This is a genomic window from Actinomycetospora sp. NBRC 106378 (assembly GCF_030269685.1).
Lineage (GTDB): Bacteria > Actinomycetota > Actinomycetes > Mycobacteriales > Pseudonocardiaceae > Actinomycetospora.
This window is the reverse complement of record NZ_BSTT01000003.1, coordinates 1-114,177: the sequence shown is the minus strand read 5'-3', so window position 1 is coordinate 114,177 and position 114,177 is coordinate 1. Positions and strand designations below refer to the sequence as shown.

Annotated in this window: 102 protein-coding genes and 1 tRNA gene (1 of these 103 only partly in view); 41 read left to right on the top strand and 62 right to left on the bottom strand. The window is 74.6% G+C overall.

Annotated elements, in window-relative coordinates:
• On the bottom strand, positions 1-432 hold the beginning of the coding sequence (locus QSK00_RS08940; protein WP_285589732.1) for an MFS transporter. It extends 1,053 nt beyond the left edge of the window; the window shows 432 of its 1,485 coding nt (coding positions 1-432); its start codon is at positions 430-432; its stop codon lies beyond the left edge, outside the window.
• A 170-nt stretch (positions 433-602) separates the two neighbouring features.
• On the opposite strand from QSK00_RS08940, the gene QSK00_RS08935 reads away from it, so the two are divergent.
• Genes QSK00_RS08935 through QSK00_RS08910 form a run of 6 tightly spaced genes read left to right on the top strand, consistent with a single transcriptional unit; the run spans position 603 to position 7,219 of the window.
• On the top strand, positions 603-1,589 hold the full coding sequence (locus tag QSK00_RS08935; protein WP_285589731.1) for a PDR/VanB family oxidoreductase: 987 nt from the start codon (positions 603-605) through the stop codon (positions 1,587-1,589).
• A 36-nt stretch (positions 1,590-1,625) separates the two neighbouring features.
• The gene (locus QSK00_RS08930; protein ID WP_285589730.1) at positions 1,626-2,816 is read left to right on the top strand and encodes an ABC transporter ATP-binding protein; all 1,191 of its coding nucleotides are present in this window, start codon (positions 1,626-1,628) and stop codon (positions 2,814-2,816) included.
• A complete protein-coding gene (locus tag QSK00_RS08925) occupies positions 2,813-4,204 on the top strand; it encodes an ABC transporter substrate-binding protein (RefSeq protein ID WP_285589729.1) in 1,392 nt (463 codons plus the stop codon). Before QSK00_RS08930 ends, QSK00_RS08925 begins: the two co-directional genes overlap by 4 nt.
• Positions 4,201-5,151, top strand: a complete 951-nt coding sequence (locus tag QSK00_RS08920; RefSeq protein ID WP_285589727.1) for a carbohydrate ABC transporter permease — start codon at positions 4,201-4,203, stop codon at positions 5,149-5,151. The genes QSK00_RS08925 and QSK00_RS08920 overlap by 4 nt, the downstream gene beginning before the upstream one ends.
• Positions 5,152-5,162: 11 nt before the next feature.
• Complete coding sequence (locus tag QSK00_RS08915; protein ID WP_285589725.1) at positions 5,163-5,972, top strand: carbohydrate ABC transporter permease; 810 nt, start codon at positions 5,163-5,165, stop codon at positions 5,970-5,972.
• Positions 5,969-7,219 (top strand): cytochrome P450, encoded by a 1,251-nt coding sequence (locus tag QSK00_RS08910; protein WP_285589723.1) that lies wholly within the window; start codon positions 5,969-5,971, stop codon positions 7,217-7,219. The genes QSK00_RS08915 and QSK00_RS08910 overlap by 4 nt, the downstream gene beginning before the upstream one ends.
• 27 nt (positions 7,220-7,246) lie before the next feature.
• On the opposite strand, the gene QSK00_RS08905 is transcribed toward QSK00_RS08910, so the two are convergent.
• The 15 genes from QSK00_RS08905 to QSK00_RS08835 form a co-directional block, all read right to left on the bottom strand.
• Complete coding sequence (locus tag QSK00_RS08905) at positions 7,247-7,669, bottom strand: PaaI family thioesterase (protein WP_285589721.1); 423 nt, start codon at positions 7,667-7,669, stop codon at positions 7,247-7,249.
• Positions 7,666-9,324 carry a fatty acyl-AMP ligase gene (locus tag QSK00_RS08900; RefSeq protein ID WP_285589719.1) on the bottom strand — a complete coding sequence of 553 codons (1,659 nt, stop codon included), beginning with the start codon at positions 9,322-9,324 and terminating at the stop codon, positions 7,666-7,668. The genes QSK00_RS08905 and QSK00_RS08900 overlap by 4 nt, the downstream gene beginning before the upstream one ends.
• Positions 9,308-10,159: a thioesterase II family protein gene (locus tag QSK00_RS08895; RefSeq protein WP_285589717.1), complete on the bottom strand. Its 852-nt coding sequence runs from the start codon at positions 10,157-10,159 to the stop codon at positions 9,308-9,310. Before QSK00_RS08895 ends, QSK00_RS08900 begins: the two co-directional genes overlap by 17 nt.
• Positions 10,156-11,394 carry a cytochrome P450 gene (locus QSK00_RS08890; RefSeq protein ID WP_285589715.1) on the bottom strand — a complete coding sequence of 413 codons (1,239 nt, stop codon included), beginning with the start codon at positions 11,392-11,394 and terminating at the stop codon, positions 10,156-10,158. The genes QSK00_RS08895 and QSK00_RS08890 overlap by 4 nt, the downstream gene beginning before the upstream one ends.
• Entirely contained in the window at positions 11,391-12,245 is an 855-nt protein-coding gene (locus tag QSK00_RS08885; protein WP_285589714.1) for an SAM-dependent methyltransferase, read from the bottom strand. Before QSK00_RS08885 ends, QSK00_RS08890 begins: the two co-directional genes overlap by 4 nt.
• Positions 12,242-12,499 (bottom strand): acyl carrier protein, encoded by a 258-nt coding sequence (locus tag QSK00_RS08880; protein WP_285589712.1) that lies wholly within the window; start codon positions 12,497-12,499, stop codon positions 12,242-12,244. The genes QSK00_RS08885 and QSK00_RS08880 overlap by 4 nt, the downstream gene beginning before the upstream one ends.
• Positions 12,496-13,437 (bottom strand): acyl-CoA desaturase, encoded by a 942-nt coding sequence (locus QSK00_RS08875; RefSeq protein ID WP_285589710.1) that lies wholly within the window; start codon positions 13,435-13,437, stop codon positions 12,496-12,498. Before QSK00_RS08875 ends, QSK00_RS08880 begins: the two co-directional genes overlap by 4 nt.
• A 96-nt stretch (positions 13,438-13,533) precedes the next feature.
• Positions 13,534-14,883 carry an acetyl-CoA carboxylase biotin carboxylase subunit gene (locus QSK00_RS08870; RefSeq protein ID WP_285589708.1) on the bottom strand — a complete coding sequence of 450 codons (1,350 nt, stop codon included), beginning with the start codon at positions 14,881-14,883 and terminating at the stop codon, positions 13,534-13,536.
• Positions 14,880-15,437 (bottom strand): acetyl-CoA carboxylase biotin carboxyl carrier protein, encoded by a 558-nt coding sequence (locus QSK00_RS08865; RefSeq protein WP_285589705.1) that lies wholly within the window; start codon positions 15,435-15,437, stop codon positions 14,880-14,882. Before QSK00_RS08865 ends, QSK00_RS08870 begins: the two co-directional genes overlap by 4 nt.
• Positions 15,434-17,146 carry an acetyl-CoA carboxylase, carboxyltransferase subunit beta gene (gene accD / locus QSK00_RS08860; RefSeq protein WP_285589702.1) on the bottom strand — a complete coding sequence of 571 codons (1,713 nt, stop codon included), beginning with the start codon at positions 17,144-17,146 and terminating at the stop codon, positions 15,434-15,436. The genes QSK00_RS08865 and accD overlap by 4 nt, the downstream gene beginning before the upstream one ends.
• Positions 17,143-18,696: a PfaD family polyunsaturated fatty acid/polyketide biosynthesis protein gene (locus QSK00_RS08855; protein WP_285589700.1), complete on the bottom strand. Its 1,554-nt coding sequence runs from the start codon at positions 18,694-18,696 to the stop codon at positions 17,143-17,145. The genes accD and QSK00_RS08855 overlap by 4 nt, the downstream gene beginning before the upstream one ends.
• Positions 18,690-20,645 (bottom strand): hotdog family protein, encoded by a 1,956-nt coding sequence (locus QSK00_RS08850; RefSeq protein ID WP_285589699.1) that lies wholly within the window; start codon positions 20,643-20,645, stop codon positions 18,690-18,692. Before QSK00_RS08850 ends, QSK00_RS08855 begins: the two co-directional genes overlap by 7 nt.
• Positions 20,642-27,439, bottom strand: coding sequence for a type I polyketide synthase (locus QSK00_RS08845; RefSeq protein ID WP_285589698.1), 6,798 nt, complete (start codon positions 27,437-27,439; stop codon positions 20,642-20,644). Before QSK00_RS08845 ends, QSK00_RS08850 begins: the two co-directional genes overlap by 4 nt.
• A 56-nt stretch (positions 27,440-27,495) precedes the next feature.
• Positions 27,496-28,095: an SGNH/GDSL hydrolase family protein gene (locus tag QSK00_RS08840; protein ID WP_285590600.1), complete on the bottom strand. Its 600-nt coding sequence runs from the start codon at positions 28,093-28,095 to the stop codon at positions 27,496-27,498.
• 37 nt (positions 28,096-28,132) lie between these two features.
• The gene (locus QSK00_RS08835; RefSeq protein WP_285589697.1) at positions 28,133-29,353 is read right to left on the bottom strand and encodes an NAD(P)/FAD-dependent oxidoreductase; all 1,221 of its coding nucleotides are present in this window, start codon (positions 29,351-29,353) and stop codon (positions 28,133-28,135) included.
• Positions 29,354-29,539: 186 nt separating this feature from the next.
• On the opposite strand from QSK00_RS08835, the gene QSK00_RS08830 reads away from it, so the two are divergent.
• A complete protein-coding gene (locus QSK00_RS08830; RefSeq protein WP_285589696.1) occupies positions 29,540-30,061 on the top strand; it encodes a PaaI family thioesterase in 522 nt (173 codons plus the stop codon).
• Between the two features lie 62 nt (positions 30,062-30,123).
• On the opposite strand, the gene QSK00_RS08825 is transcribed toward QSK00_RS08830, so the two are convergent.
• The 7 genes from QSK00_RS08825 to QSK00_RS08795 form a co-directional block, all read right to left on the bottom strand.
• Entirely contained in the window at positions 30,124-31,722 is a 1,599-nt protein-coding gene (locus QSK00_RS08825) for an AMP-dependent synthetase/ligase (protein WP_285589695.1), read from the bottom strand.
• A complete protein-coding gene (locus QSK00_RS08820; RefSeq protein WP_285589694.1) occupies positions 31,719-32,570 on the bottom strand; it encodes an alpha/beta hydrolase family protein in 852 nt (283 codons plus the stop codon). The genes QSK00_RS08825 and QSK00_RS08820 overlap by 4 nt, the downstream gene beginning before the upstream one ends.
• A 94-nt stretch (positions 32,571-32,664) precedes the next feature.
• The gene (locus QSK00_RS08815) at positions 32,665-33,486 is read right to left on the bottom strand and encodes an MBL fold metallo-hydrolase (RefSeq protein ID WP_285589692.1); all 822 of its coding nucleotides are present in this window, start codon (positions 33,484-33,486) and stop codon (positions 32,665-32,667) included.
• A 126-nt stretch (positions 33,487-33,612) separates the two neighbouring features.
• Positions 33,613-34,554 (bottom strand): LysR family transcriptional regulator, encoded by a 942-nt coding sequence (locus QSK00_RS08810; protein WP_285589690.1) that lies wholly within the window; start codon positions 34,552-34,554, stop codon positions 33,613-33,615.
• Positions 34,555-34,671: 117 nt separating this feature from the next.
• Complete coding sequence (locus tag QSK00_RS08805) at positions 34,672-35,148, bottom strand: PaaI family thioesterase (RefSeq protein WP_285589688.1); 477 nt, start codon at positions 35,146-35,148, stop codon at positions 34,672-34,674.
• A gap of 16 nt (positions 35,149-35,164) precedes the next feature.
• Positions 35,165-35,914: a tyrosine-protein phosphatase gene (locus QSK00_RS08800; protein WP_285589685.1), complete on the bottom strand. Its 750-nt coding sequence runs from the start codon at positions 35,912-35,914 to the stop codon at positions 35,165-35,167.
• A complete protein-coding gene (locus QSK00_RS08795; protein WP_285589683.1) occupies positions 35,911-36,891 on the bottom strand; it encodes a phosphotriesterase family protein in 981 nt (326 codons plus the stop codon). Before QSK00_RS08795 ends, QSK00_RS08800 begins: the two co-directional genes overlap by 4 nt.
• Before the next feature lie 182 nt (positions 36,892-37,073).
• Between QSK00_RS08795 and QSK00_RS08790 the strand changes: the two genes are divergently transcribed.
• The 4 genes from QSK00_RS08790 to QSK00_RS08775 are packed head-to-tail and all read left to right on the top strand — an operon-like array spanning position 37,074 to position 41,048.
• Complete coding sequence (locus tag QSK00_RS08790) at positions 37,074-38,735, top strand: AMP-binding protein (RefSeq protein ID WP_285589681.1); 1,662 nt, start codon at positions 37,074-37,076, stop codon at positions 38,733-38,735.
• A complete protein-coding gene (locus tag QSK00_RS08785) occupies positions 38,732-38,983 on the top strand; it encodes an acyl carrier protein (protein WP_285589679.1) in 252 nt (83 codons plus the stop codon). Before QSK00_RS08790 ends, QSK00_RS08785 begins: the two co-directional genes overlap by 4 nt.
• Positions 38,980-40,410 (top strand): pyridoxal phosphate-dependent decarboxylase family protein, encoded by a 1,431-nt coding sequence (locus tag QSK00_RS08780; protein ID WP_285589677.1) that lies wholly within the window; start codon positions 38,980-38,982, stop codon positions 40,408-40,410. The genes QSK00_RS08785 and QSK00_RS08780 overlap by 4 nt, the downstream gene beginning before the upstream one ends.
• The gene (locus tag QSK00_RS08775) at positions 40,407-41,048 is read left to right on the top strand and encodes an N-acetyltransferase (protein WP_285589675.1); all 642 of its coding nucleotides are present in this window, start codon (positions 40,407-40,409) and stop codon (positions 41,046-41,048) included. Before QSK00_RS08780 ends, QSK00_RS08775 begins: the two co-directional genes overlap by 4 nt.
• Here QSK00_RS08775 and QSK00_RS08770 read toward each other — a convergent pair.
• The 7 genes from QSK00_RS08770 to QSK00_RS08740 are packed head-to-tail and all read right to left on the bottom strand — an operon-like array spanning position 41,035 to position 47,861.
• Entirely contained in the window at positions 41,035-41,589 is a 555-nt protein-coding gene (locus tag QSK00_RS08770) for a BLUF domain-containing protein (protein WP_285589673.1), read from the bottom strand. The genes QSK00_RS08775 and QSK00_RS08770 overlap by 14 nt on opposite strands.
• A 58-nt stretch (positions 41,590-41,647) precedes the next feature.
• Positions 41,648-42,829 (bottom strand): cytochrome P450, encoded by a 1,182-nt coding sequence (locus QSK00_RS08765; protein ID WP_285589671.1) that lies wholly within the window; start codon positions 42,827-42,829, stop codon positions 41,648-41,650.
• Complete coding sequence (locus tag QSK00_RS08760) at positions 42,826-43,965, bottom strand: cupin domain-containing protein (protein WP_285589669.1); 1,140 nt, start codon at positions 43,963-43,965, stop codon at positions 42,826-42,828. Before QSK00_RS08760 ends, QSK00_RS08765 begins: the two co-directional genes overlap by 4 nt.
• On the bottom strand, positions 43,962-44,900 hold the full coding sequence (gene dapA, locus QSK00_RS08755; protein ID WP_285589667.1) for a 4-hydroxy-tetrahydrodipicolinate synthase: 939 nt from the start codon (positions 44,898-44,900) through the stop codon (positions 43,962-43,964). The genes QSK00_RS08760 and dapA overlap by 4 nt, the downstream gene beginning before the upstream one ends.
• A complete protein-coding gene (locus QSK00_RS08750) occupies positions 44,897-45,829 on the bottom strand; it encodes an ornithine cyclodeaminase family protein (RefSeq protein WP_285589665.1) in 933 nt (310 codons plus the stop codon). Before QSK00_RS08750 ends, dapA begins: the two co-directional genes overlap by 4 nt.
• On the bottom strand, positions 45,826-46,695 hold the full coding sequence (locus QSK00_RS08745) for a fumarylacetoacetate hydrolase family protein (RefSeq protein ID WP_285589663.1): 870 nt from the start codon (positions 46,693-46,695) through the stop codon (positions 45,826-45,828). The genes QSK00_RS08750 and QSK00_RS08745 overlap by 4 nt, the downstream gene beginning before the upstream one ends.
• Positions 46,692-47,861: an LLM class flavin-dependent oxidoreductase gene (locus QSK00_RS08740; protein ID WP_285589661.1), complete on the bottom strand. Its 1,170-nt coding sequence runs from the start codon at positions 47,859-47,861 to the stop codon at positions 46,692-46,694. Before QSK00_RS08740 ends, QSK00_RS08745 begins: the two co-directional genes overlap by 4 nt.
• Positions 47,862-47,957: 96 nt before the next feature.
• On the opposite strand from QSK00_RS08740, the gene QSK00_RS08735 reads away from it, so the two are divergent.
• Positions 47,958-48,896: a LysR family transcriptional regulator gene (locus tag QSK00_RS08735; RefSeq protein WP_285589660.1), complete on the top strand. Its 939-nt coding sequence runs from the start codon at positions 47,958-47,960 to the stop codon at positions 48,894-48,896.
• A gap of 10 nt (positions 48,897-48,906) precedes the next feature.
• Here the strand turns inward: QSK00_RS08735 and QSK00_RS08730 are convergent, their stop codons facing one another.
• Positions 48,907-50,025 carry a citrate synthase gene (locus QSK00_RS08730; protein ID WP_285589659.1) on the bottom strand — a complete coding sequence of 373 codons (1,119 nt, stop codon included), beginning with the start codon at positions 50,023-50,025 and terminating at the stop codon, positions 48,907-48,909.
• A 54-nt stretch (positions 50,026-50,079) separates the two neighbouring features.
• On the opposite strand from QSK00_RS08730, the gene QSK00_RS08725 reads away from it, so the two are divergent.
• The 3 genes from QSK00_RS08725 to glmS all read left to right on the top strand — a co-directional run bounded on the left by QSK00_RS08725 (position 50,080) and on the right by glmS (position 53,380).
• Complete coding sequence (locus tag QSK00_RS08725) at positions 50,080-51,207, top strand: citrate/2-methylcitrate synthase (RefSeq protein ID WP_285589658.1); 1,128 nt, start codon at positions 50,080-50,082, stop codon at positions 51,205-51,207.
• A 93-nt stretch (positions 51,208-51,300) separates the two neighbouring features.
• Positions 51,301-51,558, top strand: a complete 258-nt coding sequence (locus QSK00_RS08720; protein WP_285589656.1) for a hypothetical protein — start codon at positions 51,301-51,303, stop codon at positions 51,556-51,558.
• A gap of 13 nt (positions 51,559-51,571) precedes the next feature.
• On the top strand, positions 51,572-53,380 hold the full coding sequence (gene glmS, locus QSK00_RS08715) for a glutamine--fructose-6-phosphate transaminase (isomerizing) (protein ID WP_285589655.1): 1,809 nt from the start codon (positions 51,572-51,574) through the stop codon (positions 53,378-53,380).
• A 7-nt stretch (positions 53,381-53,387) separates the two neighbouring features.
• On the opposite strand, the gene QSK00_RS08710 is transcribed toward glmS, so the two are convergent.
• Entirely contained in the window at positions 53,388-55,316 is a 1,929-nt protein-coding gene (locus QSK00_RS08710; protein WP_285589653.1) for an AAA family ATPase, read from the bottom strand.
• 68 nt (positions 55,317-55,384) lie between these two features.
• On the opposite strand from QSK00_RS08710, the gene QSK00_RS08705 reads away from it, so the two are divergent.
• Positions 55,385-55,861 (top strand): DUF3291 domain-containing protein, encoded by a 477-nt coding sequence (locus tag QSK00_RS08705; RefSeq protein WP_285589651.1) that lies wholly within the window; start codon positions 55,385-55,387, stop codon positions 55,859-55,861.
• Positions 55,862-55,870: 9 nt separating this feature from the next.
• Here QSK00_RS08705 and QSK00_RS08700 read toward each other — a convergent pair whose 3' ends face one another.
• Complete coding sequence (locus QSK00_RS08700) at positions 55,871-56,482, bottom strand: TetR/AcrR family transcriptional regulator (RefSeq protein ID WP_285589650.1); 612 nt, start codon at positions 56,480-56,482, stop codon at positions 55,871-55,873.
• Positions 56,483-56,574: 92 nt separating this feature from the next.
• Here QSK00_RS08700 and QSK00_RS08695 point away from each other — a divergent pair, with 92 nt between their 5' ends.
• Together QSK00_RS08695 and QSK00_RS08690 are read left to right on the top strand one after the other, a co-directional pair.
• Positions 56,575-56,964, top strand: coding sequence for a tautomerase family protein (locus QSK00_RS08695; protein ID WP_285589649.1), 390 nt, complete (start codon positions 56,575-56,577; stop codon positions 56,962-56,964).
• Positions 56,964-57,839, top strand: coding sequence for an alpha/beta fold hydrolase (locus QSK00_RS08690; protein WP_285589648.1), 876 nt, complete (start codon positions 56,964-56,966; stop codon positions 57,837-57,839). The genes QSK00_RS08695 and QSK00_RS08690 overlap by 1 nt, the downstream gene beginning before the upstream one ends.
• Before the next feature lie 14 nt (positions 57,840-57,853).
• On the opposite strand, the gene QSK00_RS08685 is transcribed toward QSK00_RS08690, so the two are convergent.
• From QSK00_RS08685 to QSK00_RS08665, 5 genes are all read right to left on the bottom strand, one after another.
• A complete protein-coding gene (locus QSK00_RS08685) occupies positions 57,854-59,590 on the bottom strand; it encodes an ABC transporter ATP-binding protein (protein WP_285589645.1) in 1,737 nt (578 codons plus the stop codon).
• Entirely contained in the window at positions 59,587-61,083 is a 1,497-nt protein-coding gene (locus QSK00_RS08680) for an ABC transporter transmembrane domain-containing protein (RefSeq protein WP_285589643.1), read from the bottom strand. The genes QSK00_RS08685 and QSK00_RS08680 overlap by 4 nt, the downstream gene beginning before the upstream one ends.
• 228 nt (positions 61,084-61,311) lie before the next feature.
• Positions 61,312-61,623 carry a hypothetical protein gene (locus QSK00_RS08675; RefSeq protein ID WP_285589642.1) on the bottom strand — a complete coding sequence of 104 codons (312 nt, stop codon included), beginning with the start codon at positions 61,621-61,623 and terminating at the stop codon, positions 61,312-61,314.
• Between the two features lie 305 nt (positions 61,624-61,928).
• Positions 61,929-62,984, bottom strand: coding sequence for a 2,3-butanediol dehydrogenase (locus QSK00_RS08670; RefSeq protein WP_285589640.1), 1,056 nt, complete (start codon positions 62,982-62,984; stop codon positions 61,929-61,931).
• Between the two features lie 49 nt (positions 62,985-63,033).
• Positions 63,034-64,275, bottom strand: coding sequence for a helix-turn-helix domain-containing protein (locus QSK00_RS08665; RefSeq protein WP_285589636.1), 1,242 nt, complete (start codon positions 64,273-64,275; stop codon positions 63,034-63,036).
• A gap of 97 nt (positions 64,276-64,372) precedes the next feature.
• Here QSK00_RS08665 and QSK00_RS08660 point away from each other — a divergent pair, with 97 nt between their 5' ends.
• Together QSK00_RS08660 and QSK00_RS08655 are read left to right on the top strand one after the other, a co-directional pair.
• Positions 64,373-64,849, top strand: coding sequence for a GNAT family N-acetyltransferase (locus QSK00_RS08660; RefSeq protein ID WP_285589634.1), 477 nt, complete (start codon positions 64,373-64,375; stop codon positions 64,847-64,849).
• A 251-nt stretch (positions 64,850-65,100) separates the two neighbouring features.
• Positions 65,101-65,754: a UdgX family uracil-DNA binding protein gene (locus tag QSK00_RS08655; protein ID WP_285589633.1), complete on the top strand. Its 654-nt coding sequence runs from the start codon at positions 65,101-65,103 to the stop codon at positions 65,752-65,754.
• A 23-nt stretch (positions 65,755-65,777) separates the two neighbouring features.
• Here the strand turns inward: QSK00_RS08655 and uvrB are convergent, their stop codons facing one another.
• Positions 65,778-68,009, bottom strand: a complete 2,232-nt coding sequence (gene uvrB, locus QSK00_RS08650) for an excinuclease ABC subunit UvrB (protein ID WP_285589632.1) — start codon at positions 68,007-68,009, stop codon at positions 65,778-65,780.
• 67 nt (positions 68,010-68,076) lie between these two features.
• The gene (locus tag QSK00_RS08645; protein WP_352231108.1) at positions 68,077-69,180 is read right to left on the bottom strand and encodes a DUF5685 family protein; all 1,104 of its coding nucleotides are present in this window, start codon (positions 69,178-69,180) and stop codon (positions 68,077-68,079) included.
• 100 nt (positions 69,181-69,280) lie between these two features.
• Between QSK00_RS08645 and QSK00_RS08640 the strand changes: the two genes are divergently transcribed.
• Positions 69,281-69,793: a ribonuclease FAU-1 family protein gene (locus QSK00_RS08640; RefSeq protein ID WP_285589628.1), complete on the top strand. Its 513-nt coding sequence runs from the start codon at positions 69,281-69,283 to the stop codon at positions 69,791-69,793.
• Between the two features lie 10 nt (positions 69,794-69,803).
• On the opposite strand, the gene coaE is transcribed toward QSK00_RS08640, so the two are convergent.
• Both coaE and rpsA read right to left on the bottom strand, forming a co-directional pair.
• Complete coding sequence (coaE, locus tag QSK00_RS08635) at positions 69,804-70,769, bottom strand: dephospho-CoA kinase (RefSeq protein ID WP_285589626.1); 966 nt, start codon at positions 70,767-70,769, stop codon at positions 69,804-69,806.
• A gap of 323 nt (positions 70,770-71,092) precedes the next feature.
• Positions 71,093-72,616 carry a 30S ribosomal protein S1 gene (gene rpsA, locus QSK00_RS08630; protein ID WP_285589625.1) on the bottom strand — a complete coding sequence of 508 codons (1,524 nt, stop codon included), beginning with the start codon at positions 72,614-72,616 and terminating at the stop codon, positions 71,093-71,095.
• 261 nt (positions 72,617-72,877) lie between these two features.
• Between rpsA and QSK00_RS08625 the strand changes: the two genes are divergently transcribed.
• Together QSK00_RS08625 and QSK00_RS08620 are read left to right on the top strand one after the other, a co-directional pair.
• Complete coding sequence (locus tag QSK00_RS08625; RefSeq protein ID WP_285589623.1) at positions 72,878-73,672, top strand: class I SAM-dependent methyltransferase; 795 nt, start codon at positions 72,878-72,880, stop codon at positions 73,670-73,672.
• Complete coding sequence (locus tag QSK00_RS08620) at positions 73,672-74,658, top strand: GNAT family N-acetyltransferase (RefSeq protein ID WP_285589622.1); 987 nt, start codon at positions 73,672-73,674, stop codon at positions 74,656-74,658. Before QSK00_RS08625 ends, QSK00_RS08620 begins: the two co-directional genes overlap by 1 nt.
• Here QSK00_RS08620 and QSK00_RS08615 read toward each other — a convergent pair.
• The 3 genes from QSK00_RS08615 to polA all read right to left on the bottom strand — a co-directional run bounded on the left by QSK00_RS08615 (position 74,655) and on the right by polA (position 79,760).
• Positions 74,655-75,506 carry an NAD(P)-dependent oxidoreductase gene (locus QSK00_RS08615; RefSeq protein WP_285589619.1) on the bottom strand — a complete coding sequence of 284 codons (852 nt, stop codon included), beginning with the start codon at positions 75,504-75,506 and terminating at the stop codon, positions 74,655-74,657. The genes QSK00_RS08620 and QSK00_RS08615 overlap by 4 nt on opposite strands.
• Positions 75,503-76,993 carry a flavin-containing monooxygenase gene (locus tag QSK00_RS08610; protein WP_285589618.1) on the bottom strand — a complete coding sequence of 497 codons (1,491 nt, stop codon included), beginning with the start codon at positions 76,991-76,993 and terminating at the stop codon, positions 75,503-75,505. The genes QSK00_RS08615 and QSK00_RS08610 overlap by 4 nt, the downstream gene beginning before the upstream one ends.
• A 76-nt stretch (positions 76,994-77,069) precedes the next feature.
• Positions 77,070-79,760 (bottom strand): DNA polymerase I, encoded by a 2,691-nt coding sequence (polA, locus tag QSK00_RS08605; RefSeq protein WP_285590597.1) that lies wholly within the window; start codon positions 79,758-79,760, stop codon positions 77,070-77,072.
• 124 nt (positions 79,761-79,884) lie between these two features.
• Between polA and QSK00_RS08600 the strand changes: the two genes are divergently transcribed.
• The 5 genes from QSK00_RS08600 (at position 79,885) to QSK00_RS08580 (ending at position 87,720) form a co-directional block, all read left to right on the top strand.
• Positions 79,885-80,316: a PaaI family thioesterase gene (locus QSK00_RS08600; protein ID WP_285589616.1), complete on the top strand. Its 432-nt coding sequence runs from the start codon at positions 79,885-79,887 to the stop codon at positions 80,314-80,316.
• A gap of 196 nt (positions 80,317-80,512) precedes the next feature.
• Positions 80,513-84,427 (top strand): Pls/PosA family non-ribosomal peptide synthetase, encoded by a 3,915-nt coding sequence (locus QSK00_RS08595; protein ID WP_285589613.1) that lies wholly within the window; start codon positions 80,513-80,515, stop codon positions 84,425-84,427.
• Complete coding sequence (locus QSK00_RS08590; RefSeq protein WP_285589612.1) at positions 84,424-85,065, top strand: BPL-N domain-containing protein; 642 nt, start codon at positions 84,424-84,426, stop codon at positions 85,063-85,065. Before QSK00_RS08595 ends, QSK00_RS08590 begins: the two co-directional genes overlap by 4 nt.
• The gene (locus QSK00_RS08585; RefSeq protein ID WP_285589610.1) at positions 85,062-86,435 is read left to right on the top strand and encodes a M1 family aminopeptidase; all 1,374 of its coding nucleotides are present in this window, start codon (positions 85,062-85,064) and stop codon (positions 86,433-86,435) included. Before QSK00_RS08590 ends, QSK00_RS08585 begins: the two co-directional genes overlap by 4 nt.
• A gap of 31 nt (positions 86,436-86,466) precedes the next feature.
• On the top strand, positions 86,467-87,720 hold the full coding sequence (locus QSK00_RS08580; RefSeq protein ID WP_285589608.1) for a heparan-alpha-glucosaminide N-acetyltransferase domain-containing protein: 1,254 nt from the start codon (positions 86,467-86,469) through the stop codon (positions 87,718-87,720).
• Positions 87,721-87,753: 33 nt separating this feature from the next.
• On the opposite strand, the gene QSK00_RS08575 is transcribed toward QSK00_RS08580, so the two are convergent.
• The 8 genes from QSK00_RS08575 to QSK00_RS08540 form a co-directional block, all read right to left on the bottom strand.
• Positions 87,754-88,473 carry an ABC transporter ATP-binding protein gene (locus QSK00_RS08575; RefSeq protein ID WP_285589604.1) on the bottom strand — a complete coding sequence of 240 codons (720 nt, stop codon included), beginning with the start codon at positions 88,471-88,473 and terminating at the stop codon, positions 87,754-87,756.
• A complete protein-coding gene (locus QSK00_RS08570; protein ID WP_285590595.1) occupies positions 88,470-89,321 on the bottom strand; it encodes an ABC transporter ATP-binding protein in 852 nt (283 codons plus the stop codon). The genes QSK00_RS08575 and QSK00_RS08570 overlap by 4 nt, the downstream gene beginning before the upstream one ends.
• Positions 89,322-89,365: 44 nt before the next feature.
• Positions 89,366-90,577, bottom strand: coding sequence for a branched-chain amino acid ABC transporter permease (locus QSK00_RS08565; protein ID WP_285589601.1), 1,212 nt, complete (start codon positions 90,575-90,577; stop codon positions 89,366-89,368).
• Complete coding sequence (locus QSK00_RS08560; protein ID WP_285589598.1) at positions 90,574-91,518, bottom strand: branched-chain amino acid ABC transporter permease; 945 nt, start codon at positions 91,516-91,518, stop codon at positions 90,574-90,576. The genes QSK00_RS08565 and QSK00_RS08560 overlap by 4 nt, the downstream gene beginning before the upstream one ends.
• Before the next feature lie 213 nt (positions 91,519-91,731).
• Positions 91,732-92,937 (bottom strand): branched-chain amino acid ABC transporter substrate-binding protein, encoded by a 1,206-nt coding sequence (locus QSK00_RS08555; protein ID WP_285589596.1) that lies wholly within the window; start codon positions 92,935-92,937, stop codon positions 91,732-91,734.
• A 172-nt stretch (positions 92,938-93,109) separates the two neighbouring features.
• Positions 93,110-94,315 carry a branched-chain amino acid ABC transporter substrate-binding protein gene (locus tag QSK00_RS08550; protein ID WP_285589594.1) on the bottom strand — a complete coding sequence of 402 codons (1,206 nt, stop codon included), beginning with the start codon at positions 94,313-94,315 and terminating at the stop codon, positions 93,110-93,112.
• Positions 94,316-94,451: 136 nt separating this feature from the next.
• Entirely contained in the window at positions 94,452-95,090 is a 639-nt protein-coding gene (locus QSK00_RS08545; protein WP_285589591.1) for an ANTAR domain-containing response regulator, read from the bottom strand.
• A gap of 279 nt (positions 95,091-95,369) precedes the next feature.
• Positions 95,370-95,447, bottom strand: a tRNA-Leu gene (locus QSK00_RS08540).
• Positions 95,448-95,569: 122 nt separating this feature from the next.
• Here QSK00_RS08540 and QSK00_RS08535 point away from each other — a divergent pair.
• The gene (locus QSK00_RS08535) at positions 95,570-96,328 is read left to right on the top strand and encodes a helix-turn-helix domain-containing protein (protein WP_285589589.1); all 759 of its coding nucleotides are present in this window, start codon (positions 95,570-95,572) and stop codon (positions 96,326-96,328) included.
• Positions 96,329-96,337: 9 nt separating this feature from the next.
• Here QSK00_RS08535 and QSK00_RS08530 read toward each other — a convergent pair whose 3' ends face one another.
• Complete coding sequence (locus tag QSK00_RS08530; protein ID WP_285589587.1) at positions 96,338-96,682, bottom strand: ArsR/SmtB family transcription factor; 345 nt, start codon at positions 96,680-96,682, stop codon at positions 96,338-96,340.
• 56 nt (positions 96,683-96,738) lie between these two features.
• On the opposite strand from QSK00_RS08530, the gene QSK00_RS08525 reads away from it, so the two are divergent.
• Complete coding sequence (locus QSK00_RS08525; protein ID WP_285589585.1) at positions 96,739-97,671, top strand: nicotianamine synthase family protein; 933 nt, start codon at positions 96,739-96,741, stop codon at positions 97,669-97,671.
• Between the two features lie 28 nt (positions 97,672-97,699).
• Here the strand turns inward: QSK00_RS08525 and QSK00_RS08520 are convergent, their stop codons facing one another.
• Positions 97,700-97,987 (bottom strand): hypothetical protein, encoded by a 288-nt coding sequence (locus QSK00_RS08520; protein WP_285589583.1) that lies wholly within the window; start codon positions 97,985-97,987, stop codon positions 97,700-97,702.
• A 125-nt stretch (positions 97,988-98,112) separates the two neighbouring features.
• Between QSK00_RS08520 and QSK00_RS08515 the strand changes: the two genes are divergently transcribed.
• Positions 98,113-98,433, top strand: a complete 321-nt coding sequence (locus tag QSK00_RS08515) for a Rieske (2Fe-2S) protein (protein WP_285589582.1) — start codon at positions 98,113-98,115, stop codon at positions 98,431-98,433.
• 18 nt (positions 98,434-98,451) lie between these two features.
• Here QSK00_RS08515 and QSK00_RS08510 read toward each other — a convergent pair whose 3' ends face one another.
• From QSK00_RS08510 to QSK00_RS08500, 3 genes are all read right to left on the bottom strand, one after another.
• Positions 98,452-99,144, bottom strand: coding sequence for a GntR family transcriptional regulator (locus QSK00_RS08510; RefSeq protein ID WP_285589579.1), 693 nt, complete (start codon positions 99,142-99,144; stop codon positions 98,452-98,454).
• Between the two features lie 231 nt (positions 99,145-99,375).
• Positions 99,376-99,621 (bottom strand): hypothetical protein, encoded by a 246-nt coding sequence (locus QSK00_RS08505; RefSeq protein ID WP_285589577.1) that lies wholly within the window; start codon positions 99,619-99,621, stop codon positions 99,376-99,378.
• A gap of 72 nt (positions 99,622-99,693) precedes the next feature.
• Positions 99,694-100,161: a MarR family winged helix-turn-helix transcriptional regulator gene (locus tag QSK00_RS08500; protein WP_285589576.1), complete on the bottom strand. Its 468-nt coding sequence runs from the start codon at positions 100,159-100,161 to the stop codon at positions 99,694-99,696.
• Between the two features lie 76 nt (positions 100,162-100,237).
• On the opposite strand from QSK00_RS08500, the gene QSK00_RS08495 reads away from it, so the two are divergent.
• Positions 100,238-100,612: a cupin domain-containing protein gene (locus tag QSK00_RS08495; RefSeq protein WP_285589575.1), complete on the top strand. Its 375-nt coding sequence runs from the start codon at positions 100,238-100,240 to the stop codon at positions 100,610-100,612.
• Positions 100,613-100,619: 7 nt separating this feature from the next.
• Here the strand turns inward: QSK00_RS08495 and QSK00_RS08490 are convergent, their stop codons facing one another.
• Positions 100,620-101,372, bottom strand: a complete 753-nt coding sequence (locus QSK00_RS08490) for a phytanoyl-CoA dioxygenase family protein (RefSeq protein WP_285589573.1) — start codon at positions 101,370-101,372, stop codon at positions 100,620-100,622.
• Between the two features lie 28 nt (positions 101,373-101,400).
• A complete protein-coding gene (ppsA, locus tag QSK00_RS08485) occupies positions 101,401-103,797 on the bottom strand; it encodes a phosphoenolpyruvate synthase (protein WP_285589571.1) in 2,397 nt (798 codons plus the stop codon).
• 209 nt (positions 103,798-104,006) lie between these two features.
• Here ppsA and QSK00_RS08480 point away from each other — a divergent pair, with 209 nt between their 5' ends.
• From QSK00_RS08480 to QSK00_RS08450, 7 genes are read left to right on the top strand one after another with little or no spacing between them, the layout of a single operon-like run.
• The gene (locus QSK00_RS08480) at positions 104,007-105,152 is read left to right on the top strand and encodes an NAD(P)/FAD-dependent oxidoreductase (RefSeq protein ID WP_285589569.1); all 1,146 of its coding nucleotides are present in this window, start codon (positions 104,007-104,009) and stop codon (positions 105,150-105,152) included.
• Positions 105,149-106,033, top strand: a complete 885-nt coding sequence (locus QSK00_RS08475; RefSeq protein ID WP_285589567.1) for a sigma-70 family RNA polymerase sigma factor — start codon at positions 105,149-105,151, stop codon at positions 106,031-106,033. The genes QSK00_RS08480 and QSK00_RS08475 overlap by 4 nt, the downstream gene beginning before the upstream one ends.
• Before the next feature lie 4 nt (positions 106,034-106,037).
• Positions 106,038-106,853 (top strand): hypothetical protein, encoded by an 816-nt coding sequence (locus QSK00_RS08470; protein WP_285589564.1) that lies wholly within the window; start codon positions 106,038-106,040, stop codon positions 106,851-106,853.
• Complete coding sequence (locus QSK00_RS08465) at positions 106,850-108,550, top strand: FUSC family protein (protein WP_285589562.1); 1,701 nt, start codon at positions 106,850-106,852, stop codon at positions 108,548-108,550. The genes QSK00_RS08470 and QSK00_RS08465 overlap by 4 nt, the downstream gene beginning before the upstream one ends.
• Positions 108,551-108,596: 46 nt before the next feature.
• Positions 108,597-108,989 (top strand): hypothetical protein, encoded by a 393-nt coding sequence (locus tag QSK00_RS08460; protein ID WP_285589560.1) that lies wholly within the window; start codon positions 108,597-108,599, stop codon positions 108,987-108,989.
• On the top strand, positions 108,986-109,561 hold the full coding sequence (locus tag QSK00_RS08455) for a TetR/AcrR family transcriptional regulator (protein WP_285589557.1): 576 nt from the start codon (positions 108,986-108,988) through the stop codon (positions 109,559-109,561). Before QSK00_RS08460 ends, QSK00_RS08455 begins: the two co-directional genes overlap by 4 nt.
• Positions 109,558-110,022: an anthrone oxygenase family protein gene (locus QSK00_RS08450; protein WP_285589554.1), complete on the top strand. Its 465-nt coding sequence runs from the start codon at positions 109,558-109,560 to the stop codon at positions 110,020-110,022. The genes QSK00_RS08455 and QSK00_RS08450 overlap by 4 nt, the downstream gene beginning before the upstream one ends.
• A gap of 3 nt (positions 110,023-110,025) precedes the next feature.
• Here the strand turns inward: QSK00_RS08450 and QSK00_RS08445 are convergent, their stop codons facing one another.
• Positions 110,026-110,892 carry an NAD(P)-dependent oxidoreductase gene (locus QSK00_RS08445; protein ID WP_352231107.1) on the bottom strand — a complete coding sequence of 289 codons (867 nt, stop codon included), beginning with the start codon at positions 110,890-110,892 and terminating at the stop codon, positions 110,026-110,028.
• A gap of 163 nt (positions 110,893-111,055) precedes the next feature.
• On the opposite strand from QSK00_RS08445, the gene QSK00_RS08440 reads away from it, so the two are divergent.
• Both QSK00_RS08440 and QSK00_RS08435 read left to right on the top strand, forming a co-directional pair.
• Positions 111,056-111,976 (top strand): esterase-like activity of phytase family protein, encoded by a 921-nt coding sequence (locus tag QSK00_RS08440; protein ID WP_285589550.1) that lies wholly within the window; start codon positions 111,056-111,058, stop codon positions 111,974-111,976.
• A gap of 96 nt (positions 111,977-112,072) precedes the next feature.
• Positions 112,073-113,386 (top strand): ferredoxin reductase family protein, encoded by a 1,314-nt coding sequence (locus QSK00_RS08435; protein ID WP_285589548.1) that lies wholly within the window; start codon positions 112,073-112,075, stop codon positions 113,384-113,386.
• A 12-nt stretch (positions 113,387-113,398) separates the two neighbouring features.
• Here the strand turns inward: QSK00_RS08435 and QSK00_RS08430 are convergent.
• Positions 113,399-114,177 (bottom strand): HNH endonuclease signature motif containing protein (locus QSK00_RS08430; RefSeq protein ID WP_285589546.1); only part of this gene is annotated, 779 nt, incomplete at its 5' end.

Genomic DNA, 114,177 nt, shown 5'->3' with positions numbered 1-114,177 from the left:
GGTCGTCACCACCGACGCCGTCGAGGGACGCTCCGGCGGGGCCAGGTCGACGAGGCCGGCCGACAGCACGGACGTCGCGAGCCCGGTGGCCACGCCCTGCACCGCCCGGGCCGCGAACAACCAGCCCACCCCGTCGGCCGCGGCGAAGAGCACCAGCGCCACGAGCTGGGCCCCGATGGCCACGAGCAGCACCGGGCGGCGCCCGACGACGTCCGAGAGGGAACCCGTCGTCAGCAACGCCACGAGCAGCGCGATCGCGTAGACGGCGAACACCGCCGTCAGCGTCGTCACCGAGTACCGCCACTGCGCCTGGTAGAGGGCGTAGAGCGCCGAGGGTGCGGCGGCGGCGAAGAAGAACAGGCCCAGCACGAGGCCGAGGGCGGCGAAGCCACCCCCGCGCGACAGGTGACGGCGCGACACGGTGCTGCTCACAGGTGGTGAGCCTGGCGAACGATCCCCTCCGGCCCGCCCCTCGATCGTCGTTTCCGATGACCTGATCGGCGCACCTCCCGGGGGCGGGCTGTCAGGGTTGCTCACGTCGCCGGGCCGCTCGGTACCCGGCTCCTCCCGCTCCCCCACGTCGTCTGCGACGGAGTCCGACCATGTCCCGCTCCGCCCCCCTGACCGTCTCCCCGGACCCCGCCGACATCGGCCCCTCGGGGACCCGACCGCTGCGCGTCGACCGCCGCACCGTGGAGTGCGACGACGTCGTGGCCCTCGACCTCGTCGACCCGCAGGGCGCTCCCCTGCCCGCCTGGGCCCCCGGCGCGCACGTCGACGTGGTGCTGAACGCCGCCACCGTCCGCCAGTACTCGCTGTGCGGCGACCCCGCCGATCGCGGCCGCTGGCGCCTCGGCGTCCTGCGTGAGGCCGGGGGGCGCGGCGGCTCGGTGGCCCTGCACGACGAGATCGGGGTCGGCTCGGTCCTCGAGGTCGGCGACCCCCGCAACAACTTCGCGCTGCCGGACGCCCCGGCGCACCTGCTCCTCGGGGGCGGCATCGGGATCACGCCCCTGCTGCCGATGGCCCGCGAGCTCCACCGGCGCGGTACCCCCGTCCGTCTGCTGCACGCGACCCGCTCGGCCGCCCGGTCCCCCTTCGCCGCCGAGGTCACCGCGCTCGGCGGCGAGCACCACCACGACGACGTCGACGGGCTGCTCGACGTCGCCGGGCTGCTCGCCGGACTCGCGCCGGGCACCGCCGTGTCCTGCTGCGGCCCGGAGGGCCTGCTCGCCGCGGCCGAGGCCGCCCGCCCCGACCACGTGACGCTGCACGTCGAGCGCTTCGCGCCGAAGGCGGTCGTGACCGACGCCGACGCCGACGGACCGTTCGAGGTCCTGCTGCGCTCCACCGGCGCCGTCGTGCAGGTGGCCGAGGGCCAGAGCGTCCTCGACGCCGTCAGCCGCGCCGGCGCCGACGTCCCCTCCTCCTGCCGCGAGGGGACCTGCGCGAGCTGCGAGACCGGCGTCGTCGACGGCCTCGTCGACCACCGCGACTCGATCCTGACCGACGAGGAGCGGGCCGCCGGGACCTCGATGTTCCTGTGCGTCTCCCGCGCGCGCTCCCCTCGCCTCGTCCTCGACCTCTAGCGACCGCTAGCCCGACACCCGGAGGAGACCCCGGACATGAGCCGCATCCGGCTGAGCGGACTGCGCAAGACCTACGGCGACACCGTCGCCGTCGACGGCATCGACCTCGACGTCGCCGACGGGGAGTTCCTCGTCCTGCTCGGCCCCAGCGGCTGCGGCAAGTCGACGCTGCTGCGGATGGTCGCGGGCCTGATCGAGCCCACCGACGGGCGCGTCCTGGTCGACGACGCCGACGTCACCGCCGTCCCGCCGCGCGACCGCGACCTCGCGATGGTGTTCCAGAGCTACGCGCTCTACCCCCACCTCACCGTCGCGTCGAACCTCGGGTTCCCGCTCCGGGTGCGGGGCGAGCGCCGGGCCGTCGTCCGCGAGAAGGTCGCCGCCGTCGCGGCCGAGCTCGGCCTCACCGAGCTGCTGCGGCGCCGTCCGAAGGAGCTCTCCGGCGGCCAGCGCCAGCGCGTCGCGCTCGGACGCGCCCTGGTCCGCGAGCCCGGGGCCTTCCTCATGGACGAGCCGCTGTCCAACCTCGACGCCAAGCTGCGCACGTCCACCCGCGCCGGGCTCTCCGCCCTGCACCGCCGCCTGCGCGCCACGGTCCTCTACGTCACCCACGACCAGGTCGAGGCCATGACGATGGCCGACCGCGTGGCCCTGCTCGACGGCGGCCGGCTCGTCCAGGTCGGCACGCCCGCCGAGGTCTACGACGCCCCGGCCACCACCTTCGTCGCCGGCTTCCTCGGCTCCCCGCCGATGAACCTGCTCGACGTCGACGCCGTCGTCGGCCCCCACGGCGTCCGCGCCCGCGCCGTCGGTCTGGATCTCTCCCTTCCCGACGCCGGGCCGGGGCCGGTTCCCGACGCCGGGTCCTCCCGGGCCCTCGTGCTCGGCGTCCGCCCCGAGCACCTCGTCGTCCGCGCGCCCGACGCCCCCGACGCCGTCCTGCGGGGCCGGGTGAGCGCCGTCGAGAACCTCGGCAGCGAGGAGCTGGCGCGGTGCGTGCTCGGCGCCGACGGCGGACCCGAGGTCACCGTCCGCGGCCCCCGTCCGCTCGGTGTGGTGCCGGGCCGCGAGGTCGGCCTGGCCGTCGACCCCGCCCGGGTCCACCTGTTCGACCCCGACTCCGGACGGCGCCTCGAACGTCGACCGGGCGCCGTCTCCCCCGCCCCGTCCTCCCCCGCCGTCGAGCCCGCGCTCGACGACCGCCCGCTCGCGAGGAGCCTGCCGTGACACGCCCGTCCCGCCACCTGCTGACCCGTCCACCCGCCCGTCTCGCCGGCCTCCTGGTCGCCGCCGCCCTCGTGCTCACCGCGTGCGGGATCGGGGCGCCCACCACCTCCGGCGGCACCGCGTTCGCCCCGGAGCTCGCCCCCGACCAGAAGGTCACGATCACCTTCGAGAGCTACAACCTCTCGCAGGCCGGGACCTGGACCGACACCTTCAACGAGCTCCTCGGCGAGTTCTCCCGCGAGCACCCGAACATCACGGTCAACGCGCAGAAGCCGCAGGGCACGAGCCCCAACGGCGTCTCGAACGCGGTCCCGAGCGTCCAGGCGCAGCTCGTCACCGGGAACCCGCCCGACGTCGCCCAGCTCGGCTTCGGCGACCTCGACTTCACCGTCCACCAGCTCGGGGCGAAGCCGCTCGACGACCTCGTCGGCCGGCCCGCCGTCGATGCGAACTTCGGCGGCGAGCACCCCTACGCCCCGGCGGCGCGGACGCTCGGCGACTGGGAGGGGAAGACCTACGGCGTCCCCTTCGTCTTCTCCACCCCGGTGCTCTACTACAACGCGTCGCTGTTCGCGGCCGCCGGCCTCGATCCGAACACCCCGCCGCGGACGTGGGCCGAGGTGAAGACCGCGGCCCAGGCCATCAAGGCGCGGACGGGTCGCGACGGCAGCTACGTCGACTGCGTGACCCGCGTGGCCAACGACTGGTGCTACCAGGCGCTCGTCGAGTCCAACGGCGGCTCGGTGATCTCCGACGACCGCTCCCGTCTGACCTTCGGCGAACCGCCCGCCGTCGGCGCCGTCGCGATGGTCCAGGACCTCGTGAACTCCGGCGCCGCGCCGAAGCTCTCCCAGGCCCAGGCCTACCCGCAGTTCGCCCGCGGGGAGATGGGGATGCTGCTCGAGTCGAGCTCGCTGCAGGGCACGTTCCAGAAGGGCGCGGCCGGCAAGTGGGACCTCCGCGCCGCCCCGATGCCCTCCTTCGACGGCCGCCCGACCATGCCGACCAACTCCGGGGCGGCGCTGTTCGTGCTCTCGAACGACCCGGCGAAACAGCGCGCCGCGTGGGAGCTGGTGCAGTTCCTGACCAGCGACCGCGCCTACACCACGATCTCCTCGAAGATCGGCTACCTGCCGCTGCGCACGTCGCTCGTCGACGACCCCCGCTACCTGCAGCCGTGGGCGGCGAGGAACCCGCTCCTCGCGCCGAACCTCGAGCAGCTCTCCCGCCTGCAGCGCTGGCAGTCCTTCCCGGGCAACGACTACACCCGGATCAAGGACCGCATGATGGCCGGCGTCGAGAGCGTCGTCTTCCAGGGCGCCGACCCGACCGCCACCATGACCGCGGCGCAGAACGAGGCGGCGGCGCTGCTGCCGACCACCCGATGACCCTGCTCGTCGAGGTCCCGCCGCCGGCCCCCGCGCCGGCGGCGGAGGTGCCGCCCGCCCGCCGGTCCGCCGGGCGGCGGCTCGTCGGGGCCGCCGCGCCCTACCTCTACCTCGCGCCGGCCCTCGCCCTGCTCGTCGTCTGGACGTACCGCCCGCTGCTGCAGGCCGTGCAGTTGTCCACGCTGTCGTGGAACCTGCTCCCGACCTCGCCGGCCACGCCGGTGGGGGCGGCGAACTTCCGCGAGGTGCTGACCGCGCCGGAACTCGGCGACGCCGTCGGGGTCACCGCGCTGTTCATCGTCGGGCTGCTGCCCTTCACGATCGTGCTGCCGGTGGTGATCGCGCTGTCCGCCCGCCGCGTGCGCGGGCGGGCCCGCACCCTCTACCAGGCGCTGGTGTTCGCGCCGATGCTCGTCGCCCCCGTGGCCAGCGCCGCGATCTGGCAGTGGCTGCTCGACCCCGGCTCCGGCGCGGTCAACCGGGTCCTCGGCCTGCAGGTCAACTGGCTCGCCGACCCGACGGCCGCGCAGGTCGCGATCATCGTCGTGACCGGGTGGCACGTCCTCGGCTTCGCGACGCTGATCGTCTCCGCCGGGCTGGGCGGCACCGACGACGAGTACGCCGCCGCAGCGTCGGTGGACGGCGCCCGGCCCCGGCAGATCACCTGGCGGATCACGCTGCCGCTGCTCTCGCCGACCCTGGTGTTCCTCACGCTGATGACGATCCTGCTGTCGGCCCAGTGGAGCTTCCCGCTGGTCGACACCCTGACCCAGGGCGGCCCGGGCGACGCGACGACGAGTATCTACTACCTGCTCTGGGAGTACGGCTTCCGCTCGTTCGACGCCGGTCACGGAGCGGCCGCGGGCCTCGTGTTCTTCGTCGTCTTCCTCGCCGTGGCGTGGGTGCTGGTGACCCTGTCCGACCGCCTGAGCTTCCACGACGACTAGGGGCGAGCCTCGTGACCGACCGTCTCCGGGCCGTGCGCGGCCACCTGGTGCTGGCCGCCGTCGGGCTGGCGTGCGTGTTCCCGATCTACTGGATGTACGCGACGTCGCTGCGCCGGCCGGGCGACGTGTTCGCCACCTCGCTCCTGCCCTGGCCGCTCTCGCTGGGGAGCTACCGCGAGGCCGCCCGGGAGCTCGACGTGGTCGGGCTGCTCGCGAACACCGCAGTGGTCGCGGTCGGGGTGGCGGTCGGCCAGCTGCTGGTGGCCCTGCTCGCGGCGTACGCGTTCGCCGCCTACCGGTTCCGCGGCGAGAAACTGCTCTACCTCGCCATGATCGGCACCTGGCTGATCCCGTTCCAGGTGACGATGCTGCCCAACTACGTGCTGCTCTACCAGGCCGGACTGCTCAACACCCTCGCCGGCGTGATCCTCCCGCAGCTGCTCTCCGGGGTCGCGGTGCTGCTGCTCCGCTCCCACATGCGGTCCATCCCCGGCGAGCTGCTCGAGGCGGCCCGCATGGACGGCCGCGGGTCGTGGGGGACGCTGTGGACCGTCGTCGTCCCGGTCCTGCGCCCCGCGCTCGCGGCGCTGGCGATCCTGCTGTTCGTGACCGCCTGGAACGAGTACTTCTGGCCGGCGATGGTGCTGCAGCGCTCGGGCGCGGTGATCCAGCTCGGCATCCGCGGGTTCCTCGGCACCGAGGGCGTGCGGTGGGGGCCGCTGATGGCGGCGTCGGGGCTCGCCTGCCTGCCGGTGTTCGCGCTCTACCTCGTGCTGCAGCGCCAGGTGGTCAGCGCGTTCGTGCGCTCCGGGCTGCGGTGAGCGACCGGCGGCGCCGGTGGGCGGCCTCGCACGGCGTGGTGCGGGGGACGGTCCGACGGCGGGCGCGGGCCGGCGTCGCCGACGCCGTGCTCGCCGACGAGGAGACCGGCGCCGACGAGCGCCAGGTGGCCTGGGCGGAGCTCCGGGCGCACCGCCCCTTCGCCGAGGGCGCCCTGCCCGGCACGCTCGTCACCGTCCACCACGACGTGGCCCGCGAGGTCCTGGCCTCGCGGGCCTTCGCCATGCCGCCACCACCCTCGGGTACGGACGGTCCCCCGGGCCCGCAGCACCGGCCGTCGTTGATCGCGCTCGACGGCGACGACCACGTCCGCCACCGCGCCCGGCTCTCCCGCGCCTTCACCCCGCGCGCCCTCACGGCCTGGAGCGACGAGGCCGCGCGGATCGCCGACGACCTGCTCGACGACCTCCCGGGTACGGCGGGCGACGGCGGGGTGGTGGACCTCGTCGCCGGCTACGCCCACCCGTTGCCCCTGCGCCTGATCACGGCGTTCCTCGGGCTCACCCGCCCGTTGCCCGCCGGGCTGCCGCGATGGAGCGACTCCGTGGTGGCGGCGTTGGACACCGGGATGTCGTTCGAGCGCTTCGCGGCGATCGAGGACGACCTGTCCGCGCTGCAGACGTGGTTGCGCGGCGAGCTCGGGCACGCCTCCGGGCTGCTCGGGCGCCTGGCGGACGAGAACCCCGACGACGACCCCGACGAGCTGGTCGTCACCGCGATGTTCCTGCTCGCGGCCGGGTTCGAGACGACCACCCACCTCCTCTCGACCGGCGCGGTCGCTCTCACCGCCCACCCGGGGCAGGCCGCCCTCCTCGCCGTCGAGCCGGACCGGTGGCCCGATGCCGTCGACGAGCTGCTGCGCCTCGAGGGCCCGGTCACCCGCGCGGCCCGCCGGGCGGTGTGCGACGTCGAGGTCGCCGGGACGACCGTGCCCGCCGGCACGCTCGTCCTCGTGCACGTGAGCGCGACGGGACACGACCCGGCGGTGTTCCCCGACCCGTCCCGGTTCGACGTACGGCGCCCGAACGTGCGCGCCCACCTGGCGTTCTCCCACGGTCCGCACCACTGCCTCGGTGCGGGGCTCGCCCGGATGGAGGCCGCCACCGGGCTCGCGGCCCTGTTCCGGCGCTTCCCCCGGCTCACCCCGGTCGGGGCCGGCGAGCGCCGTCCCACCACGCTGGTGTCCGGCCGTGCGACCCTGCCGGTGCACCTCGGCGCGCCCGCCTGAGCGCACCGGCACGGCCGGGGCCCGCCGTCAGCGGCCCGTGTCGACGTTGCGCATGGTGACCAGGGCCGTCGCGCACACCGTGCCGTCGGCGTCGAGGACGTCGGCGGCGGCCACGCTCGTCGTGCGCCGGGCGGACACGACGCGCCCTCGCGCGGTGAGGGTCCCGCGGGCCGGGGCGACGAGTTTGACGGTGTAGTCGGCGGTCATCCCGACCCAGCCCGCGGGGAGCAGGGTGGCCGTCGCGCAGCCACCGGCCACGTCCGCGAGGGTGCCGATCAGGCCGCCCTGCACGTAGCCGTCGTGCTGGGCGAGCTCGGCACGCTCCGGCAGCCGGACCTCGGCGTGACCCGGCGCGAGGTCGACGACCTCGATCCCCAAGGACCGCAGCGCCGGCATCGTCGCGATGACACGGCGGATGAACGCGTCGTAGTCGGGGTTCGGGGCGGTCATCGGACCTCCTCCGGGACGAGGGCGGGGAACCCGTGGGTGAGGTGGACGTCGCGGGCGGCCCGACGACGGATCTTGCCGCTGCTCGTGCGGGGCAGGGCGCCGGGACGGGTGAGGACGACGGCGGCGAGGGCCAGGTCGTGCTCGCGCAGGACCGCGGCCCGGACGGCTCCGACGACCTGGGCCTCGTCGAGGTCGGGGTCCCGCACCTCCAGCACCACGGCGACCCGTTCCCCGCCGCCCTCGTCGTCGGGAAGCCCGACCGCGACGGCGGTGGCCGGACCGGACGGGGCGAGGGCCGGGTGGGCGCCGAGCGCGGTCGTCTCCAGGTCGCCGGGGTGGTGGTTGCGGCCGCGGACGACGATGACGTCGCTGCGCCGGCCCACGACGTAGAGCTCGCCGTCGACCAGGGCGCCGAGGTCGCCGGTCCGCAGCTCGCCGCCGCCGAAGGTCGCGTCCGTCGCCGCCGCGTTCCGCCAGTACCCCGCCGCGACGTGCGCGCCGGCGACGCGGATCTCGCCGACCTCGCCGTCGGCGCAGGCGTGCTCGGTGTCGGGGTCGACGATCCGGACCTCCTCGCCGGGCAGCACCTGCCCCGACCCGACGATCGTCCGGGTCCCGGGTTCGAGGCGCCCGCGGGTGAGGGCCTCGGGGTCGACGCCGAGCCACCGCGGTCCACGGCCGGGACGGCTCCCGGTGACGAGCAGCGTCGCCTCCGCGAGGCCGTAGCAGGGGTAGAGCGCGCCGGGGTCGAACCCGGCCGGGCCGAACGTCGCCGCGAAGCCGCGCAGGGTCGAGGGGCGCAGCGGTTCGGCGCCGTCGAAGGCGACCGTCCAACAGCTGAGGTCGAGCCCTGCAGGCAGGCCGGAGCGGGCCGCGGCGGCGACGCACGCGGCGAAGGCGAAGTCCGGGCCGCCGCTGGTGCGGGCGCGGAAGCGCGACACCGTCTCCGGCCAGACCAGCGGGCGCCGGATGAAGGTCGACGGCGCCATCAGGACGGCGAGCGTGCCCAGGTGCAGCGGCTGCAGGACGTTGCCGATGAGGCCCTGGTCGTGGAAGTGCGGCGCCCAGCCGACGAAGGTCGACGTCCCGTCGTGGCCGAAGGCGCGGCGGATCATGTCCTCGTTCGCCGCGAGGTTGCCGTGGGTGACGACGACGCCCTTGGGCGCCGACGTCGAGCCGGACGTGTACTGCAGGAAGGCCGGGCTCGCGGGGTCGGCGGGCCCCTCGTCGGGACGGCCCTCCGCGACGCCCTCCACCAGCAGCCACGGCAGGTGCGGCGCGAGCGCGTCGCGGGCCTCCGCCGTCGTCGTGGGGTCGGCGAGGACGACGGCGGGCTCCGCGTCGGCGACGATGCTGCGGGTCGCGTCCTGCACGTGCCCGCGCCGCGGCGGGGCGACGGGCACCGCGATGACGCCCGCCTCCAGGCACCCGAAGAACGCAACGAGGAAGTCCAGCCCGGGCGCGAAGAGCAGCAGCGCGCGGTCGCCCGGGGACGCGTGGGCGGCCAGCCGCAGCGCGGTCGCGCGGGCCCGGGCGTGCAGCTCGCCGTAGGTCAGGGCCTCGACCTCCGTGCCGTCCGGGCCGAGGAAGACGTAGGCGCGCCGGTCGGGGGTCTCGCGGGCACGACGGCGGAGGACCTCACGCGGGCCGGGCATCGGCGGTCTCCGTGGTGGGTCGTCGGGTGAGGGGAGGACTCGGGCGCTCTCGTGGTGCGAGGGTTCCCCTCGCACCACGGGGAGTGGGGACGAGGGCTGCCCAGTCCGCCCGCAGGGCGTCGACCAGCGCGACGCGGGCCGACTGGTCGAGCAGGTGTCCGCCGGGCAGGCGGCGGGCGCGGAACGGGCCCCGGGTGACCTCGCTCCACGCCAGCGTCTCGGCGAGGTCGACGACCGGGTCGTACTCCCCCACGAAGGCGGAGACCGGCACGTCGAACGGCGGTCCCCGGTGCGCGTAGGTCTCGCCCAGCTCCAGGTCGGCGCGCGCCACGCGCAGGGCGTAGCGCCGGTTGGCGGCCGAACGGGCCGGCGGGGGCGGTCCCTCGGGGGTGACCGCCATGGCGTCGAGGCGCTCGAGGAACTCCTCGTCGGGCAGCAGGTGCATCAGCGGGAACCGCCGGGGCAGGTGCGGGGCGCGGCGGCCGGACACCGCGAGGTGCACCGGCGGAAGGTCGAGCGCGACGAGCGCCCGCGTGAGCTCGTAGGCGACGAGCGCTCCCATGCTGTGCCCGTACAGGGCGACCGGCCCGGTGGCGGCCAGGCGTGCGACGTCGGGGCCGAGGCCCGCGACCGCGTCGGCGACCCGGCGGACCGGCTCCTCGTGGGCGACCTCCTCCCGCCCGGGCAGCTGCGCCCGCACGACCCGCACGTCCGGCCCGACCAGCGCCGGCCACCGCGCGAACGACGAGGCGCCCGCGCCGGCGTGCGGCAGACAGACCAGCGTGAGCCGCGCATCCCCGTCGTCGGAACGCCGCAGCCAGGACCGACGGCTCACCGCAGGACCACCGGCAGGTGCGCGACGGCGCGGACGATCTGGCTGTGCTCCTGCCAGGTCACCGGTCCGGCCGGCCGGAGGGTCCCCGGGAGCAGCAGGAGCTCGCGGAGCGCGACCTCGGCGACGAGGCTCGCCAGCGACGCGCCGACGCAGCCGTGCAGCCCGCGGCCGTAGGCCAGGTGGGCGCCCGCGGTGCGGGTGACGTCGAGGACGTCCGGGTCCACGAAGACCTCCGGGTCCCGGTTCGCGGCGCCGAGGCAGAGCAGCACCGACGCGCCGGCGGGGACGACGGCGTCGCCGAGCACGGTCTCCCGCGTCGTCGCACGTCGGGTGAGCTGCAACGGGCTGTCGAAGCGGAGCAGCTCGGCGACCGCGTCCCGGAGGCGGTGCGGCTCGGCGCGCAGGAGGGCGGCCTGGTCGGGGTGGGCCAGCAGGGCGTGCAGGCCGTTGCCCAGCAGAGCGGCGGTGGTCTCGAGCCCGGCGACGCACGTCATGATCGCGACGAGGACGAGCTCCTCGTCGTCGAGCCGATCACCGTCGGGGGTGCGGGCGGCGGCCAGGCTGCCGAGGAGGTCCTCGCGTGGATCGCGACGACGGGCGGCGGCGACGTCGTGCAGGGTGGCGGCGAACGCGTCGACGGCGTCCGCGACGTCCGGCAGGTCGTCGGCGGTGAGCAGCCCCGGCTCGAGCAGGAACCGGATGCGGTGGGTCCAGTCCGCCACGTCCCCGCGCCGCTCGGGCGGCAGTCCGAGCGCGTCGACCAGCACCGCGAGCGGCAGCGGTGCCGCGAGGTCGGTGACCGCGTCGCCGCCGCCGTCGAGCCGCAGCGCGGTGGCGAGCCGGCGGGCCTCGGCGACGATCCCGGGCCGGAGCGCCTCGAGGGTGCGGGGCCCGAACGTCCGGCCGGTCAGGGCCCGGAGGCGCTGGTGGGCGGGGTCGTCGGTGAACACCAGCGAGGTACGGGCGAGCCGGGAGATCCGCATGAGCGACTCCGGCGCCACGGTCGTCCGGGCCGCGGATCGGGCGGTCTGGCGCTCGACGAGGTCGGGGACGAGCCCGACCGAGGCCGTGCGGTCGCGGAGCACCACGGTGACGTCGGCGTGGCGGGTCAGGACCCACATCCCGAAGGCCCGGTGGACCGGGGCGTGCTCGCGCAGCGCCCGGTACTGCGGGTAGGGATCGGCGCGGAAGGCCGGGTCGAACGGGTTGAACCGGACGGCGCCCGACGCGGTCACCGGAGCGCACCCCAGGCCCGCTGCCGCGGCGCGAGGACCATCCGCAGCAGCCCGATCCGCCCCATGCGGAAGCCCAGGGCGGACTGCAGCAGGTAGCGCTCGTAGCGTGCGGTGACCTCCTCGCCGACCAGGGCGACCGCCTCGTCCCGGTGCGCCCGGAGGTTGGCCAGCCAGCGTTCGCAGGTCCAGGCGTAGTGCGGGCGGTCGTCGCGCAGCGTGCGCACCTCCATCAGACCGTCGGCGGCGCGGGCGAGGTCGACGAGCGACGGCAGGTCGGCGGCGGGGAAGATGTCCTGCTGGATGAAGGCGCTCGCCTCGCTGCGGTCCATCGAGCCGTAGGCGATGGTCTGCAGGGAGAGCACGCCGCCGGGGACGAGCCAGTCGCGGCAGCGGGTGAGGAAGTCGCGGTAGCGCCCGACGCGGCGCTCGTCGTCGTCCTCGGGGCGGGCGAAGTGTTCGAGGGCGCCGACGGAGACGATGCCGTCGTAGGGCGCGTCGGGCTCGTGGTCGGTCCAGTTCTCCACCCGGACCTCGACGCCGGGCCGGGCGGTGGCCCGGACGTGCGCCGCCTGCTCCTCGGCGAGGGTGAGCCCGACCGCGGTCCGCGTGCCCCGCTCGAGGGCCGCGTCGAGGACTCCTCCCCAGCCGCACCCGACGTCGAGCAGATGCCGACAGGGTCCGACGGCGTCGAGGTGGTGGGCGACCTTGCGGGCCTGGGCTGCGGCGAGCCCGTCGTCGGGACCCGCGGGCAGGGCGCAGGAGTAGGTGAGCCCGGGGTCGAGCCAGAGGCGGTAGAAGTCGTTGCCGACGTCGTAGTGGTGCCGGACGGCGGCCGCGGCGGACAGGGTCACGCCGGTGCCCGCTCGGCGGCCACGATCGCGGCCACCGCCGCCAGTGTCGGGTTCTCGAACAGCGACTCGGGCGGGACGTCCACCCCGTAGCGGCCCTCGATCTCCATGAGCAGCGAGACCGCGAGGGCGGAGTCGACTCCGAGCTGGTCGAAGTCGGCGTGCGGGTCGAGGGCGGTCGGGTCGGTGCCGAGGAGGTCGGCGAGGTACCCGCGGGCCCAGGTGAGGATCTCGGCGGTGTCCGGACCGGTGCTCATGCGGTGACCTTCTTCGAGGCGATGCGGTCGGCGCTGGGGGTCTTCAGGTCCCGGACGAGGCCGACCGCCTGGAGGGAGCGGATGAGCCAGAAGCCCGGGTCGAGCCGGTACCACTGGAGCCCGAACGTGGGCGACTCCGGGAACGCGTGGTGGTTGTTGTGCCAGGACTCGCCGAAGGTCAGCAGGGCGAACACCCCGCCGTTGCGGCTGTTCTCGCGGGAGTCGTAGGGCTTCGTGCCCCAGCGGTGCAGGAAGCTGTTGATCGCCCAGATGATGTGCTCGAGCACGAAGATGCGGACGAGGCCGCCCCAGAGCAGCCCGGACACCGCGCCCGTCCAGGACAGGTGCACCAGCCCGCCGATCACGGTGGGCAGGGCGAGGCCGACGAGGACCCACGTGTAGTAGCGCCGGCCGACGGCGACGACGCGGCGGTCGCGCAGCAGGTCGGGCGCGTAGTGGGCGATGTTGGGGTACTCGTGGCGGCGCATCCACAGGAAGTGCGAGTGCACGAGGCCGCGGAGCACGCCGCGCAGCCCGTCGCCGGAGAGGTTCGGCGAGTGCGGGTCGCCCTCCCGGTCGCTGCACTCGTGGTGGCGGCGGTGGATGGCGACCCACGACACGACCCCGCCCTGCCCGGCCATCGACCCGGCGATCGCGAGGGCGGTGCGGGTCAGGGGCGAGGCGGTGAACGTGCGGTGGGTGAACAGCCGGTGGTAGCCGACGGTGATCCCGAGGCCGGTGACGATCCACATCCCGATCAGCAGCCCGATCTCGGTGGCCCCGAACGGCAGCACGGGGATCAGGGCGAGCGCGGCGGCGGTGCCGGCGATCGGGGCGACGTCGAAGAGGAGGAAGTGCCGGCGCTGCAGGCGGTGCAGGTAGGGGTTGCTGATCGTCCTGCGGGCAGGCTCACGGGGGACGGCGGTCGTGTCGACCATGGGGAGCTCCGGGGAGGGGCTGGGGCGTCGGAACCGATCGTGGTGCGCCGGACGGGTCGGTGGTCGGCGCAGAGGGAGGAGCACTCGCGCGATAGGTCAGGCGCCGACGACCTCGCCGATGAGGCCGGTGTCGTGCTCCACCGCGACGACGCGGGGGTGGTCGAGCAGGTCACGCAGGAAGCCCGCCGTCGTCGCGATGCCGGGACCCTCGATGCGGACCTCGGAGAGGGCGCCGCGCATGCGGGCGAAGGCGCGCTCCCGGTCGGGGGCCCAGACGACGACCTTGGCGAGCAGGGAGTCGTAGGCGGCGGGCACGCGGTAGCCGGCGTGCACGTGGGTGTCGACCCGCACGAACGCGCCGCCCGGCAGTTCGCAGCGCTCGATGACACCGGGGGTGGGCACGAAGCCGCGGGCCGGGTCCTCGCAGTTGATGCGGCACTCGACGGCGGCGCCGCGGACCACGAGGTCGGCCTGGGTGAACCCGAGCGGCTCCCCCGCGGCGACCCGCAGCTGCTCGGCGACGAGGTCCATGCCGGTCGCGATCTCGGTGACCGGGTGCTCGACCTGCAGCCGGCAGTTGACCTCCATGAAGAAGAACGCCGGGCCGGAGGGGTCGACCAGGAACTCCACGGTGCCCGCGCCCACGTAGCCCGACGCCTGCACCATCCGGACCGCGGCGTCGGCGATCTCGGCGAGGAACGACGGCGGCAGGGCGGGCGCCGGGCACTCCTCGACGAGCTTCTGGTGGCGGCGCTGCAGGGTGCAGTCGCGGGTCCCGAGGTGCACCGCATGCCCGTGGGCGTCGGCGAGGATCTGCACCTCGACGTGCCGGGCGGAGTCGAGGTAGCGCTCGAGGAACAATCGGCCGTCGCGGAACACGGCGACGGCGGCGGCACGGGTCTCGGCCCACGCCCGCGCGAGGTCCTCCGACCGGCGCACCACCGCCATCCCGCGCCCACCCCCACCGGCGACCGCCTTGACGATGACCGGGTAGCCGATCTCGTCGGCCAGGGACTGCGCGGCGTCGACGTCGGCCAGCTCGCCGCGGGAGCCGGGCAGCAGCGGCAGACCCGCCTCGATCGCGGTGGCCCGGGCGCGGGCCTTGTCGCCCAGCGCCTCGATCACCGGCGCGGGTGGCCCGATGAACGTGAGGCCCTCGGCTGTGCACACCTCGGCGAAGTCGGGGTTCTCGGAGAGGAAGCCGTACCCGGGGTGCACGGCGTCCGCGCCCCGGATGCGGGCGGCCTCGACGAGCGCCGGGATGTTGAGGTAGCTCGCCCGCGCTGCGGCCGGCCCGACCTGCACCGACTCGTCGGCCAGGCGCACCGCGAGTGAGTCGCGGTCGGCGGCCGAGTGGACCGCGACGGTGCCGAGCCCGAGGTCTCGGCACGCCCGGATCACGCGGACCGCGATCTCGCCGCGGTTCGCGACCAGCACCTTCTTCACGAGGACGCCAGACGCAGCACCGGCTGGCCGTGCTCCACGGCGTCGCCGTCGCCGACGAGGATCTCCGCGATCGTCCCGGCGCGGTCGGACTCGAGGGGGATCATCAGCTTCATCGCCTCGACGATCCCGATCTGCTGCCCGACGGCGACGGTGTCGCCCTCGGCGACGAAGGGCGCGGCCCCGGGCTCGGCGGCCCGGTAGAACACGCCCACGGTCGTCGAGCACACGGTCGGTCCGTCCGGCCCGACAGAGCGATCGAGCACGCCGACAGGGGGCTCCGGGTCCGGCACCGCTGCGAGCACCGGAGGCGGGTTCCTGACGACGGGCGCCGGTGCGACTTCTGCCGTCGTGGCCGGCCCGACCTCGAGGGTCACCGCGCCGGCGGCGATCCGGACCGTGCCGAGGCCGGCCAGGTCGCGGACGTGCCGGACCAGGACGGTGAGGACGGCGTCCAGGTCGGCGGGCGACGGGACGGGACCGTCGTGCGACGGTGGCGCGCTGCTGACGTCGGGCGTCAGCCGTGTGCCACCGCTGACATGGGGCGGGGTGCTCACGCGGACTCCCGGACGTCGGTGATCACGGCGGTGGATCCGGTCTCGACGGCCCCGAGCGCGGTCTCGGCGCCGTAGGCGCGGAACCGGGCCCGGCGGGACGCGACGAGCGACCCGCCGTCGTGACCCTCGAGGCCCTGCAGGGCGGCGGAGACGGCGTCGCGCAGGGTGCGCGCGGCGACGAGGTGGTCGGAGTCGGCGCCGTCGCCGGGCTCGGGCAGCACGCCGTCGACGATCCCGAGCCGCAGCAGGGCGCGGGCGTCGACCTGCAGCGCGGCCGCGGCGCGCGGGGCCTGCGCGGCGTCCTTCCAGAGGATGGAGGCGCAGCCCTCGGCGCTGATCACCGAGTAGACGGCGTTCGCGCAGGCGAGGACGCGGTCGGCGACGGCGAGCGCGAGCGCTCCCCCGCTGCCGCCCTCCCCGGTGACGACGGCGACGACCGGCACCGGCAGCGACGCCATGAGCCCGATGTTCTCGGCGATCGCGAGCGCCTGGCCCTGCTCCTCGGCGGCGACGCCCGGGTAGGCGCCGGCGGTGTCGATGAGGGTGACCACCGGCAGGCCGAGCTTCGCGGCCAGCGTCATCACCCGGGCGGCCTTGCGGTAGCCGGCCGGGCCGGACATGCCGTAGCCGCGGGCGGCGAGGGCGGCCGCGTCGTGGCCCTTCTGGGTCCCGACGACGGCGACCGGCCGGCCGTCGAGGCGGCCGAGCCCCGCGACGATGGCCGGGTCGTCGCCGTGGCGACGGTCGCCGTGGAGCTCGACGAAGTCCTCGACGACGTGGGTGAGGTAGTCCAGCGTCGTCGGGCGCCCGAGGCGGCGGGCGAGGCGCACCGCCTCCCACGGGTCGCGCTCGGGGAGGGCCGTGGGATCGGTGACGAGCGGGGAGGTGCGCAGCGGCCGGGGCCCGCCGCCGGACGCGGCGCCGAGCAGCCGGCCGATCGTGGTGCGCAGCTCGGGGCGGGGCACGATGAGGTCGAGCATGCCGTGGGCGAGCAGGAACTCCGCGGTCTGGAAGCCCTCGGGCAGCTCCTCGCGGATGGTCTGCTCGATGACGCGGCGGCCGGCGAAGCCCAGGCGGGCACCGGGCTCGGCGATCACCACGTCGGCGAGCGTGGCGAAGGAGGCCGCGACGCCGCCGTAGGTGGGGTCGGTGACCAGCGAGATCGTCAGGACCCCCGCCTCGTCGAGGGCCTGCAGCGCCGCGACGGTCTTCGCCATCTGCATGAGGGCGACGACGCCCTCCTGCATGCGGGCACCGCCGGAGGCGCACACCAGCAGCAGGGGGGCCCGCTGCGCCAGCGCGGCCTCGGCGGCGGCGGTGATGCGCTCGCCCACCGCGGCACCGAGGCTGCCGCCGAGGAAGCGGAAGTCCATGACGGCGGCGACGACGGACCGGCCCGCGATGGTGCCGCGGACGCAGAGCACGCCCTCGTCGAGGCCGGTGCGGGCGCGGGCCTCGACGACGCGCTGCGGGTAGGGGCGGCTGTCGACGAAGCCGAGCGGGTCGACGTCGGTGGCGGTCGGCTCCCAGGTGCGGGCGGTGCCCTCGTCGAACAGGTCGGCGACGCGGTCCGGGGCGGTCAACGGGGCGTGGTGACCGCAGTCCGGGCAGACCTGGCGGTGGCGGCGGAAGCGGCGGGCGTAGAGCAGGGTCCGGCAGCCGGCACAGACCAGCCAGTCGCCGGTGTCGTCGGTACGGGCGGCGGTCATCGGTTCTCCCGGATGGCGAGAGCGGGGATGCGGTCGTCGGTCGTCGGTGGCACGGGGCGGTAGGTGCTCGCCGAGGGCGGCAGGCGGAGCCCGGCCAGGCGCAGCACGGTGGCGCGGGCCTCGATCGCGGCGCCGTGCAGCAGGGCGTCGGTGACCTCGGCGACCCGCCGGTGCGCGGGCGCGGCGAGGTGGGTGCCGGCGACCCAGGCGTTGAACGCGCCCATCGCCGGGCCGCACCAGATCTGGTAGTCGAGGACCCGGTCGGGCTCGCCGCGGCTCGACCACGTCGACGACAGGCCGAGGTACCAGCGGAACACCAGGGCCATCCGCCGCTTCTCGTCGGTCTCGGCGCGGGCGACCTGGGACGGGTCCCGCTCGGCGAAGAACCGCCGGGTGTCGTCCCAGACCGCCTCGACCGGGCGGCGCAGGATGCGCTCCTCGAGCTCGGTGCGCTCGGCGGCGGTGAGGTCGGCCAGGGAGTCCCGGCTGCGGTAGAGCTCGAAGAGGCGGCGGGCGCGGGCGGGGAACATCGTGCCGCGGCCCAGCACCTGGACGTCGACGCCGAGCTCGAACATGTCCGCCGAGGGCGCCATGACGGTGTCGGCCACGCCGGCGGCGGCGAGCAGCTCCTTCGTCGCGGCGCACTGGTCGGCCTCGACGCACGACTGGTTGACCGAGCCGGTGACGACGTAGGCGGCGCCCGCGGCGAACGCGGCGGCCATCGCCGCGGGCGTGCCGATCCCGCCCGCGGCGCCGACCCGGGCCGGCGTCGTCCCCGACTCCCGGGCCACCTGCTCGGCCAGCGCGAGCATGGCCGGCAGCAGGACCGGGAGCGGTCGGCGGTCGGTGTGGCCACCGGAGTCGGCCTCGGCGGTGAGGTCGTCGGCCATCGGGACGTGGCGGGCGAGGTCGGCCTGATCGACGGTGATCGCGCCGCGCGCGACGAGGCGGCGCAGCACCGGCTCGGGTGCGGGGCGCAGGAACACCTCGGCGACCTCCGCGCGGGAGACCTTGGCGATGACCCGGTGGTCGGTGGTCACGCCACCGTCGGAGGCCCGGCGCAGGCCGGTCGCCCGGTACCGGACGACCTCCTCGGTGAGGTCGAGGAACGCCGACGCCTCCACCGTGCGCACGCCGTGGCGCAGGCACGCGTCGACGATCGTCCGTTCCAGCGCCGGCTCGTGGGGGCTGTGGATGAGGTTGACGGCGTACGGGGCGCCGGCCCGGTCGAGCTGCGTCAGCGCGTCCTCGATCCGGGCGGCGGTGAGCCCGGCGGCGCCGAACGAGCCGAGGTAGCCCGCCCGCGCCATCGCCGCGACCAGGTCGGCGGAGGCGATGCCGCCGGCCATGGCGCCGCTCATGACCGCGCGGCGCACTCCGTGGTGCCGGCCGAAGGACGCAGCGCCGAGCGACTCCTCCCGGATCGGCCCGACGGCGGCGAGCACGCGCTGCCCGGCCGCGGGAGGGCTCGACGTCAGGAACGGGCCTTGCGGGCCGGCGACCGCCCAGCAGGGACGGTCGAGGTCGTGGAGGGCGTCGGTGCTCACCATGGTGCGGCTCCCGCCTCGCGCAGTTCGATCGTCGCGTTCAGGATCTCGTAGATCCGCAGCCCGGGCTTCCACAGGCTCGCGTCGGCGCTCACGCGGATGCGGCCGGGCCGCCGCTCGACGCCGCGGAGGTGGACCTCGAAGGTGACGGTGCCGTCGGTCGGGACGACCTGGCCGCGGTAGCGCCAGGTCAGCGTGGCACCGACCGGGACGACGAAGTCGGGGGCGTCGAGCTCGTCGGCGAGCCCGGCGTCGAGCGCCCACGCCTGCATCGCCTGGAGCACCTGCTCCACCCCGAGCGAGCCCGGGATCACGGGGTCCAGGTGGAAGTGGCGGGCGAAGTACCAGGCGCCGGGGTCGATCGGCTGCGCGACGTGCAGGTAGCCCTGCCCGTGCTCGCCGCCGCCGTCGACCACCGTGATGCGCTCCAGCAACGCGAGGTGGTCGACGGGCCGGCGCGGGCCACGGACGGCGGCGTCGAGGGTCCGGCGCGACGTCGGGTCCTCCCGGTCGAGCCAGGAGGGGACGTCGCGGCCGCCGTCGAGCCCCGTCTGGTTGGCCATCGTGGTGGCGGTGAAGAAGCCGAACATCGACTCGCCGTCGTAGTAGGGCTCGCCGTCGACGGTCAGGGAGTAGGTGAACTCCTGCAGGATCGAGCCGGGCATCGGGGTGGTGGCGGTGATCCGGGAGTGCTGGCGGATCGTCCGGTCCCGGAGGTCCAGCTCGCGGCGCAGGGTCGCGGTGCCGCCGAGGTTGCGCAGCACGTAGTCCTGGCCGGGGTCGGAGAGCGTGGCGCCGAGGTGGTAGCCGACGAGCAGCGCCGACTGCAGCGACGTCTCCATCAGCATGACGTTGGGGGCGTCGACGTTGCCGGTGTCGTGGAAGTACCAGGCGTCGGCGGGGGCGTCGTACTCGGTGACGTAGGTGGCGTCGGTGAAGGCGCCGCGTTCCCCGTCGATCGAGACGACCCGGTCGACGAGCTGCAGGCCGTGGCTCGGCAGCCGGGTGGCCCGGCGGCCGAGGAGGTGGGCATACTGCGGGCCGTGCGCGAGGCCCGGTTCGCCGCGGGACATGTGCGTGAAGTGGAACTCGCCGAGCACCGCGAGCTCGCCCTGTGAGCAGACCCGGCCGGGGGTGGCCAGGCGGCCGGTGGCGTCCGGGCCGACCGCCGTGCCCGGCAGCTCCCGGACGGTGACGGTGACCTCGTGGGCGCCGACCCGGGCGACGACGTGCGGCCGAGGGATGAGGTCGACCTCGAGGGCGTCGACGGTCAGTTCCTGGTGCACGGGGACCTCGGGGGCGTCCGAGGTGGACTCGAGCGTGGTGCCGGCGAGCACGAGCGGGAGCCCGAGCGCGATCGCCAGCACCTCGACGGCCTCGACGGCGGCGCCACGCAGGGTCGCACCCGGCGTCGGGGTGGCGGTCAGCCCGCCGCGTCCGGTCGCGCCGCCGCGGAGGTCGAGGTTCGCGACGGCGTCGAGGTGCCCGCCGTGCGTGCGCACCTCGGGGTTCGTGCCGCGCTGGTCGTAGCGGGGGCCGAACACGGCGGCGATGTCCCCGATGGCCAGGGCGTCGAGGGCGGGGCGGTCGAGGTCGGTCCGGTTCGGGCGGGCCGGGGGCTTGAACGCGGCCTCCCGGGTGGAGGGCGGAGGCACGGTGTTGTGCGCGAGAGTGCCGTTCGCAGTCTCTAGGTGCGCGAGAGTGCCGCTCGTTCGGAAAGGGGTGGGGGCGGTCGGGCTGGCGCCGGCGAGCAGGCGGCGGGCCAGCGCGGTCTGAGCGGTGAGCGCACCGGCGTGGGCGGCGACCACCCCGGCGCGGAGCCGGGCGAGGGTCGCGGCGGGCTCGACGGAGCCGGCCGCCGTCGTCGTCGGAGCGGTGACGGGGACGGGCACCTGCTGCGGCGCGGCGAGGGGGTCGAACGCCTCGCCGTCGAACTCCAGGACGGCGCTCACCGGGCGGCCGCCGTCGTCGCGCCGTTCCAGGAGGCGACCCCCCGGGCGAAGCGCTCGTCCATACCCGCGGTGGTGACGACCTCGACGTCGATCCAGCGCTGCAGGACGGTGCCGTCGGCAGCGCACACGGTGACGTCGCAGCGCAGGGTGCTCGTCCCGGCGCGCGGGTTCTCGACGAGGAGCACGAACGTCTCCCCCGCCGGGATCACCGCGTCCAGGTCGATCCGGCCGATCGCGAGCGGCAGGCACGCCGACCCGAGCAGCCGGTGGCCGAGGACGAGCGGGCCGTGCAGGACGACGTCGGCGGTCACCGGGTCGTGCCGGCGCCCGGCGTAGGCGCCGCGGGCGAGCGGGGTCGGCGGCAGGGCGCACTCCAGGACGACGCGGTCGTCGGACTGCTCGAGCACCCGCCGCACGCCCTGCAGGGCCGGGCCGTGGAAGAGGACCGCGCGGCGGTAGAGCTCCGTGCCGTCCTCGCCGGGGCCGGTGGGCAGGTCACGGACCGTGCCGGCCTCGGGCATGACCGGTCCGAGGCGCAGGGTCGCCGAGTACCGCGGGGCGGACCCGTCGCCGCGGACGGCGACCGGCACCGACCCGTCGTCGTGGGGAGCGTCGATCTCCGCGGTGAGCGACCCGGCGGCCTCGTCGCCGAAGACCAGACCGCTGCGGACGGCGAGGTCGCGGACGCCGGTGACGACGCGGTCGGGGGTGCGCCGCTCGGTGGCATCGATCATCCAGCCGAGCGCGACCGTGGCCGGCAGGACCGGCTCGTCGCCGATCCGGTGGGCGGCGAGCACGGGCTCGGCGCGCAGCCTCTCGAGGTCGCGGGACGTGGTGGCGGGCAGGGCGACGGGCCGCGGCTGCTCACCCGTGAGCGGGTCGGGGGCGCCGAGCAGGACCCAGCCGGTGGCGCCGCCGGTGAGGTGGTCGGCGAAGGCGCGCGACCCGGCGTCGGGATCGATGAGCGGGACGCCGCGGGCCCGGAAGTGTTCGCGCAGGTCGGGCGTGACCATCCCGCCGTCCCAGGCGCCCCAGGACAACGTGCTCACCCGGCGCGGGGCGCGGTGGCGGTCGGCGCTGGCGCCGAAGCGGGCGAGGGCCTCGTTGGCCAGGGCGTAGTCGGCCTGGCCGGGGTTGCCGTGGACGCCCGCGACCGAGCCGAACAGGACCACCGTGTGCAGCGGCGCGTCGCGCAGGGCCTCGGCGACGTGGTGCAGGCCCACGAGCTTCGGGGCGAGCACCCGGTGCACGGCCGCGGGGGTCTTGTCCGGCAGCGTGGCGTCGGCGAGGGCACCGGCGGCGTGCACGAGGACCGTGGCGCGGTGGGCGACGTCGGCGAGGGCGTCGCGGACCTGGTCGGCGTCGGTCACGTCGACGGACCGGTAGTGGACCGCCGAGCCGTGTGTCCGGGCCGCCTCCAGGGTCGCCCGCACCTCGCGCTGCGCGAGCACCGCGTCGCGGGCGGCGGCGACCTCGCGGGGGCCGGGCCGCCCGTCGGTGGCGAGCGCTCGGGCGGCAGCCGCGGTCAGCCCGTCGTCGGGAACCTGGACGGCCCAGGCCGGCTCCTCGGCGAGCGTGGTCCGACCGAGCAGGACGATCTCCGGGGCGACCCGGCGCGCGAGCTCGCGGACACAGTCGGCCGTGACGCCGCGGGCGCCGCCGGTGACGACGACGACGTCCTCGGGCCCCACGGGAGTGGCGTCGCCGATGGTCGGGGCGGGTCGGTCGGACACGCGGACCGTGCGACGGTGTCCGTCGGCGTCGACACCGACCTCGACGACGTCGGTCGCCGCGTCGGTGAGCTCGGCGAGGACGATCTCCGCGGCGGAGTCCGGACTGTCGACCGGAGCGATGTCGAGGGCCCGGCAGAAGACGACCGGTGCCTCGCGCGCCAGGGTCTTGACGAGTCCGCCGACCCCGGCGAGCACCGCGTCGGCCGCGATGCGGTGCCCGAGCAGGCCCAGGCCGCCGTCGGTGCGGGTGATGGTGACGAACGCGGCGCGGGTGCCGGCCTGTGCGGTACGGGTCAGCACGTCGCGGGCCGCTCCGGCGACGAGCACCGCGTCGGCGAGCTGGCTGACGCTGCTCGCGAGGTCCTCGTCGTCGCGCAGGACGAGCAGGACCGCGTCGACCTGCCCGGTGAGCGCGTCGTCGAGGCCGTCGAGCGTGCGATCGTCGGCAGGGTCGGGCCAGTCGCACCCCGTGGTCTCGGGCAGGCCGACGCGGCGCACGGTCCACCCGCCGGCGGTGAGCGCCTCGTCCAGGGCGTCCGGCTCGGGGCCACCGCGGTCGACCAGCACGGCGACCGGGTCGGCCGCGAAGGCCGCGGCGCCGTCCTCGCGGGCGGGGAGGTCGACGAGCTCGACGGCGTGGCGCTCGACGGTGTCCTCGTCCTTCCCAACGGCGGGTGCCGCGGGCTTCGGTGCGCGCGGCTCGTCCGCGGCGAAGTGCTGCACGATCTGGTCGAGGGTGCGCAGCTCGGCCATCGACTCCGGACCGATCGCCGGCAGGTCCGGATAGCGCTCCTGCACCGCCCCGAGCACCTGCACGCGCTTGATCGAGTCCACGCCCAGGTCGGCCTCCAGGTCCAGACCCGGGTCGACCATCGACGCCGGATAACCCGTCTTGTCGGCGACGACCTCGACCAGCACCTGACGCAGGGCCGCGGCGTCGAACCCGCCGACCGGCTGGGTGGTTGCGGGGGCCTCGGCGGCGAAGTGCTGCACGATCTGGTCCAGGGTGCGCAGCTCGGCCATCGACTCCGGACCGATCGCGGGCAGATCGGGATAGCGCTCCTGCACCGCCCCGAGGACCTGGACCCGCTTGATCGAGTCGACGCCGAGGTCGGCCTCCAGGTCCAGACCCGGGTCGACCATCGACGCCGGATAACCCGTCTTGTCCGCAACGACCTCGACCAGCACCTGACGCAGGGCCGCGGCGTCGAACCCGCCGACCGGCTGGGTGGTTGCGGGGGCCTCGGCGGCGAAGTGCTGCACGATCTGGTCCAGGGTGCGCAGCTCGGCCATCGACTCCGGACCGATCGCGGGCAGATCGGGATAGCGCTCCTGCACCGCCCCGAGGACCTGGACCCGCTTGATCGAGTCGACGCCGAGGTCGGCCTCCAGGTCCAGGCCCGGGTCGACCATCGACGCCGGGTAGCCCGTTTTGTCGGCCACGACCTCGACGAGCACCTGGCGCAGCGCGGCGGCATCGAACCCGGCGGGCTGGGGCGTGGAGGGCGTCGTCGGGGCGTGGCCGTTGGTGGCGTGGCCGTTGGTGGCGGCGAGCTCCTGGCGAGGGGCGCCCACGGGCGGCTCTACTGCGCGAGGGGACCCTTCGGTCGGAACGGGGGCCGGCGCGGCGATCTGGCGAGGGGCGCCCACGGGCGGCTCTACCGCGCGAAGGGACCCTTCGGTCGGAACGGGGGCGGGCGCGGGCACGGGCGGCGCGGCGGCGAGCTGGCGAGGGGCGCCCACGGGCGGCTCTACCGCGCGAGGGGACCCTTCGCTCGGAACGGGGCCGGGTGCGACCCCGTGCTCCAGCGCCGCCAGGGACGCCAGCACCTCGTTGGCGCGCACGTGGGCCCGGGACATGGCGTCGGCGTGGTCGGCGACCGCGCGGAGCCGCTCCGTGGTCTCCGGGCCGGCGTCGGCGTGCCAGGCGTCGACGAGACGCTGCGCGAGGTCGAGCTGCCCGTCGAGGTAGCGGGTGTGCAGGGCGGTGTGCTGGGCGAGGACGTCGGCGGACGGCTCGGACACGGGATTCTCCGGGACGTTCTGGCCGTGGGCGCCCACGGGCGGCTCTCCTGCGCGAGGGGACCCTTCGCTCGAAACGGGTGGAACGGGCGCGACGGGGACGGCCGGGGCGCTCACCCCGTGAGGGGAGGAATCGAGCGCTCTTGTGGCACGAGGGTTCCCCTCACGCGAGGTGGCCGCCGCCGCCGCCGCGGACGCCACCGCCTCCAACGGCCGCTCGTCCGCCAGGGCCGCCGCGTATGCCGCGGCCCGCTCGGCGGGGACGTGCTCGGCGCCGGTCAGGGTGACGGTCATGCCGCCGGACCGACGCTCGGGCAGCGACGGCACCGTGCCGCGGACGGGTGCGGACAGCGGCACGCCGAGGACGGCGAGCCGGGTGGCGGCCTGCTCGAGGGCGAGGTCGGAGTCGCCGACGGGGCCGGCGTCGGTGGGGATCGCGATGACGTCGTCGCCCAGGACCCGCCGGACCAACCCGGTGAGCACCTGCTTCGGGCCGAATTCGACGACCACGCCGACCGTCCCCCGCAGCGCCTCGAGCCCGGCGACGAACTCGACCGGCGCCGAGAGCTGCCCGACGAGCACCTCCCGGTTCGCCGCCACGTCCGCGCCGTAGGCGGCGCCCGCGGTGTTCGCGACGACCGGGATACGCGGCTCGGCGACGTCGACCTCGGCGAGGGCGGCCCGGAACGGGCCGACCGCGTGCGCCACGTGGGCGGTGTGGAACGCCGCGGCGACCGGCAGGGCCTTCGCCCCGATCCCCTGCTCGGCGCACGCGGCGACGAACCGCTCGACCTGCTCGGTGCCGCCGCCGACGACGACCTGCTCGGGGGCGTTGTGGTTGCACACCGTGACGTCGTCCAGCCCGGCGCCGGCGATCAGCTCCTCGACCTGGTCCCGCGTCGCCGAGACGGCCGCCATCGTGCCGGGGTCACCCGAGGAACCGGGGGCCATCGCCGCCCCCCGCGCCCGGGCGAGCGCGACGAAGTCGGCGTCGGTGAGCGACCCGGCGGCCCACAGCGCGGTGAGCTCCCCGAAGCTGTGGCCCATCGCGGCGGACACGTCGAGGCCGCGCTCGGCGAGGGACCGGAACTGGCCGGCCGCGAGGGCCCCGATCGCCGGCTGGGCGTGCTCGGTGGCCCGCAGCGCCGCCTCCTGCGCGCGCCGCTCCGCCGCGTCGAACACCGGGGGCGGGAAGATCGTCGCGCCGAGCCCGGGGACCACGGAGTCGGCCAGATCCAGGGCGTCCGCCACTGTCGGGTTGTTCAGCGCCGCGTCGAGGCCCATGTCGAGGTACTGGCTCCCCTGGCCGGCGAACACCGCGGCCACCCGGCGGTCGGCGAGCGGGGCGCGGCGGAACCAGATCCCGCGCGGGTGCGTCCACTCCTCGACGTCGTCGGCGAGCCCCTGCAGGCCGGCGTGCGCCAGCGCCCGCAGCTCCGCGACGTCCTCCTCGCCCGCCGCGGCGAAGCCGACCCGGACGTGCCCGTCCGGCACCGGCCCCTCGTCGGGAAGGGCGTCGGACGACAGCAACGCCCTCAGCGAGGGCAGGTCCGCGGCGTGGAAGACGGACGACCGCGCCGTCCGGTGCAGCACCGGGCGGGGCCCGACGACGGGCTCCTCGGAGAGCACGACGTGGAAGTTGGTCCCGCCGAAGCCCATGGCGGAGACGGCGCCGCGGCGCGGGCGGCCGCTGACCCAGGGACGGGTGCGCGTGTTGGCGTAGAGCGCGGAGTCGGCGTCGAGGGCCTCGTTCGGCGCCTCGACGTTGATCGTCCCGGGCAGGACCCGCTGGTGGAGGGCGTACGCGACCTTCATGAGGCTCGCCGTGCCGGCCGCGCCCTTGGTGTGACCGATCTGGGACTTCACGCTGCCGATGGCGACGGAACGGGGCGTCGCGCCGTGGTCGGAGAGCAGCCCGCCGAGCGCGGTGAGCTCGGTCCGGTCGCCGACGGCGGTGCCCGTGGCGTGCGCCTCGACGAGGCCGAGCTCGGCGGGCGAGAGCTGTGCGTCGTCGTAGGCCCGCTCGAGCGCGAGGCGCTGGCCCTCGGCGCGCGGGGCGTAGATGCTCTTGTGCCGGCCGTCGCTGGAGGAGCCGAGCCCGGAGATCACGGCGTAGACCCGGTCGCCGTCGCGGTGGGCGTCGGCGAGGCGCTTGAGCGCGAGCATGCCGATGCCCTCGCCGATCAGTGTGCCGTCGGCGGAGCGGTCGAACGGGGCGATGCGGTCGGAGTGCGAGAGCGCCCCGACCTTGGCGAAGCACAGGTAGATGAAGATCGAGTTCTCGGTGTCGGCGCCGCCGGTGAGCATGAGGTCGGCGCGGCCGTCGACCAGCTCGGCCACCGCCACGCGGATCGCCGACAGCGACGCCGCGCAGGCCGCGTCGACGGTGGAGTTCATGCCGCCGAGCCCGAGCCGGTTCGCGACCCGCCCGGCCGTCACGTTCGGCAGCAGCCCCGGGAACGAGTTCTCCACCCACGGGGCGAACGCCTGCGCGTAGGTCTCGGCGATCCGCCGGCCGTCGTCCTCGGTGAGCCCGCAGCTGCGGACGACCTCGCGCAGCACCGGCGTCGAGAGCCGCGCCGCGAGCGGGTGCATCAGCGGCACCGGACCCGTCACGCCGAGGACGCAGCCGGTACGGCTCGGGTCGTACCAGCTCGAACCGGTGGCCCCGGCGTCGGCGAGGGTGTCGCGGGCGACGCCGAGGGACAGCGTCTGCAGGGCGCTGGTCACCTCGAGCTGGTTGGGCGGCAGCCCGAACTCCAGCGGGTCGAAGTCGACGTCGGGCACGAACCCGCCGCGCCGCGAGTACGACTTGTCCGGCGCCGACGGGTCGGGGTCGTAGTGGTCCTCGATGCGCCACCGGTCGGCCGGGACCTCGGTGGTGCAGTCGGTGCCGTCGACGATGTTCTGCCAGTAGTCGCGCGCGGTCGGCGCCTGCGGGAAGAGCCCGCCCATGCCGACGACCGCGATCGGGGTCTCGGCCAGCCGGCGTGCGGACAGGTCACCGGGGCGGTGCGGGGAGGGGACGGCGGGGCTCACGGGGCTCCTCGAGAAGGCGGGGGGTTCCCGACGGCGGGGCGGGTCGGCACGCGCGGTCAGGCCGCGGCGGGGACGCCCCAGCCGTCGTCGGCCAGGGCGTCGCGCACGGTCGCGGCGAAGCGCCGGTGCCCGGCCGCGTTGGGGTGCAGCCCGTCGGCGGACCACACGTCGTCGGCGGCCCAGTGCGGGCACCGGGCGAGGTCGAGCACGACGACGCCGTGGCGGCGGGCGGTCATCGCGAGGGCGGCGTTGGCCTCGGTGAAGCGGTCGCGCAGGAGGGTCCGGTACCGCTCGGGCACCGGGAGGCGGGCGGGCATGTCGGGATAGCCCGCGGTGAAGACGACGGTCCCGGCGCCGGTGAGGGCGCCGAAGATCGTGTCGAGGTTGGCGCGGAAGCGGGCCGGCTCGTAGTCGGACACCACGTCGTTGGTGCCGACCACCACGCCGACCAGCGGCGACTGGTCGGCGACCGCGCGGGGCAGCTGACGGTCCACCACGTCCTGGGTGGTGGCCCGGTAGACCCCGAGGTTGCGCCACCGGTCGGGGCGCACCCCCAGGGACTCGGCCAGCAGCGGGGCCCAGGCGCGGAACCCGCCGTCGGGATCGGGGTCGCCCCGGCCCTCGACGAAGCTGTCGCCCAGCACGGTCAGTCGCATGGTCGGCACGGCGGCGCTCCCGGTCGGCGGAGGTTAGTCAGGCGGCGACGGTCGAGGGCATGCCGGTGGTCTCGTAGAGCCAGGCGAGGTTGTCCGGGGCGAAGAAGTCCTCGCCGGACACGGCGCCCGCGACCATCCCGAAGAACTTGCGGGTGTACTCCGGGCTCATCGCGGTGGCGCGCAGGGCCGGCTCCAGGTTCGGCGGCAGCGTCAGCTCGGAGATCGCCACCGTGAACTCGAAGGTGTGGTGGCTGCGCTCGTCGCGCTCGCGGGCGTACTCGGCGAGCGCGCCGTCGACCTCCCGCTCCCCCGCCAGGGCCGCGCCCAGGTGCTCGGCGAGCAGCTCGGCGTACTTGATCGCGTCGGTCATCCCCTGCCCGGTGAACGGGTCCTTGTGGTAGCCGGCGTCACCGACCAGCGCCCAGCCCGCCCCGTGCGAGCGGCGGTAGAAGTTGTCCGGGTAGGCCATCTGGCGCCACCGCTCCTCGCGGACCCCGGAGTCGCGCAGGTCCTCGATCAACTCGGGGGCGCAGCGGGCGATGGTGCCGTCGACGTTGCCCTCGATGTCGCTGCGGTAGGCGCGCATCTGGTCGCGGGAGGCCATCGTCGCCACCATGTGCAGGCCGTGGTTGGTCGGCCAGGCGCCCATCTGCTCGCGGCCGAAGCCGGTGCGGTGGTGAGCGGACCAGTCGAGGCCGCTGAAGTAGGAGTAGACGACGAAGCAGCCCGCGGGGTGCACGTCGTACTTCTCGGCGCCGACCTTCTCGGCGACCAGCGAGTTCGCGCCGTCGGCGCCGACGACCACGCGGGCGCGGACGTCGTGCACGGGGCCGTCGCCCTCGCGGATCCGCACGCCCACCGCGCGGCCCTCGTCGAAGATGACGTCCTCGACGGTGACGCCCTCGCGCACCTCGGCGCCCGACTCGCGGGCGGCGTCGACGAGCGCGGCGTCGAAGACGGTGCGCCGTGGGGCGTAGGTCTCGGCGAAGCCGTCCACCGGGTCGGCGAACCCGTCGAGCACGATGCCGGTGTAGTGCATGGTCAGGTTGCGGAAGGGGGTGCAGTCCCCGACCGCCGCCTCCAGCACGCCCCAGTCGCGCAGCCGCGTCAGCGCGGTCTGCTGCAGGAAGTGGCTCGAGATGGTGTCGCTCGGGAACGTCGCCCGGTCGACGACGAGGACCTTGTGCCCCTGACGGGCCAGCAGCAGGGCGAGTGAGGAACCCGCGACCCGCGCGCCCACCACGACGACGTCGTACATGTTGCGAACACTCCTCATGCGATTGCGGTGATCGGTTCGATCTCGACGACGAGCATGCGGAGTCGCACTCTGCGAAAGCAACGCACAGACGTTCCCCGGGATCGGGTGATAGCCGCCGGCGATGACCGCGACGATTCACCCCTGCCGTTCACCGGCCGTCCATGTCGATCGGTGAGGGTGCGGCCCATGACGCAGACCTCGACGTTGTCCACGTTCCGCCCGTCGAATTTCGCCGACATCGCGCCGGCGCCCGGCGAGGAGCCCGACTACGACCTCATCCGCACCACGGTCGACGCGATCGTGCCGTTCACCGCGCACGTGGGCCTGCGGATCGCCGAGGTCGGGCCCGAGGGCGCGACGGTGGAGAACCCGGCCGCCGAGCACCTGCACAACCAGATGGGCACCGTGCACGCCGGCGTGTTGTTCCTGCTCGGCGAGGTGGCGTGTGCCGCGGCGATGTGCGGCGCGTTCGCCCCGGTGCTCGGCGAGGTGAAGCTGTTCGTGCTGCGCGACGCCCGCACCACGTTCCTCAAGCCGGCCCTCGGGCGCATCAGCGCCTACGGCACCGTCGAGGACCGCGTGGTGCGTTCCGTCCTCGCCGGGGACACCCGCGGGAAGTTCGACATGGACGGCAAGGCCGTGCTCCGCGACGAATCCGGGGTCCTCGTCGCGAAGATGGCGTTCGACTACGTCTGCCAGGTCGGCTGAATCCCTCCACGACATTCCGTTCACGATGACGGGTCCGCCGCCCGGCGGACCCGTCGCCGTGATCAGGAATACAATTCGTCGAGATCCGCCGACCAGTCCCGCAGAATGGCCGCCCGCTTGAGTTTCATGGACGGTGTCAGGTGTCCGCCGGCCACCGTGAAATCGCCGCGGACGATCCGGAAACGGCGGATGGCCTCCGCGCGCGAGACGGTCGCCGACGCGGCGTCGACGGCCTCGGCGACTCCGGCGCGGATCGTGTCGGCGTGGTGGTCGCGGTCGAGCCCGGCGCGCTCGAGCGCGGATTCGTCGAGCGTCACGAGCGCCGCGACGTAGGACCGGCCCTCCCCGACCACCATGCAGGCGCTGATCAGCGGGTGCAGCCGCACCCGGTCCTCGAGCGGGGTCGGCGCGACGTTCTTGCCGCCGGAGGTCACGAGGATCTCCTTGCGCCGGCCGGTGATGGTGAGGAAGCCGTCGTCGTCGAGGGCACCGAGGTCCCCGGTGGGCAGCCAGCCGTCCGCCGTCGCCGGGTGCCGGCCCCAGTACCCGGGCGTGACGTTGCGGCCGGCGACGAGCACCTCGCCGTCGGCCGCGATCCCCACCCGGACGCCGGCGATCGGCCGGCCCACCGTGCCGATCCGGTCGTCCGGTCCCGGTCCGTTGACCGTGACGGCCGTGGCCGACTCGGTCAGCCCGTACGCCTGGTACACGGTGACCCCCTGGTCGGCGAACCAGGCGTGCGTCGAGGGGTCGAGCGAGGCGCCGCCGCAGATGACGTGCCGCAACCGCCCGCCGAACGACGTCGCGCCGGCCTTGCGGATCTTCTCCAGGGCGTACGGCACGAGTGTCATGAACGTGGGCGTGACACGGGGCAGGGCCTCGAGCATCTCGGGGAAGCCCGGCACCGGCGTGACCCGGGTCCGGCCGATCAGGCACGACATGAGCACGGTCCGCCCGAAGACGTGGGAGAGCGGGAGGGCGAGCACGGTCGTCGCCGCGCTCCCGTCCACGCCGAACATGCCCGGCTGCCGGTCGACCACGCCCGCGGCCGCCACGAACATGTTCCGGTGGGTGATCATGCAGCCCTTGGGGTCCCCGGTCGTTCCGCTCGTGTAGACGATCGTCGCGAGGTCGTCCGCGCCGACCTCGTCCCGACGTCGGGTGAGGTCCGGCGCCGCGGGCGCCTCGCCCGGGGCGACCACGTCGGCGAGCGGCGCCGCCGGGCGGCGCAGCCCCGGACCCGTGGCGTCGAGGGCGGCGCGCTGCTCGGCGGTGTCGGCGAGCGCGAGCACCGCCCCGGAGTCGGCGAGCAGGTGGCGCAGCTGGGCCGGCGACGACGTCGGGTACACCGGGACGACCACCCCGCCGACGGACAGGGCGGCGAGGTCGGCGACCACCCACGCGTAGCTCGTGACGCCGAGGACGGCCAGGCGCTCCCCCGTCCCGAGTCCCGCGGCGAGGAGACGGGCCGCCGCGCGGTCGACGTCGTCCCGCAGCCGCCCGGCGGGGATCTCCGTCCCGTCGGGCAGCAGGAACACGGCGCGCCCGGGGTCGGTGCGTGCATGCTCGTCGACGACGTGGGCGAGGCCGCGGTCGTCGGGCAGGTCGACCGGCGGGCCGCCGTCGGCGAGCGCGGCGAGCGGGCTCGTGACGGCGGTCATGCGGGCGTCGCCGTCCGGGCGGCCGAGATCCAGCGGGCGACCTCGGCGGCGACGGCCGGCGCACTGGCGATCCACCCGAAGTGGCCGGGCTCCGCGACCCCGTCGTCGGGGCCGAGGTGGCGGCGGGTGACCGACGCCGCGCGCAGCCGCCACCCGAGGGCGTCGACGGTCTCGGTCGGGCCGAGCGGGTCGTCGACCAGCGAGATCGACAGCACCGGGCGGTCGAGGAGGGCGAGGGCCCGGTCGTAGGCGACCCGCGAGCCGGCGGGCCGGTACCGACCGGTCAGGCAGTGGCGGGCCCAGTCGCGGACCACCGGGCCGGAGACCGGCAGCGGCACCACGACCCCGCCGGGCCACCAGCCGGCGAGGCGGCTGCGCAGCGCCATCCACTGCACCTGGCCGAGCACCTCGAGGCGCCGACGCAGCGTACGGAAGCGCCACCAGTGGACCGTGCCGACGGCGACGAGGACCAGGCCCGCGACCCGCTCGGGGCGCCAGGCCGTGTGCAGCAGGGCGACCTGGCCGCCGAGGCTGTGCCCGAGCAGGACCACCGGGGCGTCCGGGAGGCGGTCGTGCAGGGCGTCGAGGACCGCGGTCAGGTCGGTCTCGATCATCTCGCGGTACCCGTGGCGGGCCCCGGGCGCGAGGGCGGGCGTGGACTCGCCGTGCCCCCGCAGGTCGCAGGTGGCGGCCGCGAGACCCTCGGCGTGCAGGGCGGCGGCGAGCGGCCGGTAGAACTTGGCCTTCATGGCCATCGCCGGCAGCACCACGACCACGGGTGCGGCCGGATCGGCGGCCTCGGTCAGCCGGACGACGAAGGTCGCGCCGTCGGCGGTGGTGACGTCCATCGGGGTGGGGCTCCTCGTCGCGTCGTGAGCTCACGGACGCACCCATCGCAGCCCAGCCGGCCGCCCCGGAGGGCTATGGCGCGATTCGACGTGCTCAGAGGCGCGTCAGCGCGCCGACGCGGTCGGTCCAGCCCGCGTGCGCGGCGTGGACCGGCCCGCCGTAGACCGCACGGGCGTCGTCGCGGCGGGCCGCCCGCCAGGCCGGGTCGTCGCTGGTCCAGTGGGTCAGCAGGAGCTCCCGGGCGTCGGCACTCGTGGCCGCCCGCCCGGCGTCGGCGCCGCTGAGGTGCCCCTGCGGGCCCGTGTCGGTGCGGTCGAGGGAGCACTCGGCGACGAACAGATCCACGTCGCGTGCGAGGTCCTCGAGCGCGGGCGTGACGCCGGTGTCGCCGGTGTAGGCGAGCGTCGCGGCGCCGTCGGTGATCCGGGTGCCGCAGTTCGGCGCGCCGTGGCGCAGCTCGTGCAGCTCGAGGTCCAGCGCGCCGATCCGGGCGGTGTCGCCCGGGCGGTACTCGCGCACGTCGAAGGCGAGGTCGAAGGCGCGGTCGAGCTGGGGCAGCGTCGGGACCGGGAAGAGGGCCGCCCACCGGCGCAGCAGGTCGGCGCAGCCGTGCGGGAGGTAGAGCGGCAGCGGGTCGGGCGCGCCGGCCGCCCGCGGTGGGCCACCCGGGTAGTCGAGCACCATCGTCAAAAGGGTCTTGCCCAGGGGCAGCAGGTCGTAGCAGTGGTCGAGGTGCAGGTGACTGATCACCACCGCTCCGAGCGGGGCGGGCCCGCCGAGCGCCCCCAGCGCCGTCGCGATCCCCGGCCCGCAGTCGAGCAGCACCGAGGTGCCGCCTCCGCGCACGAGGTAGCCCGAGCTCGCCTCGCCGCCCGCCGGCATGCCCGAGCAGCAGCCCAGCACCGTCAGCTCCACGTCGCCTCCCGGTCCTCCGGGCCGGCGCGGCGCCGACCGGCCCCGATCGTCGGGATGGGACGACGGGGACGGCAAGGGCGGACTTCCGATCACCCGATCGACCCGGGCGATCCCCGTGCGCGTATCTCAGGCGCCGACTGCCCGCGCCTCCCGCGGCAGGCCCGGCATCCCGAACGGCCCGGCCGCCTGCACGCAGCGGAGGAACTCCTCGACCAGCGCGTTGTCCACGTCCACCCGCCACACCACGTGCAGCTCCAGGACCGGGGTGGGGTCGACCAGCGACAACGCCACGGGCCGGATCCCCGTCGCCGAGGAGCAGACCGACGCCGCGCGCGGTGCCGAGCAGAACCCGACGACGTTGCGGGTGGAGACGACGATGGAGGTCGCCACCGGGTCCTCGACCTGGTCGACGACGTCGAGCGTGAACCCCGCGGCCTGGGCGGTGTGGGTGATCAGGTCGTACATCGCCGGACTCTGCTCGCGCCGGAACAGCAGGCACTGCTGGTGGGCGAGCTCCGCGAAGGGCACCTGGGCCAGCGAGGCCCACGGGTGGCGCTCCCCCACGAGCGCGACCAGCGGCAGCCGCAGGAGCCGGCGGTGGCCCAGGGAGGCGTCGGTGGGCCGGCCGTAGATCATCCCGACGTCGATGTCCCCGTCGAGCAACGCCCGGATCTGCGGGCCGGTCCGCATCTCGCGCGGGGTGACGACGACCTCGGGCAATTCCGCGTGCACCCGGGCCAGGACGCGTGGCAGCACGCCCTGACCGGCCGGGTAGTTGTAGCCGACCCGCACCGTGCCCGTCCGGCCGGCGGCGGCCTGGCGGGCGGCCTCGCCCGCCTTCTCCACCTGGGCGAGCACGGCGCGCGCCTCGGGGCAGAAGGCCTCCCCGGCCGGGGTCAGCCGGACCTCGTGGGAGGACCGGGCGACCAGCTGGACCCCGACGCTCTGCTCGAGCCGCTGGAGCTGTTGGCTCAGCGAGGGTTGGGCGAGATGCAGGCGCTGCGCTGCGCGTCCGAAGTGCAGTTCCTCCGAGATGGCGAGGAACGAGTGCAGGTGCCGCAGTTCCATGGGGTCTCCTCGGCGGTGGTGACTCCGACCGTAGGAGGCCCCGGGCAACGACGCGTGAACGTCGGAGGAACTGGATCGTGCCGGGGCATCACCGTCCGCGGCAGCGGGTAGCGCCCGTCACTCGTGGGCCGCTCCGGACGGGATCGGGAACAGCAGGCAGGTCGCGGTGCCGTGCGCGACGAGGGTCCCGTCGCACCCGAACACCCGCGCCTCGGCCGTGGCGGTCCGCCCCCCGAGGTGCAGGACGGTGGCCTCGCAACAGATCTCCGGGTCGTCGACGCGCACCGCGCCGACGAAGGAGGTCGACAGCTGCGAGGTCGTCTGCGTCGTCCGGTCGGGGAGCCCGGCCTGCACCGCGCTGGAGATCGCCACCTCGATCAGGGCGGCCAGCACTCCGCCGGCCAGCGCGTAGCGCGCGTCGGCGGCCCGCGAGGACGGCACGAGCGTCCACACCGACCGGCCCGCGGTCAGTGACTCCAGCCGGAACCCGAGCGAGTGTCCGAGCCCGATCCCCGCCGCCGCGCCGTACTCCACCAACGCCCGGTAGTCCCGCGCCCGGTCGGTGTCGTCCCGCCGGTCGTCGACCTCCGCCATCTCCGCGTCCCCCTCGTCACTCCGGTGCGACGACCGCATGGTGCCCACCGCGGTCCCCGGGCGCCGCCGTGAAGAGGCGGTGCCGATCGTCCGATGTGGCCCGGCGTACGCGGCTCCGCCAGCGGGTCAGCGCGGACGCGGACACACCCCTCGCGACCGCGAACCCGACCGCGTCGAGCACTGCTCCCAGGGCCTCCGGCGCGGTCCCGCTGTGCGGGTCGACGATCCGTCCGGCCGCGGCGGCGGCCGCGTCGAGCCGCGCGTGCACCCCCGACAGGCCGTCGGCGCTGCGCGCGTAGTCCGCCACGACGGCGGGTCGGGGCACCCCGGCGAGCGTGAGCAGCAGCGCCACCGCGATCCCGGTGCGGTCCTTCCCCGCGGCGCAGTGCAGCAGCACCGGCCCCTCGGCGGTCGCGGCGAGGTCGACCAGCGGCGGCAGCCAGGCGTCCGCCACGTCGAGCACGTCGAGGTAGAGCCGCGTCCACGACGCGGACCGCGCCCGGTTCCGCGTCCGTGCGTCCGGCGCGAGGGCGTCGGCCAGACCGAGCGCCACCACCCGCGTGCCCGGGCCCGTCAGCGGGTGCCGACCCGCCCGCTCGCGCTCCCCGCGCAGGTCGACGACCGTGGCGGGCGGCCAGACGAGCCCCGTGGGCGTCTCGTCGAGCGCCTGCGGTGCCTCCGAGCGGTACAGCACGCCGGGGCGCAGCAGGTCGGGAGCGGCGGTCGCGACGTCGCGGACGTTGCACAGCCGCGCGGGCGCGGTCACAGCCCACCGGCCAGGTGCCGGCGCGGGACGTCCACGAGCATCGTCGTGACCTGCTCGGCGGTGACCCCGGCGGCGCGCAGGGCGGGCAGCACCTCGTCGTGGATGAAGGTGAAGTGCCAGTTGGGCGCGAGGGCCGCGAGGGTCTCGGGGGCGAACCAGTCGATCCGGCACGAGGCGTCGTGCGCGACGACCATGCGGTCGGCGTACCCGGCGGCGGCCAGCGCGGCGATCGTGGCGACGCGGCGGTCGGTCGGCAGCAGCACGTCCAGCCCGAAGCGGTCCATCCCCAGGATCGCGCCCCGGTCGGCGAGGCCGCGCAGGGCGTCGACGTCGTCGGAGTCGCCGCTGTGCCCGAGCACGACGCGGCACAGGTCCACGCCCTCCCGCTCGAGCACGTCGAGTGCCACCGCCCCGGTGCCGTGCCCGGGGCTGGTGTGCACGGTGATCGGCGTCCCGGTCGCCCGGTGCGCGGCGGCGACGGCCACGAGCACCCGCTCGACCCCGACAGTCAGCTCGGTCTCGATGGCGCACTTCAGCATCCCCGCCCGGATGCCGGTGTCGGCGATGCCGTCGGTGATGTCCCGGACGAACAGCTCGACCATCGGATCGTCGCCCCCGAGCAGCGTGCCCGGCCCGTACTGCGAGAAGAAGAACGGCACCGAGTCGTAGGTGTAGACCCCGGTGGCGACCACGATGTTCAGGTGGACCTGCGCGTTGACCCGGGCGACCCGTTCGACGTCGCGGCCCAGCCCGATCACGGTCGGGTCGACGATCGTGCGCACGCCCCGGTCGACCATGGTCTGCAGCCGCGCCACCGCGTCGGCGACGCGCGCCGGCTCGTCCCACAGGTGCGGGTAGTTGCGCAGGATCTCCTCGCTGCGCACGAAGACGTGCTCGTGGGCGAGGACCTGCCCGAGCTGGTCGGCGGCCACGGGACCCCGGACGGTCGGCACCGTCGTCGTGCTGGTCGTCGTCATGCGCGCGATGGTCGCCGTCCCGGCGCGGCGGGACGGCGCGCCATAGGCACCGCCTCATGCGCGCGAGGCCGGAGCACCCGGCTATCGGACCCGTGGCGGCTCGGTATCGACCTTGATCGGTCCCCGGACGGAGACCTTGACTGGGTTCCGCACCGACGCGACGAGCGCTCCGTGAGGACCCCATGTCGACCGTCCCCCTGCACGTCCACCTCGAGGCCACGGCCCGCCGGCGCCCGGCGACGCCGATCCACTTCCCGGACGAGGACGAGAGCCTCACCGCCGCCGACCTCGCCACGCGCTCCGCGTCCGCCGCGGCCGGCCTCGACGCCCACGGCGTGCGCCCGGGCGACCGGGTCGGGATTCTGGCGCCGAACGCCCCGGAGTTCCTGGTCGCGCTGTTCGCGTGCAGCCGGGTCGGTGCGGCGGCGGCCCCGCTGTCGCTGCCGATGGGCGCCGACGTCGTCGACTGGGCCGTCCGCCTGCGCGGAGTGCTCGCCGCCGGTGGGATCGAGCGCGTCGTCGTCTCCCACCGCCTCGCCGACCGCGTCACGCCCGCGTTGGCCGACGGCCCCCTGCTGATCGACGACCGCGACCTGGAGCGGGCCGACGTCGCGGCGCCGGTGCGCACGGTCGACGTCGACGCACCCGTCGTCGTGCAGTTCACCTCCGGCAGCACCGCCCGGCCGAAGGGGGTCGTGCTCACCCACGCCAACGTGGGCCACTGCCTCCGGGCCATCGCGACCGCGATCGACCTGCGCGACGACGACGTGCACGGCGCGTGGCTGCCGCTGTTCCACGACATGGGCCTGTTCGGGGCGCTCACCGCGATCCTGCACGGCAACCCGGCCCACCTGTGGTCGCCCGCGGGCTTCGTCCGCCGCCCGGCCCGCTGGCTGGCCGCCTTCGCCGCGTCCGGCGCCACGATCTGCGCGATGCCGAACTTCGGCTACGACACCCTGGTCGCCACGGTCGACGCCGAGCAGGCCGCCCGGCTCGACCTCTCCCACTGGCGGATCGCCTTCGACGGCGCCGAGGCCGTCTCCGCCACCGCGAGCGCCGCGTTCCTGGAGCGCTTCACCCCGGCCGGCCTCCGGCCCGGCGTGCTCATGCCCGCCTACGGGATGGCCGAGGTGACCCTCGCGGCGACCCTGCCGCCGCCCGGCCGCCCGCTCCGCGTCGAGCACGTCGACCGCGCCCTCGCCGCCGGTACCGGCGAGGCCGTCCCGGTCGCTCCCGACGACCCGGACGCCCGTGCCCTGGTCGGCCTCGGCTCCCCCGTCCCCGGTCTCGAGCTGCGCATCGCCGACGACGACGGACCCCGGCCGGACGGCGGGATCGGCGAGATCCAGCTGCGCGGGCCGATGGCCACCCGCGGCTACCTCGCCGGCACCGCCGGCGACACCGAGCTGTACACCGCCGACGGGTGGCTGCGCAGCGGCGACCTCGGCTACCTCCGCGACGGCGAGCTGTTCTTCACCGGCCGCCGCAAGGAGATGGTCACCGTCGCCGGACGCAACCTCTACCCGGCCGACGTCGAGGACCTCGTCCGCGACCTGCCCGGCGTGCACCGCGGTCGCTGCGTCGCGCTCACCGGGACCGACGACGACGGGCGCGAGCGCATCGAGCTCGTCGTCGAGACCGCCGACCCCCGCGACCCCACGACCACCGCCCTCGTCGAGACCCTCCGCGCCCGCGTCGCGGCCGCCCTCGGCGCCCTGCCCCTCGTCGTCCTCCCCGTCCCGCCGCGCACCATCCCCCGCACCACCAGCGGCAAGGTCCGCCGTCTCGACACCCGCGACCGCGTCGCGGCCCTCGGGCGGCCCGTCCCCGGAGCGTCCGCATGACGACCCCCGCCCCCACCGACCTCGCCCCCGCCGTGGCTGCCATCGTCGCCGACCAGCTCGGCATCGAGGGTCCGCTCCACGCCGCGACCGATCTGCGCACCCTCGACGGCGTCGACTCGCTGCGGCTCCTGCGCCTCGTGACCCGCATCGAGGAACACTTCGGCGTCCAGCTCGACGACGCCGAGGTCTTCGACACCCACACGGTCGGCGCCCTCGCCGACCTCGTCCGGGCGCGGGTGCGGGCATGACGACGGCCCTGCCCGACCTGCTTCGCCGCGTCACCGACCACGCGACCGAGTACGAGGCCCGCGCCGCCTCCCGGCCGGTCTCGGTCGCCGCGAGCACCGACGTCCTGCGCGCCGCGCTCGGCGGTCCGCTGCCCGCGCACGGCCAGGACGCCGCGGAGGTGCTCGACGAGCTGGTCCGGGGCGCGGAGCCGGGACTGCTGCCCTCGGCCGCCCCGGGCTTCTTCGGCTTCGTCATGGGCGGCGCCCACCCGGTCGCCGTCGCGACCGAGTGGCTGCTCTCGGTCTGGGACCAGTGCGCCGCGCTGCACGCGACCAGCCCCGCCGCGTCGGTCGCCGAGGAGGTCACGGCCGCGTGGCTGGTCGACCTGTTCGGGTTGCCGACGACGACGTCGGTCGGGGTCACCTCGGGGTGCGCCACCGCCAATCTCACCGGTCTCGCGGCGGCCCGGCACCGGGTCTTCGCCCGGCACGGCTGGGACGTCGAGGCCCAGGGGCTCGTGGGCGCACCGGTCCCCCGGGTGCTCGTCAGCCGCGCGTGCCACGCGACGGTGCTGCGCGCTCTGCGGCTCCTGGGGCTCGCCGGGCAGATCCGGATGATCGACACCGACGACCAGGGGCGCATGCGCCTCGACGCCTTCGCGCGGGTCCTCGACGACGGGGACGGTCCGTTGATCGTCTGCGCGCAGGCGGGCAACGTCGACACCGGCGCCGTCGACCCGCTGGCCGAGGTCTGCGCCCTGACCCACGCCCGCGGCGGCTGGGTCCACCTCGACGCGGCCTTCGGCATGTGGGCCGCCGCGAGCCCCCGGCTGCGGCCGCGGCTGGCGGGCCTGGCGGACGCCGACTCGTGGGCGACCGACGCCCACAAGTGGCTCAACGTCCCCTACGACTGCGGGCTGGCCTTCTGCGCCGATCCAAAGGCCCACCGGGCGGCGCTGCGCACGCACGCCGAGTACCTCACCGTGGCCGCCCCACAGCACCGGGACCCCGTCGACTGGACCCCGGAGATGTCCCGGCGGGCCCGCGCGGTCGTGCTGTGGACCACGCTGCGCCACCTCGGTCGCGACGGGGTGGTCGACCTCGTCGAGCGGTGCTGCGCGCTCGCCCGCCGACTGGCCGGGCGCCTCGCGGCCGCCGACGGCATGTCGGTCGTCAACGACGTCGTCCTCAACCAGGTCCTCGTCCGCTTCGACCCCGAGCCCGACCGCTCGCGCGCCGAGGTCACCGCCGCGGTCACCGCCGCCCTGCAGGCCGACGGGCGGGCCTGGGCCAGTCCCACGGTCGCCGACGGCGAGCCCGCGCTGCGCTTCTCGGTCTGCAACTGGCAGACCGGCACCGACGAGGTCGACACGTGCGCCGACGTGGTCGTCGAGCTCCGCGCCCGCCTGCGCCACCCCGGCGCGCTGGTCCTCGAGGAGGCCCCGTGAACCCCGAGCCGTTCGTCGTCACCGCCGACCCCGATCTCGACGCCGTGACCGCCACCCTCGTCGAGGCCTTCCGGGACGACCCCGTCCTGCGCTGGACCGTGCCGCCGGAGACCCCCGACCGGGAGCGGTGGCTCGACGGGTTCCTCCGGTCGACCACGGCGCTGCTCCTCGCCCACGACGGACGGGTGGCCCACACCTCGGGGCACGAGGCGGTCGCGGTGTGGTCGCCCCCGGGGCAGCCCGACCTGGACGAGGCCGGGAACGCCGCGTGGCTCGCGGAGCTCGCGCGCGTCACCGGGCCGTGCGCCGAGCGCGCCGTCACCCTCATGGCGGCCCTCGACGAGCACCACCCGGGCGACCTGCCGCCCCACGTGCACGTCATGTTCGCCGCAGCCCGCCCCGAGGCCGCCGGACGCGGCGTGCTGATGCTGCGCGCCCTCACCCGCCGCCTCGGCGATCCCGCCGTGGGGCTCTACGCCGAGGCGTCCAGTCCGGTCAACCTCGCGCTCTGGCAGGCGATGGGCCTGCAGCGCACCGGACCCGAGATCCCCCTGCCCGGGGGGCCGTCGCTCTACCCCATCCACGCGCCCGGATCGGACCGGGCCGGTCTCGCCCCGTCGGCGCTCAGAGCGGGGTGATCTCCGGGTTCGCGTACTCGCGCATCAGGTCGAGCAGCATCTCCTGACGTCGGTCCTCGAGCCGCGGGATGGCGTGCGGCGCGTCGGTCGCCTCCGCCCCGCGTGCGGCCGGCAGGTCGGCGCCCTCGTCGTCGGACACGTGCGCCATCGCCCACAGGCCGAAGGCGCGCGCGGACACCACGCCCTCGTCGAGCGTCTCCACCTTCTCGTGGCGCTGGTCGGCGGCGATGGTGGCGTACAGGTCGCGCACCCGTGCCTCGTCGCCCTCGAGGACCTGGACGAAGGTGTCCTGCCACACGAGCAGCGCCCCGCTGAGCCCGAGGTCGTGGTTCTTGCGGCGCGAGACCTCGAAGATCTCCTCGAGTTCGGCGGGCCGGTTCTCGCTGCCCATCGTCGTGCGGCTGCGGTAGACGAGGCGGAAGACCTGCTGCCCGAGGTCCGCGGTCGTGTCGGTCACGTCGTCGTACTCCTTCGTCGCGCCCGGGGTGCCCGGTCGACCGGGTCCCCGGGCGCCGCTCGTCGAGAGGTCGGGAGTGCCCACGCCCGGGTCCCGCCACACGCCGGGGACCTCCGCGCACCCGTCCTCGCCGACGGCCGCCTCAGGCGCCGTCCGTGGCGAACCGGATCGGCAGACGGGTCGGCCCGAGGTGGTTGCCGCCCTGGAGCCCGCTCCAGGTGACCTCGCCGTCGAGGTGCAGGGGCGGCAGCTCACCCAGCGTCCGCAGCAGGATGGCCAGCTCGGTCCGCGCGAGGACCCCGCCGGGGCACTGGTGGATGCCCCAGCCGAAGCCAAGGTGGCCGCGCGCGTCACGGTCCGGGTCGAAGCACGCGGGATCGGCGAACCGCTCGGGGTCGCGGTTCGCCGCCGCGAGGGAGAGCAGGACCGCGTCGCCCTCCGCGATCCGGTGGCCCGCCACCGAGGCGGGGCACGTCGCCCGCCGGGCGAAGTTCTGGGCGGGACTGCGGTGGCGCAGCATCTCCTCGACGTAGGCGGGCGCACGCTCCGGGTCGGCGCGCAGCCGGCGCTGGTGCTCCGGGTGCGCGACCAGGAGGTGCACCAGGGTGCTCGCCGCGTTCATGGTCGTCTCGTGCCCCGCGACGGCGAAGGTCGCGAGGATGCTGATCCGCTCATCCTCGTCGAGGGCGCGCCCGTCGACCTCCGCCGTCAGCAACGAACCGACGACGTCGTCGACCGGGTCCGACCGGTGGGCCGCCAGCTCGTCGGCCATCAGGTCGTACACCCGCTGCCGGGCCCCGACGAAGTCGACGGCCGCGCCGTCCGCGTCCAGCCCGGACCACATCTGCTCGGTGACCTCGCGGAACCGCTCCACGGTCGACGGGGCGAACCCGACCAGCTCGGTGAGGACCGCCAGGGGCAGGGGCAGCGCGACCTCGGTGACGAAGTCGCCCCCGCCCCGCGTGGCGAACGCGCGGACGAGCTCACTGATCGTCCGCTCGAGGAACGGCCGGAGGGCGCGCACGCGCGCCGGCGAGAGCACCGGCGTCATGAGCTTGCGGTAGCCGGTGTGCAGCGGCGGGTCGAAGTCGATGGGGACGGCCCGCTGCGTGCCGTCGGTGGGGATGCGGTGCCCGGAGGCCGAGGAGAACGTGGCGGCGTCGCGGAGGACGGCGCGGACGTCGTCGTAGCCGGTCACCACCCAGAAGCCGCCGCGCCGGTCCGACCACGCGACCGGCCCGGCCTCCCGGGCCGCCTCGTAGACCTCCCAGACGGTGGGCTCGGTGAGGTCGGCCGCGTACGGGTCCAGGTCGACCGGGCTCACGCCCCCGCCTCGCGTGGGCCGACGTAGCCGGTCTGTCCGGCCTCCGAGCCGAGGGCGAGCACCGGCCCGTCCATCTCCTCCTGCCAGACCAGGGACTCCATGCCGACGTGCAGCGGGTGGTCCTGGACGGTGTAGACGGCGAGCCCCTCGGGGCCCTCGTAGTGGGCGTGCTCGAGCCAGCCGGGTGCGGAGAGGAGCAGGTCGCCGGCCTCCCACGGGATGTCGACGCCGTCGACCGTGCTGACCCCGGACCCGGCGAAGTGGTAGTTGATCGCGACCGACGAGTGCCGGTGCCCCGGGCCGCGCGGGCGCGGCGGACGTCCGGCGGGCATCGCGGACGCCGTCACGAAGAAGCTGTGCGTGGCACCCTGACGGCGCTGGGTGGCCGGGTTGTACAGGGCCATGATCGTGCGCTTCCCGTCGCCGGCCGCACTCGAGAGGTGGGACGAGACCTCGGCCCACGGCCAGTGCAGGGGGCGGGACTCGACGACCTCGATGTCCACGAGGAACTCGTAGCCCCGCAGCCGCGCCCCCTGGTCACCGATCGCGATGTCCGGGGCGGTCCGTCGGGTGTAGGTGACCTTCTCGCTGTCCTCGGTCGCCGGGGCGGGCGCGTCGAGCGGGGAGGGCCGCCAGGACCCGGGCAGGTCCTCGGCGTAGTGCACGCCGAGCTTCTCCAGCAGCGGGGCGTTGGAGTAGCTCAGCCGGGCCCACACCCCGGGGCCGTCGTTGCGGAAGCGGAACGGCTGCATCGAGGGGAGGTTCGCGACGTCGAGGTGCGCGAGGTCGACCGCGGTGTCGGCGACCTCGATGCGTCCGCGACCCAGGATGCCGATCTCCACCCGGTGCGCGTTCTCCCGGAGCGGGACGGTCTCCTCCCCCGGGTTGAGCACCTCGATGGTCACCGCCACACCGGGCGCGAGCCCCAGTCCCGGCGCGACCGCCGCCGGGTGCACGATGCGGCTCGCCCGGCGCCCGTTCGCCGGTCGGGGGGCGTCGGCGAGGCGCTGGATCTCGGCCTCGACGGCGTGGCGGGGGACCTTGACGGGTGCCCACGGCTGCGGCGTCGAGGCGGGGTCCCCGCTGACGTCGAGCATCCGGGCCGCGGTCTCGGGACGGGTGTCGGTGAGGCTCATGAGGTCTTCCTCTCGAGGGGACGATCGAGCAGGGCGGCGCCCTGCGCGAGCAGCGCCTCGACCCGGGGGCGGGCCTCGGCGGTGAGGGGCAGGAGCGGGGCGCGGACGTGGGCGGAGGCCAGCCGTCCCTGCTGGTGCAGCACCCACTTCGCGGGGGCCGGGTTGGTCTCGACGAACAGGAGATCGACGAGCGGGTGCAGCGCGTAGTGCAGGTCGCGGGCGGTCTCGTGGTCGCCCGCCTCCCACGCCTCGTACATCCGTGCGACCGCGCCGGGGGCGAGGTTGCTGACCGCCGAGATGAAGCCGGCGCCGCCGAGCGCGAGGAGCGGGAGCCCGAGGAGCTCGATGCCCGACCACACCAGCAGGTCGCGCCCGCACCGGTGGAGCACCCGCGAGAAGTGCTCGAAGTCCTTCGTCGTCTCCTTGATCCCGACGACGTTGTCGTGGTCCCGGAAGAGCCGCGCGACGGTGTCGGGGTCGACGTCGACCGCCGTCCGGGAGGGCACGTTGTAGAGGACGACCGGCAGGTCGGGGAACTCACCGGCGACCGTGGAGAACCAGCGGTAGAGCGCCTCCTGGGTGGGGCGCGCGTAGTACGGCGTGATGACGAGGACGGCGTCGGCGCCCGCGTCCCGGGCGGCCGCCGTGATCTCCAGGGTCTCGTCGAGCTTCGCCGAGCCCGTGCCGGGCAGGAACGGCACGGCGTCGTCGACCTCCGCGGCGACCGCGCGGATCGCCGCGATCCGTTCGGCCACCGACTGCGCGGACGGCTCCCCGGTGGAGCCCCCGACGGAGACGCCGTGCGCGCCGGCCTCGAGCTGCCGGCGGACGAGCCCGCGCAGCGAGTCGAGGTCGAGGGCGCCGTCGTCGGTGAACGGGGTGACGACGGGAGCGATCGAGCCGCGGATGCGGGTGGGGTCGCTGCGGAACTTCACGGCCGCCCCCCGACGAGGAGCGCGGCCACGGCCAGGTCGGAGAGTCCCATGCCCATTCCCTTGAAGACGGTGAGGCGAGGTGCGGTGGGTCGGGCGTCCTTCCCGACGACGAGCTGGGCGAGGCCGTGCACGCCGCTCCAGTCGTCCGCGGGGTCGGCGCCGAGGTGCTCGCGGAGCTCCCGGGACCCGCGGCGGGCGTTGGGCTCGCTGTCGACGACGGTCATCGAGGAGGTGGCGAGGACGTCGGGGGCGAGCTCGGCGTGGCTCGGCAGGATGGCCCCGACGGCGTTCAGGTGGGCGCCGACCGCGAGGTGGTGTGCCGCCAGGAACGGTTCGTCGGCGCGGGTGATCGTGGTGACGATCGGGGCGTCGTGGGTCGCGGCCTCCACGGTGGGGGCGACGTCGGCGGTCAGGTGCAACTCGTCGCGGACCCGTCGCGCGAGGGCCTCGGCGCCCGCGGCGCTCCGGTTCCAGAGGCGCACCCGCCGCAGCGGCCGGACCGCGGCCACGGCCTCGACCTGCCGCAGCGCCTGCCGGCCCGCGCCGAGCAGGGCGAGCTCGTCGGCACCGGGGTCGGCGAGGTGCCGGGTCGCGACCCCGCTGACGGCCGCGGTCCGCAGCGCGCCGGCGGTCCCCGCCTCGGCGACGCCCAGCGTGCGGCCGTCGGTGGCGTCGAACATCGTGAGCAGGGCGCTCGCCCCGGCAGGGGTGTTCACCCAGGTCTTGAAGACCGTCAGACCGGCGGTGAGGTCGACCGCGCCGAGCCCGTGGGCGCTGGCCCGGCCGGCCCCGGTCGGCCAGGTGCTCATGGTCTTGTCGACGTTCCACGCGGTGCCCTCGGCCTCGTGGGCGAGGACCGCCTCGAGGGCCTCGACGACGTCGGGGACGGTGGGTCCGGAGCGCACGTCGGCCTCGGCGAAGAACCTCACGCGGACACCTCCGCCGGGGTCGCGACGACGCCGTCCCCCACCTCGTCGACCACCCCGTGGTGCAGGACGCCGACGCCGGTGACCTCGACCTCGATCTCGTCACCCGGCCGCAGGAAGCGCGGGGGCTCCCGGCGCAGCCCGATCCCCGCCGGCGTCCCGGTGGCGATCACGTCGCCGGGACGCAGCGGCGTGAACGTGCTGACGTAGGCGACGAGCTCGGCGACCGGGAAGGTCAGCCGGTCGGTGGTGTCGTCCTGCACGACCTCGCCGCCGAGCCGCGTCGTCACCCGGAACGGACCGCGACCCGCCTCGTCGGTGGTCGTCAGCCACGGGCCGAGCGAGCCGGAGCGGAACCAGTTCTTCCCGGCGGTCGCCTGGCTGGAGTGCAGCTGCCAGTCGCGGACGCTGTTCTCGGCCATGCAGGTCACCCCGGCCACGTGGTCCCACGCGTCGGCCGCGGCGATGCGACGGCCGGGGCGTCCGACGACGACGGCCATCTCGCCCTCCCAGTCGAGGGTGTCCTCCCCCGCCGGCCGCACGACCGGGGTGCCGGCGCCAACCAGGGAGTCGGCGAAGCGGGCGAACAGGGTCGGGTGCGCGGGCGTCCCGGGGTCGGACCGGGAGGACTCGGCGGCGTGCGCGGCGTAGTTGAACCCGACGCAGACGACCTTGGGGTGCTCGCCCATCGGCGGCTCCCAGGTCACGTCGGTGGTCGGCAGCCGGGGGTCGTCCCCGCGGGCGGGCACCGGGTCGGCCAGCAGCGCCTCGAAGGTCGCGACGCGATGGTCGAGCCGCACGACCTCGCGGTCCTCGACGAGGCCGAAGCCGCGGGCACCGTCGGTCGTCGAGAAGCGGGCGAGCCTCATCCGGCCACCGCCGCCGCGACGGGACGGGAGGCGACGGCGTCCGCGGCGTCGCCGGCGTCCGCACCCACCGGGCGACGCAGCCCGGCCCGCTCGAGACGCGGCAGCACGTCGGTGGTGAAGGCGTCGAGCCCGGCGTCGTAGTCGACCCAGGTGAGCAGGGCGCCGTCGATGCCGGCGGCGCTGAGCATCTCGAGGCGTTCGGAGATCCGCTCGGCGGTCCCCACCAGCGGGAAGCCGCCCGCGCCGGCGGCGAACCGCTGCCGCATCGCGGCCATCACCTCGGGCGGCACCACCTGGGTGTTCGCGCCCTGCAGCCGCATCCAGGCGTCGACGCTCTCGGTGTCCTCCAGCTCGGAGGAGAAGCGGCGCAGGGCGGCGTCGGCCTCGGCCTGGGTGTCCCGCTGGACCACGACGGTGTGCGTCCACAGACGGACCTCGCGGCCGAACTCCTCGCGCGCCATCTGCTGGTAGCCCTGCACCTGGCGGCGGATCGCGTCCTCGTCCTCGGAGTGCACGATCACGAAGCAGAGGTCGGCGTGCTCGGCCGCGAACCGCATGCCGCGCGGCGAGCCGCCGGCGTTCATGATCGGGATGGTGGGCTGCACCGGCTTGGGCTGCGACACGCCTCCGACGACGTCGAAGAAGCGACCGTGCAGATCGAACTCCTCGGTCTCCGCCCAGAGCCGCCGGACCACCTCGAGCCACTCGGCGAGGTGGTCGTAGCGCTCGTCGTGCTCACGCAGCGGCGCGCCGAACATCTCGAGCTCCGGGCGGTTCCAGCCGCCCACGACGTTGAGCGCGAACCGCCCACCCGAGATGTGGTCCACCGTCGCCGCCTGCTTGGCCGCGACGATCGGGTGCAGGGTGGGCGCGTGGGAGGTGGCGAACACGCCGATCCGCTCGGTGGCCGCCGCGATGCCCGCCGCCCACGTGAAGGGCTCCATGACCCGACCGGAACGGTGCTCGGGGCGGCCCTCGAGATAGCCCTTCCACCGCGCGAAGGGCACCACGGCCTCGAGGCCCGCCCGGTCGGCGGCGCGGGCGGTGCGCAGCGACATGTCCCACGACATGTCGGGCGCCTCCGGCACCAGGGTCTGCGACGCTCCCGTCCCGTTCGTGCAGAACAGACCGAGCTTCAGGGTGTTGTCGTTGAACAGCGGGTTCATCGCGGGCTCCTCGTCGATGCCGGTGCGAGGAACGCTAGAGACGCAGGACACATAGGACAAAGACGAGAAGTTCGTCCTCCCGATAGGCTTTCTCGTATGGCTCTCGTCTCCCAGCTGCGCCGCCTGGAGATGTTCTGCGCGGTCGTCGACGAGGGCGGCGTCACCCGGGCCGCCGAGCACTTCCACGTGGCGCAGCCCTGGGTGTCGGCGCAGCTGCGCACCCTGGAGAAGTCGGTGGGGGCACCGCTGTTCGTGCGCGAGGGCCGCCGCAACGTGCTCACCGAAGCGGGGCGGCGGTTCTACGCGTGGGCCACCGAGGTCCTCGCGAGTGCCGCGCAGGCCCAACGGGACATCGACGACCTGACCTCCGGCGCGGCGGGCACCCTGGCGGTGGCGACCAGCATGGCCATCGGCACCTACCTGATCCCGCCGCTGATGACCGACCTGCGCCGGGAGCGCGCGGGGGCCGAGATCACGATCTCGATCAGCGAGCCCGCCGTCGCGATGCGGCGCGTCGAGACGGGCGAGGTCGACTTCGCCGTCACCACCTGGCTCGACGAGGTCCCGCCGTCGGGCGTCCGCTCCGAGAAGCTCTGGGACGAACCGATCGTGCTCTGCGCGGCGCCCGACGGTCCCCCGGCCGACGACGTCGTCGACCTCGCCGACGTCGTCGGACTCCCGCTCGTCGGGGTCCCGGCCGGCGTCGCGATCGAACGCGTCCTCGACCGGCAGCTGCGCGCGGCGGGCCTGACCACCCCGTCGTACGTGATCCGGCTGGGCCACGCGGAGGCCCTCAAACGGGCCGTCGCCGACAACGGCTGGGTCTGCTTCGCCCCGCTCTACTGCGTCGCCGACGACGTCGCCGCCGGGCGCCTCCGGGCCGTGCCGGTCCGCGGAGCCGAGCTCGTCGAGACGATCGGTCTCTTCTCCCGCGACACCACCTGGTTCTCCCCGCTCCAACGCGCTGCGATGGACACCCTGCGCTCGACCGCCGCGCGGAAGCGGCGCCCGGGCCGCGGGCCCGACGGGCCGTGAGCGAACGGACTCACGGGCGCTCCCCCACGTAGGTGCCGGTGACCCGGAACCGCAGGCCCGGCTCGGCGTACTGCTCGATCGCGTGCGCGACCCAGCCGACCGTCCGGGCCACCGCGAAGACCGCCTCTCCGGCGTCGGGGCGCATCCCGTGGGCGTGCATGACGGCGGCGAGCCCGAGGTCGACGTTGGGGAACACCCCGGGGCGCCCGGCGACCTGCGTCGCGAGCTCGGCCACCAGCGCCGCCTCGCGGGTCCCGGCGATCGTCCCCAGCAGCACCTCGGTCCGCGGATCGCGCTCCCGGTAGATCGAGTGCCCGAACCCGGGGAGCCGCTCCCCCGCGCGCAGGCGGTCCGCCACGGCGCGGGACGGGTCGTCGAGGGCCTCGGCGAGGAACCGGTAGGCGGCCGTCGACGCGGTCCCGTGGACCGGGCCGTCGAGGGCGCCGAGCCCGGCCGACACCACCGCGTAGGGATGGGCCCGCGCGCTCGCCGCGACCCGCGCGGCCAGCGTGGACGCGGCCAGGCCGTGGTCGGCGAGCAGGACGAGGGCGGTGCGCAGGACCCCGGGCGGCTCGGGTCGGTCGGACAGCGCGGGCCAGAGTCCGCCGAGGGCCGCCGTCATGCCCCGCCAGCACCGCAGCCCGCTCGCGGCGGCCGTCTCCAGATCGAAGCGCCACGGGTCGCTCGGGGCCAGCGCGGCCACGGCGAGCCGGAGGCGGTCCACCGGCCGGGCGTCGCCCGGCATGCCCGCGACGAGCCCGCGCACCCTGGCGACCACGGCCTCGTCGGGAACGGCCTCCGGCAGCGGCGCGTCGAGGTCGCCGAGCCACAGCAGCGACGCCATCCGTTCCGGGGTCTCGGTCCGCGCGAGGTCGACGAGCCGGTGGCCCCGGACGACGGCGTCGTCCGGCTCGACCAGCGTCAACCGGGTGGTGATCGTCTCGGCGACGCCGGTCGGGCGACGTCCCCGGCCTGCGACGAGCGCGTCCACCTCGTCGGCGTCGAACGTGCTCGGACGCCCGCCGGTCCCGCGCCGAGACGTGAGGAGCCCCCGGCTCACGTAGGCGTACAGCGTCTCGGGCTTCACCCCGAGCCGGGCCACGGCCTCGGAGGTCGTCAACGTCCGCACGGGTTGACACTATCAAGATTGACGACATTGATCGATCGGCGCAGCGTTCCCGCCATGACATCCACACTCGACGTTCCTCCCGGGCTCCGCGGGGTCGTCGTCAGCGAGACCGCGATCGGCGACGTGCTCGGCGCCGAGGGCTACTACCACTACCGCGGCCGGTCGGCCGTCGAGCTCGCCCGCACCGTCTCCTTCGACGAGGCCGCCGCGCTGGTCCTCGACGGCGCCCTTCCCGACGACGGCGGTGCGGGCCTGCGCGCCGAGCTCGCCGTGCACCGGACGCTCCCGGCCGCCGTCGTCGCGGTGCTCCCGGCGGTGGCCGGGGCCGGGGACCGGTTCGACGCCCTCGCCGGCCTGCGCGCCGCGCTCTGCGTGCTGGCGGAGGCCGACGGACTGGAGCCGACGTGGGGAGCGACCCCCGCCCGCCGTCGGGACGACGTCCTGCGCGTGGTGGCGGTGACCCCGACGATCCTCGCCGCGCTGTGGCGGCGCCGGCGGGGACTCGACCCGGTCGAGCCGCGGGACGACCTGCACGGCGGCGCGGCCTGGCTGTGGGCGCTGCACGGGGTCGAGCCGGACCCGGCGGCGGCCGCGGCGGTCGAGCGCTACCTGGTCGCGACGATCGAGCACGGGTTCAACGCCTCGACCTTCACCGCCCGGGTCGCGGCCTCGGCGGGCACCGACGTCGCGTCGGCGGTCGTCGCCGCGATCGGGACCTTCGTCGGCCCGTTGCACGGCGGGGCGCCGGACCGGGCGCTCGAGGCCCTCGACGAGATCGGCAGCGCCGACCGGATCGAGCCCTACGTGCGGGGAAAGCTCGCGGCGGGCGACCGGGTCATGGGCTTCGGGCACGCCGTGTACCGCACCGCCGACCCCAGAGCCGTCCTGCTGCGAGAGGTCGCCGAGGGCCTCGGCGGCCCGCTCGTCGAGCTCGCCGGAGCGACGCAGGACCGGACCGAGGCCCTGCTCGCCGAGCACCGGCCGGGCCGGGAGCTCCGGGTCAACGTGGAGTTCTGGGCGGGCGTGGTGATGTCGCTCGCCGGCATCCCGCGGGAGATGTTCACGCCCACCTTCGCGGTCAGCCGCATGGTCGGGTGGTGCGCCCACGTCCTGGAGCAGACGCGGAGCTCGACGATCATCCGGCCCTCCGCCCGCTATGTGGCTCCGCCTGGTGAGTGCTGACTGGGCCCATAGCCCCCTTTTCTGCGCACGAGCGTGCCCGTCTACGGGCAAACTCCTGGCCTGAATCGTCCAAGGCGGGCAGGCTCCTGCGGCATGGACCCGGAGCTGGTGCGGAACGTCTCCGCGTCGACGGGTCTGCCCGGTCCGGTCGCCGCCCGCGTGGTGGCCGACGTCGTCGCCTACTTCTCCGAGAGCGTCGAGGAGTACGTGCGGCGACGCCACCGGGAGCTGCAGGCCCGCGACCGGCGCAACGCCGAGATCTGGGCGGTGATCGCGTCCGAACTGGCGACGCGGCCCGTCCGGGCCGGCGAGGTCAGCGAGCGGCAGCTGCGACGGATCGTCTACGGCTAGAGGGGGCAGCACCGTGTGCGGCATCGTGGGGTACGTCGGCAACCGACCGGCGGCGCGGATCCTGGTCGACGGGCTCGCCCGTCTCGAGTACCGCGGGTACGACAGCGCCGGCATCGCCGTCGCCCACCGCAAGGCCCTCCGGACGACGAAGGCGGTCGGCCGGGTGGACGACCTCCGGGCGAAGGTGGCCGGGGACCCGTCGTCGGGACGGACGGGGATCGCGCACACGCGGTGGGCCACGCACGGCGAGCCGAGCGAGCGCAACGCCCACCCGCACACCGACACCGCAGGGCGGATCGCGGTGGTGCACAACGGCATCGTCGAGAACGCCGAGGAGCTCCGCGCGAAGCTGGTGGCCGACGGGATCACGTTGGCCAGCGACACCGACACCGAGGTCCTCCCCCACCTCATCGCGCAGTCCGTCGAGCAGCAGGACTCGCTGGAGGCCGCGGTGCGGGAGGCGCTGCGCGTCGTCGAGGGCACCTACGGGCTGGTGGTGCTGGACGCGAAGCGGCCCGACGAGCTGGTGGTCGCCCGCAACGGCAGCCCCATCGTGCTGGGGCTCGGCGACGGCGAGATGTTCGTGGCGAGCGACGTCGCCGCGCTGGTCCGCCACACCCGCCAGGTGATCTTCCTGGCCGACGGCGAGATCGCGACGATCACCGCGACCGGGTACGAGGGCTCGCGGCTGGGTCCGCCGACGACGGTGGAGGTCGGCGACGACGCCTACGACCTCGACGGCCACCCCGACTTCCTGTCCAAGGAGATCCACGAGCAGCCCGCCGCTCTGCACCGGGTGCTCGCCGGGCGGCTCGACACCCGCTTCGCCACCTCCCGGCTCGACGGCCTGCACCTCGATCCGCGCGAGCTCCGCGGGATCCGGCGGGTGACGTTCCTCGGCTGCGGATCGGCGCACTACGCGGGGCAGATGGGTGCCGCGCTGGTCGAGGAGCTCGCCCGGGTCCCCGCGGACGCCGAGCAGGCGAGCGAGTTCCGCTACCGCAACCCGCTCGTCGACCCCGACACGCTGTACGTGGCGGTCAGCCAGTCCGGCGAGACCATCGACACCCTCGCCGCCGTCGAGGAGCTGCAGCGCAAGGGCGGGCGGGTCGTCGGCTGCGTCAACGTCATCGGCTCGGCGATCGCGCGGCAGTGCGGGGCGGGGATGTTCCTGCACGCGGGCCCCGAGGTCAGCGTCGCCTCGACGAAGGCGTTCAGCTCGATGACCACGTCATTCGCGCTGCTCGCGCTCCTGCTGGGCCGCGTCCGCGACCTCTCGGCCGCCCACGGCACGCGGCTCGTCGAGGGGCTGCGGCGGCTGCCGGACGCCGTCTCGGACGCACTGCAGGTCGAGGACGAGATCGCGGAGGTCGCCCGGCGCTACGCCGGCTCCCGGTCGATGTTCTTCCTCGGGCGCGTGCGGGGCTCGGCGGTGGCCCGCGAGGGCGCCCAGAAGCTCAAGGAGATCTCCTACGTGCACGCCGAGGCGTACGCGGCGTCCGAGCTCAAGCACGGGCCGCTGGCGCTGGTGGACGCGACGATGCCGTGCGTGATCGTCGTGCCCGACGACGAGCTGGTCGCGAAGAACGTCTCGACGATCGAGCAGGTCAAGGCCCGGGGCGGACCCGTCATCGCGGTGACGAACGCCGACCTGCCCGAGGGCCTCGCCGACGCCGTGATCCGCGTGCCGCGCGTCGAGCCCGAACTCGACCCGATCCTGCTCGGCGTCCCGCTGCAGCTCTTCGCCTACCACTGCGCCGCGGCGCTGGGCCGGGACATCGACAAGCCCCGCAACCTGGCGAAGTCGGTGACGGTGGAATAGGTCCGCGTCAGCGCACCTCGAGCCGCAGCTCACCGTCGAGGACGACCTCCGAGCCGTCCCGCACCGCGCCGGCCACGATCCGGCGCGAGAGCGGGCGCTCCACCTCGCGCGCCACGACCTGCCGCAACCCGCGGGCTCCCGACGCCGGGTCGGCGCGGGCGGCCAGGGTCGCCAGCGCGGCGGGCTCGACCGTCAGCGTGATGCCCTGCGCCGCGAGGCGCTCGCGCGTGGTGTCGAGCGCCAGTCCGACCACCCGCGCCAGCAGGTCGGCGGTCAGCCGCCGGAAGAGCACGACGTCGTCGATGCGGCCCAGCAGCTCCGGGCGCAACGACCGCCGCAGCACCCGCATGACCGGCTCACGGGCCTCCTCGGGGTCGTCGACGATCTTCAGCTCGGCGGCCGCGAGGTTGGACGTCATGATCAGCACGGTGTCGGCGAAGCTGACGGTCCGGCCGTGCGAGTCGGTGAGGCGCCCGGCGTCGAGCACCCCGAGCAGCACGGCCACCACGTCGGAGTGGGCCTTCTCGATCTCGTCGAACAGCACCACCGACGCCGGGTGCCGGCGCACGGCCTCGGCCAGCTCGCCGGGACGGTCGTGCCCGATGTACCCGGGCGGCGCCCCGGTGAGCCGCGACACGGTGTGGGCCTCGCCGAACTCGGCCATGTCGAACCGCACGAGCTCGGTGCCGAGCGCATCGGCCAGGGCCCGCGCCAGCTCGGTCTTCCCGACCCCGGTCGGGCCGACGAACAGCATCGCCCCGTGGGGCCGCTCCGGATCGGCCAGCCCCGCGCGGCCCGCGAGCACCGTGTCGACGACGGTGTCCACCGCCCCGTCCTGCCCGACCACCCGCGCCCGCAGCCGGGCGTCGAGGTCGAGCAGCCGGGAACGGTCGTCCTCGGTGAGGTCGGCGACGGGGATGCCGGTGAGGTCGGCGACCACCCGCGCGACGTCGTCGACGCCCACGGTCGGCCGGCCCTCCGGCTCCCGCATCCGGACCCGCGCCGCCGCCCGGTCGAGGGCGTCGATGGCCTTGTCGGGCAGGTGGCGGTCCCGCACGTGGCGGGCCGTCAGCTCCACCGCCGCACGTCGCGTCGCGGGCGGCAGCACGACCCCGTGGTGCGCCTCGTAGCCGGGAGCGAGCCCGTCGAGGATCGTGATCGTCTGTGCCGGGCTCGGCTCCGGGACGTCGACGGCGGCGAACCGGCGGGCGAGGGCGGCGTCGGGCTCGACGTGGCGGCGGTACTCGGCGGTGGTCGTCGCCCCGACCAGCCGCAGCTCCCCGCGGGCCAGGGCCGGCTTGAGGATCCCGGCCGCGTCCATCGGCGACTCCTGCGCCGACCCCGCCCCGACGATCGCGTGCAGCTCGTCGACGAACAGGATCGTGTCGGGGTGGGACGCCTCGGCGACGAGCGCGGTCAGCCGCTGCTCGAACTCGCCGCGGTACTTGGTGCCCGCCACCATCCCCGCGAGGTCGACCGACACCACCCGCGTGTCCCGGATCGCCGCCGGCACCTCGCCCGCGGCGATCCGTGCGGCCAGCGCCTCGACGATCGCGGTCTTCCCGACGCCGGGCTCTCCCAGCAGGACCGGGTTGTTCTTGCTCCGACGCGCCAGGATCTCGACGACCTGCGACAGCTCGTCGTCCCGCCCGAAGACCGGGTCGAGTCGCCCCGCGCGGGCGTCGGCGGTCAGGTCCCGCCCGTGCCGATCGAGCGTGGGGGTGCGCCTCGAGGTCCTTCCCGACGGCGGGTCCTGCCGGGGTGCGTCCCAGCGGTCGTCGCGCCGGTCGCCCCCCTGATCGTCGCGCCGCTCCGGCTCGTCGAACCCCCCGCCGAAGAGCGCGCCCAGGTCGAGGTCGACCAACCGCCCCAGGAGGTCCTCGAACAGCGGGCCCGGCCCCGGGTCCTCCCGGCGCGCGCGGTCCTGATCAGCCATGCCTCCAGTGTGCGCCCGCCGGCGGGGGGCGCGTCGCGCGCCGGCCCCGGAGGAGTAGGACCGTATTCGTGGGCTCCCTCGCGCTCTACACCTTCGGCCTGCTCGACCCCGCGGCCGATCCGGCCGCCGTGGCCGACTTCGCCCGCCGTGGCACGGAGATCTACGGCACCGTCTGCGAGGCTCCCGGCTTCCTCGGCCGGGGCGACGCCCACCGCGACGGCGACGACGGCTGGGGCGCGTATGCGGTGCCCCTGGGGCTCCCGGACCTCGCGGGACACGATCCCCACGTCCACATCGCGACGCTGAGTCGGTGGCAGGACCTCGCGACCGCCCGCTCGTTCGTCTACACCGGACTGCACCGCGAGGCCCTCCGGCTCCGGTACGACTGGTTTCTGAAGGGCCCCTGGCCGGGGCACGTCGTATGGACCACCGACGACGGTGCCCGGCCCTGCTGGGCCGACGGCGTCGAGCGACTCGAGGCACTCGCCCACGACGGCGAGTCGGCTGAGCACTTCACCTTCGGCTCGCCGAGGGGCCGGGCCTGATGGAACCGCTCACACCGGGCCGGCGCGGTCCACGGCCTCGAGTGCGGCCCCCAGCGCCGCCTCCAGCGGGGCGACGTCCCGGAGGGCCTGGGTGAGGAACAGACCGCCCTGCAGGGAGGCGAGCAGGACCAGGGCGAGGTTCCCGACGTCGGCGTCGGGCGCCAGTTCGCCGTTCTCCCGCAGGGCGACGAGCCCCGCCTCCAGGGCCGCCCGCCACTGCTCGAAGGCTCCGGCGACGTCCTCGTCCAGCGCGAACCCGCTCTTCAATGTCTCGGCGGCGATGGACCCGACGCGGCAGCCACCCAGGCGGTCCCGCCAGTGGTCGACGTACTCGTCGGCCCAGTCCCGCAGCGCCGCCCGGGTGGCGGGTCTCCCCAGGCCCGGGATGCGCTGCGGGTCGGCCGCCTCGGCGGTGCGGCGCGCCAGCACGGCGCGCACCAGGTCCTCGCGGGTGGCGAAGAAGTGGTTCAGCTGCGACCCACTGACCCCGGCCTCCCGGCGGATGTCCTCGTTGCCGGTGTTCCGGACGCCCTGCTCGTAGAACAGCTGCGCGGCCGCCGCGACGATCTTCTCCCGTGTCGCCGCCCCCCGGGCCGTCAGCCGCCGCACCACCTCCGTCATGACGACGAGACTACGGGAACTGGGCTTGACAGACCAGTTCCCTCACCTCTCTACTGGTCTAGCCAGCCCAGTTCACGACCGAGGAGCCCCCGATGCCCTTCGTCCGCCTGACCCTCAACCGGCCCGATCTGCCCCCGCGGACCGTCGACACCCTCGCGAGCACGATCACCGACCTGCTCGCGCAGGACCTGCGCAAGATCGCTCGCATCACCGTCGTCGACGTCGACCTGCAGCCCGAGCGGTCGGTCTACGTCGGCGCCGCCCCCGTCGAGGGCGTCGGCGGCCACCTCGACGTCCTGCTCTCCGACGGGATCAACACCGACGAGGAGAAGGCCGCCTTCATCGCCCACGCCCACGAGGCGCTGGGCCGGATCCTCGGGCCGCTCGCGAGCATCTTCTACGTCGCGATCCACGAGGTCCCGCCCCTGAACTGGGGGTACAACGGCATCCCCCAGGGTGTCCGCGTCGAGGACACCGACTGATGGGCGCCACCTTCACCGACCACGACGTCGACGCCGACGGGGTCCGCATCCGGACCACCGTCGGCGGGCAGGGCACCCCGCTGCTCCTCCTCCACGGGTATCCCGAGACCCGTCTGATGTGGCGGCACCTCCTCGCCCGCCTGGCCGAGGACCGGACGGTGGTCGCGACCGACCTGCGCGGCTACGGCGACAGCGACAAACCCACGCCCGACGACGCCGGCACCGTCTACGCGAAACGGGCGATGGCCGCCGACCAGGTCGCCGTCATGCGGACCCTGGGGTTCGACCGGTTCGACGTCGTGGCCCACGACCGCGGTGCCCGGGTCGCCCAGCGCCTCGTGCTCGACCATCCCGACGTCGTCGGCCGGCTCGCGGTCCTGGACATGCTCCCGACCCGGCACGTCCTGCGCCACCTCGACCTGGCCGTCGCGGGCGCCTATTACCACTGGTTCTTCGCCGCGACCGGCGCGGGCATCCCGGAACGCCTCCTCGCCCACGAACCGGAGTTCTGGCTGCGCGCCACGATCGAACGGCTCCTCGCTCCGGGCGCGAGCATCGACCCGGCGGTCATGGCCGAGTACGTCCGCTGCTTCTCCGATCCCGCCACCATCGCGGCCACCTGCGCCGACTACCGCGCCGGGGGCACGAGCGACCTGGCCGCCGACGACGCCTCCGCCGCCGTCGGCGAGCAGGTCGGGTGTCCCACGCTCGCGCTCTGGGGTCGGGACTCGATCGTCGGGAAGGCCTACCACCCGCTCGAGGTGTGGCGGGAGTACGCCACCGACGTCACGGGGGCCGAACTCCCGGCCGGCCACTTCCTGCCCGAGGAGGTGCCCGACCTGGTCCTCGACCACCTCATCGGGTTCCTCGCCTGATCCCGGGGACGCCCTCAGGAGGCCGCCGCCACCAGCCGGGCGTACTCGCCACCCGCGGCGAGCAGCTCGGCGGGCGGACCCTGCTCGACGATCCGCCCGTCGGCCATCACCGCCACCCGGTCCGCGGCGGCGGCGGTGTGCAACCGGTGCGCGATCGCGACGACCGTGCGGCCGGCGAGGACCCGGTCGAGCGCACGCTCGGTCCGCTGCGCCGACGCGGTGTCCAGCAGGGAGGTGGCCTCATCGAGGACGACGGTGCCGGGGTCGGCGAGCACCACCCGGGCCAGCGCGAGCCGCTGCGCCACGGTGGCGGGCACCGTCCGGGCGCCCGCCCCGACGGCGGTGTCGAGACCCTCCGACAGACCGGCGAGCCACGGCCCGAGCCCGACCACGTCGAGGGCGGCGCGCAGGTCGTCGTCGGTGAACGCACCGGCGGGCAGCAAGAGGTTGTCCCGCACCGTGCCCGTGAAGACGTGGTGCTCCTGGGTCAGCAGCAGGACCTCCGAGCGCAAGGTGTCGTCGTCGAGGGAGGTGACCTCGCGGCCGCCCACCCGCACCGACCCGCCGTCGGGAACCGAGACCCCGGCGATCAGGCGTGCCAGCGTCGACTTGCCGGCCCCGGACCCGCCGACCAGCGCCCAGCGCTCGCCGCGGGGCACCCGCAGGTCGATCCCGCGCAGCACCGGGCGCCCGCTGCGGTAGGCGAAGCGCACGCCGTCGACCTCCAGGCCGGCGTCGGTCTGCGGCCCCACCGCACGCCGGGCCGGTCGCGACGGCACCCGCACGCCGAGGACCCGGCGCAGCGCGGTGGCCGCCACCATGAGGTCCTCGACCCACCACAGCGCGGTCTCGAGCGGTGTCGCCACCGCCTGGGTGTAGACGACCATCGTCGTCACCGTGCCCAGGGAGACCAGCCCCTGGCCGTGGGCCCAGCCGCCGAGCAGCAGCACCGCCGCGAGTGGGAGGACATGGGAGATCTCCAGCCACGGCGTCCAGCGCACGTACAGGTCCCGGAGGTCGCGCTCGGAGTCGACGCCGCCGTCCAGCGCCGCGTGGTCGCCGCGGCGGCGGCTCGGGACGCGACCGAGCGCGTCGAGCGTCCGGGCTCCCGCCGTCGACTCGTGGGCGCGCGCGGCCAGCAGCGCCCAGGCGTCGAGCATCCGGCGCTGGGCGTCGGGGAGGCGGCGCCAGAGCCACCGGGTGGGGAACACGATCGTCGGCACCCCGACGAGCAGGGCGAGGGCGAGCAGCGGGGACGTGACGACCATCGCGACGATCGTCAGCACCACCGTCACCGCCGCCGTGACGACCTCGGGCAGTCCCTGCCGCAGCGCGGAGTCGACCCGGTCGAGGTCGGTGGTGGCGCGGGAGAGCAGGGCCCCCGTCCCGACCGCCTCGACCTGTCCCAGCGGCAGGGCCAGCGCCCGGTCGACGAGCTGCGTGCGGTTCGCCGCGAGCAGGTCCTCCCCCAGGGCGCCGGCTCGCCACCGGGCCGCGCGGCGCAGCCAGGCGGTGAGCAACAGTGCCCCCAGGAAGACGCCGGCGAGGACATCGATGCGGACGGTCGACCGGGTCCCCGAGGCGACCTCGTCGACGATCATCCCGAGCAGCTGCGGGCCGACCAGGCCCGCGGCCGACGCCGTCAGGAAGAGCGCCGTCGTCGTCAGGAAGCGCCCGCGGCGGGCCCGCAGCACCGAGACGGCCCAGGTGAGGGCCTCCCGGGAGGACGCGTAGCCGAGGACGGCGGTCATGGGGTGCTCCCCTCGAGGGTTCGGGTGAGGTCGACGGTGCGGTCGGCCACGTGGCGCCAGGGCGCGGTCTGGGCGAGGACGACCGTGGTGCGGCCCCGGCGGCGCGCGGCGACCCGCGCCGCGATCCAGGCCTCGGTGTGGGCGTCCACCGCCGAGGTGGGCTCCTCGAGGACGAGGACGTCGGCGTCGGTGAGCAGCACCCGGGCCAGGGCGAGCCGCTGCCGCTGCCCGCCCGAGACCTCCCGGCCGCGCTCGCCGAGGACCTCGTCGAGCCCGTCGGGGAACCCGTCGAGGATCTCGGTCGCGGCCGCGGCGTCGAGCGCCTCGTCGACCGTGAGCGCGCCCCGCGGTTCGAGCTCGGCGCGCAGCGGGCCGGAGAACCAGAGGTCCTCCGGGCCCGCGTGGACCACGCGCCGGCGCAGCTCGGCGAGGGCGACCGTGTCGGCGGCGCAGTCGGCGACGGTGCCGCCGTCGTCGAACCGGGCGAGCCGCGCGGCGACGGCGGAGGCCCCCGCCCCCGCGTCCACGACGACGAGCTCGCCCGGGTGCACCGTCAGGCCGGTCGTCGGGTCACCGACCCCGAGCGCGCCGGGCGGCAACGGCGTGCCCCGCTCCCCCGGGTCGTCGAGCAGCGGGCGCAGGGCGAGCAGACGCGCCACCTTCTTCGCGCCGGCCCGGGCGGCGGCGAGCGCCGCGGCCGCCTCCGTCGCCGTCGTGACGGGGACGACGAGGAACGCGGACGCCCCGTAGACGGCGACGAGCTCCCCCGGGCTGATCGTCCCCTCGACCGCGAGCCGCGCCCCGAGCCACGTGATGGCCACGAGGACGAGGCCGGGCAGCAGCACCTCCGCCGCGGCGAGCGACGCGGTGCTGCGCGCGACGTCGAGGCCGGCCGCGCGGACGCGGGTGGTGGCCGCGCCGAAGCGGGCCGCGAACCGGCTCTCCCCACCGACGCCGCGCAGGATGCGCAGCCCGGCGACGATGTCCGCGGCGAGGGCGTTCACCGCCGCGAGCTCGGTGCGCTGGGCGTCGCGACGACGCTGCAGCGGACGCAGCAGGGGGCCGATCCCGACGACGGCGAGGGGCACGCCGACCAGGGCCACGGCACCGAGGAGCGGCGAGCGTCCGAGCAGGCCCACCCCGACGACGCCGAACGCCACGACGGACCCGACGAACCGCCCGGCGGTGTCGAACAGATTGCCGATCTTGTTGAGGTCCGAGGTGGTCACGGCGGTGACGTCGCCGCTGCTCACCTGGGGCGTCAGCGAGGCGCCGAGGCCGAGCACGTGGGAGGTCAGGCGGCGCTGGGTGCTCGACGCGGCGTGCAGCCACATGCCGTGGGACAGGAAGTCCAGCGCCGCACCGGCCGCCATCTGCGCGAGGCCGAGGGCGACGACGAGGGCGACGCCCCCCAGGAGGGCGCCGGTGTCCCCGCCCGCGATGCCGGTGTCGACGGTGTCCCCGGCGACCAGCGGGACGAGGGCGCCGGGCACGAGCCAGAGGGTGCCGACGACGACGGTCGCGGCGACCAGTCCGGGGCGGGCACGCAGGAGGGCACACAGCAGGCCGGTCGCCGTCGGCGGGTCGTCGAGCCGGAGGGGCGGTGCAGGGTAGGGACGGCGGTCGGCCGGTCGGGTGGAGAGTCAAGTGTCGGGGCGCATCGCGCCGACGCTAGGACGCCGACCGGTCGGGGCGCGACCCCGTTTCGCGGCCGGCGGACGTCAGTACTGCTGGACCGACTCGACGCCGGGCAGGCCCCGGACGGTGTCGGCGAAGGCGTCGCACTCGTCGGTGGTCAGCGCGACCGTGCAGGTGATGCTCGTGCAGGAGACGCCCTCGTGGACGTCCACGGCGAAGTCCGGGATCCGGTAGCCCAGCTCGCACAGGCTGGACGCGAGGGACATGACCCCGGGCATCCCACCGGTGGTGACCATGGTGAACGGGCGCGGCAGGCGCGAGGCGCGGCGACCCGGACCGTTGACGGCGCGCTCGATGGTGGCGGCGGGGATGCGGGCGGGCTCGAGCGTGGTCATGACGAAGGCTCCTGGGACGTGCTGGGATCCGCTGACTGGAATCCGAGCCAGGTCTCGGGGAGGTCGTCCACGGGTGCTCACGGCGGCGCGCCGTGGTCTGCGCGCCGGGAGCCTGGCTCACCCGACGCGCTGGGGTACTACCTCTGCCCGCGCGATCATGACGACGATGTTACTCACGCCACCCGGGGGCGCAACCGCTGGGCCCCCGGCGTGGCGCGAAGCGGCCGGCCCGGGCCTCTCCTGCCGGAACGAACGACTCGTTCGTGCAGCCGGAAGCCACGAACGCGTCGTTCGTTCCGGCGCGCTCACGGGTGCACCAGGATCTTGACGTTGGACTCCTTGTGGTCGATGAGCTCGCGGAAGCCCCGGTCGACGATGTCCTCGAGCGCGATCCGGCCGGTGATGAACTGCTCGACGTCGACGGTGCCGCTGCGGATCAGCTCGATGACCTCCTCGTGCCGGTTCGCGTAGGCCAGCGAGCCGACGAGGGTGATCTCGGAGAACACCAGCGAGTTGACGTCGAACGTGGCCGGGTGGCCCCAGATCGACACGTTGACGCAGGTGCCGCCCGGCCTGGTCGACGCCACGGCGCTCGCGAGCACCTGGTCGATCCCGGCGCACTCGAAGGTCACGTCGGCGCCGCGTCCGCCCGTGAGTTCGCGGATCGTCTCCGGGACGTCGACCTCGGTCGGGTCGAGGACGTGGTCCGCGCCCGCCCCCGGGGCCTTGGCCTTCCGGGCCTCGGCCGGCTCCACGACGATGACCTGCCCCGCGCCGGTGGCGCGCAGCGCGGCCGCCGTCACGAGCCCGATGGGACCGGAGCCGAACACGGCCGCCGTCCCGCCCTGCTGCAGGCCGGACAGCTTCGCCGCGTGGTAGCCGACGGCGAGCGGCTCGACGAGGGCGCCCTGCTCGGCGGTCAGCCCGTCGATGCGATGCGCCCAGCGGGCGTCGACGACCATCCGCTCGGCGAACCCGCCCTGGTCGCCGTCGAGGCCGATGAACCCGAGCTGGCGGCAGATGTTGTAGCGCCCGTCCCGGCAGGCCACGCACGTCCCGCAGACGTCGTACGGCTCGACGACGACGCGGTCGCCCTCGGACAGCCCGGTCACGCCCTCGCCGACCTCGGCGATCACGCCGGAGAACTCGTGCCCGAGGGTGATCGGCACGGCGCCGCCGGTCAGGGGATGGGGGGCGGCGTCGGTCGGCGCGAAGATCGGGCCGTCGAGGTACTCGTGCAGGTCGGTGCCGCAGATGCCGCACCACTCGACCGCGACCTGCACCTGACCGGGGGCCGGGTGCGGCTCGGGGATGTCCTCGACGCGGACGTCACCGCGTCCGTGGAACCGGGCTGCCTTCATGAGCGGTCCTCCTCGGTGGGGTGACCTCATCCCACGGGGGTGACCGCCGTCACGGATACCGTTGCAGTCGTGTTGCAGGACCGAACAGACCGGTCATGACGTCGGGCGCGGGGACCTCGATCCCGACGCCCGGCGCGATCCGGTAGGGCCGGGCGACCACGAGGTTGCCCAGCACGCGCCGCAGCCGCGAGAGCTCGGCCCGCACGGTGACGAGGTGGTCGGCGTCGTCGTAGAGCGCCCGGCTCAGGGCGGCGGCGTCGAGTCCGGCCGACCCGGCCTGCATCAGCAGCGCGAGGATCTGCAGGTGGCGCCGCGAGAGGGTGTGCCGCCACGTCTCGCGGCCCTCCACCACGGCGACCGGCGGGTCCGCCGCGAGGTCGAGCCGCAGGCGGGTCGTCCCCTCGCCGCCCACCGGGTGCAGCAGCCAGCCGCCGGGGACCGGTTCGGGCAGGCACGGGCCGAGGCCGTGCACGAGCATGACCTCCCCCGCCCGGGGCGCCCCGACCCGGTCGCGCGGGGACAGTCCGGTGGCGCCGGCGACCCAGCCGTGGTCGTCCACGACGAGCGCGGGGCCGCTCCGCCGGGCCAGGAGCGGCGCGGCGACCGCCCGCAGCGAGTCCAGCCGCTGCTCGTGCTGGGCCCACAGCCCGGACTCGGCGAGCCGCACCGCGGTGTGCACGAGGGCGACGGTGGTCGGGTGCACCGTCGGCGCCGGACCGGAGAGGTCGACGACGCCGAGCAGCTCCCCCGTCCGCGGGTCGTGGATCGGGCTCGCCGTGCACGTCCACGGGTGCTGGGCCCGGGCGAAGTGCTCCGCGGAGAACAGCTGGACCGAGGCGTGCTCGGCGAGCGCCGTGCCGATGGCGTTGGTGCCGACGGACGCCTCGGTCCAGTCCGCACCCGGGGAGAACCCGAGCCCCTCGGCGAGCCGGGCGACCCGCGTCGCCCCCTCGCGCCACAGCACGAACCCGTCCGCGGCGGTGACGACCATGATGTGCTCGGCGTCCTCGGCCACCGCCGTGAGGCTCGCCCGCAGTTGCGGCAGGACCCCGGCGATCGGCGACTCCGCCCGCCGGCGCTCCACGATCTCCGGGGCGGCCGGGTCGGGCAGCGACCGCACGTCGGGGGTGACCCCGAGCGCGAGCATGCGGTCCCAGGACCGGGAGACGACCCGGCGCAGACCCGTCGTCACGCGGCCGCCGGAGAGCCGGGCGTCGTGGGCCTGGTGCAGCAGACGCGCGTGCTGCCGGAGGTCGGTACTCCGCGTCACCGCGCAGACGCCGTCGTCCACCACGTGCACCTCCTGTGGCGCGCAGCATAACCCGGCCTGTGACCCCGGAGACAGGTTCCCGACGGCGGCTCCGGGGCGTCTGGGGCAGGCTCGCGCCGTGGACGTGCGGCGGGCGGTCGACCAGGACGCGGCGGCGATGGCCGGGGTGATCGCCGTCGTCGCGCCGGAGGACACCCTCGGGGCGCAGCCGCCCGTGGACGTCGCCACGCGCGCGGCGGGGTTCCGGGACCTGCTCGCGGGCGACGGCGCGGCCTGGGTGCTCGAGGACGGCGGCGTGGTGCAGGGCTACCTGTCGCTCACCCCGCGCACCCGAGGGGTGTTCGGGCTCGGCATGGCGATCGTCGCGGCGGGCCGCGGGCGGGGCGGTGGGCGTGCCCTGGTCGAGGCGGCTCTGGCGTTCGCCCGGGCCGGCGGGGCGCACAAGGTCGACCTCGAGGTGTGGCCGGACAACGCCCGGGCCATCGCGCTGTACGCCGCGACGGGCTTCGTGGTGGAGGGCCTGCGCGACCGGCACTACCTGCGCGCCGACGGGACGTTGCGTTCGTCGTTGATCATGGCTCGGCGCCTCGGCTGAGCGGAGGCCGGCGCTCCCCCGGTGGCGCGCCTCGCGTCGCTTCGCGAGATGCACATGAGGCAGGACCCGGGACCAGTCCGGATGCCTCACGTGACCCTCGCGGCGGGACGGGGCCGACCGAGCCGGGCCTCGCCACACCCCGGCCGCGCGAGATGCACATGAGGCAGCACCCGAGCCCCGTCCGGATGCCTCACGTGACCCTCGCGGCGAAGCGGCGGGTTCTCCCGCACACCGGTGGGCACCCCCGGCCGGTGACCGAACCGCTGTTCCCCACCGAGCAGGAGTCCCCGACGCCGGCCGTCGCCGTGTCCGAGGCGCCCACCCTCGACGACCTGCGCGAGCGCGCGGCGGGCTGCACCGCCTGCGAGCTGTACGAGGGCACGACCGGCACGGTGTTCGGCACCGGCCCGACGACGGCGCGCCTGATGTTCGTGGGCGAGCAGCCCGGCGACCAGGAGGACCGGCAGCTCTCGCCGTTCGTGGGGCCGGCCGGGAAGCTCCTCGACGAGGCCCTGGTCGAGGCGGGGATCGCCCGCGAGGACGCGTACGTGACCAACGCGGTGAAGCACTTCTCGTTCCGCCGTCAGGGCAACCGGCGCATCCACCAGACGCCGAAGGTCGGCCACGTCCGGGCGTGCCGCCCGTGGCTGGACGGCGAGCTCGCGCTGGTCCGCCCTCACGTGGTGGTCACGCTCGGCGCGACCGCCGGGAAGGCGTTGCTCGGCTCGTCGTTCCGCATCACGAGCGAGCGCGGCGAGGCCCGCGAGTGGGAGGGCACCACGCTGGTGCCGACGATCCACCCGTCGGCCATCCTGCGCGCCGACCCCGCGCGCGGCCAGGACGGGGACGAGATGCGCGCCGGCTTCGTCGCCGACCTCCGGGTCGCTGCGGCCCTCCTGGCATAGGCCCCGGGCCTCCTTCACCGGGCCTACTTCACCCCGGCCGCGTCCATCCCCCGCATCTCCTTCTTGAGGTCGGCGATCTCGTCGCGCAGGCGGCCGGCCAGCTCGAACTGCAGGTCGCGCGCGGCGCTCATCATCTGGTCGGTCAGCTGCTGGATCAGGTCGGCGAGCTCGGCGCGCGCCATCCCGCTGGTGTCGCGGTGCTCCACCACCCCGGAGTGTCCGCGCGTGCCGCCGGCCTCGCCCGCGGCGCGCCGGCCACGTGAGGCGTTGCGGCCGGAGCCACCGATCTCCACCTCGGTGTCCTCGGCCTCGCGGTAGACGCGGTCGAGGATGTCGGCGATGTTCTTGCGCAGCGGCTGCGGGTCGACGCCCCGCTCGGTGTTGTAGGCGATCTGCTTCTCGCGGCGGCGCGCGGTCTCGTCGATCGCGTACTGCATCGACTCGGTGACCTTGTCGGCGTACATGTGCACCTGGCCGGAGACGTTGCGGGCCGCACGACCGATCGTCTGGATGAGCGACCGCTCGCTGCGCAGGAAGCCCTCCTTGTCGGCGTCGAGGATGGCGACCAGCGAGACCTCGGGCAGGTCGAGGCCCTCGCGGAGCAGGTTGATGCCGACCAGCACGTCGTACTCCCCCGCCCGGAGCTGGCGCAGCAGCTCGACCCGGCGCAGGGTGTCGACCTCGGAGTGCAGGTAGCGCACCTTGATCCCGAGCTCGAGCAGGTAGTCGGTGAGGTCCTCCGCCATCTTCTTGGTCAGCGTGGTGACCAGCGTGCGCTCGTCCTTGTCGACCCGTGCCCGGATCTCCCCCACCAGGTCGTCGATCTGGCCCTTCGTGGGCTTGACGATGACCTCGGGGTCGACCAGACCCGTCGGGCGGATGACCTGCTCGACGAACTCGCCGCCGGCCTGGCGCATCTCGTAGTCGCCCGGGGTGGCCGAGAGGTACACCGTCTGCCCGATGCGGTCGGCGAACTCCTCCCAGGTCAGCGGCCGGTTGTCGGTCGCGCTCGGCAGGCGGAACCCGTACTCGACGAGGTTGCGCTTGCGCGACATGTCGCCCTCGTACATGCCGCCGATCTGCGGGACCGTCACGTGCGACTCGTCGATGACCAGCAGGAAGTCGTTCGGGAAGTAGTCGATCAGCGTCGCGGGGGCGGTGCCCGGGCCGCGGCCGTCGATGTGGCGCGAGTAGTTCTCGATCCCCGAGCAGAACCCGACCTGGCGCATCATCTCGATGTCGTAGCTCGTGCGCATGCGCAGCCGCTGGGCCTCGAGCAGCTTGCCCTGGTTCTCCAGCTCGGCGAGCCGCTGCTCGAGCTCCTGCTCGATGGCCTTGATGGCCCGTTCCATGCGCTCCGGCCCGGCGACGTAGTGCGTGGCCGGGAAGATGCGCACGTCCTCGACCTGGTTCACGACGTCGCCCGTGAGCGGGTTGAGGTAGTAGAGCGCCTCGACCTCGTCGCCGAAGAACTCGATGCGGATCGCCAGTTCCTCGTAGGCGGGGATGATCTCCACGGTGTCGCCGCGCACCCGGAAGGTGCCGCGGGCGAAGGCCATGTCGTTGCGCGTGTACTGCACGTCGACCAGCGCCCGGAGCAGGGTGTCGCGGTCGATCTCCTCGCCGACCTCCAGCTTCACCGACCGGTCGAGGTAGGACTGCGGGGTGCCGAGGCCGTAGATGCACGACACCGACGCGACCACCACGGTATCGCGGCGCAGCAGCAGGTTCGAGGTGGCCGAGTGGCGCAGCCGCTCGACGTCCTCGTTGATCGAGGAGTCCTTCTCGATGTAGGTGTCGGTCTGCGCGATGTACGCCTCGGGCTGGTAGTAGTCGTAGTACGAGACGAAGTACTCGACCGAGTTGTTCGGCAGGAGCTCCCGGAGCTCGTTCGCCAGCTGGGCGGCCAGCGTCTTGTTCGGCGCCATCACGAGCGTCGGACGCTGCACCCGCTCGATCAGCCACGCCGTGGTCGCCGACTTGCCGGTACCGGTGGCGCCGAGCAGCACGATGTCGTGCTCCCCCGCCCGGACCCGGCGCTCCAGCTCGTCGATCGCGGCCGGCTGGTCGCCCGCGGGCTGGTAGGGACTGATGACCTGGAACGGCGCGCCGGTCCGCTCGATCTCGCCGATCGGCCGGAACTCCGACTCGGCGAGGGCGTCGTCGGGCAGGCCCTCGGGATTGTCGAGCAGCGTGCCCGTCTCGTGCTCGTGCTGGTCACGCGCGGCCCCGGGGACCTCGGTAGCGAACGCCATGACACGAGGCTAACCCGACCCCCCGACAGTCACGATCCGCCCAGGTCAGGAGCAGGTCAGGGCCGGATCAGGACCCGCAGTCGCACGAGCAGCAGTCGCCGCAGTCGCCACACGCGGAGCAGCAGTCACAGGAGCACTCCGAGCAGTCGACGCAGTCCGGGCACAGCGCGCACGGGTTCTGTCGCGGCTGCCCCGACCACGGTCCGACGAACTCGTCGGCACAGCACAGCTGGCCGGTGCAGCACAGCCCGACCGCCGCGGCGCAGCCGCCGAACGGACCTCGCCGCTCCGGTCCCGACGGTGCCTGCGGAGGATCCCGCGGGTCGGCCACCCGCTCCACCGCCCGCCCGGTCTCGTGCACCAGCAGGGCGTGCGTGAGCCGGCGGGCCGCCCCCGGCTCGAACGACGCCCCCGCCAGCGCCGCCCGGATCCCTCCGACGGCGTCGCGGCAGCGGTCGAGCGCCGTGCCCCGGCTCGATCCCGTCGCGACCAGCGGGTTCCACCGACCGCGCGCGGTGTCCTCCTCGAGGTCAGCCACCGCGTCGAGCAGGTGCGCGAGCCGGCCGAGCAGGCGCCCCGCCTCGTCGAGGGGCGCCACGTTCCCGGGCCGCCCGGCGAGCACCGCGGTGTGCGCGAGCGCCGCACCCACCGCCGCCTCCGTCGGCGCGGTCACCCCGGACAGCGGCGCCCCCGCGCGCGCCTCCACCTCCCGCTGCCGGGGCGGCACCGCCAGCAGCGTCGTCGCGTCGAACCCCACCTCGGCGGCCACCACCGTCCCCGCCCGTGCCCATCGCGCCGCCACGCGACCGCCGACCGCGGCGGCCGGCCGGGAGGCGAACGGGCCGTCGCGGTCCTCGACGTGGTCGACCACCCGGTCGGCCGCGAGCAGCAGCGCGGTCGAGGCGGCCAGCCGCGCACCGTCACCGGTCACGACCGTCGCCGGCCGCATCCCCCGCAGCGGGCACGGGCCGGCCCGCCGGGTCCCGACGACGCCCTGGGCCTCGCCGAGCACCGACACGACCAGCGCGTCGACGTGGGTGGTCACCCGCGCCTGCTGGCCCGCCCCGTCGCGCAACGCCAGGCAGAGGCCGCAGAGGTGCGAGGACCAGAGGGCGTGCAGCTCCGGGGCCAGGTGGTGCCGACACGGACGGAGGAAGCCGAACACCGGCACAGGATCATGGTGGCGCTCCGTGGCCGCCAGCGTCCGTTCGAGGGACTACCGACCCGGCGCGACCGTCGGGCAGGACCCGTCGTCGTTAGGGTCCCGCGACGTGGCCCTGCATCCTCCGAAGGTCGAGACGTTCGCCGTCGCCGCGGGCACGAACACCGACCCGAAGGGGTTCGTCCGGGCCGTCGACCTGTACCGCACCGAGCCGTTCGGGCTCTACCTCGCCCGCCCCATGCCCGACCACCCGACACTGACGCACATGCGCTCGTGGCTCCTGCCCGACCTCGGGATCCGGGTCACCGACTTCACCTTCAAGCCCGGGCACGAGCGCCGGCAGGACTTCTACGTCGACATCGCCGACGTGGTCCGCGACGGCGACACCTGGACGACCACCGACTTCTACCTCGATCTCGTGGTCCACACGGGCGAGCGCACCGAGCTCCTCGACGTCGACGAGTACGTGGAGGCCGTCGCCGCGGGCGTCCTCGCCCCGGAGGCCGCGGAACGCGCGCTCACCACCGCGTCGACCACCCACGTGGGGATCGCCGAGCACGGCCACGACCTCGACGCGTGGCTGGCGACCCGGGGCGTCGTCCTCGACTGGCCCTGGCGCTAGAACGACCGGATCACCGGGCCTCGTCCCGCGCGGACAGCAACCCGCGAGCCACCTCCGCCGCCTCCGGGGCCACCGTCACCCGCGCCGGTCGCGCCGGGTCGGCGCCGCCGAAGCGGCCGTCGCCCGCCGTCGGGAACCCGATGCGCCCGAAGGGGTTCGCGAGCTCGTCGGGAGTGGCCGCGCTGAGCACCAGCAGGTCGATCACGTCCGGCGCGGACGTCCCGGACACCGCCGTCGGGCCGACGTGCTCCACCCGGTCCACCCGGTCGCCGCCCGCGAGCACGAGCCGCGCGGCCAGGCGGCGGGCCTGGTCGGGCCACGTCGGGTCGGCCGGGACGACCTCCTCCGGCCACGGCGTCGCCGTCCCTGCCCGCACGGCGGCCTCGAAGGGCACCAGCCGGTCCTTCCACAGCTCCCGGACCCCGGCGCGCACCTCGTCCTCGGAGCCCACGTTGTCGATCCACACGTCGGCGGCCGCCCGCCGCGCCTCGGTCGTCGCCTGCGCCCGGATCCGCGACCGCGCGTCGTCCTCGGTCATGCCCCGGGTCCGCTCGAGCCGCTCCACGCGGACGTCCTCGGGGGCATCCACCACGACGACGAGCGCGAACGCCGCCCCCATGCCGTTCTCCACGAGGAGGGGCACGTCGTGCACCAGCACCGCGTCGGCGGGCGCGGCCGCGACGAGCTCGCCGGTCCGGGCGCCGATGAGCGGGTGCAGGATGCCGTTGAGCCGCCGGCGCGCCTCGTCGTCGTTGAACACGATGCGGCCCAGGGCCGGCCGGTCGAGCGCCCCGTCGGCGTCGAGCACGTCGGAACCGAACGCCTCGACCACCGCGGCCAGACCGTCGGTGCCCGGCTCGACCACCTCGCGGGCGATCTTGTCGGAGTCCACGACCACGGCTCCCAGCGACGCCAGCTCCGACGCCACCGTCGACTTGCCCGCCCCGATGCCTCCGGTCAGTCCCACGCGCAGCACACGCGCAGTCTGCCCGAGCCGACGATCACGCGAGAGCCGAGTGCCTCGCCGTCGCGAAGAAGGTCTCGAACAGCCCGCGCCGGGCCACGGCGGGCACCTCGAGCGCGACCGCCACGGACCCGTGCTCGCGGGCCCAGGTCAGACCGGTGGTTCCGAGACGGTGCCGACCCGGCCGACGACGCCACGAGAACATCCGGAACCCCCTGGGACTCATGTGACTGGCGGGACGAAAGATACCGGAGTGACCGCCCGGGAGCACCCCCGACACGACGACGGGCCCCCACTCCCGGAGGAGTGAGGGCCCGTCTGACGCTGTCAGGCGATCAGTTGCCCGAGAGCTTCTCACGCAGCGCGGCGAGCTGGGCGTCGCTGGCCAGCGAACCGGCACCGGACTGCGACGGCGGGCCCTGGCCCGGGTCGTCGTCGTCGCGGGGCTCGGCCGACTCGTCGGCGTCGTCGCTGGGCCCGCCCGAGGAGTAGTTGGCCGGGGCCGCCTCGGCGGCCTCCGCCTCCTGCTCCGCGGTGCGCTGCAGCTGCGCGATGTGCTGCTGGTAGCGGGCGTACGCCGCCTGGTACTGGCGCTCCCACTCCTCGCGCTGGGACTCGAAGCCCTCGCGCCACTCCCCGGAGTCGGGGTCGAAGCCCTCCGGGTAGATGTAGTTGCCGGCGTCGTCGTACTCGGCGCCCATGCCGTAGAGCGCCGGGTCGAACTCGGTCTCCGGCGTCATGCCCTCGTTCGCCTGCTTCAGCGAGAGCGAGATGCGGCGACGGTCGAGGTCGATGTCGATGACCTTGACCATGACGTCGTTGCCGACCTGGACGACCTGCTCCGGCACCTCGACGTGGCGCTCGGCCAGCTCCGAGATGTGGACCAGGCCCTCGATGCCCTCGTCGACGCGCACGAACGCACCGAACGGCACGAGCTTCGTGACCTTGCCGGGCACGATCTGGCCGATCTGGTGGGTCCGGGCGAACTGGCGCCACGGGTCCTCCTGCGTCGCCTTGAGCGACAGCGAGACCCGCTCGCGGTCCAGGTCGACGTCGAGGACCTCGACCGTGACCTCCTGGCCGACCTCGACGACCTCGGAGGGGTGGTCGATGTGCTTCCAGGACAGCTCGGAGACGTGGACCAGACCGTCGACGCCGCCGAGGTCGACGAACGCACCGAAGTTGACGATGGAGGAGACCTGACCCTTGCGGATCTGCCCCTTCGCCAGCTGGTTGAGGAACTCGCTCCGCACGGCGGACTGGGTCTGCTCCAGCCAGGCGCGGCGGGACAGGACCACGTTGTTGCGGTTCTTGTCCAGCTCGATGATCTTGGCCTCGATCTCCTTGCCGACGTACGGCTGGAGGTCGCGGACGCGACGCATCTCGACCAGCGAGGCGGGGAGGAAGCCACGGAGGCCGATGTCGAGGATGAGACCACCCTTGACGACCTCGATGACGGTGCCCTTGACCGGCTCGTCGTTGTCCTTGAGCTGCTCGATCGTGCCCCAGGCGCGCTCGTACTGCGCGCGCTTCTTGGACAGGATCAGCCGGCCCTCCTTGTCCTCCTTCTGGAGGACGAGGGCTTCGACCTCGTCGCCGACGGCGACGACCTCGTTGGGGTCGACATCGTGCTTGATGGACAGCTCACGCGAGGGGATGACGCCCTCGGTCTTGTAGCCGATGTCGAGAAGGACCTCGTCGCGGTCGACCTTGACGATGGTGCCCTCGACGATGTCGCCATCGTTGAAGTACTTGATCGTCTCGTCGATGGCAGCGAGGAAGTCCTCTGCCGACCCGATGTCGTTGACAGCAACCTGGGGGCTGCTGTGGCTCGGGGCGGTGTGGGTGTCGATGGACATACGGTGGATGGCTCCGGAATGGGCAGGTCTCGGTCGGGTGGACGTGTTCGTGACCCACGAGGGCGGACGTCGTCCTGACGCTCGAATCGGACCTGCGGGGACCGAGGGGATCGCTGCCCACCGGAGCCGACCGGACGCAGGCGAGACCACTGACGTGGAACACCATCGTATCCACTCGGGCGACGGACCGGCAAACGGGTCACCGCACGCGGGCCGCCCGGCGTGTCGGGCGTGTCCGGATGGCGTGCCAGGATGCGGCGCATGAGCGACGGCGCCGTGGGGGACGCGGAGTCCGTCGCGGCCTCCCGCGCCTGGTGGGACGCCGACGCCGCGGACTACCAGGCCGAGCACGGCGCCTTCCTCGGCGACGCCGACTTCGTCTGGTGCCCGGAGCGTCTCCGGGAGGCCGACGCGCAGCTGCTCGGCCCGACCCGGTCCCTCGCCGGGGCGACGGTCCTCGAGATCGGGTGCGGGGCGGCCTCCTGCTCGCGGTGGCTGGTCGACCGCGGCGCCGACGCGGTGGGCGTCGATCTCTCGATGGGCATGCTGCGCGAGGCCCGTGCCGCCTCCCGGCGCTCCGGCACCGACGTGCCGCTGGTCCAGGCCGACGCCTCCTGGCTGCCCTTTCCCGACGACGGGTTCGACCTCGCCTGCTCGGCCTTCGGGGCCGTCCCGTTCGTGGCCGACACCGCGGCACTCATGCGCGAGGTGGCGCGGGTGCTGCGCCCGGGCGGCCGGTGGGTGTTCGCCGTGAACCACCCGCTGCGGTGGATCTTCCCCGACGACCCCGGCCCGGACGGTCTGACCGTCGCCCACTCCTACTTCGACCGCATCGGCTACGCCGAGTTCGACGACGACGGCCGGGCGACCTACGTCGAGCACCACCGGACCCTCGGCGACCGGATCGCCGAGATCGTGGGCGCGGGCTTCGTGCTCGAGGGCCTCGTGGAGCCGGAGTGGCCCGCGGGGCTGACCGAGGTGTGGGGGCAGTGGTCGCCGCTGCGGGGAGCGCTCTTCCCCGGCACCGCGATCTTCCGCTGCCGGTTGCCGGCCTGATGCCCCGCCACGCGGCGAGGACGGCGCCGGACTCCCCCGCCACGGTCCTCGCGGAGCTCCTCGAGGTGCAGCGTCGCCGGTTCGCCGCCCTCGACGCGCGGCTCCCGGAGGCCGTCGCTCCGCCGCCGGGCGACATCGTCGTGGTCGGGACGCCGCCCCACCGCGTCGCCGGCGTCGTCACCCACCACACCTGGCCCGCGGGCAGCGGGCCGCTGCTGTGGTCGGCCGCCCAGGTCTCCGAGCTGCACCCCGTGGTCGGCGCCGCGGGCCACGCGCCGCTGCACGCCCTGGTCGAGGCCTGGCGGGGCCGCCTGCTGTCCGCCGTGCTGCGGGAGCCGGACTCCGCGGCCACCGTGACCTGGCCGAGCCGTGACGTCGTGGCCACCCGCGTGTTCCTCGACCACGGCCTGGTCCCGCTCGCCGTCCTCGCGGTGCGCCCGCCCGGTCCCCTGCCCGCCCCGCCGCCCGACCCCGCGGTGGACGTCCGCCGGGCCACCCCGGACGACCTGGACGCCTGCGTGCGCCTCGCCCTGGAGGAGCTCGCCTACTCCAGCCAGGTCGGCGGCTCGATCGTGCGGGCCGACGCCGAGGCGGTGAAGCGCACCGCGATCCGCGACCGGCTCACCCGCGGGGAACCCACCTGGATCGCCCTGCGGGGCGACCGGGCCGTCGGGATGATGGAGTGCGGTCGGACCGAGTCGGCGCCCGGGACGTGGCTCGCCGGGCTCCTGCCGCACGGCGCGTGGGGGTACGTGAACTGCGCGTCGGTGACCTCCGCGGAGCGCGGCAGCGGCGTCGGCCACCGGCTCGCCGCCGCGGCCCTGCCGGAACTCGAGGCGACGGAGTCGGGCCTCCCGGGCCGGGGCACCTACCTCTACTACAACCCGCCGAACCCGCTCTCCTCGGTCTTCTGGCCCCGCGTCGGCTACCGCCCGCTGTGGACGCTGTGGGAGGTCCGGCCGGCCGGCGGCCTGCGGTCCGCCTAGGGCCCGCTCCCCGGTCGGAGCTTCCCGACGTCGGGTGCATCCGGGACGTCCTCCGGCCGCCGGTCCCCGTACGCGCTGGTGGCCAGGTCGCGGTAGACCTCGGCGACGCCGTCGAACAGCGAGCGGGTCAGGCCGGCGCCCGCCTGGGTGTCGGCGATGGCGGTCATCTCGTCGACGAACCGCCACGCCTTGGTGGCCGCGACGGCGGCCGCGCGCGCCCCCGCCGTCGGGAAGTCCAGGCGCAGGTCGGCGAGGACCGCGTCGAGGACGCCGTGGTGCTCGGCGGTCACGAGCGCCTGGGCCAGCAGCCCGGTGAAGCCCTTGCGCACGGACGCGGTGCACATCTTGGCGGCGCTGGCCGCGCCGGGCGTCGCCCCGAGGTCGACCCACGTCACGCCCGGGACCGCGAGCGCGGCGACCTCGTCGACACGCTCCCCCGCCAGGAAGATCCTGGTCGGCGACGCCGCGTCGGGCGAGGGCGGCGGCCCCGAGATCGCCGCGTCGACCAGGTCGGTCGGCAGGTCCGCCGCGATGGCCGCGACGGTGTCCGGCGCGACGGCGTTCGCCTCCACCAGGAGCGGGCGCGCCGCGGTCCGCCCACAGGCCGCCGCGATCTCAGCGGCGGCCTCCCGCGCCTGCCCGGGCGGCACGACGCTGACCAGCACCGCGGCGTCGGCGACCACCGCGTCGAGCGACCCGGCGTCGGGCACCTCGGCGTCGGCGAGCCGCCGCGCCGTGGCGGGCGAGCGGCCCGCGGCCGTCGTCCGGACCTCGTGGCCGCCCGCCTGCAGGCACCGGGCGAGGGCCGTGCCCATCGCGCCCGGTGCGTGGATCCCGACCGTCGTCACGCGGGGATCGTGGCGCGCTCCGGCTCGAAGCGCATGCCCTCCTTCAGGTCGCCGCGTCGGAGGGCGACCGCGTCGATGGCGTAGTTCATCGCCAGGGTCCAGGGCTTGCGGTCGCCGCCGCGGGGCAGCTCGTGGATGGAGCGCTGCACGTAGCCGGCCTCGAAGTCGAGCAGCGGGCGCTCCTCGACGGCGGGGTCGCGCTCCGGGGTGGCCACGGCCTGGCCGTGCGCGTCCATCCACCGCAGCAGCCGGCAGAAGTACTCGGCGACGAGGTCGACCTTGAGCGTCCAGGAGGCGTTCGTGTAGCCGATCATGAACACGAGGTTCGGCACGCCGGAGAGCATCATGCCCTTGTAGGCCATGGTGTCGGGCAGCCGGACCGGCTCGTCGTCGACGGTGAGCGTGGCGCCACCGAACAGCTGCAGGTTCAGGCCGGTCGCGGTGATCACGATGTCGGCCTCGAGCTCCTGGCCGGAGGCCAGCCGGATGCCGTGCTCGGTGAAGGTGTCGATCCGGTCGGTGACGATGTCGGCGTCGCCGCGCTTGATCGCCTTGAACAGGTCGCCGTTGGGGACCATGCACATGCGCTGGTCCCACGGGTTGTACGGCGGGTTGAAGTGGGTGTCGACCTCGTAGCCCTCGGGCAGCTGGGCGACCGCCTGCTTGCGCAGGACACCCTTCATGAACCCGGGGAAGCGCTGGGAGATCTGGTAGAGCGCCGTGAGCTGCGCGATGTTCTTGGCGCGGACGATCGGGTCGGCGATCCTCGCCGGCAGCCAGCGCGACAGCGTCTCGGCGATCGGGTCGGTGCGTCCGATCGCGAGCACGTAGCTCGGCGTGCGCTGCAGCTGCGTGACGTGGGCGGCGCGCCCCTCGCCCTGGGTCATCGCGGGCACCAGCGTCACGGCGGTGGCCCCGGAGCCGATGACGACGACCTTCTTGTCCGCGTAGTCGAGCTCCGGATCCCACAGCTGCGGGTGGACGACCGTGCCGCCGAAGTGCTCGATGGCCGGGAAGTCGGGGGTGTAGCCCTGGTCGTAGCGGTAGTAGCCGGAGCACCACAGCAGGAACGAGCAGGTCAGGTGCTCCTCGCCGGCCGCGCCCGAGACCGTCAGGTCCCAGCGCTGCTCGGCGCTCGACCAGGCGGCGGCGGTGACCCGCCGGCCGTAGCGGATGTGCCGGTCGACCCCGTACTCCGCGGCGGTGTCGCGGACGTACTGCAGGATCGACGGACCGTCGGCGAGCGCGACCGAGTCGGGCCACGGACGGAACCTGAAGCCGAGGGTGTGCATGTCGGAGTCCGACCGGATGCCCGGGTACCGGAACAGGCTCCACGTGCCGCCCAGGTCCTCGCGCGCCTCGAGGACGGCGTAGGAGCGCTGCGGGTGCTCGGTGCTCAGGTGGCAGGCCGTGCCGATCCCGGACAGGCCCGCGCCGACGATGACGACATCCAGGTGCTCGGGGACGGCCCCGTCCGCGGTACTCATACGTACCACCCTACCGTGCGGTACCGCCGCGTACCAACCCCTTCTCGCGCGTCGGACTCCGCCGGGCTGCGGCTCCCTAGTGCGCGGCCTGGTCCCACGACCGACCGAACCCGACCGACACCTCCAGCGGCACGTCCAGCGCGAAGGCCGCGCCCATCTCGCGGCGCACCAGCTCGGTGACCTGGTCCCGCTCCCCCGGCGCGACCTCGAGCACCAGCTCGTCGTGCACCTGGAGCAGCATCCGGCTGCGCAGCCCCTCCTCGCGCAGCGCCGCGTGCACCCCGAGCATCGCGACCTTGACGATGTCGGCCGCGCTGCCCTGGATGGGCGCGTTGAGCGCCATCCGCTCCGCCATCTCGCGCCGCTGGCGGTTGTCGCTCGTGAGATCGGGCAGGTAGCGGCGCCGACCGAGGATCGAGCTGGTGTAGCCGTCCTTGCGCGCCTGGTCGACCACCTGGAACAGGTAGTCGCGCACCCCGCCGAACCGCGCGAAGTAGTCCTCCATCAGCTCCTTGGCCTCGTCGGTGGAGGTGCGCAGCTGGGCGGACAGCCCGTACGCGGACAGCCCGTAGGCGAGCCCGTAGTTCATCGCCTTGATCTTCGCGCGCTGCCCGGGGCTCACCTCGTCCTCGGCGACCCCGAACACCTTCGCCGCGGTGACCGAGTGGAAGTCCTCCCCGGACTTGAACGACTCGATCAGCTCGGCGTCGACCGACAGGTGCGCCATGATCCGCATCTCGATCTGCGAGTAGTCCGCGGTCATCAGCTCGGCGTAGGCGCCGTCGGCGGAGTCGGCCCCGACGACGAACGTGTCGCGGATCCGTCGCCCCGCCTCGGTGCGCACCGGGATGTTCTGCAGGTTCGGCTCGGTCGAGGAGAGCCGGCCGGTGCGGGCGATCGTCTGGTTGAACGTGGTGTGGATGCGCCCGTCGTCGGACACCGAGTCGAGCAGGCCCTTCACCGTCACCCGCAGCCGCGTGGCGTCCCGGTGCTCGAGCAGGTGCTCGAGGAACGGGTGCGGGTTGGACTCGTTCAGCGTCTGCAGCGCGTCGGCGTCGGTGGTGTAGCCGGTCTTCGTGCGCTTGGTCTTCGGCATCTGCAGCTCGTCGAAGAGCACCACCTGCAGCTGCTTCGGCGAGCCGAGGTTGATCTCCTTGCCGATCACGTCGTACGCCGACTGCGCCGCCGCCTGCACCCGGCCCCCGAACTGCGACTCGAGGTCCTGCAGCGCCGAGACGTCGACGGCGACGCCCGCGGCCTCGAGGTCGGCGAGCACGGCGAGCAGCGGCAGCTCGAGATCGGTGAGCAGGGCGGTGCCGCCCAGCTCGGCGAGGTCGGCGTCGAGCTTGTCCGCGAGGTCGGCCACCGCGCGGGCCCGCAGCATCTCGGTCTGCGCGAGGGTCGCGTCGGCCTCCTCCTCGCCGCCGTCGAGCGTGAGCTGGTCGCCGTCGGAGGAGCCCGTCTCCTCCACTCGCAACTCGCGGCGCAGGTAGCGCAGCGCGAGGTCGGCCAGGTCGAAGCTGCGCTCGCCGGGCCGGGCCAGGTAGGCGGCGAGGGCGGTGTCGCTGGTGACACCCTCCAGGCGCCACCCCCGCCCGCGGACCGCGTGCAGCGGCCCCTTGATCTCGTGGCCGGCCTTCGGGAGCTCCGGGTCGGCGAGCCAGGCGGCGAGGGCCGTCTCGTCCTCCGGTGTCAGCGCCCGGGCGTCGACGTAGGTGGTCTCGCCGTCGGCCGCCGCGATGGCGATGCCGTCGAGATCGCCCGTGCCGTGCGACCAGGTGCCCCGGAACCCCAGCCCCGCGCGGCTGCCGTCGCGGGCGTGCGCGTCCAGCCACGCCGCGACCGCGCCCGGCTCCAGCGCGGACCCGCGGACCTCGAAGCCCTCGTCGGCCTCCGGCTCGGCGGACTGCAGCGTGGAGAACAGCCGTTCGCGCAGGACGCGGAACTCCAGCTCGTCGAACAGGCGGTGCACCGCGTCGCGGTCCCACGCCCGGGCCTCGAGCTCGGGGGGCGTGACGTCGAGCTCGACGTCCCGCACCAGTTCGGTGAGCTGGCGGTTGAGCACCACCGACGACAGGTTCTCGCGGAGCGCGTCACCGGCCTTGCCGCGCACCTCGTCGACCCGCTCGACGAGGGCGTCGAGGCTGCCGAACTCGCGCACCCACTTCTGCGCCGTCTTCTCCCCCACGCCCGGGATGCTCGGCAGGTTGTCGCTGGGGTCGCCGCGCAGCGCCGCGAAGTCGGGGTACTGCTCCGGGGTCAGCGTGTAGCGCTCCAGCACCGCCTCGGGGGTGTAGCGCACCAGGTCGGACACGCCCTTGCGCGGATAGAGCACGGTGACCTGGTCGGAGACGAGCTGGAAGGCGTCGCGGTCGCCCGTGCAGATCGCCACCTGCATCCCCTCGGCCACCGCCTGCGTGGTGAGCGTGGCGATGACGTCGTCCGCCTCGTACCCCTCGCGCATGATCACCGGGATGTGCAGGGTCGCGAGGATCTCCCGGATCAGGTCGACCTGGCCGCGGAACTCGTCCGGCGTCGCGCTGCGGTTGGCCTTGTAGGCCGCGAACGTCTCGGAGCGGAAGCTCTGACGCGACACGTCGAAGGCCACGCCGACGTGCGTCGGTGCCTCGTCGCGCAGCAGGTTGATCAGCATCGAGGTGAAGCCGTAGACGGCGTTCGTCTTCTGCCCCGACGTCGTGGTGAAGTTCTCCACCGGCAGCGCGAAGAACGCCCGGTACGCCAGCGAGTGCCCGTCGAGCAGCAGCAGCCGTGCGCCCCCGGCCCGGTCCCCCGGCGTCGTCGCGGGCTTGTCTGCGGTCTTCGTCCCAGCCACGACGCCGAGTCTGCCAGGGGGGTCCGACAGCCTCGCCCGTCGTCCCTAGGGTGGCGGAGTGGCACAGTCCCCCGAACAGCAGGCCGTCCCCGAGCTCGAGGTCGCCTACCCCGACGAGCAGCTCGGGACGAAGATGGGCATCGAGATCACCGAGTGGGATCCGGCGCGGACCGTCGCCACCATGCCGGTGGCCGGGAACCGCCAGCCCTTCGGCCTGCTGCACGGCGGCGCGAGCGCCGTGCTCGCCGAGACGGTCGGTTCGACGGCGGCCTACCTCAACCGGATCGGTGACCGCCGCCCGGTCGGCCTCGAGCTCGCGTGCACCCACCACCGCTCGGCCCTCTCCGGCCACGTCACCGCGGTCTGCACGCCCGCGTCGGTCGGGAGGACGGTCGGCACGTTCGAGATCGTCATCTCCGACGACGAGGGCCGTCGCGTCTGTACCGCCAAGCTGACCTGCATCTACCGCGACGCGACCCCGCAGGCCTGACGGCGCGTCACCCGGTCGCCACGTCCGGGTGACGTTTGGTCGCACGACCGGGTGGTGACCCACCAGCTGGTCGCGCGCACCCGTGTGCCGCGATCCCCTGCAGCTCCGGACGACCGCCGCGTGGAAACCACCGGCGTCGCGCGCCGTCCGTCACGATCCCACCGCCCCCGGACCGGGGGCGCCCGGAGGCGCGACGGTGACCACGCACGTATCCCCCTGCCCGCCCACGTCCGAGCCGGCCCCCGGCCCCGTCCGTATGGAGGGCTTCTTCGAGGCGATCGCGGACCGGTGGCCCGATCGCGTCGCGGTCGAGGCCGACGGCGAGGCCGTCCGCTACCGCGAGCTGGAGGCGCGGGCCAACCGGCTCGCGTACCTGCTGGCCGCGCGCGACGTCGGCCCCGGCGACCGCGTGGCGGTGCTCCTGCCGCGCTCCGGGCGGACCTACGTCGCGATCCTCGGCGTGCTCAAGGCCGGGGCCACCCTGGTGCCCCTCGATCCCGGGTCACCGGCGGACCGCGTGGCCCACGTGGTCGACGACGCCGAGGTCGCCGTCGTGCTCACCGTCCGCGCGCTGGCGGACCGGGTCACGGGCACCGCCGTGCTCGTCCTCGACGAGGCCGGCGACGAGCTCGCCGCCGCACGCCCCACCCGCCCGGCCGCGCGCCCCGCCGTCGGGACCGCGTACGTCATCTTCACCTCCGGCTCCAGCGGACGACCCAAGGGCGTCGCCGTCTCCCACGCGAGCATCGCCAACTTCCTGACGGTGATCCCGGGGATCTACGACGTCCGGCCCGACGACCGCGTGCACCAGGGCATGACGATCTCGTTCGACTTCTCGATCGAGGAGATCTGGTCCGCCTGGGCGGTCGGCGCGACCGTGGTCGCGGGTCCCGACGACGAGCGCGCCTTCGGCGCCGACCTGGGCGAGCACCTCGCCACGCGGCGGATCACCGTGCTGTGCGCGGTGCCGACCCTGCTCGCCACGGTGCCGACCGAGCTGCCGGACCTGCGCACCGTGCTGGTGGGCGGGGAGGCCTGCCCCGGCGAGATCGTGGAGCGCTGGGCTCGCCCCGGGCGCCGCCTGCTCAACACCTACGGGCCCACCGAGGCCACCGTCACGGCCACCTGGTGCGAGCTGCACCCCGGGCGCCCCGTGACGATCGGCCGGCCCCTCCCGACCTACACCGCCGAGCTCACCGACCCCGACGACCCCGACCACCCGCCGGTCGCCGACGGCGAGGTCGGGGAGATCACGCTCGGGGGACCCGGCGTGGCGCTGGGCTACCTGGGCCGCCCCGAGCTCACGGCCGAGAAGTTCGTCGTGCACCCGGGGACGGGCGAGCGCGTGTACCGCACCGGCGACCTCGGGCGGCTCGACGAGCACGGCGAGATCGTCTACCTCGGACGGGCCGACGCCGAGGTGAAGGTCCGGGGCCGCCGGGTCGACCTGGGCGAGATCGAGAGCGTGCTGCTCGCCGACCACGAGGTGGCCGCGGCCGTCGTGGCCCTCGACCCGGCCTCCGGAGAACTCGCTGCGTACGTGGTGGACCCCGCCGTGGGCGTCGCGGACGCGGACACCCGACGGCACCGCCTGCACGCCGTGGCCGCCGAGCGCCTGCCGCCCTACATGGTCCCGGCCACCCTCGACGTCCTCGCCGCCCTCCCGACCCAGGCCAGCGGCAAGGTCGACCGGTCCGCGCTGCCTCCACCGACGGGGTCGCGGTTCGTGGGGTCGGCGGCCGCCGGCGACACGCCCGCTCCGGGCCCGGAGTCCCGGATCGCCGGCGTCATGGCCTCCGTGCTCGGCCTCGAGGCGGTCCCCGCGACGGCGGACTTCTTCGACGACCTCGGGGGCCACTCGCTGCTCGCCGCCCGGGTGGTGACGGCCCTGCGCGAGGCCGGCTTCGGGGTCGCCGTCCGGGACCTCTACGCCCACCCGCACGTGCGGGGGCTCGCGGCGGTCCTGCGCGACCGGCCCCCGGCGGCCGCCCCGGCGGAACCACCGCTGTGCCACTCCGCCCGGCGCGTGGCCGTGGCGGGTGGGGCGCAGGCGGTCGCCCTCTACCTGGTGCTGCTCGCCCTGACGCTGCCCGCGTCCGTCGTCTACTGGTGGAACGACGGCGTGGTCTCCCCGGCGGTCCTGCTCGAGATCCTCGCGGCCGGGACCGCGACCTATCTCGGCGTCCGCTGGCTGCTGCCGGTGCTGCTCGTGCGGCCGCTCACGCTGGCGCTCCGCCCGGGCACCTACCGGCTCTGGGGCACCGTGTACCTCCGGCTGTGGGCGGTCGACCTGCTGCTGCGGCTCTCGCCGCTGCCCGTGCTCGCCGGCGGCCCCTTCGCGTCGCCCTACCTGCGCCTCCTCGGCGCCCGGGTCGGACGACGGGTCCACCTCGCTGCCTCCGCCGTCAGCGCCCCCTGCCTGCTGCGACTCGGCGACGACGCCTCCCTCGGCTACGGCGTCTCGCTGCGCCCGTGGCAGGTGCGCGGCGGACGGGTCGAGGTGGGGGTGATCACGGTCGGCGCGCGGGCCGTCGTCGGGACGGGCACCGTCCTCGCGCCGGGCTCCCGGGTCGGGGTCGACGCGGCGATCGGCGAGCAGTCCGTCCTGTCCCGGGACGGGCACGTACCCGCGGGCGCCACGGTGGCGGGCTCCCCGCCGGTCCCCGTCGACGTCGCCGACCCGATGCTCGGCGCGATGGGTCGGGCCCGACCGGCCCGCGGCTGGCGCTGGTACCACCTCGTCCCGGCGATCGTGGGCGTCGTCGGGCTGGAGGCCGCGGCGGTGCTCATGGTCGTCCCGACCGTCGTCGCGGTCTGGGCCGCGCTCCTGGCCTGGGGCGTGCTCGCCGGGCTCGTCGCCACGCTGCTCTCCGGCCCGTTGTTCGTCCTCACCGTCTGCGCGATCGTGGCGGGCGGCCGCCGGCTGCTCCTCCCCCGCACCCCGGTGGGCGTGCACCCCGTCCGGTCCGGGCTCGGCCTGCGCAAGTGGCTCGCCGACGCCCTGCTGGTCGACTCGCTGACCTTCACCAACTCGCTCTACGCGACGCTCTACACGCCGGGGTGGATGCGGCTGCTCGGCGCGCGCATCGGCCCCGGCGCGGAGATCTCCACGGTCGCCCACGTCGACCCGGACCTGCTCGACCTCGGCGCCGGCAGCTTCGTCGCCGACATGGCGGGGGTCGGGAGCGCCGTGTTCGCCCGCGGGCGGATGCTGCTGCGTCCGACGGTGGTCGGGGAACGGGCCTTCGTCGGGAACGCCGCCCTCCTGCCCGGCGGCACCCGGGCGGGGAGCGGGTCGCTGGTCGGGGTGGCGACGGCCCCGCCGGCGGTGGTGGGCCGCGACTCGTCGTGGCTCGGCTCCCCCGCCATCCACCTGCCGCGGCGCGAGGACTCCGGGTCGCACCCCGACTCGGAGACCTTCCGCCCGTCCCGACGCCGGGTCCGGCGGCGTCTCGCGCTGGAGTTCGTCCGCGCCTCGCTGCCCGCGTCGCTGCTCGGGCTGGCCGTCTACCTGCACCTCACGGCGCTCTCCACCGTCGCCGACGGACGACCGCTCTGGGTCCCGGCGTTCGTGGCCCCGTTCCTCGCCGCAGCGGCGTCGGCGTTGGTGATCGCCTACGTCGCGGCGGTGAAGCACCACGTCGTGGGGACCTACCGCCCGCGCACCGCTCCCCTGTGGGACGAGTTCGTGCGCCGCTCGGAGTTCGTGACGGGGCTCTACGAGGCGGCCGCGGTCCCCGCCGGGCTGGATCTGCTCACCGGCACCCCGTTCCTGCCCTGGGCGCTGCGGCTCCTCGGTGCGCGGATCGGAAGCCGGGTGTGGCTGGCGACGACCTACCTCACCGAGTTCGACCTCGTGGAGGTCGGCGACGACGCCGCGGTCGGCCGCGAGGTCTCGTTGCAGACCCACCTGTTCGAGGACCGCGTCATGAAGCTGTCGACGGTGCGCGTCGAGGCGGGCGCGACGGTCGGCGACCGCTCGATCGTGCTCTACGACGGCGAGGTGGGGGCGGGCGCGGAGCTCGGCCCGCTCAGCCTCGTCATGAAGGGCGAGCAGCTGGCGGCCCGGAGCCGGTCGGGCGGGATCCCCGCCGAGGCGGTGGCGGCGTGAGTCTCGCGCTCGTCTACGACGGCCCCGCCACCCTGCCGGGTTGCCCCGAGGCGGTGGCGGCGCTGCTCACCGCGCACGGGTTCGACGTCGCCACCGTCGGCCCCGACGGCGACCGTCCGCTGGAGGCGGAGGTCCTCGCGGGGGCCGCGCTGTACGCCCAGCCCGGCGGCGGGAGCCTGCGGCACGCCTGGCGGCACCTGCGCCGGCACCGGCGCGTGCTGCGCAGCTGGGTGGCGGACGGCGGGTCCTACGTCGGCTTCTGTCTCGGCGCGTACCTCGCCGGGCGGGGACCGGGGCTGGGCCTGCTGCCCGGCGACACCGACCAGTACGTCACGTCGCCGCACGCGACCGTCGACGACCCCGACGCCGATGCCCTCGTCGAGGTCGACTGGCGGGGACGTCGCCGGACGCTGTTCTTCCAGGACGGCGCCCGGTTCACCCGCACCGACGGGACCGACGTCCTCGCCCGGTACCCCGGCGGCGAGGTCGCTGCCCTCGTCGCCGCGTACGGGCGCGGCCGGGTGGGGGTCGTCGGGCCGCACCCCGAGGCGACCGCCGACTGGTTCACCGACGTCGGGCTGCCCGTCCACGACGCCCGGGACCTCGCGGACGACCTCGTCACGGCGGCGACGACGTGATCCGCACGACCCTCGTCGCCCTCCTGGCCACGCTGCTCGTCGCGTGCTCACCGGGTCCGACCACTCCTCCGCGGGCCGCCCCGGACCCGGCCCGGCCCGTGGTGTCCCTCGCGTTCGACGTCGCCGACGACCTGCGCGGTGCGACCGGCCGCGAGCAGGTCGCGTTCACCCCCGACGCCCCGGTCTGCGAGCTGGTGTTCCGGGCGTGGCCGAACGCGCCGGTGTCGGCCGCGGCGGGCAGCTCGCTGCGCGTCGACACCTCGGCCGTCGACGGCACCCCGGTCGCGCCCCGCGTCGAGGCGGCCGGTGCCCCGGCCGGGGCGCCGGGCACGCTCGTGACGCTGCCCCTGCCGTCCTGCGTGCCCGCCGGTCGCACGGTGACGGTCGACCTCGGCTTCACGCTCGCGCTGGGGCCCGACGCCGACGACCGGCTCGGCACCTCGCGCGGCGTCGCCTGGTTCGGCTCGGCCTTCCCGCTGCTCGCGTGGGTCCGGGGCCAGGGCTGGGTCCGGACCCCGGCCGCGACCGCGCCCGGGGAGAACGCGGTCTCGGAGGAGTTCACGCTGCGCTCGCTGGAGGTGACCGCGCCGAGCGGCCTCGCGGTGTCCGGGGTGGGCCGCGCGGTGGGCACGACCGACGCCGCCGGACGCACCACCCATCGCTTCACCGCCGACGCCGTCCGCGACGTCGCGGTGGCCGTGGGCCCGTACGAGGTCGTCGAGCGGGACGTCGCCGGCACCCGCCTGCACCTGTTCCTGCTCCCGGGGACCCGCACCGACCCCGACCGCTGGGTCACGGAGATCGACACCGCGATCGGCCGGCTCCAGCCGTTGCTCGGCCCGTTCCCGTACCCCGACCTCTGGGTCGCGCTCGCACCCGGCCAGTCGTCGGGCATCGAGTACCCGGGCGCGCTGCAGTTCGGCGACACCCGACCCGGCGACCTCCCGAGCCTCGCCACCCACGAGCTCGCCCACCAGTGGTTCTACTCCCTGGTCGGCAACGACCAGGGCCTGCACCCGTGGATGGACGAGGCCTTCGCCACCTGGGCCGAGGCGGTCGCCACCGGCCGACCCGACGAGTACTCCCTCGACGACGTGCCCCGCCGCCTCGACGGCCGCCTCGGCGACCCCCTGTCGGCGTGGGACGGGAGCTTCGACCGCTACGAGACCGGCGTCTACGTCCAGGGCGCCGCCACCCTGCTCGAGGCCCGACGACGGGTCGGCGCGCCCGCCTTCGACGACGCGGTGCGCCGCTACCTCGCGGTGAACGCCCACCGCGTGGCGACCCCCGCGGACGTGGCCGCGGCCTTCCGCGACCTCCCCGCCGTGACCGACCTGCTCACCTCCCGCGGCGCCCTGCCGCACCCCTGAACCCTGCTGCCCCTCCCGAGGAGGACCCGCGATGACGCATGCCCGCACGCTGCCGGCCCCACCGGTCACCGAGGACCCCGCACCCCCGCGGGAGCGCATCCTCGGGGTCGACGCCGCCCGTGGCCTCGCCCTGCTCGGGATGATGGCCGTGCACGCGCTGTACGAGACCGACGCCGCCGGGAACGCGACGTGGACCTCGGTGCTCGCCGGCGGGAAGTCCGCGGCGCTGTTCGCGCTGCTCGCGGGGGTCGGCATCGCTTTCACCACCGGCCGCCGCCGCGTCCCGCTGCGGAGCGATCGCGCGCTCCCCACGGCGGTGGCACTCGTGGTGCGCGGCCTCGCCGTCGGGCTGGTCGGGCTCGCCCTCGGAGGCAACGACCCGGAGATCGCGGCGGTGATCCTCGCCTACTACGCGCTGCTGTTCGTGGCCGCGGTGCCGCTGGTGTTCCTCGGGCGGCGCACCCTCCTCGCGCTGGGCGCGGTCCTGACGGTCGGGGTCCCGTTCGCGAGCCAGGCGCTCCGGGCCCACCTCCCGGTCGCCACGGGGATGAATCCGTCGTTCACGTGGCTCGTGGACGACCCGGCCGGGATGCTCACCGAGATCGCGGTCACGGGCTACTACCCCGTGCTGTCCTGGCTGCCCTACCTGTGCGTCGGGCTGGCCGTCGGCCGGATGCGCCTGTCGTCGGCACGGACGGCCGCCGCGCTGGCGGGGGTGGGTACCGCGCTCGCGGTCACGGCGGCCCTGGTCTCGGACCGGCTGACGGAGCGGGCTCTGCCGAGCATCCTGGCGGCCTCGGCGGGCGCGGACCCGGAGACGGTCCACGAGGCCCTGACCGTCGGCCCGGACGGGGTGACGCCGACGACGACCTGGTGGTGGCTCGCCGTCGACACCCCGCACTCCTCCACGCCACTCGACCTCGCCCTCACGATCGGGGTCGCGCTCGCGGTGCTCGGGGTCGCGCTGCTCGCCGACCACGTCCGGCGCCCGCGGCCGCGGGCCGCGCTCGACGTGGTCCGTGCCCCGCTCACCGCAGCCGGCGGGATGACGCTGACCTTCTACGTCCTGCACGTCCTGTTCATCAACTCCGACTTCGACGTCTACGGCCCGACGACGGGCTACCTCATCCAGGTCGTCGCCGTGCTCCTGCTCGGCTGGGGCTGGCGCGCGACCGCGGGCCGTGGCCCCCTCGAGGCCGCCGTGACCGCCCTGAGCCGGCGGGCGGCCCGGGCGGTGGCCCGGCCCGGAACGCACGAACGGGCCGTCCGTCACGGTGCATCGTGACGGACGGCCCGTTCGTGCCGTTCCGTGGTGGCCCTACGACACGCCCAGGTACGCGTCCTGGATCGTCGGGTCGGCGAGCAGCTCGGAGCCGGGGCCGGAGCGGGTCACCTCCCCGGTCTCCAGCACGTACGCCTGGTGGGCGAGCCCGAGCGCCTGCGTGGCGTTCTGCTCGACCAGCAGGACCGTGACGCCCTCCCGGTTGATGTCCTCGATCACCCGGAAGATCTGCTGGATGAACTGCGGGGCGAGCCCCATCGAGGGCTCGTCGAGCAGCAGGAGCCGCGGTCGGGCCATCAGCGCGCGCCCGATGGCGAGCATCTGCTGCTCGCCGCCGGAGAGCGTGCCGCCGACCTGGTTGCGTCGCTCGGCCAGACGCGGGAAGTACGTGAACGCCCGCTCCTGGTCCTCGGTGAACTCCTTCGAGCGCCGGTCGGACCGGACGAACCCACCCATGTCCAGGTTCTCCAGCACCGTCATGCCGGGGAAGATTCCGCGACCCTCGGGCACCTGGCAGATCCCCTTGCGCACGCGCAGGTCCGCGCGGACCTTCGTCAGGTCCTCGCCGTCGAAGGTCATCGACCCCGACTGCAGGCCCAGCAGTCCGGAGATCGTCTTCATCGTCGTCGTCTTGCCGGCGCCGTTCGCGCCGATCAACGAGACGATCTGTCCCTCCTGCACGGTCAGCGAGATGCCGCGCAGCGCCTGGATGCGCCCGTAGGCGACGTTGACTCCCGCGAGCTCGAGCAGGCTCACTCGTCCACCGCCGTTCCGAGGTAGGCCGACACGACGGCGGGGTCCCGCCGCACCTCGTCGGGCACGCCGTCCGCGATCTTGCGGCCGAAGTCCAGGACGACGAGGCGGTCGGTCACGCCCAGCACCACGCGCATGTCGTGCTCCACGAGGACCACCGTGAACCCGTCGTCGCGGATCTTGAGGATGAGCTCGGAGAGCGCGTCCTTCTCGACCGCCGAGAACCCGGCCGCCGGCTCGTCGAGGCAGAGCAGCTTGGGCTCCGTCGCGAGCGCGCGGGCGATCTCGAGCCGGCGCTGGTCGCCGTAGGGCAGCGACGTCGCCTTGTCCGCGGCCCGGTGGGCGATCCCGACGAACTCCAGGAGCGCCATCGCCTTGTCGACCGCCTCCCGCTCCTCGCGACGGTGCCGCGGCAGGCGCAGCAGCGCCCCGGGCACCGAGGTGCGGTGCCGGGCGTCGGTGCCGACGACGACGTTCTCGAGCGCCGTCATCGCGCCGAAGAGCCGGATGTTCTGGAACGTGCGGGCCACGCCCGCCTGGATGATCTTGTACCGCTTCATCCGGGCGAGCGACTGGCCCTCGAGACGGATATCGCCCTCGGTCGGCCGGTAGACGCCGGTGACGATGTTGAAGCACGTCGTCTTCCCGGCGCCGTTCGGTCCGATCAGGCCGAGGATCTCGCCCCGGCGGACGTCGAACGACACGTCGTCGAGCGCGGTGAGCCCGCCGAATCGCACCGTGAGGTTCTGCACCGCCAGCAGGGTCTCCCCCGCCGACACCGCGATCTCGCGGTCCGCCGCCACCTTCTCGGCGACCGCGGCCTCGTGCTCGGCCCGCTCCTCGGGTGCCATCTGCTCGACGGCCTCGAGCAGGCCCTCCTCGGACGCTGGACTGCTCACTCGCCACCTCCCTGCGGACGGGACCCGGACCTGTCGTCGGGAACGGCCTCCGGGGGTTCTCCCGCGGGTCTGCTCGACGGCGTCAACGACGTCGGCGCGACGCCGGTGCCTGACCCGAAGAGCTTCTGGTAGGCCTGCCGGCCGTAGGTGAGCAGGTGCTGGCGCATGCCGAGGATGCCCTGCGGTCGGAAGATCATGAGGATGATCAGCGCGAGACCGAAGACCAGGAAGCGGTACTCGGGCTCGAACTGGAACCGGTCGGGGATGTAGGACACCAGGAACGCCCCGACCACGACACCGATCTTGTTGCCCTGCCCGCCGAGGACCACCGCGGCGAGGTAGAGGATCGAGGTGGTGACGTCGAAGCGCTGGTTGTTCACGAAGCCGACCTGCGCGGCGAACAGCGTGCCCGACAGGCCACCGACCGCGGCACCGATCGCGAAGGCCCAGATCTTGAACCGGTAGGTCGGGACGCCCGTGAGTTCGGCGGCGTCCTCGTCCTCGCGCACGGCGATCCACGCGCGCCCGACCCGCGAGCGCTCCAGGTTCCCCATGAACAGCAGGACGATGATGACGATGGTGACCGCGAGCCAGTAGAAGCCCTGAGCGTCGTTCTGGGTGAAGATCGGCGTGCCGTCGGAGTACGTGCCGCCGGGCCGCGCGATGTCCTGGAAGCCCCGGTTGCCGCGCAGCGGGTCGATGTTGTCGGCCAGCAGGCGGACGATCTCGCCGAAGCCCAGCGTGACGATCGCGAGGTAGTCGCCGCGCAGCCGCAGCGTCGGCGTCCCCAGGATGACCCCGGAGATCATCGTGACGACCATGGCGATCGGCACGATCACCAGCCACGGGAAGCGCACGCCGAGCTCGGAGTCCGGCGACGAGAGCAGCGCCGCGGTGTAGGCGCCGATCGCGAAGAAGCCGACGTAGCCGAGGTCGAGCAGGCCGGCCTGCCCGATGACGACGTTCAGCCCGATCGCGATGAGCGCGAACACGGCCGCGTTGAACAGCGCGATCGGGAACGAGGTCGCCGGCTCCGTGGTGATGATCGGCGGGTTGAGGACCGGCAGCAGGTAGATGATCGCCGCCACCGGCACGAGCAGGCCCCACTGCTGGGCCCGGGTGCGGGCGTTCCACCAGCGCGAGATCTCGCCGCGGCGGCTCGGCTTCGCCGGGGTCGCCGGGGCCGGGCGCTCTTCCGTCGTCGTCATACTCTCGCCTTCCCGAGCGACTCGCCGAGGATCCCGGTCGGCCGGAACATCAGGACGCCCACGAGCAGCACGAACGCGACGACGTCACGCCAGTCGCCGCCGAACAGGGACTGCCCGTAGTTCTCCGCGATCCCGAGGATCAGCCCGCCGAGCAGGGCGCCGCGCAGGTTGCCGATGCCGCCGAGGACGGCCGCGGCGAACGCCTTGATCCCGAGCAGGAAGCCGCCGTTGAAGACCGCGCCCTGCGGGATCGTCATCAGGTAGAACAGCGCGGCCGCGCCGGCGAGCAGGCCGCCGAGCAGGAACGTGATCATGATGACGCGCTCGCGGTTGACGCCCATGAGGGTCGCCGTGGCGGGGTCCTGGGCCACGGCGCGGACGCCGCGGCCGAGGCGGGTGCGGTTGACGAACGTGTCGGCGATGACGAACAGCGCGAGCGCCGCCACGATGATGATGATCTGCAGGTTCGTCACCGGGGCGCCGAAGATGCGGAAGACCGGCTCGGGCGGCAGCAGCCGGATCGTGCCCTCGGGGTTCGACCCGCGGGTGATCCGGAAGACCTGCTGGATCACGAACGACGCGCCGATCGCGGTGATGAGGAACGCGAGGCGCGGCGCGTTGCGCTTGCGCAGCGGCCGGTAGGCCACGCGTTCGAGGATCACGGCCGCGACGCCCGCGAGGATCATGCCGACGGCGCCCGCGAGGACCAGGTTGGCGATGATGCCCGCGAGCGGGACGTTCGGGGTCTGCCCGGGCTGGAAGCCCAGCGCGAGGAAGGTGAAGTACACGCCGAACACCCCGATCACGAAGATCTCGGAGTGGGCGAAGTTGATGAGCTGGAGCACCCCGTAGACCAGGGTGTAGCCGAGGGCGACCAGGGCGTAGATGCTCCCGTAGGAGAGCCCGTTGATCGTGTTGGCCCAGAAGCGGTCGAGGAACAACCCGACGTCGAAGTTGATCCACGGCCCGGTGCCCTGGGTGACCAGGTCCGTGACTGCGGTGAGGGTGTGGATGACGCTCTCCCTGGGGGCGCCGGCGGCCGGGTCCGGGTGGGCCGGCCGGGGGAACGCGGCGATCGTGTCAGACGCCGCGGGGGCGGACGTGCGACGGCCGCGCCCGGGCGGGTGGCCCGGACGCGGCCGTCGAGGTGGTGATCAGCCGGAGATCGGCGAGTCCGTGACGATCTTGTCGCCGTCGACCCGGTAGACGTACACCGGCGTGTCGGTCAGCTCACCGTTGGGCTGCCACTGGAACTTCTTCGTCAGGCCCTGGCCGTTGTAGGACTTGACGAAGTTGAGCAGCGCCGGACGCGAGTTCGCGCCCTTGTCGATGCCCTGCAGCAGGATGGTCGCGGCGTCGTACGCCTCGGCCGAGTAGGTCTGCGGCGGGGTGTTGTAGGCCTGCTGGTAGGCCTGCGTGAAGGCGGTGAAGCCCTCCTGCGGGACGCAGGGGCAGGTCAGGAACGAGCCGTTGGCCGCACCGGCGGCGTTGACCACGTACTGCTCGTCCTTGACGCCGTCCGGGGCGACGAACGGCGTCTGGACGCCGGCGTCACGCAGCTGCTGGATCAGCGGCGCGGCCTCGGTGTAGTAGCCGGCGTAGAAGATCGCCTGCGGGGCGGCCTGCTGGATCTGGCCGACCGTCGCGGAGAACTCCTTCTGGTTGGTCTTCACGTCGCCCTGGCAGGACGCGACCTGCGGGCCGAGCGCCTGCGAGACGGCGGTGGCGAGGCCGATGCCGTAGTCGGAGTCGTCCTTGATGACGCAGATCTTCTGCGGGTTGAACTTCCCCTGCATCCACTTCGCGGCGGCCGGCCCCTGGACGGCGTCGTTGCCGAGGCCGCGGAAGAAGTTGGTCCAGCCGTTCTGCGTCAGGCCCGGGTTGGTGGCCGACGGCGTGATGTTGACCAGGCCCGCGGCGTTGAGCGCCGGACCGACGGCCTTCGATTCGCCCGAGAAGGGCAGGCCGACGATGCCGAGGACGGCCTGGTTGTTGATGACGGCCTGCGTCGGGCCGACGGCCGTGTCGGGCGTGCCGCCCGAGTCGGCCTTGACCAGGGTGACCTGGCAGCCCGCGTTGGCCTGGTTGTGCTGGTTGACCGCCAGCTCGGTGGCGTTGGCGATCGCCTGGCCGAGCGCGGCGTTCTGGCCGGCGAGGGTGCCGACGTACGCGATCGAGGTGCCGGGCGCGCACCGGCCCTGGCCGTCACCGGCGGGCAGGACGGCGTTGTTGGGCTGGGCGGGGGCGGGGGCTGCGCTGGTCTGCGCCGGACCGCTCCCGCTCTGGTTGGCGCAGCCGGAGAGCACCAGAGCCGCTGCCGCGACCAGGGCGCCCGCGGCGGCGAACCGACGTCGGACCACTGAAACAACCTCCATGCTGGTGTGCTCGCAGAGCGACCGTTGAAGTTCCAAACTCCGCCGGTCGGGTGGGAAACATAGACCCAAATCTCTGCGAGGAACAGCAGGCGTCCCGTTGGTATCGGAGCCGTAACGTCGGGTTCGCCGGTTGTGAGGGGCCGGTGAGCGCAAGCGCTTAAGGTTGGGTACGCTCCGGGGTCCAGCGCCCTCCGACCAGCCGATACACCGCGACGGCGTCGGTGCTGACGTCCCCGAACCGGTCGAACGAGAGAGGCCCGGTGACTCCGTCCGCGTCCGTGGACTGGACCGCCTGGTCTACCGCGGGTCGTTGATCGGTCGACCACTCTCCGCCACCACGACCATTCACCACGGCCGCCACAGCGTCGAGCACGACGTTGGCCGCGTCGAAGCTGAAGGCGCCGTACTCGCCGTAGGACTCGGCGTACCCGCCCGCCCGGTAGGCGGCGAGGAAGGCCTGGGCGCCGGGCATCGTCTCCGGCGGCGCCCCCACGGAGGTGCCGAGGTCGCCGTCCTGTCCCCCGGCCGCGGCGTAGGCGGGGTTGACCATGCCGTCCCCGCCCATCACCGGTCCGCCGGCACCCGCCAGGGCCTCGGAGAGCGGTCCGCCCGCGGGGTACTCACCGCCGTAGAACACGGCCTGCGGGCGGGCGGCGCGCACGGCGGCGACGGTGGCGTCGCGGGCCGAGGCGGGCGCGCTCGCCGGGAGGGTCTGGCGGAGCACCACCTGCCCGCCGCGCGTCTGGAACTGCTTGACGAACTCCCCCGCGATGCCCTCGCCGTAGGTGTTGCCGTCACTGACCACCGCGACCCGGGTCCGTCCCGTGCCCGCCAGGTAGTCGGCGGCGAGCGGTCCCTGCACCGCGTCGGTGGCGACCACGCGGAAGTAGGTCTGGTACTGCCGCAGCGGGGCCGTGACGGGGTTGGCCCCGCGGGTCAGCGAGACGTTCGTGTTGCCCGGCGACACCTGCACGACGCCCGCGTCGCTCAGCACCGGCTGCACGGCCTGCGCGGTCGAGGAGTTGTACGTGCCGACGACCCCGACGAGGCTCGGGTCGGCGACCAGCTGCCGGGCCGCCTGCGCCCCCGTCGCCGGGTCGGCGCGGTCGTCCCGCGCGTCGAGCGCGAGGCGGTAACCGGGGATCGCGCACCGCTCGTTGGCCTGCCGGACGGCGAGGTCGGCCGCGTTGCGCATGCCCGCCCCGACGTTCGCGAGCTCGCCGGACAGCGGGGCGATCAGACCGAGGGTCAACGTGCCCCGGTCGGTGCCGCAGTCCCCCGGCGAGGAACCCCCCGCCCCGCAGGCCGTGAGGGTCAGGGCAGCCGCGACCACGGCCGTCACCAACGCTGCGGTTCGCCTCATGGCCGGACACCGTAGGTCACGATCAGGTGAACCCCGGGGGCGGGTACGTCCGTTACTGCAGGTCAGCGTCGTCGGTCACTCACGCGGCCGATCGACGCACCGTCACCGTGATCGTCTCGGGGCCGGCGCCCCTCGGTCAGCCGAACGTCTCGATGACCGCGTCCGCAACGACCTTCATCGAGGTGCGCCGGTCCATCGCGGTGCGCTGGATCCAGCGGAAGGCGTCCGGCTCGGTCATCTTCTTCTTGGCCATGAGCAGGCCCTTCGCCCGCTCGACCGCCTTGCGGGTCTCCAGCCGCTCCGTGAGGCCGGCGACCTCGTCCTCGAGCGCGCGGACCTCGGCGAACCGGCTGGCCGCCACCTCGATCGCCGGTACCACGTCGGTCTTGGTGAACGGCTTGACCAGATAGGCCATCGCGCCCGCGTCGCGCGCCGAGTCCACGAGCTCGCGCTGGCTGAACGCGGTCAGCATCACGACGGGGGCGATCCGCTCCTGCGCGATGGTGGTGGCGGCCTCGAGCCCGTCGGTGCCCGGCATCTTGATGTCCATCATGACGAGGCCGGGCCGCAGCTCGCGGGCCATCTCCACGGCCTGCGCCCCGTCGGCGGCCTCGCCGACGACGTCGTAGCCCTCCTCGCGGAGCATCTCGACGAGGTCCATGCGGATGAGCGCCTCGTCCTCCGCGACCAGGACCCGGAGCGCCTCGCGGGGCGCCTCCTGCGGCTCGGGGGCGGTGTCCGCCTCGGCGACGATGTCCGCGGCCTGCTGGCTCATGGGCGGGTCCTCCTGTGCGCGTCTTTGCCGCTCGTACCGCCCTACGTCTCCCCCGAGGGGCGGGCCGAACCTCGTTCCCGTCGCTGGCGGGCTCGATTCAGTGCAGCCTAGCGAGCTGTTCCGGTCGGCCGTCGACGACGAGCGTCATGATGAGGGCGCTCTCACAGTGCGCGGCGACGACCTCGGAACCGCGCGTGTGGCCGTGCGCGCCGCGGCGAGAGCTGCACCAGGCAGCCCGACCCGCCCGCCGACCTGCTCCATGTGCCACTCGCGGCGAGATGGTGCCCCCGGTGGGATTCGAACCCACACTGTATGGAGTTTGAGACCATTGCCTGCTGCCAATTGGGCTACGGGGGCTACTCCGCTCGGTCGTGCAGTTCCCGATCCTAGTGCAGTCGGCTGCGCGTCCGAGATGCGGTACTGGGTCGGTCGCTCCCATCCTCGACCTGATTGTCAGGGGTTCGGGCCACCATTCCGCCGTGCACGATCGCGCCGCGGTGGACGCCGCTCTCGCCCTCTTCGACGACGGCCTGGCCATTCGTGCGATCGCGCGGCGACTGGGCCTCCCGCCGACCACCGTGTGGCACTGGTGCCGCGGTCGACGGGACGAGTCCGTGTCCGAGGACTCGCGGCGGGAGCGCTGCGCGCGGTGCCACGGGACCGACCTCGACCGGCACGAGTACGCCTACCTGCTCGGCCAGTACCTCGGAGACGGACACATCTCGGTCGGTCGCCGCGCGGTGGCGTCGCTGTCGGTGTTCTGCGCCGACGACTGGCCGGGGATCCGGGACGAGGTCGACCGGGCGATGCGAGCGGTGATGCCCACCTCGTCGGTCTCCCAGGTCGTCCGGACGGGCTGCCGGGAGGTCAAGAGCTACTCGACCCACTGGGCCTGTCTGTTCCCGCAGCACGGGCCGGGACGGAAGCACGAGCGGCCGATCGTCCTGGCCCCGTGGCAGGAGGACGTCGTGCGCGAGCACACCGGACGTCTGCTGCGCGGGCTCATCCATTCCGACGGGTGCCGCACCCTGAACTGGGCGCGTCCCCGACCCGACGGGAAGCGCTACGTCTATCCGCGGTACTGGTTCTCCAACCAGTCGACCGACATCCTCGACATCTGCTCCCGGGCGCTCGACCGGGTCGGGATCGAGCACCGCCGTCCGCGGTGGAACGCGATCTCGGTGGCTAGGAGGGCCTCGGTCGCGCGACTGGACGAGTTCGTCGGGCCGAAGTACTGAGAGCCGCGCTCAGCGCTGCGCGAGCCGGTGCCCGGCGTCGTGGACGAGGTCGGTGAGCAGTTCGCCGACGTGGTGGTCCCGGGCGCGCGAGAGGACCCGCCGGCCGTCGCGGCGTTGGGTGATGAGCCCCACGAGGCGGAGCTTCGCCAGGTGCTGCGAGACGGCGGGGCGGGCGACACCGAGCCGTTCGGCGAGGGTCGAGACGTCGAGCTCGCCGCCGCAGAGCAGCCACAACAACCGCAGGCGCGTCGGGTCGGCCAGCATCCGCAGGCCGTCGACGACCTCCTGGACGCGGTCCTCCGCGGGCAGCTCCTGCCACGGGTCGACCGGTTCAGTGGTGTTGCGTGCGCACACGAGCACGTATGTTGGCACGTGTTCCCGCCGGGCACCATCGTGGAGGTCGAACGATCATGACGAGCTCGACGCCGATCCGTCGTTCCGTGGCCCACCCGACCCACCCGACCCAGCAGCACCAGGAGCGTCGCCCGTCCCGCCCCGCGGTGCACGCCTGCGGTCGCGGCGACACCGGGTCCGGGCGAGCCGCCGTCGTCACCCAGGTCCGCGCCCTGCACGACGCGCTCGCGGCGTGTCCGGACCTGAAGCCCGGTCCACGGACGAACGAGATCTTCGGCCGCCTGGTGGCCCTCGCCGTCGACCCCACCGCCGCCCGCGAGGCGGACGCGGTCCTGGCCGACCCCGCCGTCGAGACCCTCCTCCCCGCCCTGCGGCAGCTCTGCGCGGCCGGGGAGTTCGAGCTCGAGCGCCACTGGGCTCGCCGGGTCGTCGCGGCGCCCGACCCCGCCGCCGAGCTCGCCCGCTTCCCCTACCACCGGAACTACGTGGACCTGACCCGGCTCGAGCACCACGCCGTCTCCGGACTCATCCCGGAGCAGGTCGGGCGCGTGCTGTTCGTCGGCTCCGGTCCGCTGCCCCTCACCTCGATGCTGCTGGCCGAGCGGTACGGCTGCGAGGTCGACAACCTCGACCGCGAACCCGAGGCGGTCACCCTCGGGGCGGCCCTCACCGACCGGTTGGGGCGCACGGGTCTGCGGTTCGACGTCGGGGACGTGATCGACCGGCACGACCTCGCGGGCTACGACCTGGTCTACCTCGCCGCCCTCGCCGGCCTCGACCCCGACGCCAAGCTCGGTCTGCTCTCGCACCTCGCGCGGACCCTGACGCCCGGCACGCTGGTCCTGGCCCGCAGCGCCCACTCCCTGCGTGGCCTGCTCTACCCGGTGCTCGACCCGCACGACCTGCCCGGCATGGACACGCTGTCGGTGGTCCACCCGTTCACCGACGTCGTGAACTCGGTGGTCGTGGCCCGGGTCCGAGCTGCGTGACGTGATGCGTGTGACCGGAGGCGCGTGATCAGAGGCGCGTGAGCCGCCGGCGGTTGCCGCGGACCGCGCGGTGCACCGGGGCCAGCACGTCACCGACGTAACGGGCCACGTCGGTGGGCGGCCGCGTCACCGCGATCCGTCCGGCCTCGGTGAACGCCGCCGCCTTCTCGGTGACCATCCGACGCAGCTCGCGGCGCTCCTTCGGCCCCGGCGGGCGTCCGGTCGCGACGATCCGCGCGGTGCGCACCCCGATCACGATCGGTGCGGACACCGAGATCTCGACGAGCTGGAGCCACGGTCGTACCCATCCGGCCATGTCCGCGACGGTACCGACGCCCGCCGGGTCGGTTCGGGTCACGCACGGGACGCGGCCGGCAGGCGGAGTACCGGCAGCAGCGATCGGGCACCCTCGGCGACCGGTGTCGGGGCGAGGGGGCCGTGATGGCATGGGAAGCGGTCGCCGACGTCGACCAGCTCGAGGAGGGCGAACCGCTCCGCGTGGATCTGGAGGGCACGCCCGTCTGCGTGGTGCTGCTCTCGGGCACCGAGGCCTGCGCCGTGCACGACACGTGCACGCACCAGGGCCAGTCGCTCTCGGAGGGGCACGTCACCCCGGAGGACGAGATCGTCTGCCCGGCCCACAACTCGACGTTCGACCTGCACACCGGCGAGGCGCGGGGCATCCCGGCGGTGGCGCCCGTCGCGAGCTTCCCCTGCCGTGTCGACGACGGCGCGGTGTGGGTGGACGTCTCCGGCCCGTGACGAGGCCCGCGGCCCGTCTCAGCCCTCCAGGGCCGCGACGATGCGGGCCTCGGCGTCGGCGAGGTAGGCGTCGAGCTCGGCGGCGGCGTCCTCGAGGCGCCCCTGCTCCACGAGGTCGGCGACGGCGGCGTTGCGCTCCAGGTAGGGCGCGTGGAAGTCCTCGACGGCCCCGATGCGGTGGAAGATCAGACGCATCTCGGCGAGCAGCAGGGCCATCCACGCGTCGAGCCGGGTACTGCCCGCGAGCCCGACGACGGCGCGGTGGAAGTGCTGGTTCGCGTCGGCGACGCCGGTCCAGTCCCCGGACGCCGCGGCGGCCCGCCCCTCCTCCACCGCGGCGCGCAGCGCCTTGCCCCCCAGCGGGTCCGCCGCGTGCACCCCGTGGCGCACGGCCCCGGGTTCGACGAGGCGTCGGGCTCGGTAGACGTCCCGGACGTCGGCGACACCCGGCGTCGCCACGAAGACCCCCCGGTGCTGGGCGCGGGCGAGGATGCGCTCGGCGATGAGCTGGCTGAACGCCTCGCGCAGCGTGTTGCGCGAGACCGACAGCGCGTCGCAGAACGCCTGCTCCGGCAGCCGCACGCCCGGCGCCAGCCGCCCCTCGACGACCTGCTCGCGGACCGCGTCGGCCGTCCGCTCGGCGGTCGTCGCCGTCGGCACGATCCGCGCACGCGCCAGCGCCGCGAGGGCGTCGGCGGCCGCGTCGGTCACGATCGACAGCGTACGGCGTTCGCCGGATCGTTGAACGATCGCTCCGGCCCGGCGCCCGACGGAGGTCCGGCATCGACGGTCGTCGAAGGATCCGTGCTCGGCGTCGCCCGGATCAGCACCGGGTCCCTGCTCGACCGCGCGGCCGTGCACCGGACCGTCGAGTCCGCCACGGCCGAGCGCGACGCCCGGCCGGCGACACCGGGTCCTGCGCCGAGGACCGGGACCCGGAGGTCAGAGCTCCTCGAGGTCGTAGGCGTCGTCTCCGACCCACACCCGCAGTCCCTCGGCGTCGTCGGTGATCGCGCCCTCCTCCTCCTCGGAGAGCTCCCGCGAGGCCCCCAGGGCCGCCTTCGAGTAACGGATCCGACCGTCCCCGAGGTCCTCGGGCCGGTACTCGCGGGCCAGGACCGCCGTGCGCGACCGCGTGGCCAACAGTTCCGCGTTCTCGGGGCCCACCTCGGCGATCCATTCGTTCATGGCGCCGATCCCACTCCCCCGACGCCGGGTCCACCAAGATCCGTGTCCCGGTGGCAGCTCTTGCACCCGGCGTCAGGACGGGTCGGGGCCGGTGAGCCACGCGGCGGCGTCGAGACGGGGTGTCACCCCGTCGCTGACCGCGCGCAGCACGTCCTCGAATCCGGCGACGCGCTCGACGTCCAGCCCCTCCAGCCGCCCGGCGCGGGCCCGGTCGAAGGCACCCGCCGAGAGGGCGAGCACCTCCCGGCCCTCCGCCGTCAGGCGCACGAGCTTGCGGCGCGCATCCGTCGGATCGCCCGCCCGCTCGGCGTATCCCAGCCCGACGAGCCCGTCGACGGTCTTGCCCGCGGCCTGCTTCGACACCCCGAGGCGCCGCGCGAGCTCCACGGCGGTGACCCCCTCCGCGCCGACCGCCTGGAGGGCGAAGCCGTGGGAGGGCCGCACGTCGGGATGTCCCCGGGCGGCGAGCTCGCCGTGCACCTCGTCCACGAGGTCGCGGAAGACCGCGAACAGGCGCAGGGCGAGTTCTCCGCCGGACATCGCCCTTCCCGAAGAAGACAACTCGGTTTACCGTTCTCGTCGACAACCAGGTTGACCATCCTACCGAGGAGCCGACGTGACCGTCATCCGCCGGGCCGACACCCGCCGCACCGAGACCCCCAACGCGGTCATGACCACCTACGCCTCGCCCAGCCTCGGCGGGAGCGCCCACGCGCTCTGGCAGGTGGAGATGGCCGCCGGCGCGGCGGGACCGGTGCACGTCATGGACGGCGAGCAGGTGTGGACCGTCCTGCGCGGCGCGGCGAGCATCGACGTCGGGGGCGCGACCCACGCGATCGGACCCGGCGACTCGGTCGTGCTCGCCGCCGGGAGCACCCGTCGAATTCACGCCGATCCCGACGACGGCCTCGTCGCCCTGGTCACCGGCCCGGGCGCCGCGCACGCCGTCGTCCCCGGCGGCGAACCCACCGTGCCGCCCTGGATGGCCTGACCCGCCGTCAGGAACGCAGCCCCGCGCGGATCGCCGCGGCGACCGGGAACGGCGACTCGAGGTCGACCGGCCCGACGGGCTCGAGCGGCGGCTGGGCCATCAGACGCGGCCGCGTGCCGTGGTGCGGCTGGGCGGAGTGGACGAGGAACGGGTGGCACAGGAACACATCGCCCGCCGCCCCGTGCGCGGTGACGACCGGCCGGTCCGCCGAGGCCGGCACCACGTCCCTGCACACCGCCATCCACTCCCGCCCCTCGTCGCCGGCCTCGACGAGGAAGGACGGGACGTCGAGGTGCGACCCGACCCGAATGCGGGTGGGGGCGTCGTCCGGGCCCACGTCGGCGAAGAGGAACAGCATCAACAGCGCCCGGCCGGCGCTGCGGAGGTTCACCCGCGGCCCGCCGTCCGGGCCCGCGAAGCTCCCCTCGAGGTGCCACCCGTCGTCGCCCGGCTCCTCGGACGAGGGGAACCGCACCGGGATCGTGCCGAGCCCGGTCCGCGGGAGCCACCGGCCCGGCCCGACGAGCTGGTCGAAGGCCTCGTGCAGCACCGGTGCCTGCGCGGCCGCGGCGAACGGCGGCGTCCCGAAGCCGTCGAGCCGCCGGACCGGCACGGTCCAGGTCGACGGGTCGTCCGGGGACTCGGGCAGCGCCGCCCAGATCTCGTCCGCGCACGCGTCCGCGACGGCCCCTGGGAACGCCCCGCGGACCGCCACGAACCCGTCGTCGACGAAGTCCCGGATCTCGTCGGCGGTCAGCATCACCGACCATCGTCGCGGCCCTGTCGAGCTACTTCTTCTCGGCCTCGGCCACCTTCTCGATCACGGTGAGCACGCTGTCGGGGTTGAGCGACATCGAGTCGATGCCCTGCTCGACCAGGAACTCGGCGAGCTCGGGGTGGTCCGACGGGCCCTGGCCGCAGATGCCGACGTACTTGCCGTGCGCGTGCGCCGTCTCGATGAGCATCGAGATCATCTTCTTGACGGCGGGGCTGCGCTCGTCGAACAGGTGGGTCAGGCGGTCGTCGTCGCGGCCGATCCCAAGCGTGAGCTGGGTGAGGTCGTTCGAGCCGATCGAGAACCCGTCGAAGCGCTCGGAGAACTCGTCGGCCTGCAGCACGTTCGACGGGATCTCCGCCATCACGTAGACCTGCAGCTCGTCCCGGCCCCGCTCGAGCCCGAACTCGGCCATCGTCTCGAGGACGCGGTCGGCCTCCTCCGGGGTGCGGCAGAACGGCACCATGACGATGACGTTGGTGAAGCCCATCTCGACGCGCACGCGGTGCAGCGCGCGGCACTCGAGCGCGAACGCCTCCTTGTAGTCGTCGCTGTAGTAGCGCGAGGCGCCGCGCCACCCGAGCATCGGGTTCTCCTCGTCGGGCTCGAAGGTCGTCCCGCCGATGAGGCCCGCGTACTCGTTCGTCTTGAAGTCCGAGAGCCGCACGACGACGGGCTCCGGGTACTGCGAGGCCGCGATCACGCCGATCCCGCGGGCCATCTGCTCGACGAAGTACTCCTCGTTCGAGTCATAGCCCGTCGTCAGCTCCTCGATCCGCGCCCGCGCCTCGTCGTCGACCCGGTCGGGGTGCAGCAGCGCGAGCGGGTGGGCCTGGATCACGTTGTTGACGAGGTACTCGACGCGCGCGAGCCCGATGCCGTGCGCCGGCAGCCGCCACCACTGCATCGCCGCCGCGGGGTTGCCGATGTTCATCATGACGCGGGTCTTCGTCTCGGGGACGTCGTCGAGCGAGAGGTCCTCGACGGTGTACTCCAGCAGCCCCTCGTAGACCTGGCCCTGGTCGCCCTCGACGCAGGAGATCGTGACCTCCTGGCCGTCGGAGAGCGTCGTCGTGGCGTCGCCGGTCCCGACGATCGCGGGGACGCCGAGCTCGCGGGAGACGATCGCCGCGTGCGAGGTCCGGCCGCCGCGGTCGGTGACGATGGCCGCCGCCTTGCGCATGATCGGCACCCAGTCCGGGTCGGTCATCTCGGTGACGAGGACCCGACCCTCCTCGAAGGTGTCGATGTCGTCGGCGGAGGCGATGAACTGGCACGCACCCGACGCGACGGCCTGCCCGATGGCGAGCCCGCTGACGACGACCGTGCCGGTCTCGTCGAGGCGGTAGGTCTGCAGCGTCCCGGCGCCGGCGTTCGACTGCACGGTCTCGGGCCGGGCCTGCACGATGAACAGCTCGCCGGAGCGGCCGTCGCGGGCCCACTCGATGTCCATCGGCCGGTCGTAGTGCTTCTCGATCGTCACGCCCCAGCGCGCCAGCTCGAGGATCTCGTCGTCGGAGAGGACGAAGCGGTTGCGCTGCTCGGTCGGCGTGTCGACGTTCTCGGTGGTGTCGCCGGCCTGCTCGGGGTCCCCCCCGTCCTTCTTCCTGGCTGCGTACTGCAGCGTCTTCTCCTTCGCCCCGACCGACTTCTCGACGATCGGGACCACCTTCTCGTTGTCCAGGAACGGCTTGTAGACCGTGTACTGGTCGGGCGTCACCTCGCCGCCGACCACGTTCTCCCCGAGGCCCCAGGCCGCGTTGATGACGATCGTGTCGGGGAAGCCGGTGTCGGAGTCGATGGTGAACATGACGCCGGCGCTGCCCTCGTCGGAACGCACCATCTTCTGCACGCCGACCGAGAGCGCCAGGTCGAGGTGGTCGTAGCCCTGCTCGGTGCGGTAGGCGATCGCCCGGTCCGTGAACACCGAGGCGAAGCAGTCCTTGCAGGCGCGCATGAGGTCGTCGGCGCCGGTGATGTTGAGGTAGGTGTCCTGCTGGCCCGCGAAGCTCGCGTCCGGCAGGTCCTCGGCGGTGGCGCTGGACCGCACCGCGACATCGACGTTCTCCGTGTCGTACCGGCGCGACAGCTCGGCGTAGGCCTCGCGGATCGCCTCGGCGGTGTCCTCCGGGAACTCCGCCTTGGTGAACTCGTCGCGGATCGCCGCGCCGACCTCGGCGAGCTTGTCGCCCTCCGGGTCGAGCCCGTCGAGCAGCTCCCGCACCCGGTCGTCCAGCCCGGAGGCCGAGAGGAACGCGCGGTAGGCGTCCGCGGTCGTCGCGAAGCCCCCGGGGACGCGGACCCCGGCCGACTCGAGGTTCTGGATCATCTCGCCGAGCGAGGAGTTCTTCCCCCCGACGGCGTCGACGTCGCCCGACGACAGCGTCTCCAGCCAGCGCACGTGGTCCATCTCGGCCCCTCCGTCCCGGGTCCGCACGACGACGCGCGGACCTCACACGCCGTTCAGATTCCCTGTGATCATCGATCGGAAAACCGTCCGGCTGCGTCACCCGGCCGAACGGACGGGGCCGGCCGTCGTGTGCGCGGGCTCACAGCCGCCGCTGTCACGACGGCGCCCGGCTGTCGGTCTTCCCCGGGACACGAGCGAGGAGGTCGGCCATGACGGTCCAGGAGAGGTTCCCGACCACGGGTGCGTGCGGGTCGCGCGCCGGGGCGCGGGTGGTGGTGCTCGGCGGCGGGTACGCAGGTCAGCTCGCGGCGCAGGCGCTGGCGGTGCGGACCGACGCGGCGGTGACGCTCGTCGACGAGGCCGACCGGTTCGTCCAGCGCGTCCGGCTGCACGAGGTCGCGGCGGGCAGCGCCGCAGCGGCGCCCCGGTACACCGACCTGCTGGCCGGCACCGGGGTGCGCTTCGTCCACGACCGCGCGGAGGCGCTCGACCTCGCGGCCCGCCGGGTCGACCTGCGTGACGGCGGGGCGCTCAGCTACGACCTGCTCGTCCACGCCCTCGGCAGCCACGCCGACCCGCACGCGCTGCCGGGCCCGGTCGAGGACGTCTCCACCGCCACCGGCGCGGCCCGGCTGCGCGACCGGCTGGCGGCGGGAGCGCGCCGGGTCGCGGTCGTCGGGGCCGGGCTCACCGGGATCGAGCTCGCCACCGAGCTCGCCGAACGCGGCCACACGGTCACCCTCGTCACCGACGGCACCCTCGGCGCGGACCTGTCCGAGCGCGGCGCCCGGCACGTGCGCCGGGTCTGCGGGCGCCTCGGCGTCGTCGTGCGCGAGGGGGTGCGGGCCGTGGCGGCGGACGACGCCGGGCTCGATCTGGCCGACGGCACCCGGGTCGCGGCCGACGTCGTCGTCGGGACCGTCGGGTTCGCGGTCCCGGACCTCGCCCGTCGCGCGGGCCTCGCGGTGGACGACGACGGGCGGGTGCTGGTCCGGCCCGACCTCCGGTCGACCTCGCACGCGGACGTGCTCGCCGTCGGCGACGCGGCCGCGCCGACCCGCCCGGACGGCACTGTCCTGCGCATGGCGTGCGCGACCGGGCTCCCGCAGGCCCAGCAGGCGGCCCGGACCGTCGCGGCCCTGCTCGCCGGCACCGAGCCCGCCCCGCTGCGCTTCCGGTACGCGCTGCGGTGCGTCAGCCTGGGCCGCCGGGACGGGCTGGTGCAGTTCGTCCACGCGGACGACTCGCCGCGCGAGGCCGTGCTCACCGGTCGGCTCGCCGCGGCCGTGAAGGAGGCGATCGTGGTCAACGCACTGCGCGTCCAGCGCCACCCCCGGATCCCGACGAGCGCATGACGGCCGCACCGGATGCACCCGACGACGCCGAGGTCTTCGAGGCCGAGCGCGGCCGGCTGACCGGGCTCGCCTACCGGATGCTCGGCGAGCTGCACGAGGCGCAGGACGTCGTGCAGGACGCGTGGCTGCGCTGGTCCGGCACGCTCGACGAGGTGCGCGACCCGCCCGCCTGGCTCACCCGCGTCGTCGTCAACCTGTGCCGCAACCGGCTGACCTCGCTCCGGGTGCGGCGCACCGAGTACGTCGGGCCGTGGCTGCCCGAGCCCGTCGCCCCGAGCACGGACCTCGGGCCGCTCGACACCGCCGAGCAGCGCGAGACCCTCTCGCTCGGGGTGCTCCAGCTGATGGAGGCCCTCTCCCCCGCCGAGCGGGCGGTGTTCGTGCTGCACGAGGCGTTCGGGCACCCGCACGCCGAGGTCGCGACCCTGCTCGACCTCCCCGAGGCCACCGTCCGCCAGCACCTGCACCGGGCCCGCGAGCGGGTGCGCGGTCGGCGGCGGTTCGAGGCCGACCCGGAACGCGTCGCCGACCTGCTGGCCCGCTTCCTCGCCGCGGCTGCCGGGCAGGACCTCGGTGCCCTGGAGGAACTGCTGGCCGACGACGCCGTCGCGGTGTCCGACGGCGGCGGTGTGGTGAGCGCCGCGCGGCGGCCGGTGGAGGGCGGCGCGCGGGTGGCCCGGTTCGTGGCCGGGCTGGCGCGCCAGGCCGCGGCGGCGACCATCGAGGTGGGCGTGCTCAACGGCGCGCCCGCGGTGCTGGTGCGCGTCGGCGGGGCGCTCACGGTGGTGATGCAGGCGGACTTCGACGCGGACACCGGGCAGCTCGTGCGACTCGCCGCCCAGCTCAGTCCGGGCAAGCTCGCCGGTGTGCAGGCAGCATGACCGGATGACCTCACGCGAGGCGGTGGCCCGACGCTACGGCGAGCACCTCACCGACCGTGACCTGCTCGCCCTCACCGATGACCGGCCCGACCAGGTCCCCGCGCTGCGCCGCCGTCCGGAGCTCGTCCTCGACCTGCTCGACCGCCCCGCGGTCGCGGACGCGGTCCTCTCCGCCACGCACGACCCCGGGGAACGGTTCCGGTACGTCTCGCCGTTCCTCGTGTTCGCCGCCGCGGTCCACCGGACGGCGAACGCGCTGGTCGGCCGGACCTCGGTGCTCGACCGCACCGGGCCGCGCGCCCGGATCCCGGTCCTCGACGGTCCCGTCCTGGCGGCGTTCCCCGCCGACCCCGCCCACCGGCTCTTCCTCGCCGAGCTGCTCGCCTCCTACGCGCGTCTGACGTCGGGCGTCGCCTGGCGCCGTGACGATCGGGGGCGACCCCGCGGCCGCCGGTGGGACGAGCTCGACCTGCCCCGGCTCGCCGAGCTGCTCGCCGACACGCCCGAGGACGCCCGTCCCGGCGTGTGGCGCCGGATCGGCGACGGCGCGCTGTTCCTCGCCGGGGTCTTCCCCGAGTACGCCGAACGCACCTACGGCTCCACGGGAACCCGCCACCTCGGCCGTGCGACCGGCTTCCGGCTCGCGACCGACGGGCCGGTGAGCGACCTGCTCGAGGACCTCGCCGCACGGGCCTACCGGCAGACCCGCGGCGCCGTGCCGCCCGGCGTGGTCGACTCCCCGCGCTCCGCGCGTCGCCTCCTGACCCTCGTCGCCGACCAGCACCTGCACCACGACGCCGTGATCGGGCCCGGCCGGTGAAGGGCGGTCTGCTGCCCCTGCTCGTGATCGTCGCCGTGCCGGCGTTCGTGGTCGGGACACTCCTCGGCGCCGGGCCCGCCGCGGTGGTCGGCGCGTTCGTCGCGCTGTTCGGGCTGATCACGTCCCTCGGCGGACCGCTCTGGCCGGACCTGCGCCGTCTCGCGGTCCTGGCCCCGGTCCTGTTCGGCGCGGCGGTCGGGCCCCGTCTGCTCGCGGACGTGTCCCGCCCCGCCGCCTTCGCCCTGATCGTCGTGATCGTGACGGCGGGCGCGCTGCTGCCGCTGCGTGGCTCCCGGTACACGACGACGGCGCTCGGGCTCGGCATGGTCACGCTCTTCGCCTACGGCATCCCGCTGCTCTCCCCGGCGAGTTCGTGGCAGTTCGTGCTCGCCGCCGCGGCCGGCGTCATCGTCGCCCTCGTGCTCCGGCTCGCCTTCGGCCTCGCCGACCCCTCGAAGCCGACCCGGGCGGCCGTGGCCGACCTGCTCGACGGGGACGGCGACGTCTCCGAGGCGGTCTCGCTCTGGCACGCCGACGGTCGTCGGCGCTGGCTCGGGACGGTGCTGCAGGAGGCCGGACGCTTCCGGCTGGCCCGGCGCGCGGCCGAGGCGTTGGCCCGTCGGTCCGACGCCGAGGACCCGGCCCTCGAGGACCTCCGCGCCCGCGCCCACGAGGTGGCCGACCGGGTGCGGGCGAAGCGCAGCGAGGCGCCCGAGGTGACCACACCCGACGTCGGGAAGGATCCCGTGCTCGCCGCACACGCTGCACTGGACGCGATCGACCGGGCGGCCGGAGCGCGCGACGACGATCCGGTGCCGATCCCTCCCGGGGCCCGGCGGGACCTCCGCTCGGTCCCGCTGACCGGGTGGCTGCGGACCGCGCAGGTGCGGCACGCGCTCCGGACCGGGCTCGGCGTGCTGGCCGCGCTGCTGCTCTCGGTGCGGCTGCGCCCCGGCGACCCGCTGCTCCCGACGCTGCTCATGACGACGTTCGGCGTCCTCCAGGCCAGCTGGCGCGACACCCTCGGGAAGGCCTGGCCGAAGGTGGTGGGGCTGGCCGCGGGGTCGGCGGTGGTGATCGTCGTGATCCTGCTGGTGCCGGCCGCCGCGTACGCCCCGATCGCGGGCGTCGCGCTGGTGATCGGGCTGTCGACCATCACCACGCGGCCGGCGCTCGGGAGCGCCGCGATGGTGTGCATGAGCGTCGCGATGAACTCGTCGCTGCGCCACCTCGACCCGGTGGGGACGCTGGTCGAGTACGTGCTGCTGACGGCGGGCGCGCTGGTGATCGCGGTGGTCGTCGGCTTCGCGGTGGTGCCGGGGGTGCGGCCGCCGGCGCTCCGGGTGCGGGTCGAGGACGCGGTGTCGGCGACGGTCGCCGCCGTCCGGTCCCTCGGCGGTCACCGGGGCGACGTGGTCGCCGCGCAGCGGGCGGCCCTGCGCGCCACCGCCGACCTCACCCCCGACCACGACCGGCTCACCGCCGACCAGCAGGCCGACCTCGACCGCTTCCGCGAGGGCCTCGTCGACCTCCGCGTCCTCGCCACGGCGTCCGTGCTCGATCCCGACGACGAGCACCCCGCCGTCGGGCGATCGCTCGCGGTGCTCGAGGGCACCGCCGAGCCCGATCCCGACGACGGGGTGCTGGTGGCGCTGGCGGGCGAGGTACGCGGGATCCGGGATCACCTCTTGTCCTAAGTGGGCGCCCGCTTACATACTGGCTCCCGGCGAGAGGAGCCCTCCGATGAACGACCGCGCCCGCACGACCCCGTCCCGCGGCCCCGCCGTGGTCATGGCCGTGGGCCTCGGATGGATCGGCGGCCACTTCGCCGGCCCCGGGCTGCTTCCCGACCAGCTCCTCGTCGCCGCGGTGCACCTGCTGCCCGTAGCCCTCGTGCTCCTCGCCGTCGCCGATCTGGGGGTCATCGGCCGGACGCGGCGCGGCGCCGTCCTGCTCACCGGGGTCGCCGTGGCGATCAAGGTGGCGACCGTGCTCGCCGTGATCATCACGATCGCCGACCCGACGGGCTTCGGCCCGCACTCCGTCGCCGACTGGATCCCGATCGGGCTGGCCAACGCCGGCGGGGGACTGTGGCTGCGCGAGGTCCTGATCGGTCGAAGGCAGGCACTCGCATGACACGGCGGCTCCCCCGGAGCGAGCGCCGCGTCGAGATCCTGGCCGCCGCGCGCCGCCTGTTCGCCGAGCGCGGCTTCGACGCCACCACCACGCGGGAGATCGCGGCCGCGGCGGGCGTCAGCGACGCGCTGATCTACCGGCACTTCGCGAACAAGGAGGACCTGCTGCGGGGCATCGTCGACGACGGGATCGCGCGGTTCTCGGCCCTGGGCGGCCCGCCGCCGGGCGACGTGCGATCACGTGACCTGCTCGAGCACGTCGGGGTCGCGTTCGTGGCGGCGTGCTCCGAGCAGCTCGACCTGCTGGTCCTGCTCGTGAGCCAGCAGCACGTCCTCGCGGACGACACCCGGTTCGTCGAGTTCGTGCACGGCGCCGCGACCGGCCTCGGCCGGGTCCTCGCGCCCGACGATCCGACCTGGGGCTACCTGCTCGCCCGGTCGTTCATGGGCAGCCTGGTCGCCTTCGTCCTGCTCCAGCAGCGGCTCGGGCTCGACCGGGTCCATAGCGTCGAGGCCCGGGAGTACGTCCGCACCCTGGTCGCGGCCACTGTGCCCGGGGAGAACGGGCCGTGACCGGCGCGGTCGCCGCGGACGCCGTGGCCGTCGTCCTCATGGGCCTGCTGGCAGGCTGCTACGTCGACGGGAGCCTCGTGGTGGCTCCCGCCGGCCGGCGGTTGCCTGCATCGACGTGGGTCCGGGTCGAGCAGGCGACGACAGCCATGGGGTCGGTGCGCTACCGCGTCCTGCTGGCGACCGTCGTGATCGCCGACCTCGCAGCCCTCGCCCTCGGCGACCCGACCGTGACCGCGGTGTCCCTGCACGTCGGTGGGCTCGTCCTCGTGGTGGCGACGACGGTTCTCGTGACGGTCCGACGGGTGGTGCCGATCAACGCCCTCGTCCACACGTGGTCGGCCGACGACCCGCCACCCGCGTGGCACGACGTGCGCGACCGCTGGCGCCACCTGCACCACGGCCGCACCGTCGGCATGGTGCTCGCCTTCGTGATGCAGGTGGTCGCCCTCGTGACCCGGTGACCGTCAGCCCCGGTGCGCCCGGTAGGCGTGGACCACGGCGGCCGCGTCCTCGTCTCCGTGGCCCGCGCGATCGGCGGTCGAGAGGCGGTCGGCCAGCATCGCGAGCAGTCCGGTGAAGGTCCCCGACGAGTGCGCCGCGTCGAGGATCAGGTGCGTGTCCTTGAGGACCCCGTCGACCGCGAACGACGGCGTGAAGTCGCCCTCGATCATGCCCTTGCCCTTGAGCTGCGCGTACGGACTGTCGAGCGCCTGCCCGTCGATGGTGTCGAGGAAGAGCTGCGGGTCGAGGCCGAGGTCGCCGGCCAGCGCGATCGACTGCGCGACCCCGCCGACGACCGTCGACAGCCAGGCGTTCACCACGAGCTTCAGCCGGCTGCCGGTGCCGACGTCGCCCGCGTGCACCGTCTTCTGCCCGATCGCGTCGAGCGCCGGCTGCACGCGCTCGACGAGGTCCTTCTCGCCCGAGGCGAGGACCACGAGGTTCCCCTGCTCCGCCGGCCCCTTCGTCCCGACGACGGGGGCGTCGAGGAAGGCGACGCCCCCGTCGGAGGCCTGCCGCGCCAGCTTCTCGATGCCGTCGACGCCGACGGTGGACGTCTGGACCCACACGGTGTCCGTGCCGAACCGCGGGATGGCGTCGGCCATCGTCGAGGCCACCGCGTCCGCGTCGAACAGCATCGTGATCACCGCGTCGGCACCGTCGACGGCCTCGGCGGCGGTGTCGACCACCGTGGCGCCGTCGTCCGCGAGCGGGTCGGCCTTCTCCCGGGTCCGGTTCCACGCGCGGACCGTGTGTCCCTCGCGCAGCAGGCTGCGTGCCATGCCCGACCCCATCAGGCCCGTGCCGAGTACCGCCACCGTCATGCTCATGCCGGCCGGGTTCTCCACCGCCCGGTCGGCCACACGTGATGCTCGCCCGTGATCGCGTCGAGTGGTCCGGGAGCGCTGTCGCCGGAGCCCGCGGACAGCACGGGGACCACTCGACGACGTCGTGTTCACCGGCCCGCCACCCTGGTCGGGCACGCTGCCCGCCGTGCGCCGCCTCCTGCTCGTCGTCGCCGCCCTCCTCCTGGCGGCGTGCGGATCACCTGACCCTGCGCCACCCGCCGTCGGGAACACCGGGCCCGGACCCTGTTCCCCGACCACGACCATCGAGTCGTATTCCGACGCCCTCGAGGGGCGGGTCGCGAACCTGTCCGCGCTCGCGACGCGTCCGGACGGCACCGTGTACGCCCTGTCGGACCGCTCCGTGCTGTACACGCTGGACGCGACGGCGACGCGCGCGCTGGGCTCCGTCCCGTTGGCCGACCCCGCCGGGCAGCCGCTCGACTCCGAGTCGCTCGTGATCGACCGGGACGGCAGCCTGCTGATCGGTGACGAGACCGGGCCGCAGGTGCTGCGCTACTCCCCCGACGGCCGACTCCTCGGCGCCCTGCCGATCCCCGCCGACATCGTGGGGCGCACGCAGGACAACGCGACGTTCGAGGGGCTCGCGCTGCAGCCCGACGGCACCCTGGTCGCCTCGCTGGAGAAGCCGCTGACCGGCGAGGCCGACACCCGCCTGCTGACGTGGCGAGCCGGGGTTCCCGGGCCGGAGATCCCGATGCCGCTGCCGGCCGACCTCGGGGTCTCCGAGCTCGTCGCGGTCGGTGACGGACGCCTGCTCGCCCTCGAACGCGGCTACGACGAGACCACGGGCAACACCGTGCACCTCATGCTCGTCGACCCGCGGACGAGCCCGGCCGGCGTGACCGTCCTCGCCGATCTCGGCGCCTGCCCGTCGCTCGGAGCGACCGCGAAGCAGCCCCAGCGCAACCCGCTGCTCGACAACATCGAGGGCATGACGATCACGGGGCGCGACCCCGACGGCGCCCTCGAGCTGCTGTTGATCAGCGACGACAACGACAACCCGCAGCAGATCACGCGGACCTACCGGCTGCGGACGGTTCTCTGAGCCACACCCACCTCTCGTCGCGCGGTCGCCACCGCTGATCGTCGGCGCTCTCAGGTTCGGGGGTGGTCACAGCGCGCCTCCCTACCGTCGCGCCCCGTGCATCTCGCGACACGACGGACGATCTGGACGGCGGTGACGGCCCTGGTGCTCCTGGGGCCGGTGGCGCTGACGGTCTGGCGGACGGGCTCGGGGCGGCCGCTGTCGGTGATCCTGACGGCGGTGGGGGTGGTGGCGCTGCTGGCGATGGCGGTCACGATGGTCGCCCCGGCGCGGCTGCGGACCCTGACCCGCACGTTCGGGATCGATCGCATCATCGGCACCCACCGCTGGCTCGGGGTCGTCGCGATCGGCGCCGTCCTGGTGCACCTGGCGGTGGCGGTGGTCCGGTCGCCGAAGCTCTGGAACCCGTTCGCCGCGTCGCTGTCCATCCAGTGGGGCTGGCTGGCCACCGCCGCGATGCTCGTCGTCGGGCTCGTCGCCGCCTGGGGCCGCCGGTCGGGTCGACGCTACGAGGTGTGGGCGCGGGTGCACGTGCTGCTCGCCGCCGCCGCGATCGTGCTCGCCGGACTGCACGTGTTCTGGCTGGGTGACCTGCTGGAGGACCCGGTGATGCGCGTGGTCCTCTCCGCGCTGACCCTGGCGTTCCTCGCCGTCATGTTCCTGCGGTGGGTGTGGCGGCCCCTGTTCTCCCGGCACGGCGCGTACGTGGTCTACGGCGTGCGCCCGGAGGGTCCGTCCACCGCGACCCTCGTGCTCGCCCCGGTCCACCTGCAGCGCGGCATGCGCTTCCACGCGGGCCAGTTCGTGTGGCTGCGCCTCCGCCGTTCGGTCCTCGGCAGCGAGGAGCACCCGTTCACCATCGCCTCGTCGGCCCAGGTCACCGGCCGCCTCGAGCTGACCGTCCGCGGCAGCGGGGACTTCTCGACGACGTTGGCCTCGCTCCCGCCCGGCTCGCGCGTCTGGCTCGACGGACCACACGGGTCCTTCTCCGCCGCGCCCGAGGCGTCGGGTCTGGTGCTCATCGCGGGCGGGGTCGGGATCACGCCGATGATGTCGATGCTGCGCACGCTCGCCGACTCGCAGGACCCGCGCCCGCTCGACCTGATCGTCGCCCAACGTCCCGACGAGCCGCTCTTCGAGCCCGAGCTGGCGTCGTTGGCCCGTCGACTGGACCTGCGGGTCACCCGGACCTCCGGGCGGCGGGTGGACGCGGCGATGCTCGACGAGGTGGTCCCGGGCCGGGGCCGCCGCCACCTCGACTGGTTCGTGTGCGGCTCGCCGTCGCTCCTGGCGGGTTCCCTGGCGGCGATCGAGCAGCTCGGGGTCCCCGCCGAGCGCGTCCACACCGAGCAGTTCGGCTGGTCGGGCGCGATTCCGGTGCAGACCCGACGTCGGGTGTCCTCGCGCTGAAGTCAGCACCGTCTACACCCGCGTCCATGGTCGGTTGTGTCTGAGGGTGCGGGTGGGGTCGAGCCAGGCCGGTGGCCGGAACCAGGGCAGGTGATCGACCATGATCACGTCCCAGCCGCTGTGGTGGACCAGGTCGTGGTGATAGCGGCACAGGCACACCAGGTTGTCGGGTTCGGTCTCGCCGTCGTGGGCCCAATGCTGGATGTGGTGGATTTGGGCGGTGCGGGCGCGGCGGCGGCAGCCGGGGAACGCGCAGTGCCGGTCGCGGTGGGTGACGGCGCGTCCGGTGGCGGTGGGGATGGATCGGGTTTTGCGGCCGACGTCGAGGACCTCGCCCTTGGAGCCGAGGACGATCGGGATGACGTCGGCGTCGCACGCCAACCGACGCACGGTCTCGGGGCGGATCCAGGTGGAATCGCCGAGTAGCGCGAGTGCGGTGCTGGTGTCGGTGAGTTGTTGGCGCAGCGTCTCGTAGTCCAGGGTGACGGTGAGGGCGACCCGCTCCCGCCCGGGCAGCGTCATGCCCGCCGGATCCGGTGGAGTCCACGGCCGGTGCGGCGGGGGCTGGTCGACTGGTGGCTCATCGGGGCCGGGGTCGGGGTCGGGGCCGGGGTCTGGGTCGGGCGGGCCGGCGCCGAACAGCGGCTCCTCGGTGGCCTCGCGGTCGGTGGCCTCGCGGTCGGTGGCCTCGCGGTCGGTGGCCTCGCGGTCGGTGGCCTCGCGGTCGGTGGCCTCGCGGTCGGTGGCCTCGCGGTCGGTGGCCTCGCGGTCGGTGGCCTCGCGGTCGGTGG

Coding starts and splice junctions, on each gene's coding strand:
- QSK00_RS08445 (WP_352231107.1), bottom strand. CDS start 110,892: ATGAGCATGACGGTGGCGGTACTCGGCACGGGCCTGATGGGGTCGGGC.
- QSK00_RS08835 (WP_285589697.1), bottom strand. CDS start 29,353: ATGTACGACGTCGTCGTGGTGGGCGCGCGGGTCGCGGGTTCCTCACTC.
- QSK00_RS08930 (WP_285589730.1), top strand. CDS start 1,626: ATGAGCCGCATCCGGCTGAGCGGACTGCGCAAGACCTACGGCGACACC.
- QSK00_RS08725 (WP_285589658.1), top strand. CDS start 50,080: ATGACATCCACACTCGACGTTCCTCCCGGGCTCCGCGGGGTCGTCGTC.
- QSK00_RS08740 (WP_285589661.1), bottom strand. CDS start 47,861: ATGAACCCGCTGTTCAACGACAACACCCTGAAGCTCGGTCTGTTCTGC.
- QSK00_RS08455 (WP_285589557.1), top strand. CDS start 108,986: ATGACACGGCGGCTCCCCCGGAGCGAGCGCCGCGTCGAGATCCTGGCC.
- QSK00_RS08620 (WP_285589622.1), top strand. CDS start 73,672: ATGCCCCGCCACGCGGCGAGGACGGCGCCGGACTCCCCCGCCACGGTC.
- QSK00_RS08790 (WP_285589681.1), top strand. CDS start 37,074: ATGTCGACCGTCCCCCTGCACGTCCACCTCGAGGCCACGGCCCGCCGG.
- ppsA (WP_285589571.1), bottom strand. CDS start 103,797: ATGGACCACGTGCGCTGGCTGGAGACGCTGTCGTCGGGCGACGTCGAC.
- rpsA (WP_285589625.1), bottom strand. CDS start 72,616: ATGTCCATCGACACCCACACCGCCCCGAGCCACAGCAGCCCCCAGGTT.
- QSK00_RS08900 (WP_285589719.1), bottom strand. CDS start 9,324: ATGCCCGGCCCGCGTGAGGTCCTCCGCCGTCGTGCCCGCGAGACCCCC.
- QSK00_RS08760 (WP_285589669.1), bottom strand. CDS start 43,965: ATGAGCCTCACCGACACCCGTCCCGAGACCGCGGCCCGGATGCTCGAC.
- QSK00_RS08570 (WP_285590595.1), bottom strand. CDS start 89,321: ATGGCACCCGAGGAGCGGGCCGAGCACGAGGCCGCGGTCGCCGAGAAG.
- QSK00_RS08830 (WP_285589696.1), top strand. CDS start 29,540: ATGACGCAGACCTCGACGTTGTCCACGTTCCGCCCGTCGAATTTCGCC.
- QSK00_RS08685 (WP_285589645.1), bottom strand. CDS start 59,590: ATGACCGCCGTCCTCGGCTACGCGTCCTCCCGGGAGGCCCTCACCTGG.
- QSK00_RS08670 (WP_285589640.1), bottom strand. CDS start 62,984: ATGAAGGCAGCCCGGTTCCACGGACGCGGTGACGTCCGCGTCGAGGAC.
- QSK00_RS08550 (WP_285589594.1), bottom strand. CDS start 94,315: ATGAGGCGAACCGCAGCGTTGGTGACGGCCGTGGTCGCGGCTGCCCTG.
- QSK00_RS08470 (WP_285589564.1), top strand. CDS start 106,038: ATGACCTCACGCGAGGCGGTGGCCCGACGCTACGGCGAGCACCTCACC.
- QSK00_RS08690 (WP_285589648.1), top strand. CDS start 56,964: ATGGGCGCCACCTTCACCGACCACGACGTCGACGCCGACGGGGTCCGC.
- QSK00_RS08880 (WP_285589712.1), bottom strand. CDS start 12,499: ATGAGCACCGGTCCGGACACCGCCGAGATCCTCACCTGGGCCCGCGGG.
- QSK00_RS08610 (WP_285589618.1), bottom strand. CDS start 76,993: ATGAGTACCGCGGACGGGGCCGTCCCCGAGCACCTGGATGTCGTCATC.
- QSK00_RS08840 (WP_285590600.1), bottom strand. CDS start 28,095: ATGCGACTGACCGTGCTGGGCGACAGCTTCGTCGAGGGCCGGGGCGAC.
- QSK00_RS08795 (WP_285589683.1), bottom strand. CDS start 36,891: ATGACGACGACCAGCACGACGACGGTGCCGACCGTCCGGGGTCCCGTG.
- QSK00_RS08875 (WP_285589710.1), bottom strand. CDS start 13,437: ATGGTCGACACGACCGCCGTCCCCCGTGAGCCTGCCCGCAGGACGATC.
- QSK00_RS08825 (WP_285589695.1), bottom strand. CDS start 31,722: ATGACCGCCGTCACGAGCCCGCTCGCCGCGCTCGCCGACGGCGGCCCG.
- QSK00_RS08785 (WP_285589679.1), top strand. CDS start 38,732: ATGACGACCCCCGCCCCCACCGACCTCGCCCCCGCCGTGGCTGCCATC.
- QSK00_RS08855 (WP_285589700.1), bottom strand. CDS start 18,696: ATGGTGAGCACCGACGCCCTCCACGACCTCGACCGTCCCTGCTGGGCG.
- QSK00_RS08475 (WP_285589567.1), top strand. CDS start 105,149: ATGACGGCCGCACCGGATGCACCCGACGACGCCGAGGTCTTCGAGGCC.
- QSK00_RS08675 (WP_285589642.1), bottom strand. CDS start 61,623: ATGACCACGCTCGAGCCCGCCCGCATCCCCGCCGCCACCATCGAGCGC.
- QSK00_RS08805 (WP_285589688.1), bottom strand. CDS start 35,148: ATGGCGGAGGTCGACGACCGGCGGGACGACACCGACCGGGCGCGGGAC.
- QSK00_RS08905 (WP_285589721.1), bottom strand. CDS start 7,669: ATGACCGCCCCGAACCCCGACTACGACGCGTTCATCCGCCGTGTCATC.
- QSK00_RS08735 (WP_285589660.1), top strand. CDS start 47,958: ATGGCTCTCGTCTCCCAGCTGCGCCGCCTGGAGATGTTCTGCGCGGTC.
- QSK00_RS08580 (WP_285589608.1), top strand. CDS start 86,467: ATGACGCATGCCCGCACGCTGCCGGCCCCACCGGTCACCGAGGACCCC.
- QSK00_RS08820 (WP_285589694.1), bottom strand. CDS start 32,570: ATGGACGTCACCACCGCCGACGGCGCGACCTTCGTCGTCCGGCTGACC.
- QSK00_RS08515 (WP_285589582.1), top strand. CDS start 98,113: ATGGCATGGGAAGCGGTCGCCGACGTCGACCAGCTCGAGGAGGGCGAA.
- accD (WP_285589702.1), bottom strand. CDS start 17,146: ATGACCGCCGCCCGTACCGACGACACCGGCGACTGGCTGGTCTGTGCC.
- QSK00_RS08525 (WP_285589585.1), top strand. CDS start 96,739: ATGACGAGCTCGACGCCGATCCGTCGTTCCGTGGCCCACCCGACCCAC.
- QSK00_RS08810 (WP_285589690.1), bottom strand. CDS start 34,554: ATGGAACTGCGGCACCTGCACTCGTTCCTCGCCATCTCGGAGGAACTG.
- QSK00_RS08745 (WP_285589663.1), bottom strand. CDS start 46,695: ATGAGGCTCGCCCGCTTCTCGACGACCGACGGTGCCCGCGGCTTCGGC.
- QSK00_RS08695 (WP_285589649.1), top strand. CDS start 56,575: ATGCCCTTCGTCCGCCTGACCCTCAACCGGCCCGATCTGCCCCCGCGG.
- QSK00_RS08700 (WP_285589650.1), bottom strand. CDS start 56,482: ATGACGGAGGTGGTGCGGCGGCTGACGGCCCGGGGGGCGGCGACACGG.
- QSK00_RS08545 (WP_285589591.1), bottom strand. CDS start 95,090: ATGAGCCAGCAGGCCGCGGACATCGTCGCCGAGGCGGACACCGCCCCC.
- QSK00_RS08520 (WP_285589583.1), bottom strand. CDS start 97,987: ATGGCCGGATGGGTACGACCGTGGCTCCAGCTCGTCGAGATCTCGGTG.
- QSK00_RS08500 (WP_285589576.1), bottom strand. CDS start 100,161: ATGTCCGGCGGAGAACTCGCCCTGCGCCTGTTCGCGGTCTTCCGCGAC.
- QSK00_RS08460 (WP_285589560.1), top strand. CDS start 108,597: ATGAACGACCGCGCCCGCACGACCCCGTCCCGCGGCCCCGCCGTGGTC.
- QSK00_RS08720 (WP_285589656.1), top strand. CDS start 51,301: ATGGACCCGGAGCTGGTGCGGAACGTCTCCGCGTCGACGGGTCTGCCC.
- QSK00_RS08565 (WP_285589601.1), bottom strand. CDS start 90,577: ATGACGACGACGGAAGAGCGCCCGGCCCCGGCGACCCCGGCGAAGCCG.
- QSK00_RS08935 (WP_285589731.1), top strand. CDS start 603: ATGTCCCGCTCCGCCCCCCTGACCGTCTCCCCGGACCCCGCCGACATC.
- QSK00_RS08625 (WP_285589623.1), top strand. CDS start 72,878: ATGAGCGACGGCGCCGTGGGGGACGCGGAGTCCGTCGCGGCCTCCCGC.
- QSK00_RS08780 (WP_285589677.1), top strand. CDS start 38,980: ATGACGACGGCCCTGCCCGACCTGCTTCGCCGCGTCACCGACCACGCG.
- QSK00_RS08480 (WP_285589569.1), top strand. CDS start 104,007: ATGACGGTCCAGGAGAGGTTCCCGACCACGGGTGCGTGCGGGTCGCGC.
- QSK00_RS08505 (WP_285589577.1), bottom strand. CDS start 99,621: ATGAACGAATGGATCGCCGAGGTGGGCCCCGAGAACGCGGAACTGTTG.
- QSK00_RS08490 (WP_285589573.1), bottom strand. CDS start 101,372: ATGCTGACCGCCGACGAGATCCGGGACTTCGTCGACGACGGGTTCGTG.
- QSK00_RS08710 (WP_285589653.1), bottom strand. CDS start 55,316: ATGGCTGATCAGGACCGCGCGCGCCGGGAGGACCCGGGGCCGGGCCCG.
- uvrB (WP_285589632.1), bottom strand. CDS start 68,009: ATGGCGTTCGCTACCGAGGTCCCCGGGGCCGCGCGTGACCAGCACGAG.
- QSK00_RS08920 (WP_285589727.1), top strand. CDS start 4,201: ATGACCCTGCTCGTCGAGGTCCCGCCGCCGGCCCCCGCGCCGGCGGCG.